Origin of the sequence: Pantoea sp. CS_6 (assembly GCF_041954745.1) — a bacterium.
Classification (GTDB): domain Bacteria; phylum Pseudomonadota; class Gammaproteobacteria; order Enterobacterales; family Enterobacteriaceae; genus Pantoea; species Pantoea stewartii.
Genome location: NZ_JAVAYG010000007.1, coordinates 173,014 through 288,356 on the forward strand (window position 1 = coordinate 173,014; position 115,343 = coordinate 288,356).

A 115,343-nucleotide genomic window follows, 5' to 3' on the forward strand; every position below is an offset into this window, starting at 1 on the left:
GATGACCAGCGAAACGGGGCCTTCTGAGGCCGTTACCCCAAATGCCGCACGCACGGCATCCGCATCCACGGCATTAAACATGACATCGATGGAAGGCGACGTTTTGTCATAATACTCAACTTCCGCTTCCGCCAGCGCAGAGCGGCAATCCATGCACCAGTGCACCGGCTTGGCGCCTTTGTGCAGGTGGCCATTACCGATGATTTTGCCCAGCGCACGAATGATATTCGCTTCGGTCGTGAAATCCATCGTCAGGTAAGGACGATCCCAGTCGCCCAGCACGCCCAGACGAATGAAGTCGGCTTTCTGTCCTTCAACCTGTTCGGCCGCGTATTTACGGCAGGCTTCGCGGAATTCGGCGGCGGTGACTTTCTCGCCCGGCTTACCGATCATCTGCTCAACTTTGTGCTCGATAGGCAAACCGTGACAGTCCCAGCCCGGCACATACGGTGAATCGTAGCCCGCCATGCCTTTCGACTTGACGATAATGTCTTTCAGAATCTTGTTAACAGAGTGACCAATATGAATGCTGCCGTTCGCATAAGGAGGGCCATCATGCAGGATAAAGGTTTTTTTCCCTTTTTTGGCTTCGCGGATGATGCCGTAAAGATTGTCATCATACCAACGCTGCAGCATTCCCGGTTCGCGTTTGGCCAGATCGCCACGCATGGGGAACCCCGTTTCCGGCAAATTCAGGGTAGATTTATAGTCACTCATCAGATTCTCGATTCCGTTTTTTGCTCAGGTTACAGGCCAAAAAATTGTCGGGCCGTTACCGTGTCTTTCGCAATTTGCTCTTTCAACGCGTCCAGTGAAGCAAAGCGCTGCTCGTTTCGTATTTTCTGCTTCAATACCACATCAATGTGGCGACCATAGAGATCCATATTGATGTCCAACAGGTGAACTTCAAGCTGTTGGCGTAAACCTTTTACTGTCGGGCGCGTGCCAATGTTGGCGACGCCGGGCAGGGGTTTCGGCCCCAGGCCCTCGACTTCTACCGCATACACGCCTTTGACCGGCGAGACGCAGCGGCGTAAAGGGAGATTGGCAGTAGGGAATCCCAGCGTGCGTCCCAGTGCATCACCGTGCACCACGCGCCCTGAGATACTGAAAGGATGGCCCAACAGCGACTGCGCCAGCGCCAGATTGTCCTCAGCCAGCGCCTGACGCACCGCCGTGCTGCTGATGCGTTTACCGCCGTCGCAAAACGTTTCTGTGCTGACGACGTCGAAACCGTATTCTACTCCGGCTTTCTGTAATAGCAGGAAATCCCCCTGCCGACCAGCGCCAAAGCGGAAATCATCCCCAACGGCCAGGTAGTTCACGCCCAGTTTGCTCACCAGCAATTCGCTGATAAAACTTTGCGCCGAGAGTGCGGCGAAGCGATGATCGAACCGCACGCACAGCACATAATCCACGCCGATTTCTGCCAGGTACCTGAGTTTTTCGCGCAGGCGGGTCAGTCTGGCAGGGGCATTGCCACCGGCAAACAGTTCCAGCGGCTGAGGTTCAAATACCATCACCATGACCGGCAATTGACGCTTCCGGCCTTCTTCCATCAACCGCCCCATCAGCGCCTGATGGCCGCGGTGCACACCATCGAAATTACCAATGGTCAGAACGCAGCCGTGATGCTGCGCATTAAGATTATGAATACCGCGGATAAACTTCATGGCTGACTCAAACCGGTGGAAATCGGCGGATTATACCCTCGAAAGCCGCCGAGGTTAACCCGTGAACACGCCTTTCATGCGTAACAGGCCGTATTTACCGGCACGCAGAGCCACAAAGAGAATTTTGTTGCGAAATACTGTATTCAGGACACAGAAGCTGGTAGAATCTTGCGCCATCAAATACGTAACCGAGTGTCGTGCAGGTTATCACTTGTGAACGACGCTTATTTGCACAAATCCATTGACAACAGAAGGTCCAAAAGGCATAGTCCTCGGCCTTTGATTTGTCTCTATCGAACATATTTGGGAGTTGGACCTTGGCTAATATCAAATCAGCTAAGAAACGTGCCGTAACATCTGAGAAACGTCGCAAGCATAACGCAAGCCGTCGCTCTATGATGCGTACCTTCGTTAAGAAAGTATACGCGGCGATCGCTTCAGGCGACAAAGCTGCTGCGCAGAATGCATTTAATGAAATGCAACCAATCGTGGACCGTCAGGCTGCTAAAGGTCTGATCCACAAAAACAAAGCTGCACGTTATAAAGCAAACCTGACTGCACAGATCAACAAACTGGCTTAATCGCCTTTTGTTTATCGCTTTGTTGAAAGAACCGGCTCTGAGCCGGTTTTTTTATGTCTGCGATTCACTGCCGATCTTCCTCTTTCCCGCTTCCTTGCCAGACAGCCCGCGCAGATGGCGAACCGCTTCAAAGCTCGCCTTTCTGTGACAACGGATAGCCCACGGACGACGGGAAAACGCTATCAGGCATAAGCGGTAGGTGCCCATGATTCAGCCTGTGCCGCCCCGATCCGATATCTGCCCTTTTCGCGTTATCCCCGTACGCAAAAACGTAATCTGTTATGTTCGCCCTGGCTGCATAACCGCGTCGGGGAAGGCAAAAGGAGGCGTGCGCCTCCTTTCGTTTACCGCAGTTTATATCGCAATAACGTGTAACCCAGCACAGCCGAGAGCAGTGAACCGCTCAGAATCCCCAGCTTCGAGAATGTCACCAGCTGTTCATGAGCCGCATCAAAAGCCAGCGAGCTGATAAAGATCGACATCGTAAAACCAATGCCGCACAGCACGCCAATCGCCATGATATCGCGCAGCGTCGTGCCATTGGGCAGCACCGCCAGCCTCAGCGTCACCGCCAGCCAACAGAACAGGGTAATCCCTAATGGCTTACCGATCAGCAGGCCAAGGATGATGCCCAGCGGCTCGGGTGACAGCACATCGCCAAAGGTAATCCCTGTCAGGGAAATCCCGGCGTTGGCGAAGGCAAACAGCGGCAGAATCAGCCAGTTCACCCAGGGCATCAAGCCATGCGCCAGATGTTCAGCCGGCGAGTGACCGTCTTTCTCTTCCAGCGGGACAAAGAAGCCGACGACGACGCCCGCAAGCGTTGCATGGACGCCGGACTTCAGTACCGCAGTCCACAGCACCAGCCCGACCAGCACATAAACGGCGATATTACGCACATTACACCGGTTCAGGATGGCCAGCACGACAATGGCTCCTACCGCCACGCTGAGGGACGTGACTGAGAGATCGCTGGTATAGAACAGCGCGATAATGATAATCGCCCCCAGGTCATCGATAATTGCCAGCGCCATCAAAAAAACTTTCAGGGCCGTCGGGACACGGCTGCCCAGCAGGGCCAGCACGCCCAGCGCAAAAGCGATATCCGTCGCGGTGGGAATGGCCCAGCCATTGCGGGCGATCTCATCACCGTGATTAAACAGTAAAAACAGGATGGCAGGTGCCGCCATTCCCCCTAAGGCGGCAATAACCGGGAAGACGGCCCGATCGCGGCTGGCCAGTTCACCCGAGATGAGTTCACGCTTCACCTCCAGACCAATCAGCAGGAAGAACAGCGCCATCAGGGCGTCATTGATCCATAACAACAGATTTTTGCTGATATCCAGCTCACCGAAGCGAATCTGCACCGGTGTCTCCAGTAGCGCCTGGTAGCCCTGAGCGGTTGACGCACTGTTCGCGAGAACCATCGCCACCACGGCAGCCAGAATTAACACCATACCGTTGCTGGCATCACTCTCAATAAAACTTTTAATTAAATGCCTGATACGACGAGGTTTTGACAAAATGCACTCCTCCTGAGCGGAAAACACAATGCTGAGCAGTGTAACGATTCACTGAACCTGATAAAAAGCTAATTTATCCGCTTTTACGTAATGTCGACATTTTGGCGACAGCAAAGAGAAGAAGGAAAACAGGCAAGAGAAGACAGGGCCCTAAGTAACGGCGTACCTCCGCCCTGATGCTGGCATAAAAAAAGCGGAGAATGTTCTCTCCGCTTTAGTGACATACGTCCGTGCGATTAGCGGGTTAAATCGTCAAAAAACTTTTTCACGCCGTCAAAGAAGCTTTTGGAACGCGGGCTGTTGTGCTCGCCGCTGGGTCCACCAAAGCTCTCTTCCAGCTCACGCAGCAGCGCTTTTTGCTTGTCATTCAGGCTGACTGGGGTTTCCACCACAACACGGCACAGCAGGTCACCTACCGCACCACCGCGCACCGATTTCACACCGCGACCGCGCATACGGAACAGCTTACCGGTCTGAGTCTCTGCCGGTACCTTCAGCTTCACGCGTCCGTCCAGGGTAGGCACTTCTATCTCACCGCCCAGCGCCGCCATGGCAAAGTTGATCGGCACTTCGCAGTAGAGGTTGTTCTCTTCACGTTCAAAGATTGGGTGTTTTTTCACCGTCACCTGAACGTACAGATCGCCCGCGGGTGCGCCCTGCTCACCGGCTTCACCTTCACCGCTCAACCGAATACGGTCACCCGTGTCGACGCCCGCCGGAATTTTCACCGACAGCGTTTTGGATTTCTCGACGCGGCCATGACCATGACAGGCGTTGCACGGATCTTTGATCACCGAACCCCGGCCATGACAGGTTGGACAGGCCTGCTGCACGGTGAAGAAGCCCTGACGCATTTGCACCTGGCCTGCGCCATGACAGGTTGAACAGGTTTGCGGTTTGGTCCCCGCTTTGGCACCGCTGCCGTGGCAGACATCGCACTCTTCTAACGTCGGAATACGGATCTCTTTGGTCACGCCGCGAACCGCTTCTTCCAGCGTCAGCTCCATGTTGTAGCGCAAATCTGAACCACGGGCTGCGCGCTGACGGCGGCCACCACCAAAGATGTCACCGAAAACGTCGCCAAAGATATCGCTGAAATCTGCACCGCCGCCGCCAAAGCCGCCGCCGAATCCCCCTCCGCCCATACCGCCTTGCTCAAAGGCGGCATGACCGTACTGATCGTAGGCCGCGCGCTTCTGGGCGTCCGTTAAGATTTCGTAGGCTTCTTTTGCTTCTTTAAACTTGGTTTCGGCGTCTTTATCGCCTGGATTACGGTCCGGGTGATATTTCATCGCCAGGCGTTTGTACGCCTTTTTGATTTCACGCTCGTCTGCAGATTTGGCGACGCCTAAAATCTCGTAGTAATCACTCTTCGCCATTTATTTAGCCCTTAACATGATCGCACGGGCGTGGAGAAAACTCCTACGCCCGTGCTGGTTTCAACGGCTGTCAGGGCAACCGTCGCGCCCGGTCAGGGGCAATTATTTCTTATTGTCTTTTACTTCTTCGAATTCAGCATCGACCACATCGTCATCTTTCTTCGCTGACGCATCGTGGGCATCCGCTGCACCCGCCTGAGACTGCTGTGCGGCTTCCATCAGTTTGCTGGAAACTTCCATCAGCGCCTGCATTTTGGCATCGATCTCTGCTTTATCTTCGCCTTTCAGCGCCGTTTCCAGCGCGCTCAGCGCCGCTTCGATTGGGGCTTTGTCATCCGCTGACAGTTTGTCGCCCGCTTCATCCAGCTGCTTACGTGTGCTGTGAGCGATCTGGTCACCCTGGTTGCGGGTCTGCACAAGCTCTTCGAACTTACGGTCAGATTCCGCGTTCGCTTCAGCATCACGCACCATTTTCGCAATCTCGTCCTCGTTCAGGCCGGAAGACGCTTTAATGGTGATCTTCTGCTCTTTACCGCTGTTTTTGTCCTTCGCTGATACGTGCAGGATACCATCCGCATCGATGTCGAAGGTCACTTCGATCTGCGGCATACCGCGTGGCGCAGGCTGAATGCCGTCCAGGTTAAACTGGCCCAGTGACTTGTTGTCGCTGGCACGCTTACGCTCACCCTGCAGCACGTGAATCGTTACCGCAGACTGGTTGTCTTCTGCCGTCGAGAACACCTGGCTGTGCTTGGTTGGGATGGTGGTGTTCTTGCTGATCAGCGAAGTCATCACGCCGCCCATGGTTTCGATACCCAGTGACAGCGGAGTCACGTCCAGCAGCAGAACGTCTTTCACGTCGCCACCTAACACACCGCCCTGTACCGCAGCACCGACCGCCACCGCTTCATCCGGGTTCACGTCTTTACGTGGCTCTTTGCCAAAGAACTCAGTCACTTTAGCCTGAACCAGTGGCATACGTGTCTGACCACCCACCAGGATAACGTCGTTGATGTCCGAAACGGACAGGCCCGCATCCTGCAGTGCGACTTTCAGCGGCTCGATAGAGCGCGCAACCAGATCTTCAACCAGCGACTCCAGTTTAGAACGGGTCACTTTGATGTTCAGGTGCTTAGGACCGGTAGCATCCGCCGTAATGTACGGCAGGTTAACATCGGTCTGCTGCGCAGAAGACAGCTCGATCTTGGCTTTCTCGGCAGCTTCTTTCAGGCGCTGCATCGCCAGTGGATCGTTGTGCAGATCGATGCCCTGGTCTTTCTTAAATTCTGCCACCAGATAGTTGATCAGGCGGCTGTCGAAGTCTTCACCACCCAGGTGTGTATCACCGTTAGTTGCCAGAACTTCAAAGGTCTTTTCGCCATCAACGTCGTCGATTTCGATGATAGAGATATCGAAGGTACCGCCACCCAGGTCATAAACTGCGATGGTGCGGTTGCCCTGGCCTTTATCCAGGCCGTACGCCAGCGCTGCTGCCGTCGGTTCGTTGATGATACGTTTGACTTCCAGACCTGCGATACGGCCAGCATCTTTGGTTGCCTGACGCTGAGCATCGTTGAAGTAAGCCGGAACGGTGATAACCGCTTCAGTTACGGGCTCACCCAGGAAATCTTCAGCCGTTTTCTTCATTTTTTTCAGCACTTCCGCAGAAATCTGCGGCGGTGCCATTTTCTGGCCTTTCACTTCCAGCCATGCGTCGCCGTTATCAGCACCCACAATTTTGTAAGGCATGATTTTGATATCACGCTGTACTTCTTCGTCCTGGAAGCGACGGCCAATCAGACGCTTGATCGCAAACAGGGTATTCTGCGGGTTGGTCACAGCCTGACGTTTAGCCGGTTGTCCGACCAGAGTTTCACCATCCTGTGTGTAAGCGATGATCGAAGGCGTGGTGCGATCGCCTTCGGCGTTCTCAAGCACACGCGCTTTGGTGCCGTCCATGACCGCAACACAAGAGTTGGTTGTACCCAGGTCAATACCAATAATCTTACCCATCTAAACATCTCCCACTTAAATTCGTTGCCAGTTTGGGTTGTGAACCTTTTATGTGGGCAGGTTGATGACATTCAACCCGACCTCACATGCTTTTTTTTCCAACGTCCACAACGCTCGATGACAAGTAAATGGGGTCGCTTAGAAGCGCATCAAGGGTTAAATGAAAAAAAATTTTCAACGGCCGCTCAGGCTGCCTTAACCAAGATAATAAACTGACGCGCTCCCTGACGAGAGTGCGGCAAAATGCCGCCTCGAAACAGTCCACGTTTCGATTCTGTTCATCCATACAATGGGCAGTCCGGGTACGGTACGCTTTTATCTGGCGCAGGGCGCGGCGGCGAGCATCAGACTGCACGCCGCGGCTGGCAGAGAAAAAGAAAGCGCGGAGCCGGGCTCCGCGTACAGGGTTCAGGCCTGATTGATGCCTTCACTCAGGCAAGGCTCGTGGCTGATATCCTGTCTCAGCCAGACGCTGACGATCAGTCCCACCAGCGCCAGCGCCATGACATACCAGCCAGGCGCCAGGGGAGACACATTCATTAGCAATGTTACGCAAATCGGCGTCAGCCCGCCAAACACCGCATAGGAAAGGTTGTAGGAAAAAGACAGGCCGGTGAAGCGAACCTCGGCGGGGAACGCGCGCACCATGACAAAGGGCACAATCCCGACAACACCCACGCTAAGACCTGCCAGCCCGTAAAGCAAAAACAGGTAATCGGGATGCTGCGGTGCCAGCGAATAGAACAGCCCGCTGCACAGTGCGAGCAATACGCTTCCTGTGCTTAATGTCCGGCTGGTACCGAAGCGGTCCACCAGCAGTCCGGATACGATACAGCCCACACACAGCATAATAATCGCAATGCTGTTGGCTTTTAAGGTCAGCGCCGGCGCCATTCCATGCTGTTTCTGCAACCAGACCGGTGCCATCAAAATCACCACAACGATACAGGCCGACAGCATCCAGGTCAGCAGAATTGAAATCGCTACCGATTTTCGATGTTTCATGACCACGGTTTTCAGCGGCAGTTCCTGCGCCAGCGTTTTGCGCTGCTGCATCTCCACGAAAACCGGCGTTTCATGCAGCCAGCGGCGTAAATACATGGCGCCTAAGCCAAACGCCCCGCCCAGAAAGAAAGGAATGCGCCAGCCGCCATCGTGAATCGCCTGTTGCGTCAGCGTTGTATTAATTAAGGTTGCCACCACCGATCCCAACAGGATGCCAATCGTCAGTCCGGCGGTCAGCGTGCCGCAGGCGATACCAATGCGTTTGTAAGGCACATGCTCCGCCACAAACACCCATGCACCAGGCACTTCACCACCGATAGCCGCCCCCTGCAGCATGCGCAGAAGCAGCATCAACAGCGGCGCGGCAAGACCAATCGACGACCAGGTGGGCAACGCGCCCATTGCCAGGGTGGGTAAGGCCATCAGCAATATGCTCAGGCTGAACATTTTTTTACGGCCCACTTTGTCGCCAAAGTGCGCCATGATGATGCCACCAAGCGGACGCGCCAGATAACCCGCGGCAAAAATGGCGAACGTCTGTAACTGACGAAGCCAGTCGGGGATATCGGCGGGAAAGAAGAGTTCACCGATAACGGCGGCGAAAAAAACGAAGATGATAAAGTCGTAAAATTCCAGCGCGCCACCCAGCGCAGCCAGTGCCAGCGTTTTATAGTCCTGAGGTTTCAGGCGCGGCGTCTCAAGTGTGGTCATAGGCGTCCAGAGATAAAGAGAACGGTTGTAAAGCTGTGCTTACTATACCGTCAATTTATCACCACACCAGCCAGGCTGTAGCTTATTCCTGAAAAGCAGAATATTTAGTTATTTATCTCACGTATGGCGCTTTTTGGGCGAAAAGCTGCTACGCATTCCGCATGGGTTTCGACATAAGGTCCGTCGAGCAACTGTAAACAATAAGGTACAGCTGCAAAAATTCCTGGGACCAGGACGTTGCCCTGCGCGTCTTTCAGCCCCTCCAGCGTTTCTTTAATGGATTTCGGCTGACCGGGCAGGTTAAGGATCAGGGATTGTTTACGAATCACGCCCACCTGGCGCGATAGAATCGCGGTCGGCACAAACTTCAGGCTGATTTGCCGCATCTGCTCGCCAAATCCTGGCATCTCGCGATCGGCCACCGCTAACGTCGCATCCGGCGTCACATCACGACGTGCCGGACCGGTTCCACCGGTGGTCAGCACCAGATGACAGAAGCTTTCGTCCACCAGCTCGCAAATGGCCTGCTCAATCATGGGCTGCTCATCCGGGACCAGTCGCGTTTCCAGTTCAAAAGGCGTGCTGATCGCACCGCTCAGCCAGGCTTCCAGAGCCGGAATGCCCTGATCCTGATAAATGCCGTTCGCTGCGCGATCGGAAACCGAGATCAATCCGATACGTAATGTGTTCATGATGTTGTTCGCTGTGGTTTACCGCAGTGCGGTGATAAGGAAAGGACGTAGTGAAAAGAATAACAAACCGTGACGGAAAGGGAAAACCGTGGCGACGGTGCCGCCACGGTGAACGATTACAGCATTTCTGCCAGCATCTTCTCAAGTTTGCCCTGGTCGATGGCAAAGTTGCGGATACCTTCCGCCAGCTTGGTCACCGCCATCGGATCCTGGTTGTGCTGCCACAGGAACTCTGACTCGGTCATTTTCTCCGGACGCGCTTTCACTTCACCGCTGTAGCTCAGCTTACGCTCCAGCGAGCCCTCGCTTTCAGCCAGCTCCTTCAGCAGCGCAGGTGAAATGGTCAGACGGTCACAGCCAGCCAGCTCAATGATTTCACCGACGTTACGGAAGCTTGCCCCCATAACCACCGTTTCATAACCGTGTTGCTTGTAGTAGTTATAGATTTCAGAGACGGATACCACGCCTGGATCTTCGTGTGGCGCGTACTCTTTTTTGTCGGTGTTCGCTTTGTACCAGTCGAGGATACGGCCTACAAAAGGCGAAATCAGATACACGCCCGCTTCCGCACAGGCACGCGCCTGGGCGAAGGAGAACAGCAGCGTCAGGTTACAGTTGATGCCTTCTTTTTCCAGCTGTTCTGCTGCACGAATACCCTGCCAGGTTGACGCCAGTTTGATCAGGATACGATCGTTGCTGATACCGGCATCGTTATAGAGTTTGATCAGGCTGCGTGCCTTGGCAATGCTGGCTTCTGTGTCGTAAGAAAGACGCGCATCCACTTCGGTCGAAATGCGGCCCGGGACCAGTTTAAGGATTTCCAGACCAATGTTTACGGCCAGTTTGTCAGAGACCAGTTGCAGTTGTTGCTCTTTATCGTTGCTCTGCTGACGTGCCCACGCGATCGCTTCATCAATCAGTTTACGGTATTCAGGGATTTGAGCAGCGTTAAGAATCAGAGAAGGGTTGGTGGTGGCATCCTGGGGTTGATACAGCTTCATCGCTGCGATATCACCGGTGTCGGCCACTACGGTGGTCAGTTGACGCAGGGAGGTCAGTTTGTCCGTCATGTTCTTTTCTCTTAGTTAACTGTCAGGGTGATAAAAGGCTGTTGGGATAATATCACGCGGCAACGGCGGTGCAAGGTCGGGGAATGCCGTTTACGATAGCGCGAACGAATGGGAGTGATTTGCCGATCCTTGCGGCTTTTTTGCTACACTCGCAGCAACAATGACTGGCTCTCCCCTTTCTGAAAGGGACTTACTGAGGACGCGACGATGTTGATGGTGATCTCGCCCGCCAAAACGCTGGATTATGAAAGCCCCCTGGCCACGCAGCACTTTACCCAACCTGCCCTGTTAGAAAAGTCACAACAGTTGATTCAGATTGCGCGTACGCTGTCGCCTGCGCAGATCGCGTCATTAATGAGTATCAGCGATAAACTGGCCCATCTGAACGCCGAACGTTTCAACAGCTGGCATCCCGACTTCAGCCTGGACAATGCCCGTCAGGCTATTCTGGCGTTCAAAGGCGATGTCTACACCGGTTTGCAGGCTGAAACCTTTAGCGAACACGATTTCGACTTTGCGCAGCAACATCTGCGGATGCTGTCGGGCTTATACGGTTTACTGCGTCCGCTGGATCTGATGCAGCCGTATCGCCTGGAGATGGGCATCAAGCTGGCGAATCCGGCAGGCCAGGATCTTTACAGCTTCTGGGGCGACCTGCTCACTGAAAAACTGAATGAAGCCCTTGCCCGCCAGGGCGATGACGTATTGATTAATCTGGCGTCAGACGAATACTTCAAAGCGATCAAACCGAAAAAGCTGCAGGCGCGCCTGATCAAGCCGGTGTTTCTGGATGAGAAAAACGGCAAATATAAAGTCATCAGTTTCTATGCGAAGAAGGCCCGGGGATTGATGAGCCGCTTTATTATTCAGCAGCGCCTGACCCAACCTGAGCAGTTAACCCGGTTTGACCTTGAGGGTTATCGGTTTGCAGCAGAGGAAAGCAGAGACAACGAACTGGTGTTTAAACGCGCCGAACAGTAAACCTGCCCGACGCGCGACGGAATGCAGGAAGGTGGCACGAGCCACCTTTCTTTTATTTCAGCAAAAAGGCACGCAGTGAGGCAAAATCTGCCTTCATGGTATGCGACAGCAACGGCAGATCGGCACGCTCTGCCAGTTCAGTCGGCAGCGCCAGCTTCTGCTCCAGAATACTTTCCACGCTCTCCAGGAACTTCGCCGGGTGCGCCGTGCCAAGGAATAAGCCGTACTCGCCGTCCTGTAACTGGTCACGCAGCAAGCGCCAGGCAATCGCCGCGTGCGGCTCTGATACGTAACCCAGTTTCGCCAGATCACGCATCGCTTCGCGCGTCACCGCGTCGGATACCGCGCCGTAGGCTAAATCACTCAGGCGCCAGGTTTTGCGACGGAACAGCTCCTCAACGCGCGGCCAGTTATTCGGCTGGCTCACATCCATGGCGTTCGACAATGTCGCGACGGTCGCGTTAGGCTGCCATTCGCCGTTGCCAAGAAAGCGCGGCACCGTGTCATTGGCATTCGTTGCCGCAATAAACCGCTTGATCGGCAGCCCAAGTGACTTCGCCAGCAGACCTGCCGTCAAATCACCAAAGTTGCCACTTGGTACAGAGACGACCAGTTGATTACGTTTTTCCTGCGGCAGCTGCGCGACGGCTTCAAAGTAATAACAAATCTGCGCCAGCAGACGGCTGATGTTGATGGAGTTGGCTGAGTTCAGGCCGATAGCTTTCTTCAGTTCCTGATCATCAAAGGCCTGTTTGACCAATGCCTGGCAGGCATCAAAATCGCCGTCAATCGCAATGGTTTCGATGTTGCCGCCCAGCGTACAGAACAATTTCTCCTGCAACGGGCTGATTTTGCCCTGCGGATACAGGATCACGACGCGCACATTTTCCATGCCGTAAAACGCATGGGCGACGGCGGCACCGGTATCGCCAGAGGTTGCCGTCAGAATCGTGATCTGCTCATCTGAACCACTTACATAGGACAGCATCTGCGCCATAAAACGGCCGCCAAAGTCTTTGAACGCCAGGGTTGGGCCGTGGAACAGTTCAAGACAGGCGACATCATCGGTCACCGCTTTGATCGGTGCCGGAAAGGTAAAGGCCGTTTTCAGGCGTTCGGTCAGATGCGCCGCCGGCACTTCGTCGCCAATATAGGCAGAGAGGATTTTGCTGCTGCGTGTAACAAAATCCATCTCCAGCATGGCATCGATGTCGGTCAGTTCAAATTCAGGTAGCTCAAGCGGGAAAAACAGCCCTTGCTGTGAACCCAGACCTTGTTTCACCGCCTGGGCGAAGCTGACCTGCTCGTTATGATCCTTAAGATTGTAGAGTTTCATGCGTTATCCCAGTTTACGTGCGCCAGCCGTATCAAGACGGCAGATATGGACGAAGCCTTCATCGTTCTGCAGATAGTGCTGGCTCAGCCAGTCGGCCATCTGCTGTGCCGTTTCCATCTGGTTGCAAATGGCAAAGAGCGTGGGGCCAGAGCCCGAAATACCGCAGGCCAGCGCCCCGATATCCTGAGCAGCCTGACGTGCCTGGGCAAAGCCCGGTAACAGCTGAGTCCGGTACGGCTCAGCAATCACATCCTGCATCAGTTTAGCCGCCAGCGCGGGTTGGCGCGTATGGCAGGCGTGAATGAATCCGGCCAGCAGTCGGCCGTGCTTGATGCAGTCCTGCTTCGCGTACTGCGCCGGTAAAATCGCCCGCGCCTCCGCTGTTGACACTTTGATGCCCGGATAGGCCATCACCCACAGCCAGTCGTCAAAGCCTGGCACCGCCTGGGTAATGATCCCATTTTCCTCGATCATCAGTTGAATCCCGCCAAGGAAGCACGGCGCGACATTATCGTAATGCACGCTACCGGAAATGCGCCCTTCCAGCTCCCCCATTAACGTCAGGAGTTGGTTGTCATCCAGCGGTTTGCCACAAAATTCGTTCATGGCCATCAGACCCGCAACCACGGAACAGGCGCTGGAGCCCAGCCCCGAGCCTATAGGCATGTTTTTTTCCAGCGTGATCGCCACCGGCACGCTTTTGCCAATGGCTTCGCAGAACCGCTCCCAGCACTGATAAACGATATTCTCTTTAGGATCGCTGGGCAGTTTACTGACAAAGCGGCCAGTATTGCTCAGGCTAAAGCTGTCGGCCGCCTCGACCGAGACGCAATCTCCCAGCAATGAACCATCCACTGGCGAGACCGCCGCGCCCAGCACATCAAAGCCCACGCTGACATTGCCTATTGAGGCCGGCGCATGAATTTTTACCATCATTACACTCCCAACTTCCACGACAGTGTGCGCAGCAGATCGGCGAACACGCCCGCTGCTGTCACGTCATTTCCTGCACCGTATCCGCGCAACACCAACGGAATGGGCTGATAATAGCGGCTGTAGAACGCCAGTGCATTCTCACCGTTTTTCACTTTAAAAAGCGGATCGTTACTGTCTACTGCCTCGATCTTGACTTTGCACGCCCCGCCTTCTTCGATCACGCCGACCAGACGCAACACTTTGCCCGCCTCACGCGCCTGCGCCACTCGGGCGGCAATCGCCGCATCGACGTCGGGCAGTTGCTGCATAAACTGCTCAACATCGGCGATGGCGGTCAGGTGCGCTGGCAGCAACGGCTCAATCTCAATGTCGTGCATTTCGTGTTGATAGCCGGCTTCGCGGGCCAGAATGAGCAGCTTACGCGCGACATCCGTGCCGGATAAATCGTCACGCGGATCCGGCTCAGTGAATCCCATTTCGCGCGCCATGCGCGTGGCCTCCGACAGCGAGACACCTTCATCCAGTTTGCCAAAAATATACGACAGCGATCCCGACAGAATACCGGAGAAGCGGATCAATTCATCGCCTGCATTCAGCAAATTTTGCAAATTTTCAATGACGGGCAAACCGGCGCCCACGTTAGTGTCGTACAGGAACTTACGGCGCGATCCGGCAGCGGCGGCGCGCATCTTTTGGTAATATTCCCATGACGCGGTATTCGCCTTTTTATTCGGCGTCACTACGTGGAAGCCCTCAGCCAGGAAATCCGCGTACTGGTCGGCCACCGCCTGACTTGATGTGCAGTCCACAATGACCGGATTGAGCAAATGATACTCTTTTACCAGACGAATTAAGCGTCCCAGATTGAACGGCTCTTTGGCCTGCTCCATCTCGCCTTTCCAGTTACTGAGATCAATACCGTGTACATTGGTTAACAGCGCACGGGAATTGGCGATACCGCATACGCGCAAGTCGATATGCTTCTGTTTGAGCCAGGCCTGCTGGCGATGCAACTGATCCAGCAGCGCGCCGCCCACACCGCCAACGCCCACCACGAAGACTTCAATCACCTGATCGGTGGCAAACAGCATCTGGTGCACCACGCGAACACCGGTGGTGGCGTCGTCATTGTTTACCACGACGGAAATTGATCGTTCAGACGAGCCCTGAGCAATCGCAATGATATTGATATTGGCCCGCGCCAGCGCAGAGAAGAACTTGGCTGAAATCCCGCGCAGGGTACGCATTCCGTCACCCACGACCGAGATCACCGCCAGATTTTCGATAACGTCCAGCGCATCCAGCAGACCATCTTTCAGTTCAAGATAGAATTCGTCCTCCAGCACGCGACGGGCGCGGGCCTGCTCGCTCTGAGGAACGCAGAAGCTGATGCTGTATTCAGACGAAGACTGGGTAATGAGCACCACAGAAATGCCGGTGCGCGACATGGTGGCAAAGACGCGGGCCGCCATGCCCACCATGCCTTTCATGCCCGGGCCGGAGACGTTAAACATCGCCATATTGTTCAGGTTGGTGATGCCTTTGACCGGATACTCATCCTGCTCGCCGTTGCCGCTAATCAGCGTACCTGGCGCCTGGGGATTGGCCGTGTTTTTGATCAGGCACGGGATTTGAAACTGCGCGATAGGTGCGATAGTGCGAGGATGCAGAACTTTGGCCCCGAAATAGGACAGCTCCATTGCTTCCTGGTAAGACATGGATTTGAGCAGGCGCGCGTCCGGAACCTGGCGCGGATCGCAGGTATAAACCCCGTCCACATCGGTCCAGATCTCACAGCAATCGGCCCGCAGGCAGGCCGCCAGCACCGCCGCTGAATAGTCAGAACCGTTGCGGCCCAGCACCACCAGTTCACCCCGTTCGTTACCGGCGGTGAAACCAGCCATCAGGATCATGTTTTCTGTTGGGATCTGACTGGCTTCAATGCGGCGGGTTGACTCGGCGATATCCACGGTTGATTCCAGATAATGACCGATGGCCAGCAGTTTTTCGACCGGGTCGATCACGCTGACGCCATAGCCACGGGCTTCTAACAGCTTTTCCATAATGGCAATGGAGAGCTTCTCGCCCCGACAGATAATGGCCGCATTGACGCTGTCAGGGCACTGTCCTAACAGGCTGATGCCGTGCAGAACCTGTTTAAGTTGCGCAAATTCGCTGTCAACACGGCTTTTCAGCCCCTCATAGTCGAAACCGGGTTGTGCCTCGGCCAGCCCCTGCAGCAGTTCTGCGAAGATGCGCGTCGCATCACTCAAATTGGGCAACGCATCCTGACCGCTGATGGTTTTTTCAATCATCGCAACCAGGTGGTTGGTAATCTTTGCAGGTGCAGAAAGCACGGTAGCAACCTGTCCCTGTTGCGCATTACTTTCCAGAATATCGGCGACGCGCAGAAAACGCTCTGCATTGGCCACCGAGGTCCCACCGAATTTCAGCACTCGCATGATGTCAACTCTCCTGATTTTGAGTCAAAAAAAAACCCGCACTCGTGAGGTGCGGGCTTCTTTTTTTGTTTTTCCTGGATGCGTCAGCCCGCCCCGTTACCCATGGTAATGGTGGTGGTAATAATTGTGGTGTTCAGGCTGTGATTACGCATTCAGATTTATTTTCTGTCTGTCATTGATTGTCCGTCTGGTTCTAAGAAGTAAATCAAAGCGCACATCAAGTCAACGGTTTTATCCTTTGTGCAAAAAAAACTCGCCATGCTTAGCGTGTGATTGCAGGAAAAAAACCTGGCGAATCGTTTGGTATCGTGCGCTTAATTAACATCTGTCACTAAATAGTTACGCATTCCCCGAGGATTTCTCTGCGAGCTTTTTTTCCACATCATGTAACAGGCGATGCAGCATTGCACTGTCGCGCTGTTCCAGCAAACCAATACGCTGATTAATCCAGTCTGACATTTTGATGTCGTCGCTGACATCCAGTTGCTGGAGTAGCTGCGTCAGACGCTGGCGCAACGCATGCAATTGCTGCGCATCGGCAAGCGGCGTAACGGGTGCTGTGACCTGGTTAAGGGCCGCTAACTGATAACAGTACACCATCACCGCCTGCCCGAGATTTAATGAAGGATAGTCCTGCGCCATAGGGATCCCGGTGAGCAGGTCAACCTGATCCAGTTCCTCGTTGGTCAGCCCACTGTCTTCGCGACCAAACACCAGCGCCATGCTGTCTACCCACTGCCGCTTTTCAAGCAACCGGGCTTCAACCTGCTGGGGCGTGGCGTAATAACGGAACCTGGCGCGACTGCGCGCGGTGGTGGCGACGGAAAAATCGATATCCGCCAGCGCATCAGCCAGCGTAGCAAATGTTTTCACGTTATCCAGAATGTCCCCCGCGCCGTGCGCCACACGGCGCGCAGCCGGGTCCTGCCAGGCATCGCTGGCGACAATGCGCAGTTCACTAAAACCCATGGTTTTCATGGCACGGGCCGCTGCGCCGATATTTTCCGGCCGGGCGGGCGAGACGAGGATAAGAGGAAAAAGCATGATCATTCCATCAGTAAATGTAGACGGTGCAGTGTAACATGTAGCGTGATATTAAGAGGTATAAGCTTTGAGGTTAACACCCTGAAATACATGTTAAAACACGTTAAAAAAAGCCATTGCGTCCTTTTTTACCATAAAGTGCACATTATCAGAAACTTCAAAATAAAAGCCTTTCAATTCAGCCCCCTGTGATAGTAAGTTTCTAACATCCCGTTTTGTGCTGTGCTGTGCCTGTCGGTACAAAAATGACGTGTAATCGCCTTCTACGTCAATTTTTCGGGATGTTTTTCACAGAAATGTTAACGTGCTACAATTGCATTTGATATAAGTCAACGAAGCGTTGTTTTTATGCTTAGCAGTTGTTGTTATTGCTGTTAGGTTGCTGTTAAGACAGTTAGTATATGTTTCAATTTATTATTCCGCAGGGCATGGAATTGTCGTTACGGCTGGCTGAGCGAACACGGTTGTTGACCTTGATAAAAGCTTATCACAATGACTTTCGTACAACGGTTCAGCAAAGCTTGCCGTTCTCCGCACTGGAGAGCACCTAACCGCTGTACGCCCTGTTTTCAATTTAGTTGGCAAAATTAGGTAGCTAAACATGCAGACCCCGCACATTCTCATCGTTGAAGACGAACTGGTCACGCGTAATACCCTCAAAAGTATTTTTGAGGCGGAAGGTTATGTCGTGTATGAAGCGACCGATGGTGCAGAAATGCATCAGGTATTGACCGACAATGATGTCAACCTGGTTATCATGGACATCAACCTGCCGGGCAAAAACGGCCTGTTACTGGCGCGTGAACTGCGTGAGCAAGCTAATGTGGCATTAATGTTCCTGACAGGACGCGATAACGAAGTTGATAAGATCCTTGGACTGGAAATTGGCGCAGACGACTACATCACGAAGCCATTTAATCCGCGTGAGTTAACTATTCGTGCACGTAATCTGCTGTTACGCACCATGAACTTACCGCTGCCTAATGAAGAGCGTCGTCAGGTCGAGAGCTATAAGTTCAACGGCTGGGAACTGGATATCAACAGCCGTTCATTGATCAATCCCAACGGTGAGCAGTACAAACTGCCGCGCAGCGAGTTCCGCGCCATGCTGCACTTCTGCGAAAATCCCGGCAAAATTCAGACCCGTGCTGATTTGCTGAAAAAAATGACCGGACGCGATCTGAAACCTCACGATCGTACCGTTGACGTCACCATCCGCCGTATTCGTAAACATTTCGAATCCACACCGGATACGCCAGAAATCATTGCTACCATTCACGGTGAAGGCTACCGTTTCTGCGGTGACCTTCAAGAGTAACGGCCTCAGAAAAACGCCCTTTCGGGCGTTTTTTATGCGTTAATGCCAGGGCATAATCGGCACTGCACTCAGCGCATTTTTCGGCGAACCATCCACCACCTTATCCGAATACGCCAGGTAGACCAGCGCATTGCGCTTGCTGTCAAAGAAGCGGACAACCTGCAACTTTTTAAAAATCAGTGAAGTACGCTGGCGAAACACAACGTCACCCTGCGCTTTTCCTTTGGCGATCTTATCACTTAACTCAACCGGTCCGGTTTGCTGACAGGAAATAGCGGCGTCAGACGTGTCCTCTGCGAGTCCCAGTCCGCCCTTAATCCCGCCCGTTTTGGCCCGACTGATATAGCAGGTTACATTTTTAACATCAGGATCATCGAACGCTTCCACCACAATTTTGTGGTCCGGCCCAAACATCTTAAATACGGTATCGACCGAGCCGATCTCTTCGGCCAGCAGCGAACTGGAAAATAGCAGACCGGCGAAGGTGGCGATCGCAAGACGAGTTATTGTCATGAGTTACCATTGCAAATGTAATAGATGAGCATGTAATGTACTGTCAATTGATACAATAACCAATGCAAAAAGGGTATAAACTCCCGCGTTAGTGAATAGTACAACTACCCCAATCAAAGCCGATCACGTCTTTACGCTATAAGTACTATTATTCGTCGACTTCATTTAGCTGCGCCACCAGAGTATGAGGATGTTTTATGGACCAAGCCGGTATCATTCGCGATTTGCTTGCCTGGCTGGAGAGCCATTTGGATCAACCCCTTTCACTGGATAACGTTTCCATTAAGGCAGGTTATTCTAAATGGCATCTACAACGGATGTTCAAAGATGTCACCGGGCACGCCATCGGCGCTTACATCCGGGCACGGCGTCTTTCTAAAGCCGCCGTCGCGCTTCGCCTGACCAGTCGCCCGATTCTTGATATCGCCTTACAGTATCGGTTCGATTCCCAGCAGACCTTTACGCGTGCCTTTAAAAAGCAGTTTAATCAAACCCCTGCATGGTATCGCCGTTCATCTGACTGGAACTCCTTCGGCATTCGCCCACCGATTCGCCTGGGCAATGACACACTGCCGGAACACCAGTTCGTTACGCTGCCGGAAACCGTACTGTTTGGTCAGACACAGAGCTACACCTGCACGCTGGAACAAATTTCCAAATATCGTGATGAAATGCGCCTACACTTCTGGCGGCAGTTTCTGCTGGAAACGGATACGGTGCCGCCAGTGCTTTACGGTCTGCACCAGGTCCGTGCCAGTCATGAAAAGGATGATGAGCAGGAGATTCTGTATACCACGGCGGTGCCTGTGGACAGCGCAACGAATATGCACTCCGGGCAGAACGTCAGCCTGGAAGCAGGCGACTATGTGCAGTTCAACTATGCAGGTCCCCGCGTAGATTTGCAGGAATTTATCCTGTTACTGTATGGCACCTGCATGCCGACACTGGGACTGACTCGCCGTCAGGGCCAGGATATTGAACGTTTTATTACCCATGGCGGAAAGAAACGGACCGAACCCCCAGCAGATATTAAGTGCGAGTATCTGATCCCGATTCGCCGTTAATCGCGTTTGTGATTATGCCGTCGCGATGACGGCATGATCTGTCAACTTACCGCTGAAGTTCGTCCAGCGCGGGCTCGTCAAGATGCGAAATATCTCCCGCCGTTTCGACCACCCAGCCCGCTGCCAGCCAGGCGCTTTGTTGATGATCAACGCGGGAAATCGAACAGTTACGCAGACGAAGACGACGTTCCGCATACGCAGGCAATCCCAGAATGGTGCTCACCAGCACGCCCAGCGCCATACCATGGCTGACAATCAAGGGGCGGCTGCCAGCCGGTAACGCCAGGCAGGCATTCAGGGCATCCTGCATACGCTGCGCCAGTTCTGTCATGGATTCGCCCTGCGGAATACGGCCACCCTCAGTGCCGTTAACCAGCGACGCGCGCCAGCCCTCTTCTTCCGCACTCAACTCGTCCAGCAGGCGTTTTTCCAGCACGCCCATATTCAGTTCGCGCAGGCGGGCGTCAAAGGTGACATCGCAGCCGCAGGCATCGGCAATGATTTCTGCCGTACGTCGGGTACGTCCTAAGTCGCTGGAAATGATATGGGTGATACCTGCGTGTTTAATCCGTTCACCGACCTGACGGGCCTGGTGCTCGCCTTTTGCCGTCAGCGGACTGTCGGAGTGCCCTTGAATGCGGCGTTCTGCATTCCATACCGTTTCACCGTGACGAACAAGATAGACCTGTAGCATGCGTAGTTTCCGTTATACTGCGACCAAAATCGCCTTTATTACCTGAGGGTTCAATTAATTATGTACCATGTCGTCGCAGCTACCACCAATCCAGCGAAGATTCGTGCGATTGCTCAGGCATTCAACGACGTTTTCGGCGAGGGATCCTGCCATACAGAAGGGGTGAAGGTCGAGAGCGGCGTGGCAGCACAGCCCCTCTCTAACCTTGAAACCCGCACCGGCGCACGTCAGCGCGTCATGAATGCCCGTCAGGTTCGCCCGGAAGCCGATTTTTGGGTCGCGATTGAAGCAGGCATTGAAGAAGAGAGCGCGTTTGCCTGGATAGTGGTGGAAAACCACAAGCAGCGGGGTGAATCACGTTCAGCCAGCTTTACGCTGCCGCCGCCCGTGATGGCGGGTTTACGTGAAGGCCGTGAACTGGGCGACGAGATGGCGCGCCTGACCGGCATAGAAAACATTAAACACAAAGGCGGTGCGATAGGCACGTTAACCCATGGTCTGCTCAGCCGCTCCAGCATGTATCATCAGGCGTTAATTCTGGCGCTCTGCCCGTTTACGCATCCTTATTACGCGTAATCGACTCAGGGTGGCGCAATTGGGCCTCCAGCCAGCGCTTGAGTGCGGGAGGCGCCTCTTTCAGGCTGTTCGATCCCCGGGTGATGGTCGCGATGCCGACGCCAAGCTCATTTTTCAACTCACGCTGGCTCATGTCGCCGTTCAGCAGCGATTCGATGATACGCAGACGTGTGCCAAAGGCTTCCCGCTCATCGGGCGTCATCATGAGTTGCAGGAGCGGTAACGCATGCTGGTCGGCAAACGCCTGCTGAATCAGATCAACAAAACGTAGCCAGTTCGACTCCGTAGCCTGTTCAGTTTCAGGTGGCACAGCAGGTTGGTTCATGAGAGGGCTTCCGTACTCACTAAAGAGTACGGAAGCTTAACACAGCTAGTAACGGCGATTCCACTCAGCATCTGACAGGATCTTGTCAGGCTGGCCCAGGAAGTAGCGATAGTAGGCATCATAAGCCAGCACATTCTTCACGTAACCCCGCGTTTCGGAAAACGGAATGGTTTCGATGAAGGCGACGGCACTCAGATTGCCCGCGGTGCTGTTTTGCCAGGTCCGTACGCGACCGGGCCCGGCATTGTAGGCCGCCGAGGCGAAGATCCGGTTCTTATCAAACTGCTGATAGACATAATCCAGATACTGCGTGCCAATCTGGATATTGGTTTGCGGATCGAACAGCTGAGACGGATTCACATAGCCAGGAATGCTAAACATCTTCACGGTATGCGTGGCGGTGGCGGGCATAATTTGCATCAGGCCACTCGCACCGACCGGGGAACGCGCTTTCGGGTTCCACGCACTTTCCTGACGGGAAATCGCCATCGCATAGCTCTGCGGAATGGTTTTCCCCTGTGTGTTCTGCTTATACAGATCCTGCCATGCCAGCGGGAAGCGTTCTTTCAGGCTGTCCCACATTTTTGCGGTGATGGTGGCCTGTACGCTGAGATCCCACCAGTCCTGCTCGCTTGCGTAACGCGCCAGCATCTGCTGCTGGACATGGGTTTTGCTGTTAATCAGGTTGGCCCATTCGCTTCGCGCCAGATTATCCAGCCCCCAGTACATCAGCTCGCGTACCCGGGCCAGCTCGGGCCCCTGTATCGTGGCGCTGTCGGGTTTCGGTGCGGCATCCACCTGCAGAGGATAATTCACGCCCAGACGCTGTGCAGCTACCATCGGGTAAAAGCCGCGTGACGTCATCAGTTTGCGCAGAATCTCATCGGCTTCTTCTTTGCGATCTTTGGAATAAAGCAGATCGGCCTGCCAGTATTGCCATTCGTCTTTCTCTTTCGCTTCTACCGGCAGACGGGCAATCCAGGTATTCAGGCCACGACGGTCATTTTCACTCAGCGCCAGGCGGACGCGCCGCTCCAGCAAGGCAGTTGATTCGCTGTTCATCACCACCGCATCGCGCCAGCGCGCTTGCTCAGAAGTCAGATCGCTGCCCATCATGCGCCAGACCACAATCTCCTTCAGCGCCTGTTCATCCTCCGGCCCCATTTTTTGCGCCCGGACCAGTTCGGGAATCATGCTGCGGGCATTTTCCATATCGGCACGCGCCACACGGGCGAAGGCAAAGATAGTGGCCTGGCGCGTAAAGTCGGTGGCGCCAACGCTGTTGGCAAAAGTCGTTACGGACTGGGGATCTTTCTGCAGCGTCAGTAAGGCATCCGACATCGTCTTATAATCAGCGGGCAGCATCTTCGCCAGATAGCTGACCAGGCTGTCATTGCCCGCTTTCATCGCCAGACGAATGCGCTCCAGCACCGTAATAGGCGAGAGCTGCCCTGAGGCCTGCCAGACTGAAAACAGCTTGTCACAGTCATTCGGCAAGGCGGTGCCGCGCAGCCAAATCGCTTTTGCGCCCGCAAAGGCCGCCTGCTGCTGACCGGTAGACCATTTTGCATAATACCAGTTGCAGCGCGCCTGCACCGGCGTCGGTTCATCCGGGCTGAAATTCAGTACGCCTTGCCAGTCCTGACGATGGGCCAGCACGTTCACAAACCGTGTTTTCAGCGACCGTGCCGGGGGCAAGGTGGGGTACTTTTGAATGAAGTTCTGCACCGCCAGGCTGGTTTCCTGATCCAGATCCTGCGCCAGCAAACGGTATTCTAAGTAGGGATAAAGCGGATAATCCTGCAGCGTCGGTAACAGTTGATCGACTGTCGCCATCTGGTTACTGTCCCACGCCTGTTTAATCTGTTGATATCGTTGCCGTTGTTGATCAAGCGAATCAGCCCATGCGCTGCCGGCCATGCTCACCAGGCAGAACCCTATCATCCCGTTACGCCACTTCTCCACGTAAATCTCCTCTGTTGCTGGGCCCTGGCAGGGTGCCAGACGTTATTCATGCTAACCAGGGGAAGCCACTCTTGCCATGTTCTTCACAAAATTTACCTTTGCGCAGGCGTGGCGCACCGCAATGTCACACGTTCTGCGCTACGGCTGTGCATTTTATCATCACATAAACTTATGGCATGCCGCTTTATCTCTTTGATTCATCAAGTTAAAAATCTGGCACAGCCTTTGCTCTGTTGAATGCCATCTTGTATACCAGTTGGAATTTATTGCATGGCTTCAACATCTGGCTTGACCCTTAGCGAATGGCAGCAACGCGCCCGGCAGCACCCACAGCAGCTTCACACGTTGCTGGCAACCCACCTGGCGGAACAGGAACCCAGTGATAATGCCTGGATCTGTCTTGCCAGTCCGGCGCAGCTCGAAGCACAAATCACGCCGCTTCTGGCACGCTATCAGCAGGATCCCGACGCGCTTCCTTTGTTCGGTGTGCCGTTCGCGGTCAAAGACAATATTGATGTCGCAGGCTGGCCGACCACCGCCGCCTGCCCGGCGTTTAGCTACACCGCCGAAGAGGATGCCTTTGTGGTGGCGCGCCTGAAAGCAGCAGGTGCGGTGGTCATCGGCAAAACCAACCTTGATCAGTTTGCAACCGGCCTGGTGGGCACACGGTCACCTTATGGCGCGGTGTGTAATACCTTTGATCCGGATTTTGTCAGTGGCGGATCCAGTTCCGGATCGGCCTCGGTACTGGCGCGTGGCCTGGTGGGTTTCTCACTCGGTACTGACACCGCCGGGTCAGGTCGGGTGCCGGCAGGGTTTAACAATATTGTCGGCCTGAAACCGACAAAGGGCTGGTTCTCTGCCCGTGGTGTGGTCCCGGCCTGTCGCCTGAACGATACGATTTCGGTGTTTGCGCTGACGGTTGAAGACGCCTTTACCGTGGCCAGCCTGGCCGGTGGCTACGACGAGAAAGACGCCTATTCGCGCGTAAATCCCCGTACGGCCCCAGCAGGCATGAAAGCCCGTCCTGATTTCGCCATTCCGGCTACACCGGAATTTTACGATGATGCTGCCGCCGAAGCCGCCTGGGATGCCGCGCTCAGCGCACTGAAGGCGACCGGCGCGACGTTGCATCCCATTGACTTTACCCCTTTCCGCCAGCTCGCCGAGCAACTTTATCAGGGTCCGTGGGTCGCCGAGCGCACCGTCGCCGTAGGCGAGATGCTTAACCAGCCAGAGAACATGGATCCGGTGGTCCACGGCATTGTGGCGAATGGCCTGAAGTACAGCGCCGTGGATGCCTGGCAGGCCGAATACCAGCGTGCCGAACTGGCCCGGCACATTCAGCAGGTTCTGGCCTCGTTTGATGCGCTGGTGGTGCCCACCTCGCCCACCATTTACACGTTGGACGAAATGCAGCAGGAGCCGGTGCTGTATAACGCGCATTTTGGCACTTATACCAACTTCACTAATCTGGCCGATCTTGCTGCACTGGCCCTGCCCGCCCCGTTCAGAAACGACGACCTGCCGGCGGGCATTACGCTCATCGCTCCCGCCTGGCATGACCGCGCGCTGGCGCAGTTTGGACTGCGCTGGCAGCAGGCTCTGGCCCTGCCTCTCGGCGCAACCGGTCGGCCACTGCCGTCCTCCCCGACGGCGCTTCCTCTATCCCACGATCATGTTCGTGTGGCCGTCGTCGGCGCACACCTGACCGGGATGCCCCTTAATTTTCAGCTCACCACGCGCCAGGCCGTTCTGGTGGAAGAGACGCAGACCGCCAGCCAGTATCGCCTGTTTGCCTTATTAGAGGGTCCGATTAAGAAACCCGGCCTGATGCGCACAGAACAGGGGGCGGCCATTACCGTTGAACTCTGGGATATCCCGCTGGCGCGCTTCGGTGAGTTTGTGGCGGAAATCCCTGCCCCACTGGGCATTGGCAATCTGACGCTTGCCGATGGACGTGTGGTGAAAGGCTTTATTTGTGAAGGTGCCGCGCTAACCGGCGCGCTGGAAATCACTGAATTTGGCGGCTGGCGTAACTGGCTTGCCTCGCCTGGGAGTAACTAATTATGTTCAGCACAGTCCTGATTGCTAACCGGGGTGAAATTGCCTGTCGCGCCATCCGCACGCTGAAACGTCTGGGCATTAAAAGCGTGGCCGTGTTTTCCGATGCCGACCGCAACGCGCAGCATGTGAAAGAGGCGGATATCGCCGTGGGTCTGGGCGGCGACAAAGCCAGTGACAGCTATCTGCGCATCGACAAAATTCTGGCGGCGGCGCAGGAAACGGGCGCCCAGGCGGTCTGGCCCGGCTATGGTTTTCTGTCAGAGAGTCTGCCCTTTGCTGCCGCCTGTGAAGAGGACGGTATCGTGTTTGTCGGTCCCACGGCTGCGCAGATTGGCGAGTTTGGGCTGAAACATCGCGCCCGTGAGTTAGCCGCGCAGGCCGGAGTACCGATGACGCCAGGCACGCCGCTGCTCAACACACTTGATGACGCCCTCAGCGCAGCCGAATCCATCGGTTATCCGGTGATGTTAAAAAGCACGGCAGGCGGCGGAGGCATTGGGCTGACGCGCTGTGCCGACGCCGGGGCACTGCGCAATGCCTGGGAGAGCGTCCGTCGACTGGGCGAACAATTCTTTAGTGACGCCGGCGTTTTCCTCGAACGCTGTATCGATCATGCCCGCCACGTGGAAGTGCAGATCTTCGGTGATGGCAAGGGCATCGTGGTGGCGCTGGGTGAGCGCGACTGTTCGCTGCAACGCCGCAACCAGAAAGTGGTGGAGGAAACCCCCGCGCCCTGCCTGCCCGCGGCCACGCGCGCGGCGTTGCTCGCCTCGGCCGTTCGGCTGGGTGAGGTAGTCAATTACCGCAGCGCGGGGACCGTGGAATACATTTATGATGCACAGCAGGACGCCTTCTATTTCCTGGAAGTGAATACCCGCCTGCAGGTTGAGCATCCGGTCACCGAATGCGTCACCGGCCTCGACCTGGTGGAATGCATGTTGCGCGTCGCCGCTGACGAAGCGATCGACTGGCCGCGCCTGCAGCAGGCACCGCAGGGCGCGTCGATTGAAGTCCGTTTGTACGCCGAAGATCCGTTAAAAAACTTCCAGCCCAGCCCCGGCGTGCTCACGCATGTCAGTTTTCCTGACGATGTCCGTGTGGACAGTTGGGTGACGACCGGCAGCGAGGTTTCCAGCTATTACGATCCGATGATCGCCAAGCTCATCGTCCATGCGGACACGCGAGAGGCGGCGCTGGAAAAACTGCAATGCGCACTGAACGCCACACAACTGCACGGTATCGCCACCAATCTTGATTATCTGCGGCAGGTCGTGGCCACCGAGGCGTTCCGTAGCGGCAAGGTCTGGACACGTTTTCTGGACAGCTTTACGCCCGCGGCAGCCGTGGTCGAAGTGCTGCAGGCGGGCACGTTCAGCTCCATCCAGGACGTGCCGGGCCGTCTGGGTTACTGGAATATCGGCGTACCGCCGTCAGGGCCGATGGATGATTATGCCTTCCGCCTTGCCAACCGCATCGTCGGAAATCACGAGTCGGCGGCCGGGCTGGAATTTACCCTGCAGGGCCCAACGCTGCGCTTTCATTGCGCGGCGACCCTTGCTCTCACAGGGGCAGACTGCGGCACCACGCTGGATGGCATCCCTGTCAGCAACTGGCAGCCGATAACGGTCAATGCTGGCCAAACGCTGACACTGGGTCGCGCCCAGCGCGGTTGCCGCTGTTATCTGGCTATCCGTAACGGCTTTGATGTCCCGGAATACCTTGGCAGTCGTTCCACCTTTTCTCTGGGCCAGTTTGGCGGGCACGCCGGTCGCACGCTTCGGGTTGCCGATATGCTGCCTGTCTCGCAACCGTCACTGGCAGCCTGCACCACGCCCGCGCCGGTCAGCGCTCCGCAGGCACTCAGCCCGGCGCTGATCCCAACGTACACCAGCGAATGGCACATTGGTGTCCTGTACGGACCGCACGGCGCACCTGACTTTTTCACCCAGGCCGCCATCGATGAATTCTTTGCCAGCGACTGGCAGGTTCACTACAACTCCAACCGCCTTGGTGTACGTCTGGTCGGGCCTAAACCGGCCTGGACGCGCGCTAACGGCGGTGAAGCGGGCCTGCATCCGTCCAACGTGCACGACTGTGAATACGCGATTGGCGCAATCAACTTCACCGGTGACTTTCCGGTCATCCTGACCCACGACGGTCCCAGCCTCGGCGGCTTTGTCTGCCCGGTGACGATAGCCAAAGCCGAACTGTGGAAGGTCGGCCAGGTCAAACCGGGCGATAAAATTCGCTTCCATCCCATCAGCGTCGAAGAAGCCGTCGCGCTGGAAAATGCCCGGTTGCAGGTCATCGCCACGTTGCGTCCGCACACGGCGCAGACGTTTGACGTGCCGTCGCTGGCCGACAACCGCTTTGGCTCCGCTACCGTGCTCGCCGCCGTTGCCGCCACCGACACCACACCGCAGGCGGTGTATCGTCAGGCCGGCGATAAATACATTCTGATCGAATATGGCGACAACGTGCTGGATCTGGCGCTCCGCCTCCGTGTTCATCTGCTGATGGCGTCGCTGCGTGAGCGACCGGTTGACGGCATCGAAGAGCTCTCCCCCGGCGTGCGTTCACTGCAAATTCGCTATGACAGCCTTACCCTGTCGCAGTCCCAGTTAATGTCCGAGCTGCTGGCCCGGGAAGCCATGCTCGGTGATGTCAGCACGCTGAAAGTGCCCTCTCGCATTGTCTGGATGCCGATGGCGTTTGAAGACAGCGCCACGCTCGGTGCCGTCAGACGTTATAAAGAAACCGTGCGCGCCAGCGCGCCCTGGCTACCCAATAATGTCGATTTTATTCAACGTATCAATGGATTATCCGATCGTGAACAGGTCCGCGATACGCTGTTCAATGCCAGCTACCTGATTTTGGGCCTGGGCGATGTTTATCTGGGTGCACCCTGCGCGGTGCCGATTGATCCCCGCCATCGCCTGCTCAGCTCCAAGTACAGTCCGGCCCGTACCTTTACCGCAGAGGGCACCGTCGGCATCGGCGGCATGTACATGTGCATTTACGGCATGGACTCTCCCGGCGGTTACCAGCTGGTCGGCCGTACGTTACCCATCTGGAACACCTTCCTGAAAAACCCGCAGTTCGGTGCCGGTGAGCCCTGGCTCCTGCGCTTCTTCGATCAGGTGCGCTTCTATCCGGTGAGCGAAGAGGAACTGGCGCAACTTCGTGATGATTTCCGCGAGGGCCGTGCTGCGCTGCGTATCGAAGAAACTGAATTCGATTTTGCCGCTCACCAGGCGTTTCTGGCGGCGAACGCCGACGACATAGCGGCGTTTCGCCAGCGCCAGGCCGCGGCATTTGAGCAGGAGGTCCGGCTCTGGTCGCAGGAGGAGCCGGAAGCCCCCGCTTCCACTGAGGCCGAGTCAGGCGCGCCCGCTGAGGATAACAGCGCGCAGGCTGTACAGGCAGATATGAACGGCAACATCTGGAAAGTGCTGGTGCAGGCGGGCGAGACGGTGAGCGCCGGACAAACGCTGGTGATTGTTGAGGCAATGAAAATGGAACTGGCCATTACGGCTCCCTGCGCGGGTCGGGTGAAACGCGTGGCCTGCCAGGCCGGCCGCCCTGTCAGCCCTGGCGACACGCTGCTGTGGCTGGAATAAGGAGCGCCGATGACGACCCGATCAACACGAAGCAAAGCCCGCCCGGAAGCACTGGCAGAACGGGTTTACCAGGCACTGAAAAACGACATTTTTGAGTTCCGCCTGATGCCCGGCGACCGCTTCAGCGAAAGTGAGATTGCAGAGCGCATGGCGGTCAGCCGCACTCCGGTTCGCCAGGCCCTGTTCTGGCTGGAGCGTGAAGGCTATGTCGACGTGTGGTTTCGCAGCGGCTGGCAGGTGAAAGCCTTTGATTTTGCCTACTTCGAAGAGCTGTACGATTTGCGTACCGTCCTGGAGTGCGAGGCGGTCACGCGCCTGTGTGCGTTGCCGCCTACCCAGTGCGCCGACCGGCTACGCGAGCTGTATCAGTTCTGGTGCGAAGCCGCGCAGTTGGAAGATGGCAAGCGGGTTTCACAGCATGATGAGGCGTTTCATATGACGCTGGTCGCCGCTGCGGGCAATGCGGAAATGGCGCGGATCCATGCCGAGCTGACAGAGAAAATCCGCATTATCCGGCGGCTTGATTTTACCCGGGAAGATCGTATTGCGGCGACCTATCGCGAACACGCACAGATTTTGCGGGCCATTTTATTGCAAGAGACCCGCGACGCCCGCCAGATCCTGACCGGGCACATTGCCGTCAGTAAAGCAGAGGTCAGGAAAATCACGCTACACATGCTCCAGCAGGCCCGGCTTCAACCCATTGAATAACGTATCCATAACATTAGGGGTTTACCATCGATGAAAAGACGTTCATTGCTTAAAGCTTTTGCTCTCTCAGCTACCGTCGCGGGCATGGGGTTCGCCTGGAGCGCTCAGGCGGCTGACACCATCAAAGTAGGCATCATGCACTCCCTTTCCGGCACCATGGCCATTTCTGAAACGCCACTTAAAGATGTCGCCCTGATGACCATCGATGAAATTAACGCCAAAGGCGGCGTGCTGGGGAAAAAACTGGAGCCCGTGGTGGTGGATCCGGCCTCAAACTGGCCGCTCTTCGCCGAGAAAGCCCGGCAACTGCTGACCCAGGACAAAGTGGCAGTGGTGTTTGGTTGCTGGACCTCGGTATCGCGCAAATCCGTGCTGCCGGTCTTTGAAGAACTGAATGGCCTGCTCTTCTATCCGGTGCAGTACGAAGGTGAAGAGATGTCGCCGAACGTCTTTTATACCGGTGCAGCACCAAACCAGCAGGCGATTCCGGCGGTGGAATACCTGATGAGCCAGGATGGCGGCGGGGCCAAACGTTTCTTCCTGCTGGGAACAGATTATGTTTATCCCCGCACCACCAACAAGATCTTACGCGCCTTCCTGCATTCAAAAGGCGTGCAGGATAAAGATATCGAAGAAGTGTATACCCCGTTTGGCTACAGCGATTACCAGACCATCGTCTCTAATATTAAGACGTTCGCCGCTGGCGGCAAAACCGCGGTGGTCTCCACCATCAATGGCGATTCCAACGTTCCGTTCTACAAGGAACTGGCTAACCAGGGCATCAAAGCCACCGATATCCCGGTCGTGGCCTTCTCGGTGGGTGAAGAGGAACTTCGTGGGATTGATACTAAACCGCTGGTCGGTCAGTTGGCAGCCTGGAACTATTTTGAATCTTTAGATAATCCGACCAACGCGAAATTTGTTGCCGACTATCGGGCTTACGCAAAAGCGCACAATCTGCCGAATGCCAGCACCGTGGTAACCAATGACCCGATGGAAGCCACCTACGTAGGCATTCATATGTGGGCGCAGGCCGTCGAGAAAGCCGGTACGACCAATGTGGATAAAGTGCGTGCGGCAATGGCCGGTCAGACCTTTAAGGCCCCGGACGGGTTTACCCTGACGATGGATCAGACCAACCACCATCTGCACAAACCCGTGATGATTGGCGAAGTTGAAGAAAACGGCCAGTTTAACGTGGTCTGGCAGACGGACAAACCGGTACGTGCCCAGCCCTGGAGCCCGTATATTCCCGGCAATGATAAAAAACCGGATCATCCCGTGAAAACGACGCAGTAAAACTCAGACCGCCCTCGCGCTGGCTGTGAGGGCGGCCGTCAGGACATCCTATGCTTGCCCTTTTGATGAGGCTCACCATGATGCTTCGCCTGAATTTTTTAGCGTTATTGCTGCTGCTTCTGCCGCTGTTTGCCAGCGCCGGACCCGCTACGGACTTTGCCGCCGCCAGCCGAACTCAGCAGGCCGATCTGCTGCAACAGTGGGCCGCTGCGCCAGATGCCCGCCGTTTACCCTTGCTGGAAGCGTTAAAAGCCGAAACCGTCGTGACGGATCAGGACCACCATCCCTTTAGTAAAACCGGGAATACGCTTCAGCCACTGGATGACGCCGCACAGCCCAACGGCGAAGTTAAAAAGCTTTTTATGAACAACCGTCTGCGTGTACTGGTCGCCAGTGCTCTCGCCGCCCATCAGCTGGTAAGCCCTGATGCCGGCGTGCGCCTGCGTGCGGCGCAACAGTTACAAAACGACGCGGCCGCTGACCTGCTTCCGCTCATAGAGAAACGCCTCAGTGTTGAAACGGATCCTCAGGTTCATGCTGCGCTGGCCATGACGGCGGCCAGTCTGCAGCTGACCAGCCCGCAGCCGATAGTGCGGCTTAGAGCGGTCAAACTGCTGGGCGAATCCAGCGATCCTAATACTCAGGCCAGCCTGCAGCGCCTGACGCAGCCCGCAGCCGAGCCCGATGAAACGGTACGCGAGGCAGCGGCAGACAGCCTGAAGCAGATTAAAAGTCGCCTGATGTGGGGCGATCTGCTGGGACAGGCATTCAGCGGGCTCTCGCTGGGATCGATCCTGCTGCTGGCCGCGCTGGGCCTGGCCATCACCTACGGTCTGCTGGGGGTGATCAATATGGCGCACGGTGAAATGCTGATGCTGGGCGCGTACGCCACCTGGCTGGTACAAAACCTGTTTCAGCAGTTTGCTCCGCAGTATATCGCCTGGTATCCGCTGCTGGCGCTGCCGGTCGCGTTTCTGATGACGGCAGCCATTGGAATGGCGCTGGAGCGCACTATCATTCGCCATTTGTATGGCCGCCCGCTGGAAACCCTGCTCGCGACCTGGGGCATCAGCCTGATGCTGATTCAGTTGGTGCGTATGCTGTTTGGTGCGCAGAACCTGGAGGTCGCCAATCCCGCCTGGCTGTCGGGCGGATTGCAGGTGCTGCCCAATCTGGTTCTGCCCTGGAACCGCATTGCAGTCATCCTGTTCGTGGTGTTTGTGCTGATACTGACCTGGCTGCTCCTCAACCGTACGCGGCTGGGGATGAACGTGCGCGCCGTCACCCAAAACCGGGCCATGGCCGAATGCTGTGGCGTGCCGACGGGCCGCGTGGACATGCTGGCATTTGGTCTGGGTTCCGGTATCGCGGGGCTGGGCGGCGTCGCCCTGTCGCAGTTAGGCAATGTCGGGCCAGAACTGGGCCAGGGCTACATCATCGACTCTTTCCTGGTGGTGGTGCTGGGCGGCGTCGGCCAGCTTGCCGGAACCGTGGTCGCCGCACTGGGACTGGGCATTCTCAACAAAGTGCTGGAGCCGCAGATGGGGGCCGTATTGGGGAAAATCCTTATTCTGGTTTTGATCGTGCTGTTTATTCAGAAACGTCCGCAGGGACTGTTTGCCGTGAAAGGAAGGGTGACTGACTGATGACGCAACCTCTCACCTTACGTCTGACGCGTCAGGCACCGCGCCTGACGCTGGGCATTGGCGCAGTCGTTACGCTGCTGCTGCTGATCATGCCGTTCCTGGCACTGCTGCCCGCCTCGCATCCGCTGGCGATCTCCACCTATACCTTAACGCTGGTCGGTAAAATTCTGTGCTACGCCGTGGTCGCGGTGGCGCTGGATCTGGTGTGGGGTTATGCGGGCTTACTTTCTCTGGGGCATGGCCTGTTTTTTGCGCTGGGCGGCTATGCGATGGGCATGTACCTGATGCGCCAGGCCTCCTGGGACAGCCTGCCCGCGTTTATGACCTTCCTGTCCTGGGATCGGCTGCCGTGGTTTTGGGCAGGCACGCAGCATTTCGCCTGGGCGCTGTGTCTGATTGTCCTCGTGCCGGGCCTGCTGGCGCTGGTGTTTGGTTTCTTTGCCTTCCGCTCGAAAATCAAAGGCGTGTATTTCTCAATCATGACCCAGGCGCTGACCTATGCCGGCATGCTGCTGTTCTTTCGCAACGAAACCGGTTTTGGCGGTAACAACGGCTTTACCGGTTTTACGACCCTGCTGGGCTTTAGTGTGACCTCAACCAACACGCGCATCGGCTTGTTTATTGCTACCGTCCTGCTGCTGTTAGCAAGCCTGGTGCTGGGCTTCGCGCTGGCCCGCAGTAAATTTGGCCGGGTGCTGACCGCTGTTCGGGATGCCGAAAACCGCCTGATGTTCTGCGGTTACGATCCCCGGGGTTTTAAGCTGTTCGTCTGGACCCTCTCGGCCATGCTATGTGGCCTGGCAGGCGCGCTCTATGTGCCCCAGGTTGGCATTATTAACCCCAGTGAAATGTCCCCGACCAACTCCATTGAAGCCGCTATCTGGGTCGCACTTGGCGGGCGCGGTACGCTTATCGGTCCGCTGCTCGGGGCCGCCATCGTCAACGGCGCGAAAAGCGTCTTCACCGTGGCTTTTCCGGAGTACTGGCTGTTTTTCCTGGGGATGATGTTTATTTTGGTCACGCTGTTTCTGCCGCGTGGCGTGATGGGTTTACTGCGCCGGAGAAAAGATGACTGAGACCCTGTTCACCCAAACTCTGCCAGCCGATCGTTATCGTGCCCAGCGCGATCCGGTCCTGCAGTTGGCTAACATCACCGTAACCTTTGAGGGGTTTCGTGCGCTTAACAATCTCTCTTTACAGATTGGCGTCGGTGAACTGCGCTGCATCATTGGCCCTAATGGCGCAGGTAAAACTACGCTGATGGACGTTATTACCGGCAAAACGCGTCCCGACACAGGGCAGGTCATTTACGATCAGGATAAAAACCTCATCGCCCTGTCGCCGGTGGAGATTGCCCGTAGCGGAATTGGGCGCAAATTTCAGAAGCCGACAGTGTTTGAAGCGCTGACGGTATTTGAGAATCTGGAGATTGCCCTGAAAACCACCAAAACCGTCTGGGCCAGCCTGCGTGCGCGCCTTGACAGCGCGCAACGGGATCGGATCGATGAGATCCTGACGCTGCTGCGGCTTAGCGCCGCCCGCCAGCGACCGGCAGGTCTGCTGTCGCATGGCCAAAAGCAATTTCTTGAAATCGGCATGCTGCTGGTGCAGGAACCGCACCTGCTGCTGCTTGATGAGCCCGCTGCGGGCATGACCGATGCGGAAACTGACTACACCGCCGAATTGTTTCGCAGTCTGGCGGGCAAGCATTCACTTATGGTGGTTGAGCACGATATGGGCTTCGTGGAAACCATTGCCGATCACGTCACCGTTTTGCATCAGGGAGCCGTACTGGCAGAAGGTTCCCTGCGCGAGGTACAGGCCAACGAGCAGGTCATTGACGTTTATTTGGGGCGCTAAATGTTACAGGTATCTGAACTGCATCAGTATTATGGCGGCAGCCACATTCTGCGTGGCCTGTCTTTTGAGGTTAAACAGGGTGAAGTGACCTGCCTGCTCGGCCGCAACGGTGTGGGGAAAACCACGCTGCTGAAATGCCTGATGGGCTTAATACCGGCTAAATCGGGCGAGGTGCGCTGGCAGGACAATATCATCAACGGGCGAAAGCCCCACCAGCGCGTGCAGGCCGGGATGGCTTACGTGCCGCAGGGGCGGGAGATTTTTCCGCGTCTGACGGTTGAAGAGAATCTGCTGATGGGCCTGTCACGCTTTTCATCCTCGCAGGCAAAGCAGGTGCCTGAAGAGATTTACCAGTTGTTTCCGGTATTGTTCGATATGAAATCCCGCCGGGGCGGCGATCTGTCCGGCGGCCAGCAACAGCAGTTGGCCATTGGCCGGGCGCTGGCCAGCCGTCCACAGTTGCTGATCCTCGACGAGCCTACCGAAGGGATTCAGCCTTCAGTAATCAAAGAGATTGGCCTGGTGATCCGCCAACTGGCACAGCGCGGCGACATGGCGATTCTGTTGGTTGAGCAGTTTTATGATTTTGCCGCGGACCTGGCCGACCGCTATCTGGTCATGTCGCGCGGTGAAATTATCCAGCGCGGACGCGGTGAAGAGATGGAAACGGATAACGTGCGGAGCCTGGTCGCCATCTGATTTTCTTCCTGTCAGGCAGGTCGGCTTGCAGGCCGAGCTGCCTGGCTCGCGGCACCCTGCGCTTTCTTCCCACCTGAGCCATGCACGCCCACGGTACGCATCCGTAACCGGCCCGTTTCTTTTCCGTCGTTAAATTCTTGTGTAATAACGCACAAGACATCTTGTAATAAATAACAGTAAGTATAATAATTCTCATTTGCATTCAATGTGCATAACACCTTTGTCACATGACTTTCTGCGCCTTTCTTCTGCCGGGCGCGTTGTATTTGCCTTTGTAAGGGATAAACAATGAGAATGCCTTTTGGCCCGAAACGGTTAGCGCTACTGTGTTCCATCGCCATTGCCGCCCCTGCGGTCTCCTTTGCCGCCGATACGCTGGTGGTAACAGCAAAGCCCGAAGAAACGTCGACCACGCCCACCGAAGGCTACACGGCGACCGTCAGTAAAGGGGCAACCAAAACCGATCGTCCTTTGATCACCACCGGTCAGTCCGTTTCGGTCGTGACGCGCCAGCAAATGGCCGATCAGGGCGCAATGGATGTGAATCAGGCGCTTAACTACACCGCCGGTGCCTTCACGAACTTCGCTGGCGCAGCCACCCGCTACGACACGGTCTCTCTGCGCGGCTTCCACGGCGGCGATGTCGATAACATTTTCCTGGACGGTCTGCGCCTGATGAGCGATCCCGGCAGCTATAACGTGCTGCAGGTCGATCCCTGGTTCCTCGACCGTATTGATGTGATTAAAGGCCCCTCTTCTGCCCTGTATGGACAGACGGTGCCGGGTGGTTTAGTGATGGAAAGCTCCAGACGTCCGCAGTATGCGCCTGAGGGACATTTCCGTTTGTCTACCGGCAACCATAACACCAACAGCGCTGCGTTTGATTACACCAATGCCATCAACGATCAGTGGGCGTTTCGCCTGACCGGCATAACACGCAACAGTGATACGCAGTACGATCATACACGCGAAGAAAAATATGCGATTTCGCCTTCACTGCTGTGGCAACCTGATGAGGATACGTCACTCCTGCTGCGCGCTTATCTGCAAAAAGATCCGTCCGGCGGCTATCACAGTGCCGTGCCAGGGGACGGCAGCATCACCGAACATAACGGGCGTAAGCTCAGCACCGGTTTCTATGATGGCGACAGCGCGCTGGATCAGTTTAAGCGGCGGGAGCAAATTTACAGCGCGGAATTCGCTCACCGCTTTAATGAAACCTGGGCGTTTCGCTCGAATGCCAGTTACTCCCATTCCAATGTCGATCTGGATCAGGTTTATCAGATTGGCTGGGCATCACCGCAGTCAGAACTGCTCAATCGCTACTATTCCGGCTCGCGTTCGTCGCTGCAGGCGTACGCGATTGATAACCAGCTGGAAGCCGACTTTGATACCGGTCCGGTGGATCACAAGGTGGTGCTGGGTGCGGAATACCATCAGTACACGAACGATTTACGGGATGCCAGCGGCCCAGCCAGTTCACTCAATGCGCTGACAGGTCAGGCCGTGGGCGTGAATCCGGCTTACGTGTTTACAAATTCACAGCGTCGTTACTATCAAACCGGCGTGTACCTGCAGGATGAGCTGAAATGGGACAAATGGCATCTGGATCTCTCAGGCCGCTACGATCGCATCGTGTCTGAAAACCGCCAGTACAGCACCGATACCCAATATCGTCGTCAGGATGATCACGTCAGTGGCCGGGCGGCGCTGCTGTATGCCTTTGATAACGGGATTTCGCCCTACGTCAGCTACAGCCAGGCGATTACGCCACAGTCCCTTTCCGGACGGGATGGTAACCTGCTGAAGCCAACGACCTCGGAGCAGTATGAGACCGGCATTAAGTACCAGCCCGTGGGCACGTCCGATCTCTACTCCGCCGCGATCTACGACCTGACACAGAATGATGTCGGTAACCGCGTGGTAGTGGGCTCTTATTATGAACCGGCTGGCAAAGTGCACTCTCAGGGCCTCGAACTGGAAGCGCATAATCAGCTCACCCCGCGACTGAGCACGCTGGCGAGCGTGACGGTGAACCATGTGCGCTTCAAAGATTCCATCGACGGCAATAACGGCCACACGCCTTACGTGACGCCTGACTCGATGGCGTCTGCCTGGGCGAAATACCAGTTTGATGCGGGAATCAGCGTCGGTGCTGGCGTGCGTTACATTGGTCGGCAGTGGGCAGACAATGAGAACACCACACGTCTGCCTTCCGCTACGCTGTTTGACGCCTCGGTCCGCGCTGATTTAGGTGCCTGGAACAGCAGCCTCAAAGGCGCGTTTGTGCAGCTTAATGCCAATAACCTGACCGATCGCGACTACGTTTCTGCCTGCTATGGCACGGGCTTCTGCTACTGGGGCGCAGAGCGCACCGTGGTGGCGACCGTCGGCTACGATTTCTGATCCCTCCCAGGGCGGCAATCCGTGCCGCCTGTCAGCGCTTATGCCACAGCGGCGCAATGTCGCCGCTGTTTTTCTCGCAGAAAAACACGTACTAACCACAGCCACAGCACACCACAGATCAGATTCAACAGGCTGAAGCCTGCGGTACCGCCATGAAAATAGGCCGCTTTGCCTGCCTCAATCCCAAAAGCAAAGACCACCATACTGACCATGCCCAGCATTGCTGCCACGCTGCCCTTCCCTGCCTGACTGGAAAATAACGTCAGTCGGTACAGTCCGGCATTGACCATCCCGCTGCCGAAGCCGTACAGGCTGAGGCCAGCCGTGAGCCCAATGTAGCTGTCCGCCTGCCATAACGTGCTCAGCGCAGCGATCAAAAGCCCTGTAACCACAGGCCAGGCACCCAACCGTAACGGCTGCTCGACGGAGAGACGGCTGGCCAGTCGTCCCAGCGTGAGATTCCCGGCAATCATTGCCATAAAGACCGGCAGTTGAAGCAGTGCGTAATCCAGTCGGCTCAGGCCCAGACCGTGAATCAGGATAACAGGCGAAAGCGCGACCCATGTCAGGCAGGGAATCGTCACCAGGCCAATAGCCAGCGAACCGCACATCACCTGGCGGTCTTTTAGCAACGCATAATAGCCCGCCGCCAGCGACGGCAGCGATACGGAGGTGCGTCTGTCACCTGCGGTTTCCGGCATCGACAGGCCCAGGCCAATGAGCGACAGCGCGGCCAGAGCAGCGAAAAACAGAAACAGTGTGCGCCAGTCTGCGACGGCCAGAAACGCCGTACCCGCCAGCGGCCCGGCCAGCGGGGCCAGCAGCGCAACGTTCGCCATCAGCGCCATCATCTTTACGCTGAGTGCCTCGTCAAAAGCCTCCTGAATGGCGGCATAGCCCACCGCACCGATAAAGCACAGGCTGATACCCTGCAGAAAGCGCAGCAGGATAAACGGCCCGATGCCCTGCACCCAGTGCGTCGCCAGACAGGTCAGCATAAAAAACGCAACACCGGTCAGCAGGACCGGACGGCGGCCCAGCTTGTCGGACAGCGGCCCCAGGAGCCACTGTAACAGCATCCCGCCCATCAGATAGGCGGTCAGCGAGGTGGCCACCCACTCCGGGCCCACGTGAAACGCCTGTGTGACCCGCAGCATGCCGGGCTGAATCATGTCATGGGCGAGATAGGTGGTAAATTCAAACAGCACCAGCGATAAAGGAAATAACAGATGTCGTCGCGTCAGGCGCGAGACAGGTTGAAAACGAGCCATCGTCAGTAATATCCAGTAAAACGAGAAAAACGCGGCCGCCAGGGCGACCGCGCTGATGGGAAAGGCAGTGATAATCCCGTTAACGCCACTGGGCGACGGGATTCTCCAGCGTGCCGGCAAACTTGAGGTTTTCGGCAGGATCGGACAGGTTGATCATCTGCTGATTATTGGCCAACTGCAGGCGGTTCAGACAGGAGCGGGTAAAGGTGGGCGCAAACATATCGTAGCGGGCAAATTTACTGGCCAGCTGCGGATGCGCCTGCTGATAGTCCTTCACGCACTGTGCCACCAACTGCCAGAACTGACTCTCGGGCAGCGTGCCTGACTGGTGCAAAATCGCGCTGATAAAGCGGAAGATGCAGTCAAAGACGTCGGTAAAAATCGACAACAGCTTCAGTTCTTCAGGCACGTCTACCGCCAGACGCTGGACGTTCTCCGGCAGTATCGCCTCCGGGTTCATGACGGCGATTTCTTCGCCAATGTCTTTCATGTAGGCGCTGACCGGCACATTGTTTTCCAGCAGCAGGATCAGGTTTTCGCCGTGGGGCATAAACACCAGATCGTGTTGATAGAAGCAGTGCAGCAGCGGACTGAGGTAACAGTTAAGGTAACGTTCAACCCACTGTGCTGCGGGCAGGCCTGAGTCGGCGATCAGTGCGGGCAGTAACGGCTGCTGATGGTGATCAACATGCAGGAACGCCGCCATGGTCATCAAGCGCTGGCCGGGCTGCAGATCAGGAACCGGATTATCGCGCCACAGGGCCGCAAACATTTTCTTATAGGCGGAATCGCCCTTAATGGCACGTTCGTAATGGCGGTTGTGATAGCCCACGGCGGCCACCTCGCGCAGGATGCGGAAGTTGCAGCGCTGAAGCCAGCTGTCGTTTGCCACCAGCGTTTCCAGCCATTCATTAATCGCAGGCGTGGTCGCCATATAGTACGGCGACAAGCCGCGCATAAAGCCCATGTTGAGCACCGACAGGGCAGTTTTCACATAACGCTTGTGGGGCTGACTGCGGTTAAAGAAGGTACGAATCGACTGCTGCGCCTGATACTGGTCATCACCGATGCCCAGATAAATAATGTCCCGACTGGCAATATCCGCCGCAAACACCGTCAGCAGCTTGTTCTGCCACTGCCACGGATGCACGGGCATAAAGATATAGTCCTCGGGTTCCACCCCGTGGCTTGTCAGCTGAGCCGCGAACCGATCCAGAATGGACTGCCCTAGCTCCTCCTGCAGCAACTGCGTATAGCTCAGCGCGCTGAGGCTGGAGAAATGGGCATGACGACGATGCACGGCTACCCAGATGAGATTTACCGGCGCGGCGGCCTCTGGAGCATAAGCCAGGTAATCCCGCGCATCGAAGCCGATGCGGCCGTTATTGGCGACGAAGCAGGGATGCCCTTCCGTCATGGAGGATTCCACGGTCTGGAAGTCCGCTTTTACCAGCGCCTGGCTGTCTGGATTCTGCTTCTGCAACTTAAATACGCTGCTGCATAAGGTGCTGCTGATCTCTTCCATGTAGGTGGCTAACAGCGCCTGAGGAATGCCGATCTGCGCATTAAACTCCTCAATAAACTGCAGCGCATCCAGCGGTAACGCCCGACCATTCTCCTGCTTTTCCAGTGAGGCAACGTCGATATCCCAGTGGTCCAGCGCCAGACGCTGAGCGGAAAAATGGTACTCTGCCTCGGCACCCGGCACGGCCAGGCGATAACGTCCTGGGTGCATTTCGTCGGGGACGATCAGCTTTTCATGCGCGAATTCGGCAATCGCTTTACGAACCAGTAAACGGTTAGCCTGCAGCCAGTGAGGTCCGGTGAGATGGGCACCGGTTAACAGTGAGGTGGCGTGATTCATTCGTGAGTCCTGCAGTAATGCCTGTTGATAATCGTCGCGCTGACAGAAGGCGAGCCAGGCGGTTTTGTGGCCCATATCAATGGTGTGCTGGTAGCGAAAACCCGCACGTTTGTTCAGGCGATGGATTTTGTCGTTGCGCACATCCGGTTCGACCACCACGCGACTGACCTCGGGGCGGCTGAACAGGTAGTCCATAACGGTGCTGAAGACCTGCCAGCTAAATTCCCTGACCGGGGTTTCCGCGGGCGCGATCAGAATATGCATGCCGTAGTCGTCCGGCTGAGCGGGATAGTATTTACCTACTTCATCCTCGCGGGCGCGATAGCATTCGACAAGGAAGGCCGGTTCACCATTGCAGCAGCCGATCAACGCCGCATGCGGATCCCTGGCCGTCAGCTGGTGGTAAAAGTCGGCGACCTGCTCTGGTGTGTCATTCTGCATTCCCCAGAAGCGGGCATAGTCGCGCGTCACCCAGCGATGAATCAGCGTGGCGTCAGCGGCCTGCATGGGGCGGAGGGTAAACTGGCCTGCCGGGCGGGCGGCAGTGAAAAGCGTTAACTGTGACATATTACGATTCCGATTGAGCCGGGAAAGTCTGGAAGGCAATCTGCCGTTCGACGGGATAGATCTCTTTGCCGGTGATTTCACGCAGCAGCACCGAATTGCGATAGCAGGCCATGCCCAGATCCGGTGTAACGAAGCCGTGCGTGTGCAGCTCCGCGTTCTGCACGAAGATCTGGTTGTGGCGATCAATGCTGTAGTTACGCTGAACGTCGTAACGGCCCTTCTCGTCCCAGCGCAGACGCTGGCTGATGCCTTCAATAAACATCGGCGGACGATACTGATAGCCCGTTGCCATCACCAGACCGTGCGTACGGCGGGTAAAGGCACAATCCTGCTCCTGCTGATGCAGCGCGAGCTCGAACTCTCCGTTGGGTAATGCGCGCATTCCGGTCAGTTCTGAATGGGTGAACAGGTTAACGTTCAGCGCGCCATCCAGTTGCTTAACGTACATCAGATCGTAGATAGCGTTGATCAGCGTGCTGTTGATGCCTTTATAGAGATTTTTGTGGCGCGCATTCAGCGCATCGCGTTTCTCACCCGGCAGCGCGTGGAAATAGTCCACCCATTCTGGCGAGGTCATCTCCAGCGTCAGTTTGGTATATTCCAGCGGATAAAAGCGTGGCGCACGGGTTATCCAGTTCAGCTGATAGCCAAACCGATCGATCTCCGTAAGCAGATCGTAATAGATCTCTGCCGCGCTCTGCCCGCTACCCAGTACGGTAATGGACGGTTTTTTCTGCAAATCCGCCTTATTCGCCAGATACTGACTGGAGTGCGTAAAACGCGACCGGTATGGATGGCTGCAGCCAGGCAGCCAGGCTTCAGGACCGGTGCCCAACACCAGCCTGCGGGTCAGCCAGTCCTGCTGCTGCCCACTGACCGTATCGACTGCCCGCACGCGGTAGCACTGCAACGCTTCGTCGTAGCTCACATAGTCCACGCGCGTGTTCCAGCGCAGGTTACTCAGCTTTGAACAGGCCCACTGACAGTACTGGTTGTACTCTTTACGCATCAGGAAAAAGTCTTCGCGGATATAGAACGAATACAGTTTTCCTTTCTGCTTCATATAATTCAGCAGACTGTAAGGACTGGTGGGATCGGCCAGCGTCACCAAATCGGCCATAAACGGCGTTTGCAGATGCGCACTTTCCAGCATCATGCCGGTATGCCAGTCAAAGCCCGGATTCTGATCCAGAAAGAGGCCATTCAACCCTTCAACAGGTTCACTCAGACAGGCCAGGCTGAGATTGAAAGGACCGATGCCAATTCCGATAAAGTCATAAATGTTGTCGTTCATCGTACCGTTCTCACTGGTTAGCGGCTTGCAAAGTCAGGTCACGTGCCTGCTCCCGGCCGTAATGGACAATCAGGGCAATGACGTCTTCCATGTCGGCCACCGTAGTGGTGGGATTCAGCAGGGTAAATTTGAGGTACTGGTGACCCTCGACTTTCGTACCGGCGATCACCGCGTTACCCGAGCGGAACAGCGCCTTGCGGATACCGGCATTGATGGCATCCAGTTGTGCGGCCCGCATGTCAGGCCGGGGTACGAAACGGAAGATTTGCGTGGTCAGTTCAGGCGCATGCAGCACCTCAATGGACGGATGGGCTTTCAGCAACTGATGGGTTGCCTCGGTCAACGTCAGGATGGTATCGAATGCTTCCCCCAGCGCCGCCGGGCCCATGATGCGCAACGTCAGCCACATTTTCAGCGCGTCAAACCGGCGCGTCGTCTGAATACTTTTGTTGACCAGGTTTGGCGTCCCTTCCTGCTGGGCGCTGAGCGGATTGAGGTAATCGGCATGGTGCGTTACATGGCTGAGGTGCTGTTTATCGTGCACGAAAAACGCCCCGCAGCTGACGGTCTGGAAGAATGACTTGTGATAATCCACCGTCACCGAGTCCGCTTTTTCGATACCACTGAGGCGCTGCCGCTGCGTTTCAGATACCAGCAGGCCACAGCCGTAAGCCGCATCAACGTGCATCCAGATGCCGTACTGCTGACACAGATCCGCGATAGCGTTCAGCGGATCGATACTGCCAAAATCGGTGGTGCCACTGGTGGCCACGACGGCGATGGGAATCAGGCCCTGCGCATGACAGTGCTCAATTTCGCGCTCAAGCTGTACGCTGTCCATGCGGTAGTGTTCGTCGTAATCCACGGAAATCACCGCATCGTAGCCCAGGCCAAGAATCGCCATCGACTTCTGAATACTGAAATGACTCAGTCGGGAGGTCAGCACGCGCCATTTCGCGGCCTCCGCCGGCAACCCCTTATGCTTGATCAGGTGACCCGGATGGTGCTTGGCGCACCAACTGTCCCGCGCCAGCAGCATCGCCATCAGGTTGGACTGCGTACCGCCACTGGTAAAGATGCCGTCTGCGCTCGCAGGCAGGCCGATACGGCCCAGCGTCCAGTCAATGACCTTCTGCTCAATCAGCGTGCCGCCCGCGCTTTGATCCCAGGTATCGACGGAGCTGTTAACCGCCGCCATGATCTGCTCTGCCAGCAGCGAGGGCAGCACAACCGGGCAGTTAAGATGGGCGACATATTTGGGGTGGTGGAACCAGACGGCATCGCACAGGTAAAGTGACCGCAGCTCTTCCAGCGCGGCTTCGTTGCTGCCCAGAGGCTGATCAAGGTCGACGGCGCTGAACGCCGGGGCCAGCTCATGGGGCAGGATTCCGCTGAACGGCTTCTCCACGCGCTGCACCGTGCTGCTGATCAGCGCCAGCGCCTCGTGCGTTTGCTGCTGCCACGCCGTAATCTGCGCCTCGTTAAAGATGACGTCCTGAGCCGCAGGAATATCTTCAGACAGATGTCGGCGAGGGACCGACAGAGTTTGCTTACGTAACACCATATCCTGTTCCTTTGTTTAAGACGTAAGTCGCCTAGCCGCCCCGGTAAAAGGGCAGCAGATCGTGCCAGACCGCACGTGTCAGTTCAGATTCGGTAATCTTTAGCCGGTACAGCTAACCCATCAGCCCTGAAAAATTGAGAATTTATGTTCGCAAAAATCCAAAAAACTACATTTTGTGTGGTTTATTTGTATTTACTGAGTGATTGTTAACGAAAATGACAACATAAATAATAATCATTATCATTCAATTTATGGAAGTGTAACTATTCTCATAAGTATGACTAATATCTATTTACGTGATCTTGATCACAAAAAGTAGGCGAAAGGAGCCGCCAGGCTAACAAAACAGGCTTCCCCACGGCCCTGATGCCGTAGGGAAGTGCTGTTTTCAAGATGTGAATACAGATGACGGGATGCAAAGGCTCAGCCCCGGCACGGTTCTACATTGCGGTCTGGGCATCAAGCCTGAATACACTGACGTTCTCAACCAGCGCGCTGACCTGCTGGTCTAATGCCCGTGCGGACTGGGCTGACTGCTGTGATAAGGTTGCGTTTTGCTGCGTCGCGGCATCCATATGCGTCACCGCCAAATTGACTTGTTCAATACCGGCACTCTGTTCAGCGCTGGCAGCAGAGATATTCTCCATGAGCGTACACAGCTGTTTTACGCTCTCAACGATCGCCTGCATGGATGCCCCCGCGCCTTTTACAAGTGAATTGCCTTGCGCAACCAGCGTCACCGATCGATCCGTGAGTCCCCGAATCTCGCGGGCCGCCGTAGCGGAACGCTGCGCCAGTGCACGGACCTCTGAAGCGACAACGGCAAAACCGCGTCCGTCGTTACCAGCACGGGCGGCTTCTACCGCCGCGTTAAGGGCCAAAATATTCGTCTGGAAAGCAATGCCGTCAATTACCGTAACGATGTCATTAATTTCGCGTGAAAACTGATGGATATCTTCCATGGCAATGACCACTTTTTCGACCACCTCACCGCCATCATCGGCGCGCTGGCGCGTATCACGTGCAATGATGCTGGCATGATGGGCATTTTCTGCATTGATTTTTACAACAGAGGTCAGTTGTTCCATTGACGCCGCCGTTTCTTCCAGCGCACTGGCTTGCGCTTCATTACGTGATGAAAGCTCACGGCTGCCATGTGCCACCTGATCTGTCGTGGCCGCAATGGCCTCTGTTCCACCGCGAACACCGATCACAATGCGTGTCAGGCTCGTATTCATATCGCGCAGTGCGGCCATCAATTGTGCCGTTTCATCATGTCCGCTGACGCTAATACGGGCGCGCAGGTCACCCGCTGCTACCGTTTTGGCTATCGTGATTGCCTGTTTCAACGGTTGCGTAATGCTCTGGATAAGCCACCATGTAATTCCCACGCCCACTAACAGGATGCATCCCATTGCGATCAGCAACAGCAGGCGCGTTTGTTGGTAATGCGCAAGGTTACTCGCATCAATGTCTCGATGCATTTCCTGCGCACGCGCTAAGGTCGACGTGACCAGCGCATCGATTTGCTGGGTGGGCGCACGATCAATGCCCGTTACCTGATGATCGACCCGCGCGGGGCTGCTGATGTCGTTGATAACATAGCTGTTCAGCGCCGTCAGGTACTGGCGTTCCAGCCCGGCATGCGCCGCGCGCGCCTGCTCAACCGGGGCAACTGGCAGGTTCAGCATGGCCTGAATCTGACTGAGCCGGGTCAATAATTGCTGCGTTTTCTGGCTTTCATTCAAAAAGGCCGTTTTATATTTATCAAATGTATTTTGTCCTTGTGTTCCACGCAGCAGAATATTCTTCCACTCCTGCACTTGTATTTTGAACTGCACCTGCGCGCTGCGCGCAGTATCAATACTTTCTGCAATGAGCATCTCCTTTGCCATAACGGCCTGACTGTTCTCTAAAGCCTGTCCGTTAACACGTAATCCGTTCACCCCCATCAACAGGGTTGCAAGCAGCAGCAACGTGGCAAGAAAACCGAGTCTTTGACCAATTTTAAATCGATTGAGCTTCATAAAAACTGTTACCTGGTGAATAAATAGGAGAACAAACGTGACTTTCGTCACATTGATTATCGTCCTGGCGGGTAGCAACCTTTATGGAGCCGGATGAGGAAATAACGTGACACTTTTGTGACAGAAAGCCCCCAAATAGCGACATTTTGACCCATAATATCTTGCCTTGCGCTTTCACAGCCTGTGCGCTTTGACCTGTAACGGAGGTTGCTCAGCGGGCATTACCGGTGCGACCTGCGCACTGGCATATTGCGCTGCGGTACAAACCGTCCGATATCGCGCAAAGACATTGTTAAAATTTCAACATCACACATCGGCTTATTGCAGGTTACAGTACGGTTCCCCGGGTGGCATGCCAGCGATTTACGGGATAATCGCTTTGCAGGTAAGATAAAAAACGGATGCGTCGAGCATGCAACGCCTTCTTTTTTGCCTTTATCAAAGGTCACGAAGTGAAAACGGGCGAGTTGAACGCCCCCGTTACCGGCCACCTTCGCGGTGTAACAGACATATGACGTCCTCCTCAAGGAATACAGGTTCAGAGATGACAATGGAAACCCGCCGCGACGAACGTCTGCGCAAACTCGCTCTGGCACTGAAGCGCACCGATAAACTTCACCTGAAGGATGCCGCCCGGTTGCTGGACGTCTCAGAGATGACGATTCGTCGGGATCTGAGCGAACCGACATCCAGCGTCGTCCTGCTCGGCGGCTATATCGTCAGCGATCCCAGAAGCCAACCCGGTCACTATTTTGTCTCCGATCAGCACGGGCAAAACGCCACCCGCAAACAGCAGCTGGCGCAGGCGGCGGCAGGTCTGATCGGGGAGAACGATACCGTCTTTTTCGACTGCGGGACGACCTTGCCCTATGTGGTGGATGCCATTCCGGATGCCCTGCCCTTCACCGCCATCTGCTGTGCCATGAATACTTTTCTGGCATTAAAAGAAAAGCCCGCCTGCCATGTCATCCTGAGCGGCGGTGAATTCCATGCGGATAACGCCTTATTCACGCCGGTGGGCGGACAGTGCATTCTGGATGACCTGTGCCCTGACCTGGCCTTTATTTCTGCGGCAGGCGTCAGCCACGATCAGGGCGCGACCTGTTATAACCTTAATGAACTGCCCATGAAACACCACGCCATGCGGCGCGCGCGCCAGCGAGTTCTGGTGGCGGACAGCAGCAAATACGGGAAAGTGTTACCGGCCCGCATTGGCGCACTTTCACGCTTCGACCTGCTGGTCAGCGACAGCGCGCCAGATGCCACGCTGAGTCAGTGGTTAGCACAACAGTCTATTCCCGTGCGGCTGCCCTGACTTCAGTCTGTCCACCGGCATTCTGATGCGCGCAGCCCTGTGCCGTGTCGGTCTGACAACGGACATAAATCAAACAGTTATTCTGAACCCGCGGCCGCCATCGAATAATCCCGTCCCCTCGGCTGTGATTAGGCGGCGAAAAAGGCTAAACTTCGACATCATCCAAACGACAAACAGACCCAGAGGCTCAATACAACGTGGCTCAATTCGTCTATAGCATGCATCGCGTTGGCAAAGTGGTACCGCCAAAGCGTCATATTCTGAAAAACATCTCCCTCAGCTTCTTCCCCGGTGCGAAAATTGGCGTACTCGGCCTGAACGGTGCCGGTAAATCGACGCTGCTGCGCATCATGGCAGGCATCGATAAAGACATCGAAGGGGAAGCCCGTCCACAGCCCGGTATCAAAATTGGTTACCTGCCGCAGGAACCGCAGCTCAACCTTGAGCACACCGTGCGTGAATCCGTTGAAGAAGCGCTGTCGGAAGTGGTTGGCGCGCTGAAACGCCTTGATGAGGTTTATGCGCTTTACGCCGAAGAAGATGCGGATTTTGACAAGCTGGCAGCTGAGCAGGGACGTCTGGAAGAGATCATTCAGGCCCACGACGGCCATAACCTGAACACACAGCTGGAACGTGCAGCCGATGCGCTGCGCCTGCCAGACTGGGACGCCAAAATCGCGAACCTGTCCGGTGGTGAACGCCGCCGTGTTGCGCTGTGCCGCCTGCTGCTGGAAAAGCCAGACATGCTGCTGCTGGACGAACCGACGAACCACCTGGACGCCGAATCGGTCGCCTGGCTGGAACGCTTCCTGCATGACTTCGAAGGCACCGTGGTCGCGATTACCCACGACCGTTACTTCCTGGATAACGTTGCCGGCTGGATCCTGGAACTCGACCGTGGTGAGGGGATTCCGTGGGAAGGTAACTACTCTTCATGGCTGGAGCAGAAAGATGCCCGTCTGGCACAGGAAGCCTCGACTGAAGCGGCCCGTCGTAAATCTATCGAGAAAGAGCTGGAGTGGGTACGTAAAGGGCCAAAAGGCCAGCAGTCTAAAGGCAAAGCCCGTCTGGCACGCTTTGAAGAGCTGAACAATACCGACTACCAGAAACGTAACGAAACCAACGAACTGTTTATTCCGCCGGGTGCTCGCCTGGGTGATAAGGTGCTGGAAGTCAGCCACCTGCGTAAATCCTACGGTGATCGCGTGCTGATTGACGATCTGTCCTTCTCGGTACCGAAAGGTGCCATCGTCGGCATCATCGGTCCGAACGGGGCCGGTAAATCCACGCTGTTCCGCATGATGTCCGGTCAGGAACAACCGGATTCCGGTGAGATCGTGCTGGGTGAAACCGTGAAGCTGGCCTCTGTCGATCAGTTCCGTGACAGCATGGATAACGCCAAAACCGTGTGGGAAGAAGTCTCCGGCGGCCAGGACATCATGCGTATCGGCAACACGGAAATGCCAAGCCGCGCCTATGTCGGACGCTTTAACTTTAAAGGCGTCGATCAGGGCAAACGCGTCGGTGAGTTATCCGGTGGTGAGCGGGGCCGTCTGCATCTGGCAAAACTGCTGCAGGTTGGCGGCAACATGCTGCTGCTCGATGAACCGACCAACGACCTGGACATTGAAACCCTGCGCGCGCTGGAAAACGCCCTGCTTGAATTCCCTGGCTGTGCCATGGTGATCTCGCATGACCGTTGGTTCCTTGACCGCATCGCGACGCACATTCTGGACTACCAGGATGAAGGGAAGATCGAGTTCTTCGAAGGTAACTTTACCGAATACGAAGAGTACAAGAAACGCACGCTGGGCGCGGATGCGCTGGAGCCGAAGCGCATCAAGTACAAGCGTATTGCCAAATGATTCAGGGGCGGCAGCAATGCCGCCCTTTTCTTTCATTTTGCATTACAACGGCGTCCATTCGTGGATGTATCCTTGATGTTCATCGTTGTTAGTCTTAAATAAAATACATGTTAAGTTATTTTTTTATCAAAACCAATAACAATATTATCCCCTGGTTTTGCTTGTTCAATGACTGGGTTATTTTCATAATATAAACGGAATTCTGAACGAGTTGCATGTGACTCTCTTGCATCATACCATTTAGCTGACACATGGCATTGCAGCTCACTTCCCCTTAGAAAAAAAGTCGCTATCATTTCTTTATTTTCTGCCCCCATCAAAGCTTTAAGTGCCATGACACCATTAAGCTCTTTTTGATCATATAGTTCACTTTTAGATAACGTTTTAATACAAGCTGCCGTCAGACTTTGTGCTGCCATGACATTCTCCTTGTGCAGATTCAAAATATCATATTCTTATTAATTCCTTATTTTTTCTGTTAAACGGATCATATAGGTATTATTAATTTACCTCGCCTTTATAGCTATTTATAAAAATTCATAAACACCGGCGACTGCAACGCAAATTCAATAAACTTCATCAGCGCGGGCGAATTCAGTTTACGACTGGGATAGACCAGCCACAGCTCGTTTCCCTCAACCGTCCATTCCGGTAACACCTGCACCAGGCGCGCATCGCGCATCTCCCCGTCCGTTAAGAAACGCGGCAGTAGCGTAATGCCGGCATGCCCCAGCGCCGATTCGCGGGCATAGAGCAAATTGTCGGTCAGGTGCGCGGGCGGCAGCAGCCAGCGATGATACTGACTGTCGCGTTTAAGCACCCACTCGTTCCAGGCGCGGTGCGCGATACAGCGATGTTCAGCCAGCTGCTGCGGATGAGTAACCGGCGGATGCTGATCGAGATAAGTCTGCGAGGCCACCAGCAATCGCTCGCAGTACCCGACACGTCGCCCAATCAGAGACGATTCCTGTGGCTGGCCGGTGCGTAAGGCAAGATCAAAGCCATCCTGTACCAGGTCGCGAATCTCGTCTGAAACGGAAATGTCCAGCGTGACATCAGGATAACGCCGTAAAAACGCGGCGTTACAGCGCGCCAGTAGGGTTGCCCCAATGCCTGCCGGGCTGGTGATGCGCAGGCGACCGCTGGGATTTTCCCGCAGGTTGGCAATCGCCTGTTCGGCGCGTTCGCTGGCCTGCATCATCTCCTGACAGTGCAGCAGATAACGCTCCCCGGCAAAGGTCAGGTTAAGCTGGCGCGTCGTCCGGTTTAACAGCCGGATGCCCAGCCGCTGCTCAAGCTGGCTGATACGTTGACTGACGCTGGATTTGGGCAAACCTGCCCGCTCTGCCGCAGCAGTAAAGCTGCCGCACTCCGCCACCAGCGCAAACAGCGCCATATCCTGCCACTCACGAAACGCCATTGTTCACCTCAGACGAACACTCTAATAACTATTGTCCATCTTATCAGCCTGACGGTGGGGTTCTACACTTGAAGAAACACTACAGGAGAATAAATCATGTCTGTCCGCGCGATTGCTGTTGATCCCGAAAACCCAAAAAACTTCACCGAAATTTTCCCGGAAACGCCTGTGCCCGGCGAGTATGACCTGCGAGTCCAGGTAAAAGCCGCCTCGGTCAACCCGGTGGATACCAAGGTGCATAAAGGCGCGATCAAAAATGGTTTGCAGGCGCCGCGTATCCTCGGCTGGGATGCCAGCGGCGTGGTGCTGGAAACCGGCAGCAAAGTCACTGGCTTCAAGCCCGGGGATGAAGTGTACTATGCGGGCGATATTACCCGCCCAGGCAGTAACAGCACCGAACAGTTAGTCGATTCCCGTATCACTGGCCATAAGCCGAAAACGCTCGACTGGGCGGCCTCTGCGGCGATTCCTTTAACGGCGCTTACCGCCTGGGAAGGTTTGTTCGAGCGACTGGATATGGCAGCCGCGCGTGACGATCAAACGCTGTTGATCGTCGGCGGCGCAGGCGGTGTAGGCTCTCTGGCGATTCCGCTGGCGAAAATGCGCAGTAAGGCGAAAGTGATTGCCACCGCGTCACGGGAAGACTCTGCCCAGTGGTGCCGCGATCGCGGGGCCGACCTGGTGATCAACTATAAAGACATGCCCGCTGAGCTGGAAAAGCACGGCATTAAGCAGGTCGACTACATTTTCTGCCTTAACGACACTGACGGCCACTGGGAAACCATGAGTCAGCTCATCGCGCCCCAGGGTCATATCTGCACCATCGTCGAGAACGAACATCCGCTGTCAATGGATCAACTGAAGCTTAAGAGCGCCTCGCTGCACTTTGAGTTTATGTACACTCGCAGCATGTTCACCACGCCGGATATGGCGCAACAGGGTGAGATTCTGAATAGCGTTGCCCGCCTGTTAGATGACGGAAAGCTGCAAACCACCCTGAGTGAAACCCTGCACGGGTTAAGTGTGGAAACCCTGGAAGCGGCCCACCAGCGTGTACTGGAAGGCCATATGCGCGGCAAAGTGGTCATGGTTTACTGATCACCTGCGGATGCCGGTCCGTGCGGCATCCGCTCGCCCCGTTTCACGGGGCTTCCTCGGAGGGAGCCACAGGCGCGGTAAAAGCCTGCGGGTTCCCCTCATCGTCCAGCGCCGTGTAATCAACAAGGATCTGGCTCGCCGCGGAAGGCGGCGCGTTTCCCATCACGGGATACTCTTTACTGGAAAAAGGCGCGAGCGTTTTATCCCCGTCCAGATAAACGGTGTAGCCTTTTCCGCCTGCCCGCACGGTCATTTTGCCCGGCGTGAAAAAGTAGCCGCTACGGTTGATGGCACGAATGAAAACCTGCCCCTGCATTTTCCTGACCTGAAAGGTGACGGCGTTCACCCGTGCCGTAAACGGTATCGCCTTCTTAAACGGTCTGTTGATCACTTTAAGTTGGGTATTCAGCGCCATGCTGATCTTATCGCTGCCCGGCTGTATCGTTCCTTTTTTTACGGCGCTGATTTCGTACAGATTGAGCCAGTAAAGGGATTCCCGATCCTGTGGCAGCGTTGCGGCCAGCTCAGTGCGTAAAACGGTAATCTGTTTTTTTTCATCTTTGTTCAGCGTAAAAACGCCGGGAAGCGCGACAAAAGGAAAGGCTTTACTGCCCGGCGATTTTTCCGGTGCGCCGCTGTCGATCCAGGTCTGGATCAGCACGGGTGCGTCGCCGCTGTTAACCAGCAGTAACGGGGTTTGCACCTCGCCGGGATGGAAGATCAGTCGGCTTTGCTGCGGAATTACCGCGGCCTGGGCGTTAATCACGATACACATACATAACCAAAGAAACGTTTTCATCTTATTGCAGCCGAATGAGGATAGATGCGGTTGCATCAACATGGCCCGCCGTCACCGTTTTACCCGGGAGCTTTGCAAGACGGGCGTTGAAAGTACGCTGATACAGTTTCTCGTCATTCTGCTGGCTGCCGCTGATCACCTGCGCGTCCTCCAGCACCGGTCGCCAGCCCGCACTCCCGCTGAAGCTGCTCCAGCTTAAAAAGGAGACGGGCTGACCACCTGACGTTTCCAGCTCAATGCCCACGCCTTTCGCCAGCGACGGTAAACTGTCGTAATGATCGGACACCAGGTAGCGCGAAAGACCGTCTCCCGTCGTCAGTCCCAACTGCTGCGCCTGCAGCCACGCGGCGTAGCTCGGTTGAAACCCCAGAGACAGCTGACCCGACTGAACGCCAGAGAGGTTTTCGGTTCCGTTCGCACAGGCCAGCGTAATGCTGAGCGGCGCCGTCACCGCCTGGCCCTCATTGAGCGCATTGATGCTGATGCCGGGGAAAAGGACGTTTGCGGTATAATTCTCCACCCGGCAGCCCTGGGTCATATTTTGCGTCAGAGTGGCGACCGGCGCGGTGTTCATCCCAAAGGCCATGTAACGTCCGGTTCCCCAGGTTTCAAAATGGTTCCAGCTGTCCTGACCCGCTTCGGGCACATTCATCCCCGGCCCCATAAACACCACATAGCCATTGGGCTGGTTGCAACTGTATGCGCCAGTGTAATTATCGGCCGCCGCCCAGAGGCAGCCCCACGACGCGTAACCCGGCGTGCGGTTGTTTCTGTCGGTACGAATGAGCTCCGCGCTGATGGGGCTGAAATCGCGCCCCCTGATCTTGATTTTGTTCCCGTCTATCTCATACTGCGTGAGCGGCACTTTTTGCCAGATACGGGTAAAAGGCTTACCACTGCGCACGTGAACCAGCTTTAATGCAGTAAAAGGAAAATAGGTCTGGAAATAGTTGTCCCCCATGTCCCAGGCACCGCCAACGTTGCTGTCACCGTTAGTGGCGAAGACTTCAAATAGTTGGTCTTTATCAGCAAGGTCACACTCGTACAACACGCGATCGGGATTGTTGTTAGCAACAGACGGCACCACCCGGAACACCGAACGGGCCAGCACGGTGCCGGCGGGCTGATAGCGAAGATTCATTAACCCGATATTGCCGAAATTCAGGGGCGCACCGCAGGCATCACAGCCCTGATCGACCGGGTTGACCCGGGTACAGGTCGCGTAAGCCGGGAGCCATGCTGTCAAAAAAAAGAATGTCATTACCGCTAAAACGCGTTTCATCATTAACACCTTAGAATCTAAAAACGACAGACGGCATCCGCGTAGGTCATCACCGCGTCAGGTTCAGGTTGAGGAATGTGGTAATCCATCACGCAGGACGATTGCGCATCGTCACCCCAGACGGCTTTCAGTCGGCCCTGGGTTTTCGCCACACGTAACCAGGCATTGCCGCCCTGGCCAAACGTGCCCACGCGCTTGCCCGTCTCATCCAGCAGATCCGCGCCCACAGGCACCATAGCATCGCGATTTGTGCGGGTTTTCAGCATCAGGGGATAACCGCGTAAGGTTCTGAACGACACCTTCACCATCGCACCGGCATAAGGCGCGACACTTTTTTCGCTGTCCTGAATTTCCACATGACCGTCGCTGCCGCTGGCACCCAGCGTAATGGTGTTGTAGTGATACGGGTTGAGCGAAGGGACCAGCGCATAGCCAAAGCGATCGATTTCACTGCCCTGGCTGTTCAGGATCCGTGCGCCCCTGGCCCCTTTCGCCTCGACGAGGGCGAAGGTATCGCCCAGATAATGGCCTAACGTCACACCACCGCTGTGGATCACCGCCGCCCCCATGGCGTTAACGGACATCTGATTAAACCGTGAAGAGGTCGAGGCAGTACCGGTCACGCTGGCCTCAGAAAAGGTTTTGCCCAGGCTGCCGCTTACTGTCGTGTCACGCTGCTGCTGATCGCGATTCACATTCAGGCTGTAGCTGGTGCCGCTCTCACCACTCAGCCCGCTGAGCGACGCTGTGTAATTACTGCCGTTCTGGCTTCCACGGGATCCCCCCAGAGCCAGGTAAGGTGAAGTGGCGTCCGTGCCCAGCGGCACAGAGACGCTGACCTGTAACTGGGTATCTTTATAAAACGTCTCGTCTGCGTACTGAGCCATGACAGCTCTGCGCGGATCGGTGGCATAGGCTCTACGCGAATACTGGCGGGACAGGGAAATATTCAGTGCGATGTTTTTGGGCAGCACCGTGCCATAACCGACCTGAAACTGTGTCGTCCGCGAGCGACCGTCATAGTAATTTTGCTTCGAGCCGGAGAGATAGATGTTGCCCCACTGCCCCAGCGTCTGATTCAGGGTCATCTGCAGGCGGGTACGCTGCATATATTCGCTGGTAATACTGTTGCGGCCCGGTGTTTCCGCATTATTCAGTGCAATCACGTCGTTGAGATCGCGGTAACCCTGGGTGGAATACTGGTAGCCCGCAAACGTCAGAGTGGTATTCGTGGGCTGAAAGGTTCGGCTGTAACTCAGTGCGTAACGCCATCCCTGGGTCGACTCACCGCCGTTCAGAACCGCGCTGGAATACGCGCTGTTAAATCCCACGGCCCCTATGTCTGAAGCCCAGACGCCGCCAGCCAGCACGGCATGATAGCGTTCGCCCAGCCTGACGCCGCCGTTCAGCGTAATGGCATTGCTCAGGCCGTGCCTGACGGTTAACTCAGTAAAGGTGTTGGCTTTGCTGTAATCCCTGACTTTACCGGCGGCAAAGTTGTAGTCTGTCCGGCCTGGACGCAGCGACTGCGGTAAGACCGCATACGGCACGCTAAAACGATGCAGGCTGCCGTCAGACTCCTGAACCTCCACGCTGAGATCGCCGCCATAGCTCACCGGGCTCAGGTCATTGATCGTAAACGGCCCTGGCGGCACGGTTGTCTGATATATCCGTTGCTTGCCCTGCCAGACCGTCACGCGGGCATTGCTGTTTGCCACGCCGCGCACCAGCGGTGCATAACCCCGAACAGAATCCGGCAACATACGGTCATCAGAGTCCAGACTGACCCCGTTGAAACTGACCGCCGTAAACAGATCGCCGTTACTGAAAAGCTCGCCTATGCCCGCCTCACTTCGTAATGACGGCAGCGCACGTTGTACCCAGGCCCTGGCGCTTTGCCAGCGATTGCCGACCTCGTCATGCGTAAAGTTTCCCTGTTGACGAAAACGCCACATGCCGACATTGATGCCACTGTTAATACCCAGATACGTGGATTCGAAACGCTGCGCATTTTTATAATCGGAATAGAACTGGTTCAGGTTGTAATTCACGAACCCCATGGTCGTGCCCGCCGTCAGGTTTTCGGGCGCGATATAGCCGACGGGCCGCTGAACCCGCATCGCCTGTGGGACGGTAACGTCTACACGCAGGCTGCCCGTATTCACGTTAACTGACGCGCCCTTCAAAAGCGCATCGGGTCTGGCACAGTCTTTCGCCTTGAGCGCAGTGAGATAGTGGGCCTTGACGCCAAAGGCCTGATAAAAGGACAACGGCAGGCATACCGAAAGCGCTCTGCCCGCGCGAACGATATCAACCGACGTGGACCGTTGAAACTTACCGTTGAGATAAAGATCGACATCATAGCGGCCGGGCTGGAACCAGGCGTCCTGCACACTGTCAGGCATCGCAATCTGTCCAGGCAGCATTTCGCGCACTAAGGCAGGATCAAACAGATAGTCATCCTGACCTTCAGCCGCCTGACCGCCCCTGAGGAAAAGCAGACTCAAAGCGAACAATAAGAATAATGAGACTCTATTCATTTCTGCGATTTTTCGTTCACGTTGATTTTTTCGTCGGCACCGAAATCATTTATCAGGATGGCATTAAGCGCGTATCCCGAGAGCGCTGAGCGGTTTTGCAACGTGATGTGCTGTTCACTAAACGGCGCCAGCGTGACAGCATCGTCCCAAAGGACGGTGTTATTCCCTTTGACCAATGCAAAAGATCGAATATTGGCGTAAAAGGGCGAGGCATTGCGGAAGACGATGTCATGTCCCTGAATATGGTATGAGAGCGCATTCTTCAGGTTATCCATGGAAAAATTCAGGCCCTTTGGGCGAACGATAACCTTTACTCTGTTCTTAATAATCAAATAGAGTTTATTCTTATCCTCCAGCCCTTTTTTTAACGAGGGAATCTCAGTGTAATCCATATAAAACAGTGACTCTCTGTCCTGAGGAAGATTATTCTCCGTCACGTTGAGCTTTACCGTTTGGCCGGCCTCAGGAGCAATCCTGAATATTTGCGGCAACGCCACAAAAGGCGGGACAGAATGATTATTGAGATTGATCGCCTGAATCTGAATCAGCGCTGGCTGATCGCCAGTATTCGTAAACTGAAGCGTTTTTTCTTTTTTCGCACCGTCTACAATGACACGCGTGCCATTTAATACAACGCTTGCCTGACAAAACATGGCTGAAAAGGCCAGAAAGAGAAGAAGAAGAAGAGACTTCAACACAGGGTTCTCCTGCCCCCTTAAAATAAGGGGGCCTGATGATTAGGGATAGCTGACAGAATATTGCACACTACTTAAAACCGTACCGGCGGCCGCATTTCCAGAGTCGCTGTAATATTCGACCGAGAAATCCTGGGATGCGCTGGTGCTTCCACTTTCCAGCTTCATTCCGGAAACTGTTGCCGTTCCACCCGACAAATCGATCGTTTTGTCACTACTGTCCAGCAAACGCAACGCCACATTGTTGGCCGTTCCGGTATTGAGTAAATCGCCGGTGGACGAAATATTATTGCCAACCAGATTAATAGTTATTGCCTGTGTTGTTCCGGAAGCCGGTGCGACACAACCGGTTAAGTTAATCGTAAATGGCGTTTTTCCGGCGGTTGATTTTGCCGAACTCAGCGCGGCCGTTGAAACGGTCGGCAGCAGAATAATCGGGCTGCCGGTTGCATCATTAACATTAACGCTACAGGTTTGTGCATTTACCTCGCCCTGAAAGCGAATCGTATTTTCTGACGCAGAAAAAGCATTAAAAGAAATAAAACCCGCACCACACAAAAAAAGTGTCATGCAGCGTGATAAAGAGCTGGCTTTCATTGGATTCCCTCTTATGATTTTGGTAAGTAAAGATGCGCATTGGCGACGAGGATCATAAGGGGCACGGTGGGAAAACTGTGTGTGAAGTGTTCTGAGCTTTTGTGAAGAAAGACACCATCAAATATAAATATATTTAAATTCAATAGGATGGTGTTAGGACAGTGTTGCTGAAATGAGATAGTCCATAAGGTAACAACAGGCCAGGAATCCCCCTGCGGCGATAAAAATCGCCACGTTTACGGCATTATTTTTCGCAAAGATAAAGCGGAACAGGGCCCGAATAAAATGTCCAGGTGTCAATACCCGTCCTTTTGATGACAAAGGGAAACGTCGCCCCCACGTTAATAAAAAATGCCGGCAGCCACTTTTGCTGTTCCTGCTGGGACATTTGATTATCCGGGGACGATTCAATTAATGTTGACCGGGCAAGGTACAGATCGCCCTCGCGCTGATAAGTAAACCGGATAATTTTGCTCAGACGAGTAACGTTATTATCGTGATCGGTGAGTCGGCCGGTGATGGCGATAACACCGTGCCCCTCTCGCATATCATGAGAGGTGATGACGGAAAATGTCTCACCATTTCTGATGTAATTACTGTTTGCAATACAATGGACAGAATCCTGTCTGAATAAAAACACGACAATGCCTGCTGCTGTCATCACGATTACAGCCAACAGAAAGGTTAACTTCACTACTTACTCCTTATATAATAATACGAAATACAGTCGGGGGAGCCGAAAAACGAGAGTGCATTTTTACATTGCAGTACCGAAATGCGTTCACCATTGGTAAATGCCGTGATATAAATCTTTCGTCGTTCTGTACAACTGACTTTACTGTCAACGGCGATGCGCGCGACCAGGCCATTACCGGCTTTTTCATTGGCGTATATTTCACATCCATTCATATCAAACCGTTTAATAAAAATCATCTCGTGGCGGTGAAGTGAAAAGGTCATGATGGCAAAACCACAAACCAGTATCGTCATCACCGCCAGTCCCGTGATAAAAAGATGCCGTGTCGAAATAGCATAGCGATAAGCGCCTTTGCTGACAGTGAATTCAGCAGGCTCAGGACGGCTGATGGGCTGTTGAGATTCTGGTTCAGAATACGGTGCGTTCTTAATAAGGTTTTCTGAAATATCCTCATCATCCTGAATAACGGATTCCGTTGTATCGCACGCACTCGCCTCTTCACCGGACGTAGCGAAGGGCGGAATATTCTGTTCGTCTTTCTGGTCGTTTTTTCCTGCCCCAGCGTCCTCATCAGCAGGCGCAATTGTCGACTCCTCAATAAGAATCGCATTTGCCAGCATGAAGCCACGGCGTGGAATGGTCCTGATCACATCCTGACGGATATTGCATGCCAACAGCGCTTTTCTGATGAGCGAAATACTTTGATATAACGCATTGGCACTGACCTCCATCCCAAACCGTCGCCAGGCATACTGATAAAACGCCTCATGATCGACAATTTCGCCCTGCCGCGCGATCAGCAATTCAAAACAATATGAGACTGAAGAATGCAGCTTCAGCACCTGATTATTACCAACAATTTCCCTTTTCCCAGGATAAAAAACCACTTCATTACCAATACTTATCTTTTTCATATTATTAAATCCGGATATATCCTTATTTCTGTCTTATGAATGCTCCCTTAATATAAGCCAGTAAATAATATTGAACTTACATTTAACATAAACAAACAGAAGAAATAAAATAATTTCAGACTTTAAATACGAAATAATGTTACTCAGGAATTCAAAATTCTTTATTTTGTTTGTGTATGTTACGTACGTTATTTGGAGGGCGCGGTATTTCGCAAAGCATTATTTTTTGTAATCAAAAAGGCGGGAAAATAACAGGCGCAGAAAACAGGACGTGAGGAGCGGCAGGGTGTCCCCTCACCGCCCCGGCGTGCAGGCAAAAACCTCAAAGGGCGCTTTGTTCGCCCAGCATACCTTTCACCAGTTCAATACAGCGCAGGAAGCGCGCGTCATAATCTTCTTCCTGCACATGAACGAAGTCGATGTTGTTTTCACCTAACATCGCTATCAACATGCTCTGGAACTCGCGGCGATCGACAGAGCTGCCCAGGCTGCGTAACCCGTCCGCTACCCAGGGTACGTTGTTTTCCAGCAGGATCACCAGATCGAAGCGATACTCGTCAATCATGGCCTGAACAAACGGATGCTCACGGCCTTCATACTTTTTACAAAATGCCTGGGTCGTGACGAAATCGGTATCAATAAATGCCACTTTATTGGCATATTTCACCGCAAAATCGATGTACTGTGCATGGCCCAGCGCGATCTTGTCGTAGTCTGAATACTGAAGCGCCATCTCATCGCCGCCCAGATGTGAAAAGACATAGTCGCGGCCATATTCCCAGGCGCTGGACGTGTTAAAGATGTTCGCCAGCTTATTCACCAGCATCGATTTCCCACTCGACTCACCGCCCAGAATGGCCACGGTGCGCACAAAGAAGGGCTTCACTTCGGTGGGGATGTAATCCCAGAAGCGGAAAGGATCCTGACGAATCTGCGCGCCGCTGATATTCATAAACGATCGGTTCGGATCGATCAGTATGGTTTGAATGCCCAGATGCTGTTGATACATCTCAGCATCTGGTGCCTCACTGGTATAGACGCAGTCTGCCGCAATCCCCTGCTCTTCCAGAAAGATCTTTACCCCTGCGCTCCACACATCCCAGCCATGAGGATAGGGCTCAATCCCCTCTTCATCGAAGGCGTGAATGCGAATATTTTTCTGGTACTTAAAGGTTTGCAGTAACCAGCGCAGACGATCACTGACGGTGGGCTGCTGCGACATGGCGCTGTTTTCAAACAGGCTCAGATCGCGCGGCTCGTCGTAGCCCATGATGATATGCAGCTCATCGACCTGACTACAGGCGCGCTGAATCAGATAGATATGGCCAGTATGGAGCGGATAAAACTTGCCAAAAATCACCCCTATTTTTTTATCGCGACGGGGGAATTCCAGGCCGAGAAAACGGTGCAGTGCCTCCAGCTTTTGCGCGCTGGGGCTTTTAATTTTCGCGTTAAGCAGTTGGCTTAAATACCCTTTGGTCATGCCACTGGCATCGGCCACCTGTTGAAGCGTGTGGCCCTGCTGGCGAATCGCCGTTTTTAAATAATCAAACGCCGACATGTGGTGCCTCCTGCAAGCAATGTTCAACGAGGGGAAGAGCGTAGCCTGTCGTCTGCCCGGTGACCATACGGCCACCGGACAAACGGACTCGCTTAGAGATCATCAAGGATAGCCAACGCATCCGCCAGCTTCTTCGCGCTGTATACGCGCATGCCCTCAATCGGCTTTTTCGGTGCGTTACCCGCCGGCACGATCGCCCGCTTAAAGCCATGTTTAGCCGCTTCAGCAATGCGCTCCTGTCCGCTGGGCACCGGACGAATCTCTCCGGCCAGTCCGACCTCGCCAAAGATAACCAGATCCTGCGGCAAAGGGCGATCGCGCAGGCTGGACACCATCGACAGCATCAGGGCCAGGTCAGCACTGGTTTCCGTGACTTTCACGCCGCCGACCACGTTGACGAACACATCCTGATCCGCCATTTGCAAACCGCCATGACGATGCAGCACTGCCAGCAGAATGGCCAGGCGGTTCTGTTCCAGACCGACCGCAACCCGACGCGGATTGCCCATCATCGAATGATCCACCAGCGCCTGAATCTCCACCAGTAAAGGACGGGTGCCTTCCCATAACACCATGACCGAACTGCCGGACGTGATCTCTTCACCACGCGACAGGAAAATGGCGGATGGGTTGCTCACCTCACGCATGCCCTGCTCGGTCATGGCAAATACGCCAAGTTCATTGACGGCACCAAAGCGGTTTTTATGGCTACGTAACGTCCGGAAGCGGGAATCGGCATCGCCGTCCAGCAGGACGGAGCAGTCAATGCAGTGCTCCAGAACTTTTGGCCCGGCCAGCGATCCGTCTTTGGTCACATGGCCTACCATGATAATTGCCACGCCACGGGTTTTAGCGAAACGCGTCAGATAGGCGGCCGTTTCACGCACCTGCGCCACGCTGCCCGGCGACGACTGGATATCCGCCATGTGCATCACCTGAATCGAGTCGATCACCATGATTTGCGGCTGCTCCTGCTCCGCAATCAGGCAGATCTGTTCAATGCTGGTTTCCGACAGCATGTTCAGATTGTCACTCGGCAATCCCAGACGATGGGCGCGCATAGCGACCTGCTGTAATGACTCCTCCCCGGTGACGTAGAGGGTTTTCATGCTCTCGGCTAAACGGCACATCACCTGCAACAGCAGCGTCGATTTCCCGGCGCCGGGGTTACCGCCAATCAGAATGGCACTGCCCGGTACCACACCGCCACCCAGTACGCGGTCAAACTCTTTAAAACTGGTCGAAAAACGGGGCAAGGCTTCCAGACTGATTTCGGACAGCTTTTGCACCCGACTGGTTCCGGCATTGCCTGCATAACCGCTGAGGCGCTCATTGCGCGCCGCCGCCGGTGAGGCAGCAATACGGACCTCGGTAATCGTGTTCCAGGCGTGACAGGCGCTGCACTGCCCCTGCCAGCGTGGATAATCTGCTCCGCACTCGTTACAGACAAATGCGCGTTTTGCCGCTTTGGCCAAAACAACTCCTCAGTTAACGCTCTTCGTGAATCAGGCTACCGGTCAGGATGCAAAACACGCCCATCAAATCGGCATGGCGAATCGTGACGGCGGTTTGCTCATTGACTTTCGGTTTGGCATGGTAAGCAATGCCCAGCGCCGACGCTTTTATCATCAGCAAATCATTGGCACCGTCGCCGATCGCCACGGTCTGCTCTGGCGCAATCTCAAAACGCTTCGCCAGCTTTTTCAACGTCTCTGCTTTGTACTGTGCGTCAACGACAGGACCCAGCACCTCGCCGGTGAGTTTTCCGTCCCGGATTTCCAGTTCATTAGCGGCTATTGCCGCCAGATGCAGCTTATCGCGCAGGAACTCGGCAAAATAGGTGAAGCCACCTGAGGCAATCGCGACCTGCCAGCCCAGCGCCTGTAATTTTTTGGTCAGCGTGGTCAGACCCGGCATTAAGGGCAGTTCGTCGCGCACCTGCTTAAGAATATTGGCATCCGCCCCTTTCAGCGTCGCCACGCGCTGGCGCAGGCTGGCGGTAAAATCCAGCTCGCCGCGCATCGCCCGCTCGGTGACTTCTGCCACCTGCTCGCCGCAGCCCGCCAGTTTGGCTATCTCATCAATACATTCGATTTGGATGGCGGTGGAATCCATGTCCATGACCAGCAGGCCCGGCGTTTTCAGGTGGGGGATTTTCCCCAGCGGCGCTACGTCCAGCGCCAGCTCGTGCGCCAGTTTGCTGGCAAACGGCGTCAGGGACCCCGCCAGGCGGATAACCTGATAGTCGTCGACGTTCCAGGCGCTGACGATCACCATGGCGGCCCCAAGCTGATGCTGGTAATCGGTCAGACGCTGTTTATCCAGACCGCGGCCATAGAGTAACCAGCCGGTTCGGCCAGCACGGTAATCCAGCGGCATGACTTCATCACCGCTCAGTGAAAGGGGCAACCCCGGCCAGAGAGAGACATCAGCAGGCAGATCGCACCAGGTAAGATGATTTGACATCAGGGCTCCTGTAGGAACAACAAAACCACGCAAGAGGCTACCTTGTCTGCGCTGCTTCTGGCAACATAATATCCAGGCTTTCTGTCGTCACGTGATTCGGATAATTAATGGCTAAAACCGCACTGAAATTTCGCTTACATCGCACGGTGATTGTTTTGATTTCACTGGCGCTGTTAGTGGTGCTTATGCAAGGCGCATCCTGGTTTAGCCTTGGCCATCAAATGGCCCGTTCTGAACAGGCAGAAGAGCTGGCCCAGACGCTGACCCGGCAAGTGGCTTTCAGTCTGAAACCCTTGATGGATAACAGCGAAGACAATCGTAGCCAGATTGAGGCCATCATCAGTCAGATGACCGACAACAGCCGTATTCTGGATGCGTCCGTCTATGCAGGCGATGGCAGCCTGGTGGCGCACAGCGGCGAAAATATCAACGTGCGCGATCGGCTGGCGCTGGATGGCAAGCGCGCGGGCAGTTACTTTAATCATCAAATTGTCCAGCCGCTCAGCGGCAGCAATGGCCCTGCTGGCTTTCTGCGCGTTACGCTGGATACGCACGTGCTGGTCACCGAATCACGCCAGGTGGATAACACCACCAATATTCTGCGCCTGATGATGCTGCTGGCGCTGGCCATTGGCATCATCCTGAGTCGCACGTTACTGCGCGACCGTCGCACGCGCTGGCAGCAGTCTCCGTTTCTGCTCACGGCCAGTACGCCTGTGAAAGAGGATGACGAAGAGGACGAGAAAAAAGACGACGCCGCGAAACCCTCCGCGTGACGGAAGGGTTTACAGGTCAACGTCTGACAGCCCTCTCCTGCCTTGCTTAACGCTTAGCCCAATGTAAAAGGCCCGTTTCACGGGGCCTTACTGACGTTGCACTTCGGGCGAGAGTCAGCCTCTGAGCAGCGCTTCCAGCTCTGATAACGTGTTCACCCGCCAGTCGGGTTTAATTGCGTCAGGCAAGGGGCGCGTCCCATGGTCAACCCAACAGGTTTTAATACCGGCATTCATGCCGCCAAGGATATCGGATTCCGGCGTATCGCCGACCATCAGCACCCGATCGCGCGGTGGGTTTCCCAGCTGCGCGAGCGCATAGTCAAAGATTCTGGCGTCAGGCTTAGGCACGCCCACTTCTTCTGACACCACCAGCGCAGAGAAGTAATCAAGAAAGCCGGTACGCTCCAGACGGCGCTGCTGCAGGGCGGTAAAGCCGTTGGTAATGATGCCCATTTTGACGCGGCCGTGTAGCAGCGTCATCAGGCTGTCTGCGCCCTCCAGCGGCAGGCAAATTTCCGCCATCGCTGACAGAAAGCCATCGTTAAGAATGGCCGGCGCCACGCTCAGTTTTTGCCCCCAGCCGGCAAAGCGGCGAGTCTGAAGCTCCAGTGCGGATAACTGGCCATTCTGGTATTCCACCCATAACGGCTTGTTGACCGCCTGGTAATCTGCAAAATCCTGGTCGGTAAACCGGACATCGTACCCGGCAAACAGGCGTTGCAGGCCGGCATACGAATCAAAGTGAAACAGCGTGTCATCTGCATCAAACAGAATGCAATCCCAGTTATCTAACATCGACATTCCTTACAAGCGGCTACAGCGTCAGCGCCATGATCAGGGCATCTTCACGGCCACTGGCGCAAGGGTAATAGTTGGGACGGCGGCTGACCTGGTTGAAATCCAGCTGTTCGTACAGCGCGATGGCCGGTGCATTGGACGCACGCACCTCCAGCCACAGCGTCATCACATCGCGTGCAAGCAGTTGATCGATTAAATGCAGCAGCAGCGCCCGCCCGAAGCCGCGCCGTTGATACGCCGGATCGACAGCGATATTAAACAGCGAAGCTTCATCCAGCACCACCTGGGTAATGGCAAAGGCGGCCATCTGGCCCTCGACATCCAGCCGCAGGTTGAGAAACCGCTCGCCCTGGTTGCTGATAAAGGTCTCTTCGCGCCATGGAAACGCATGGCTACGGCACTCAATCGCGAAAGCCTGGGGAATCGCGTCAGGCGTGAGAAAAGAAATGGCTGTCATGTTCACACATTTGTTGCCAGAGCGCGCGCCGGGCGGCACCGCTACTCAGGAGTTCATTGAAAGAGGCGCTCGATAACGCCACGCCGTTAAAGGATTGCTCGCTCTCAACGCCCAGCAACCACCCTGCACAGTTCAACGTTTCCGGCAGCATTTGCAGCTGATCCGGCGTAACGGTCATGACCTGCGTGGGTTTCAGACCGAGCGTGTGCAGAACATCACGCAGGAAAGGCTCCTGCAAACCGGGCGGATTTTCCGCCACGATAATCAGTTGGGTATCCGGCAAAAGCCGCACGGCGATTTCGCCCTGGAGCACGCGCGGGCGGCGCAGTTGATACTGCGTTATCCCCATTTGCTGTAAAAGCCAGTCGCGCCTGGACGTCATGGTATACCTGCTTTGCTCGCGGAATGCGACGCTATGCTAGCAAACCCATCGAACATGCGCCAACAAACCACTATAATCTCCGCTCAGATCTTACAGGAGCCCGACATGTCTGCTTTTACCCCGGCCAGTGAAGTCATTCTGCGCCACAGTGATGAATTTTCCACCCGCCACGTTTTATTTGCTGGCGACCTGCAGGATGACCTGCCCGCACAGCTGGAGACCGCCGCTTCCCGTGTGCATACCCAACAATATCATCACTGGCAAAACCTGAGCCGCCGCCTGGGCGACCAGGCGCGTTATGGACTGGTTGCGCAGGCCGACGATGTGCAGGGTTGCGATACGCTGGTTTACTTCTGGACCAAAAACAAACCTGAAGTGCAGTTTCAGTTGCAGAACCTGCTGTCGTTACTGCCCGTCGGCTGTGATGTGTTTGTCGTCGGTGAGAACCGCAGCGGCGTGCGCAGCGCAGAAGGCATGCTGGAGCAGTGGGTGACCCTGGAAAAAATCGACAGTGCGCGGCGCTGCGGTCTTTATCACGGACGTCTGGAGAAGCAGCCCGCCTTTGATGCTTCGGCCTTTGGCAACCGCTATCAGTTGGATGACCTGACCATCCATACCTTACCTGGCGTTTTCAGCCGCGACGGCCTGGATGCCGGCAGCGCGTTACTGCTTTCAACATTCACGCCCCATACCAAAGGCAAAGTGCTGGATATCGGCTGTGGTGCAGGCGTGATTGCGGCGTCGTTACCGGCGCATTCGCCCAAAGTGCGCCTGTGGTTATGCGATGTCCATGCCGCCGCAATCGAGGCCAGCAAAGCCACCCTGGCCGCTAACGGTCTGGAAGGCGAAGTGTTTGCCAGTAACGTCTTTTCCGATGTCACCGGGCGCTTTGACATGATTATCTCCAACCCGCCGTTTCATGAAGGCACCCAGACCAGCCTGGATGCAGCACAAACGCTGATTCGTGGTGCCGTTAAGCACCTTAACAGCGGCGGAGAACTGCGCATTGTGGCGAATGCCTTCCTGCCTTATCCCCAGGTGCTGGACGAAACCTTTGGCAATCATGAAGTGCTGGCGCAGACCGGTCGCTTCAAAGTTTACCGTGCCGTTTACGGTCGCGGTGCGAAAGCCCGTTAATCTTTTTTCTGCCTTTTTCGCCCTTTTTGCGTGTTGCCAGGCTGAAAACGTTGCTTTTTGCAGCGATCGTTTCCGTCTGGCGAAATATGTGTTGACGCATTGAGTAAAATCTCTAAAATGCGCCTCCGTGGTTGTAATACGGTAACGTATTACGGGTATGCGAAGGTGGCGGAATTGGTAGACGCGCTAGCTTCAGGTGTTAGTGTCTTAACGGACGTGAGGGTTCAAGTCCCTCTCTTCGCACCAAAATCACAGATTTCATATCGCGAGCACTGCGCGAAGGTGGCGGAATTGGTAGACGCGCTAGCTTCAGGTGTTAGTGTCTTAACGGACGTGAGGGTTCAAGTCCCTCTCTTCGCACCAATGCGGTGATATGAAAAGACAACAGGATGCGAAGGTGGCGGAATTGGTAGACGCGCTAGCTTCAGGTGTTAGTGTCTTAACGGACGTGAGGGTTCAAGTCCCTCTCTTCGCACCAACGTTGTCCTCCCTCTCTTTTTCTTCTGCTCCCTTTTTACTGTTACTATCCGGTTAATCTCACGCTAATCGCGGCCAGCACGCTCGCCAGCGCCAGACAGGAAGGCAGTAACACATAATGCCGCATCCGCTGATTAAACAGCATCAGCACTGTCAGCAGTAACGCCACCAACATCATCATACGCCACTGCCCGAAGCTGGGTTGCCACAGCGTCATGGCTGGTATTACCGCACAGGCCAGTACGCCCGCCCATGCACTGTCCAGTTTTATCCCGCGCATCATTGTCTCCTCATCTGTCATCGCTGTCAGGACAGTACCTGATTACATGGATGATAACCATTCCCATTATCATATGATAACTATTCTCAATGCGCAGCTTGTTTTTGTGGCCCGGCGGGAAGATGACAGAGAAACAAGAAAATGCTAAATTGCGGCTGATTACACAATTTATAACAGCAATATTAAATCTGTCGATCGGCTGAAATCATTTGCCGGCTTTTGCTTTGTTATTTCAGGGCCGTCACGAGTATCAATAATGAAAATAGAATCTTATGATGAATTGAAACACAGCAAATACCGCCTTTCTTTCATGCTCTTTTTGTTTTTAAACGCTGCAGTTTCACTATTTTGTCTGCTCCCTTTAGCAGAAAACAATGAAACACAAGTTACTGTACCGGTGATTATGGTGGCTTTCTTCAGTATGACGATGCTGGCCACGTGTTTAATAAAGGCAAAACTAAAATTACCCCTGTTAAATCCTGTGGCGTTGATTTTAGGCGGGTTATGGGCGTGGCATATTCAGCACCGCTACCAGTTTGTTTCTTTGACGGATGGTGGATTTCTGATTGTCAGTCTGCTGTGCGTTTTTTTTATCAGTGCGATTGCCTTAAGCGATTATTTAGTGGCGTTTTGTTTGCACATCACGCCCGCAATGCTCACCGTGCTGATGCTGGATCACGGACAGCATTTACCCTTGATTTTATTGACCATTGCCCTGCCGCTGATCGGGTTTTCTTTACAACATTTAATGCGCCGACGTTCGGAAGATTTTACACTGCGCTTAATGTATCAATTATATGAAGAGAAAGAATCGTTTAGCGATCTCAGTATGCTCGATCCGTTAACCGGTTTATATAACCGCCGCGGACTGAAGAACCGCCTTGATAACATTCTGGATAATCATGCGGGCAGCCATTATGTGTTATTGCTTGATATCGACCATTTTAAGGCCTACAACGATAATTACGGCCACGCGATGGGCGATCAGGCGCTGGCCCGCGTTTCCGTCGCTATTCGTGACGCCGTTCGGTCACGTGATGTGGTAACCCGTTATGGCGGCGAAGAATTTCTTGTGCTGATGACCAATGTGAATGCCTCGATTGCCATGAAACTGGCTGAACGTATTCGGCAATATGTCGTCAACCTGGAAATACCGCATATGTTTAATGAGCGCGTTTCTACGCATGTGACTATCAGCGCAGGCATTGCCCCTATTTACGATGATGAATTTGATCAGGCGGTTGCGAACGCCGACCGTGCGCTTTACGTGGCAAAAAATCAGGGGCGCAATACCATCCTCGCCTGGGAAGATCTCCCCGTACTTCACAACACCGTCAGCGAGATCGGCTAACCGCCGTGCCGGGTCGCAGGACCACCAGCCGTCGGCACGTACATCACCGGGGGCTGTCTGTCCCCGGCCTGACGGCCATAGCTCTCTGTTAACGTACCGTTATGCATTCTGTTACCTATTCTTTCGCTCTGCCGTTTACACCACCGCGGGCTTATGGCAATTTCTACGCCTTCGATTAGTCGGGAGTAAAAAATGAGCCTGGAGTCTGTACGCCAGTTTTTTGCCGAGCGTGCGCCGGAAATAGACATCATTGAGATGCCATACAGTACGGCAACGGTAGAAATGGCGGCACGTGTTCACGGTGTTGAACCGGGACAAATTGCGAAAACGCTGTCACTCAAAGTGAAAAATGAGGTGATCCTGGTGGTCACACGCGGTGATGCACGGTTAGATAATCGTAAGCTGAAAGCGGTGATGGGTGCGAAAGCGCGCATGCTGAGTGTGGACGAAGTGATTAACTGGACCGGGCATCCTGTGGGCGGCGTCTGCCCTTTTGGCCTGGAAAACCCGGTGACCGTGTATTGCGATATCTCGTTAAAAAGCTTTGATGAAGTGTTGCCTGCCGCAGGATCGATTCACAGCGCTGTCCGCATTTCGCCGCAGCAAATGGCTGAACTCACTGCGGCAAAATGGGTAGATGTCTGTGAAACGCGCTAGTGCGTCTGCTTTGCCACCGTTCCCGAAATTGTCATGCCGCGCGTTTCCCGGCCAAAGGCGACAAACAGGCAAATCAATATTGCCACCGTCCCGGCTACAATGGCCATACCGAGACCGTAATTGCCGCCATGCGCTTCAGCAATGCGCGACTGCAGCGTCGCGTTGACGGACGCAATGAGATTCCCCAACTGATAAACAAAGCCGGGCAACACTGCTCTTGCGTTTCCCGGAACCAGTTCGTTCAGATAAGTCGGGATCACGCCCCAGGCGCCCTGCACCATAAACTGCATCAGGAAGGCACCGAGACCAATCGTCCAGGAACCGCTGGAAAAGGCCCACAACGGCAACACAGGCAGCGTCAGCAGCGCCGCGATAATAATGGCTCGCTTGCGCCCAATGCGTTCTGACAGCGTACCGAAGAAAATGCCCCCCAGCATCGCAGCAATATTGTAGGCGATAGCAATAATACTGACCGTGTGCGCATCAAACTGATGCTGCACTTTGAGGAAAGTCGGATACAGATCCTGCGTGCCGTGGCTGAAAAAGTTAAAACAGGCCATCAGCAGCACCATGTAAATACATATTTTCCAGTGCTGGCGCAGGACGGGCATCAGGGCACTGCTTTCTTTACGTTCACGCGCGGCCAGCCAGACCGGGGATTCCGGGACTTTAAAGTAGATGAACGGCAACAACAGAATCGGGACAGCGCCGATAAGAAACATGCCGCGCCAGCCTACCATGTCGAAAACCAGACCGAATACAATGGACGCCAGCAAATAGCCACAGGGATAACCCGCCTGGAACAGTCCCGACATCAGACCGCGTGAACGATCGGGTATCGTCTCCATCGCCAGCGAGGATGCCACGCCCCAGATTCCGCCCATGGCAATACCGTAGAAAACACGAAAGGCCAGAAATGCGGTGAAGGTGGGTGACCAGGCGGACAACAGCTCAAACGCCGAGAAAAAGACGATATTCAGCATCAGGATGGGCTTGCGGCCATATTTTTCCGCCATCCGGCCAAACAGTAAGGCACCCAGCGGGCGCACCGCCAGCGTCAGCATGATAGCGACCGACACGTCGGTGACGGAATTATGGAAGTACTGAGCAAGATTACTCAGGACAAACACCAGAATAAAAAAGTCGAAAGCGTCCAGCGTCCAACTGGCAAAACAGGCGAAAGCCACATTGCGCTGGGTCGATGTCCAGTCAAGCATACAAGTCTCCTCTCTGAGACACTCTGGCGCTCCGCCCAAAAATTTTCTGGTGGCTAACGAAGAGTGATGTGATTGTTAATCAAATGTATACATCATGTTTAGGAGGAGAGCGTATTGCGTAATTGTGAGGCAGTGGATCAGGCTGTAAGAAAGCGTGTCTGACTTTCTGCCAGCAGGTCAGGCGACGAATCGCCTGTACGTTATTCAGGAAGATGTTGAAATGCCGACTCAATGATGGACAGCAAAAGAGCGTTATCCACACTGTGCAGCACATGTACCAGCGCACCGCTGTCCGGTGGGATACCGACATCCAGCCGCAGGGGTTGACGATAACGCCAGCTTTTCCCGCGTGTGGCTCCCGGACGGAGCTCAATATCGACCCGGTAATCCGTGCCCCAGGCGACACGCTGATTAAGCAACCAGGCGACAACCAGCGCGTCATGAATCCAGCAACCTGGCAGATGCCGGGTCTGCATTGAATAATCTATCCAGGGCTGCAACGTCTCCCGCACGAAACGGGTCAGCGGATGAGCATGCCGGGTAAGACGTTTGAGATCGGCCTGGGTCAGCATGGTTTGTGTTGTCACATCCATCGGCACCAGGGTAATGGCGGCACCGCTGTGCAACACCTGATGAGCCGCCTCGGGATCCACACCGAAATTCGTGTCTTTGATGTAGTCTTCCAGCGCAAAGACACCCCCCATAATCACAATCTCGGCTACCGATTCGGCCATTGCGGGAAAACGCTGCATGGCCAGCGCCACATTGGTCAACGGGCCAATCGCAATCAGGGTGATCTCGCCGGGATTATCACAGATGAGCTGCCCCATCGCCTCAGCAGCATCGTTTCCGTCAGCCGGTAATGCCGCAGGCTGAGGAACGCCCTGCCATAACGCCATCAGGTCGAGTTGTTCGACCCGCTTATCCAGCAGCGCGCGCCAGGGCGCAGGGTCTTCGCACAACGCCCGCGTAGCCCCCTGTACGACAGGAACCGCACAGCCCAGCCGCGCCATTAAGTCTTTAGCGACTCGTGCACCGACATCACTCGGGGTATTCCCGGCGACCGTCGTAATTAACTCCAGCGAGAGCCCTGGTGAGGCTAACGCCAGGGAAAGGGCCAGGCCATCATCAGTATTGGCCCCGGCAATCCCGTTCCCCGGATCACAATCAATAATCAGTCTTTTCATTAGGTCGCTTTATTTGTTTTGTTCTGATGGCCGACAGCCACAAGATTCACCAATCTCAAGTTGGTGTGGGAATGCTTCAATCCGTGCCTCGCCATTCCACGCTTTCAGCATATGAATCGCACAGCGAGCCATCTCTTTAACCGGCTGGCGCACGGTGGTTAATGCCGGAACATGGTAGGCGGATTGATCGGTTCCGTTAAAACAGACCAGGGCCACATCGTCCGGCACATGAAGGCCATGCTGGCTGAAGGCGCGAATACAGCCAATCGCCTGACCTTCGTTGCTGGCAAACAGGGCGCGCGGCACCCGTTTACTGGCAATCATACGTAAAGCAGCCTGATAGCCGCCCTCACGTGTATAGGTTGCGGGGAAAATGTTGGCATCATCGGCTGGCAAACCATACGCCCGCAGCGCATCGCGCCAGCCCTGAATACGATCCTGCGCATTCAGCATGTCCCGGGGACCGCTGATCATCCCGACCTGCTGATAGCCATGGCTGAGTAAATGCGACGTCACCTGAAACGCCGCGTCACGCTCATCTACCCGCAGCATGCTGACACCGGGTTGTGGGTCGACCCGATCCAGCATGACCAGCGGTGTCCCGCTGGCTTTGATGATATCGATGAAAGGATGGCGATCGACACTGGTGTAAAACAGACCGTCGACCTGACGGTTCAGCAGCCCCTGAATCAGCTCCAGTTCACGCTTGCGATCGTCGCCGGCATCACCCAGCAGCATCACATGGCCGTGGTTGAGCGACTCCTGAAGCAGCATATGCGCCATGGAGGCGACGAAGGGGTTACTGATATTGGGCACCACCAGACCAAACGTTTTGGTATTCCCTGACGCCAGGGCACGCGCGGCGGCATTCGGGCGATAGCCGGTCTGCTCTATTGCCGCCAGTACCCGTTGCCGGGTCGCGTCCGCGACCGGACGCGGGCCATTATTGATGACATAACTCACCACAGCGACGGAGGTCCCGGCAGCTTTAGCAACGTCACTCCGCGTCACGGCGGTTTTCACCTGTTTCGCCACTTCCCCTTCCTCACTTAACGTGCACTGCCTTTAGCATAGCCTGTTTCAGATAGCGTCCTCTGGCAGGTTAAGGTCGCGCCCACGTGTTTCCGGTGCCACAAACGTAGTCAGGAAACCAATCGTAGCCATCACGGAAAAATAGACGGCGATAGACCACCAGTGTCCGGTATAAGAGAGCATGGCCGCCGCTACTAACGGGGCGGTGCCGCCTGAAATAATAGAACCCAGCTCTTTCGCGACCGCCATCTTGGTATAACGGTGATTCACGCCAAACATCTCCACGCCCCAGGCCGCCTGTACGCCAAAGATGCCCAGAGAAGCCAGCGCCATGCCGACCACAATCACCGGAATCACGATGGCCGGTTCACGCGTATCCAGCAGGGTAAAAGCAGGCCAGGCATAGATCATCAGCAGCAGGCAGAACATGCGATAGACCACACGGCGACCAAAACGGTCAGACAGCCAGCCTGCAAACGGAATAATCAGGAACCCCAGCAATGAGGCGATAAACACCGCCGTGGTGGGCACGGATTTATCTACCATCAGCACCTTGGCGACATAGCCCACAATAAAGCCCTGGGCCAGATAAGAGGGGCCGTTTTCACCGATGCGCAGCCCGATCATTGTCCAGAAGGCACGTGTGCGCTGAAAGAACGGGCGTGTATCCGCTTCAGAACGATGCGCGGCAATCGCCTGGGCGCGCGTTTCGGCAAGCTCTGCTTTTTTACGCTCGAATACCGGTGTTTCACGCAGATTACGACGGATCCACAAGGCCACCAGAGCGATCAACGCACTGCTCAGGAACGGAATGCGCCATCCCCACTCCAGCAGACTCTGCTTGTCCATTTGTACCACCAGCAGCCAGACCAGCGAGGCCAGCAACGTGCCGCTGTTAGAGCCGAGTGCAATGACCGATGACACCAGGCCACGGCGCCTGACCGGTGCATATTCACCCAGCATAACGGTTCCGCCTGAGAGTTCGGCGCCCGCCCCAAAGCCCTGACTGAAGCGTAACAGCACCAGGCAGGCCGGCGCCCAGATGCCAATCGAAGCATAGCTGGGAATCAGCCCAATCAACGTGGTGGAGGCGCCCATCAGGATAATGGTGGTGACCATGACGACCTTGCGGCCTTTACGATCGCCCAGCCAGCCGAAAAACAGGGCACCGATCGGACGGGCAATAAACCCAACGGACCAGGTGGCAAAACTGGCAAGCAGTGCCATCGCGGGCGTTTGTTCGGGGAAAAAGACATCACCAAAAATGATGCCCGCAGCCAGGCCATAGAGCGCAAAATCTGCATACTCCATTGCCGTGCCTAACCAACAGGAAACCGTAGCGCGCCAAAAATCTTTGCGGCCGGCTGAGGTGTTAAACCGCTCATCTGCGGCGGAGGTAGAAGGCAGTGATGCCTGTGTCGTAACGGAGTGCTGTGCCGTCATAAACGCTGTCCCTTGAAAATATGCAGATAGATAAATGCCATTCCGAGAGACAATTCCCTGACTGTAAGCAGAAGAATCACTCTGGTGGCGACATTCAGTTGGCTAACCATGATGAAAGGAAAGTTAAAAGATTCCCTGGTGTTGGAATCCGCAGTATCGCGAGCTTCGCCGCTGTATTTTTCAGCGGTCGTATAAGTCTGGCGAATGTAACTTGTTCCTCGATCGGCCTACCGTGCATCGGGCACCGAGAGCAATCACTGGAAGCTAGTTTATCTACGCGCGTAGATAAATCAATAGCACTTGAGAAAATTTGTTAGATTTTCTTTAGTATCAAGCTGCATCAGATGCTATTTTTAACGCAAAATCAGAGGGTTAATTGTAACCTGACGCGCAAAAAAACAGCATAACGCTAGACCCGGTTCACTTTTCTTTTATCATTAAGCCAAACTGGCCGTCAGAACCTTTCATCAGATGCTGTTGTCGCATACTGGTGTGACTGCAAAATGACAACGCACCACGTTTGTATCGCGTACAGTCGCGCAGAGCCCTGTCCGCACCTGACCTGGAGGACGCTGTTTACACGTTATGACCATTATCCTGATGCGACACGGCAAACCCGCCCACCCTTTTGCCCGCCGTTTGAGTGCGCAGGGCATGGCGGACTGGTGCGAAGCCTATGATCTTTCGCTGGTCAGCGATGGGCCGCCTGAGCGCAGCATCAATATCGCGCGCAACGCCGCGGTTGTCGTCTGCAGTCCGTTACCCCGCGCCCACTCATCGCTGGCGCACCTGGGGCTGCGCCCCCATCATGTCGATGCGCTGTTCAGTGAAGTCGGCATTCCGCTGCTGCGGGCCGATCGCCTTCAGTTACCCACCTTTGTCTGGCAGGCCATTCTGCGTGCGATGTGGTTGTGTGGTTACGCGGGCGAGACCGAATCACTGCAACATGCGCGCGCACGGGCGTCGCGCGCCGCAGAAAGGCTGATCGCCTTATCGGAGAAAGGCACGGTTTTATTGCTGGGTCACGGCATTATGAACAAAATGATTGCCCGCGAACTGCGTAAGCGTGGCTGGCAGGCCGAAAAGCATGCCAGCAGCCGTCACTGGAGTTCCGCGATTTATCATCGCCCGTTTATTTAATCGATTTGGAAGTAGCTCAGCGTTTCATAACCCGCGCCCACTTCTGCGGTCACCACCACGGTCTGGCGCATCAAATCAATCACGCTTAACGTCTTATTGTCATCATGCGTGATCAGCAGCTTTTTTTTGTCCGGGCTGAAACAGCCATCGAGCGGTTGTCCAGCCAGCGTGATTCGCCCCAGCGGATTAAGCAACTCGTCAAACAGTGTCACAGTCGGCTCCTGATCACCCATTGCCATAAGGTAGTCCCCGTCCGGACTAAAGCGCACTTTCTGGCAGGGATGCTGATGATCGGGCAAAGCCAGCCTCTGGCGGATACGATGACTCTGGCGATCCACCACATACAGCAAGGGCGCATCGGCGGCGCTGGCGATCAGGTAGGGATGTTTGGGTGAAGCTGTCAGACCCGAAACGGGGCCCGGCATAAGCACCGTATCAATGACGCGCCCTTCCGCCTCACAGAGATCCACCACGGTGATAGTGGCGTCCTGCTCGTTGTCGGTAAATAATTTGCGGCCGCTCGGAGAGAGCGTCAGGCGATGGGTATTATCCAGCGGAATGGGAATGGTCTTTTCAACACGATGCGTCTGCGGGTCGATCACCACGACGGCCGTTGGATTCTCGCAACACAAATAGACTTTGCCATCCCGCCCTAACTGACCGCTGTGGGGCGCTTTAGACGGCGACAGATCAATGTAGTCGGTAATTTCCCGCCGTCGAAGATCAATTACGGCGACTTTGTGCCCGGGATGCGGGAGTTCACTTCGCATCGCATCGCCGTACAAGGGCAAAAAAGCTTTTCCCCAGGGCGCAAGCATCAGCAGTTCATGCAGCCGCGTCGGAATCACGTCCACGGCCTGGCTGACGGCAAACGTGTCGGGATCGAGAAACAGCGCACGGCGGGTTTGTCTGTCGACCGCCAGTAATCCTCGAGAGTCAAACGACATGGCATCTCCTTTATCATCGGTAAGCTTAAAGCGTAGACAAGGGTTATCGGGCTGCGTACACCTGAGAATTGATAAAATATGCTAAATAATTTTTTTATCCCGATTTAGCCTGTATCCCTTTGACAGCTTCACAGTGTATCGGTTTTTTTTGAAGTTAAATGTTCAGCATGACGACAGACTCAGTTTGTCATAAACAAATAAACCATTAGCGTGAATAAATATTTATTTTTGTTTCCGGCTGAGCGTTATTTCCGTTTTATCCTAAAGTGTTTATCAGGCATAGCGAATGACTACATTGTGTTCTATTAAATAACCTGGCGTGGTTGATTTCGCCTGTTCAAAACGTCGTTGCCACGTGCCATCGTCACATCACCCGGCAAGACGAATAAGCATTGCAGTACAGCGATGTCTGCTTTTATAGCGGTTCAGATACAGGCTGGCAGTTAAGCACGTTATTTTGACGACCGGCATAAAACACAATAACCAAAATAACAGGTGAAATATGACTTCGCATCGCCGTTCTTTGCTTCCGCTCTGGCGCCATTGGGAAAAACTCGCCTTCACCAGCCGTATGCTGCTGACGATGAAACAGCACCGTGCCCTCAGTGCGCCAGAATATGATCCTGGCCTTGAACACGATGTGGAACTGACCGCGGTGCCTAAGTCACTGCCTGCCATTGCCAGAACGGTCTGGCTCTATTGGCCTGGCGAACGGTTACCTGCCTCTGTCGCCTTAACAATTCGCAAACTTCGTCGCGATAATCCGGATCATGATGTTCATCTGGTGACTCCGCAAACGCTGAGTCATTGGCTGCCTGAGTTGCAGTTCATCTCTTCAGATCTGACGCAGGCGCTGAAAAACGACATCATCCGGCTGGAACTGCTGCTCCGTTATGGCGGCATCAGCATTGATTGTCATACCTTACTGTTTGAAGATCTGACGTGGATACATCAGGCCCACAGCCTCAGCCCCAGGGATTTGATCGGCTATTACCGCCAGGAATCCACCTGTCATTCACTCAGGCCGGTGATTGATACCAGCGTTCTCGCCGCGCCCGTCCAAAACCCGTTTATCCGGGAATGGCTCAAACAACTGGCACCGGTAAAATATGTCGGTATGCATAACTACCTGCTGGAGTTAAAGAAACGCAGTGACTTCCCTGCGCTGAGACAAAACCTCAGCCATCCTGACAGTGAGCTGCCGTCGCTGGCCCACCAGTTGGCGATGGACGAACATCGTCGGGTCAATTTCCTTTTGCGTAAAGCCGAAGCGAGCGCCGGGTATTATCACAGGGTTGATGCCGGTAACAGCACGGCGTTTGTCCGCTCTGTTTTATTCCAGCAACGTCCTCTGACGCCTCCTCCGGTGATCAAACTGAGTGCCCGCGAACGCACACATCTTGATTTCAACCTTAAGCTGCGCTTTTACAATCGCTCCAGCCTGATAGGTGAAGTCATGCATCAAACTCTGTCGTCGCCCGCCAGACTGCTGGCCCCCCAGGAGCAGCGCGCGTAATCCGTCACGGGTTCTTCAGCATTCGCGATGGCGTGTTTTTATCTGTTGGCAATGTGAATCTGCCGCCAAAATGGCGGCAGACAGGTTGCAGCCCGATGACAGCCAAGCTAGATTGAGCCGCAATTTAATGAAAATGTCCCCCTCAGAAGAGACAGGTTCACATAATAAGAGGATGTGACGTTGCCCGAATTCGTGTCAGTGCTCCTTTTTCTGACCGCGATTGCTGTTTATTCCTGTAAAGCAGGCCGAAACAGAATCTGGTTTTGCCTCGTCCTGGTGTTGCTCATGCTGTTTGTCGTGCTGAATGCCACGCTGTTTGCCAGCAATTATTTTACGGGCGAGGGCATTACCGATGCCGTGGTGTATACACTGACAAACAGCCTGACCGGTGCGGGCCTGAGCAAATATGTTGTGCCCGGCCTTGGCCTGCTTATCGTGCTGTTTTTACTCTTTTGCGCCTTATCATGGCTGCTCCGACGCCGTAAGCGCCCTTTTCACCCTGGCTGGAGCCTGGTCGCATTTATCTGCGCCGCCGGTGCGGTGCAGACCACGCCGGCTTTTCATCAGGTCAGCACACTGATCACCTCTTACTCACTGCGGGACGACTCTGACTTCGACACCGTTTATAAGGTGCCGAAGAACCGCATTGAGCGGCCTGCGCTTAATGTCGTGTATATCTACGCTGAAAGCCTGGAGCGCACCTATTTCGACCAGATGGCCTTTCCGGGTCTGGCCCCCGAATTGAATCGCGAGAAAGAGCAAAGCCTGGACTTCAGTCAGACCGAACAACTGCCCGGCACGGATTACACCATTGCCGGTATGGTCGCATCGCAATGCGGCATTCCCCTTTTTGCCCCTTTCGACGGCAATGCCTCCGCTTCCCTTTCCAGCTTTTATCCACAAAATATCTGCCTGGGCGATATCCTGAAGAACTCGGGCTATGAGAACTGGTTTATTCAGGGGGCCGATTTACGCTTTGCAGGCAAAGATGTCTTTTTGCATTCCCACGGTTTCGATGCCGCACATATGTACGGTGCACAGGAGCTAAAAGATCAGGTGCGCGATCCCACGTACCGCAATAACTGGGGATATTATGACGACACGGTGCTGGATAAGGTTTACGACACTTATGCCTCGCTGTCACGCCAGCAAAAACGGTTTGCGCTGTTTGCGCTCACCGTCGACACGCACCATCCCGACGGTTTTATTTCTCGCGGTTGCCAGCGCAAAAGCTACAGCTATGCGGGTAAACCCAACCAGTCGTTCAGCGCGGTATCCTGCTCACAGGAACATATCGCCCGACTGATCGCCCGTATCAAAGCGTCCCCGTGGTTCGCTGACACGGTGATTGTGGTTGCCTCCGATCATCTGGCGATGAACAATACCGCGCACCCTTTTCTGATAACGCATCCCCGCCACGATTTGTTTATGGTGATTCGCGGCGATCGGCCTGAGACCGACGTGATTGATATGAAACGCAGTACGCTGGATAACGGCGCCACGTTGCTGGATATCCTGGGCGGGGATAATGCGATTGGCCTGGGCCGCAGCAGTCTGTCAGCGGTGTCGTTATCCAGTCAGTTTGAGGACATGAAAACCAAAGTCTTAAGCTGGAAGCCCGATATTATTCAGCTCTGGAATTTTCCCAGCAAAATCGACAGTTTTATTATCAATCAGGCCAAAAATACTTTCAGCTTTTCCGGAACCAGCTTTAAATTGCCGATTCTGTTGCGCGTAACAGATAAACATATAGAGCCGCTGCCGGAAGGGGAATATTCCGCGCCGTTGCGTTTCCAGCTGGCCGATTTCAAAGCAGATGAGAAGTTTATCTGGGTCGATCGCTGTTTCAAAATGGGCCGCATCTGGCAACCTTCTCTGGCACTGTCCGGTGACTGGTGCGTTGCGATGGGGCAACCTGCGGGTCAGCCCACCGTCACACGCGTTGATACGCCTCAGTGGAAAGGTCAATCCCGGTTCCCGGCAGACACCCTCAGCAATGCCCGCTACCAACTTGCTGTGGCACAGCTGCGCATCGAAGATAATGCGATTCGTTATGACGCTGAAAGCTTTCTGTTTGCGATCCCCGGCGCGCCAGCCAGTGTGAAGCAGTTTAGCGGCATTTCGCGCCAGGAAAGTTGGGGACGCTGGTCGAATGCCCGTCTTGCCCCCGACGTGACGATTGAGTTTGTCGATCCGTTGCCCGCGCACTTTGATCTGGTGATCACCGCTCGTGCCTACGGTCCGAACATCCACCGGCCAATACCGGTCAGGGTGGGCGATACTGAGCAGTTGCTGACGCTGGGGGAGATTCCCTCTACCCATACGCTACGTTTTGACAATCCTGAAGGAAGCCACCGGTTAACGCTCTCGCCGCCCGAGCCGCAACTCAGTAACCTCAACAATATCGCCGGACAAGATCCGCGCAAACTCGGTATTGGTCTGGTCGAGCTCAAGGTCGTTCCCCTTCCCTGAGTGGTCACGCCACTGATGTTGGCTGCCGGCATTGAAATGGCGATGTCGGCAGCAGCAAAACGCTCATCTTTTTGCGAAGCGCCACGCAAAAAAATGATTATTACCTGTTTAACCAATTGATATTTTTGGATTTAATCCGCAAGATATTGCCTCTGTACTGTGACTGTTTCGGCTTGCCTGTCATGATGCCATCACGGTGTGATGAAACGCGAAGAGGCATGAATGGCGACCGCAATGATGAATACACATAAAGCGTTTAAACGTCTGCAACGGGCAGGCATCAATGACCGTCAGGCCGAAGTGATGGTCGATATTTTTGCGCAGATACAGCAGGACAACGCACTCTCGCGCGCTGATGTCATGCAGGCTTTTACGCGTCATAACCAGCATATTCTCAGGCTGAGTAAGCAGTCTGAGAATATGGAGACCGATCTCAGCGTGTTGAGAACGGACTTCGGTAGCCTGAAGAGTGATGTCAGCGTGTTAAGAACCGACTTCGGTAGCCTGAAGAGTGATGTCAGCATACTGAGAACCGACTTCGGTAGCCTGAAGAGTGATGTCAGCATACTGAGAACGGACTTCGATAGCCTGAAGAGTGATGTCAGCGTACTGAGAACGGACGTCGACACCCTGAAGAGTGATGTCAGCATACTGAGAACGGACGTCGACACCCTGAAGAGTGATGTCAGCGTGCTGAGAACAGACGTTGACAGCCTGAAGAGTGATGTCAGCGTACTGAGAACGGACTTCGACAGCCTGAAGAGTGATGTCAGCGTACTGAGAACGGACGTCGACACCCTGAAGAGTGATGTCAGCGTGCTGAGAACAGACGTTAATAGCCTGAAAACCGATGTGAACAGGCTGACTATGGATGTCAGTACGCTGAGAACCGATGTGGATGAACTCAGGACGGATGTCGGCGGGTTAAAAAACGATATGTGCTGGGTTAAACGTCTGCTTATGGTCATGACCACCACTCTGCTTATGGCGGCCATGAAATACATGCTTGTCTGAACGACCAGGCAGGGGCAGATCTCAGCCCCGAAGCGTTTCCAACTTTTCTCGTTGCTGGCCTTCACGGGTGAAGTTGGTCTCTGCCAGCCAGCGTTCAAAACCCGCTTTCACCTGCGGCCATTCGCTGTCAATGATCGAAAACCAACTGGTATCGCGCGTGCGACCTTTATAGATGCGGGCCTGGCGAAAATCCCCTTCAAACTGGAACCCCAGACGTAACGCGGCCCGGCGAGAAGGCAGATTGCAGCTGTCGCATTTCCATTCATAACGTCGGTAGCCAAGCTGTTCAAAGGCGTAACGCATTAGCAGAAAATGTGCCTCTGTCGCCATTCTTGTCTGCCGAAGTAAGCGGGAGAAGGTGACGAATCCCACCTCCATCACACCATTCGCCGCGTCAATACGCATCAGCGATAGCGTCCCCACAGCCCTGTCGGTTTTTCGATCAACCACACTGAAATGCAGCGGATCCCGACTCGCCTCCAAGGTTCTGGCATGAGCTAACCATGCGGCCTCATCATCAAAAGGGCCATCTGAAAGGTAAGTCCAGTCACGACCATCTTCCGCCAGTGACCAGGCCTGCCAGAGTGCCGCCCCATGCGCAGCGACGCTAAAGGGTTCAAGCCGACAGACCTGTCCCTGAAAAATCTCGCGTTGTGGTAAAGGGCGTGACTGCCAGTCGGGCATTGATTGCCCTACCGGTTGACCATACTGATTGAGGTGCTGTGCCATCGTGCCTCCTGCGTTTCGGTTAATCAAAACACGTTGCCACGTTACGCAGAGGTTGAGAAGTCTTACTCTGATAAAACCAAAAAAAACGGCCCCGTGACGAGGCCGTTATTTCACATTCTCCGGTTGCGTCGTGCCGACGTCCGGCGACGGGGTTATCCGCGGAAGAAGATATCGCCTGATTTACCCATGACGATCTTACCGGTGTCATCGGTAATCAGGATGTAATTGGCATTGATATAAGCCCAGTGCGTACCGGGCTGAGGCGCAGGCAGGTTACGTTTCTGCCACTCCGTGATGGTATAGGTCTTGCTGCGGTATTTATCTGGCACGGTATCACCGATTTTATGCTCTTTGTAATCGATGATGATGGTGCTGAGATCGTAGTTCGGCTTACCGGGATTACCCTCCGCATGCGATGGCGTGGTTGGCGTAATACCGTCGTTAGAGTCAGAACTCGCAGGTGCCTGGGACTGAACGGGTGCCGTTTCGGGTTGAGCCGCATTACTGCCTGGCTGTACGTTCGACTCGCCAGACGGGCTGGCAGGCGCAGCAGGTTGAACCTGCGGCGGCGGCGGCACGTTGTCGGTGGTTTCGCCTGCGGCCTGAACAGTAGGGATAAGGCTCAGCGAGCCGAACAGTAAACCCGCTGAAATTAAAGCAATTTGAGTCCTGCGCATAATAATTTCCACATTGAATTGATTTTAATAACAGTAGACCACTCTGAAGACAATCTGAACAGGATTACCGTTCCATCACTCATAAAGGTAAGTGTAAGGAATCGCAACGTATTCCGGCTCCTGCTTACACCTTACCTGTCTTTTTCTGCCAGGTTAAGCAGCAATGTGATACCCAGGTAGTTACTCCAGTTAAACGCGTTTTGCAGCACCACAATCGCATTGCCAGCTTCTCTGTCAAAACCGATAAATGCCGAATAACCACCAATATAGCCTACCTGATAAGTGATGTTTCGCCCTTCCAGCCGGTCCGTTACCCAGGCGATGTTCTGCGTCTGGTTGCCCTGTTGGTATACGCGTTTATTCACCCCGGCGAACGCGCGGTTGATTTCAGGATACGGACCGGGCGTCAAATGTGCCCGCAGATAGACGCTGAGATCGCGGGCATTGCTGTACAGACTGCCTGCAGCCATCATATTACGTCTGAAGCGCCAGTCCGGCGTAATATCGCCGCGCGGAATAAACTTTGGCTGATCGCCAGCATGGCCCAGCGCCCGCATGGGGAAACCGCTGAGGCGCTCAGGCACAAAACTCGTTTGCGTCATTCCCAGTGGACGAAAGATTCGCTGACGGGCCAGGCTGTCAATATCACTGTGGCATCGGGTGCGTAAGATATAGCCCAACAGCGCATAACCCAGATTTGAATACTGAGGAACGCGGTGACGGGGTGCCCTAAAGTCGGCCAGATAGCTGAGCACCCGGTCATCGTCGAGATTGCCGTAAAAATTCTGCCCCGTGCGAAGATAAGTCATGAACTGCATAAACATCGCCAGGTCCATATCCTGGCGCGGCAATCCTGACGTGTGCGTCACCAGTTGTAACAGCGTGATACGACGGGCATCCGGGCTCAATGCCACTGTTGCGGGTAGCAGGGTAGTCAGCGTATCTTCCCAGCGCAGTTGCCCCTCATCGACTTGTTGCGTGATCACCTCTGCGGTTACGCCTTTACTCAAGGAGCCCAGCGCAAACAAGGTATCAGGCGTAATCGGATAACGATGGACATCGTCCGTCACGCCAGCGCTGTAGAACAACGTGGGCGCATTTTTGTGGATAATGGCAATGCTGATGCCGGAGACCTGTTTGCGCTGCATGTAATGGCGCACCAGGTCATCCAGATTATCGTGGAAGGCGCTGTGAGTCAGATAAAGCCTGTCGCCCGTGGGGGCGGACATTTGCGACAGTGTGCCGCAGGCGGTTAACCCTACCGTACCGATCGTCACTATGCCGAACCGTGTCAACATACCGCAGCATCCGGTCAGCAGGCCGGATAACGTCCGGATGAGCGTCTTTTTTCTGGTCACGTCCTCGCGCCCGTCTTATTGTCGTATCAGGGCGCTGACGAAAAGCTTCATCGCGATCCTGCAAGATGATACCGCTGTGCTTATATCGGCACAGTCAGCTAAATCTTTATCCGGTTGCCAGGCGGCGTTCCGCCTGTCGTTCCCTCTGGCATCAGGCCTTGCGGGGCCGGGAGAGTAACATAGCGACAGAGAGAATGCCTCTGTTGTGTCCCTTATTACGTTGTGCATCTGATGGCGCTGCCATCAGATGCATAAGCGTGTACACTGCGCGCTTTTACACGCAGTCAATTTTCTGCTGAATCAGAAACGCCCGGAGAGAACCATGAAAGAAGGTCCATTAAGCGAGAAAGAGCTGCAGTGGCTTGATGATATGCTGGAAAAATACGGTAGCGAAGCATCTATTCTTGATGTGTCCGAACTGGATGGCCTGCTCACCGCCGTACTGTCAGGCCCGACAACGGTTGAACCCAGCCGCTGGCTGGTTGCGCTCTGGGGCGGCGAAAAGCACATCCCTAAATGGAGCAATGAGCGCGAAATGACGCGCTTTATGGAGCTCTGCTTTCAGCATATGAATGATATCGCTGACCGCCTGTCCGAGTTTCCGGAGCAATTTGAGCCGTTGTTTGGCGTGCGTGAAATGGAAGGTCTGGAATTCACCGTGGTGGAAGAGTGGTGCTATGGCTATATGCGCGGCGTAGCGCTGACGGACTGGTCTGCGCTGCCTGCCGAACTGCACGAATCACTGGACGTCATCGCGCTGCATGGCAAGGAAGAAAACCTCGAAAAAGTCGATGCGTTAACGCCGGAAGAGATGGAAAGCAGCATGGATGCCATACGTCCTGCCGCTCTTGCGCTGCACGATTACTGGATTGCGCAGCCTGAGGCGATTCCTCAGGTTCAACAGCCTGTCACGGCAGCAAAGCAGCCCGGTCGCAACGATCCCTGCCCGTGTGGCAGCGGTAAAAAATACAAGCAGTGCTGTCTGCACTAAGCCACTCGGGGCCGGTAACCGGCCCCATTCACTGTTACAGGTACATGACATTAACGCGGCGCGGGAACGGGCTGCGCAGGTGACAGACCTTCGCCGTTCTTAATCCTGTCGATAGCCACCACGTTGTGCTTCATCGCGTCGTTCAGCACCTGCACTGCCGAAGACGCATCGCGGTTTTTAATCGCCATAAACACCTTAATATGCGCTTCCACGCTCTCAAGGGTGATACCCAGCGAGCGATTCAGCTCTTCCAGGTAATAGTAGTAAATGTCCTTAATTGACTTCATCACGTTGTAAAACACGCTGTTATGGGAAGCCCGGATAATCGCCAGATGAAATTCATAATCGGCCTCCGAGTATTTCTTGTAATCCCCTTTGTTGATGAGCATGTTATTCAGGGCCTGCTCAAGCAGGGTAATGTCGTCTTCCGTCGCGTGTTCAACTGCCAGCTCGACACATTTAAACTCGACGGTCTGACGAAACACCATCATGTCATTAAACGCTTCCCGACTCAGGTGCATCAGCGGTCTGGCACTGCTGTTCAGCATCTGCGGCGTGAAATCTTCGCACACATAGCTGCCGCTGCCCTGACGGGTGATGATAATGCCAAGATCACGCAACCGCTGCACCGCACTGCGCACACTCACCCGGCTGACATTGAAAGAGTGTGTCAGCTCCGCTTCAGAAGGCAAGCGAGCGCCCGCGGGCCAGCTACCGTCCAGTAGCCGGGCCTTGATTTGCTCGAACACTTCGTTAACAACGTTCTGTTTCTGAATGGATTTTATGCTCACAACACCTTCTCATATGATGTCCTACATGATGCCATTCTATCTCATCCTTTCAGACAAAGTCCTGTGTTGACACCGTAAAGCACGTCGTTCGAAAACAGGCCATTATTCGCCGCGACGCGGGCTGAGCGCGGACACCCTGTGCTGACTGATGGCAGACTGTGCCTCCACCGCATCGGCTTCTGCGGTCAGATCGCGATCGGCCACCTCAGGCATGATCAGTGACGCCAGCAGACCGATGCAGGAATAACAGATTAACATCACAGCAATCGGGTGCCAGGAGCCGGTAAGTTGACAAAATATCCCCGCCAGCAGAGGACCTAATCCGGTGGCAAACAACCCGCCAATTTCTTTTGAAATCGCCATTTGTGCGAAGCGGTTTTGCGAACCAAACATCTCTGCCATGGTGATCCCTTCAATAGCGGCCTGGCCCAGCACCGCGATGTTATGAATCACGATCAGGCACACCATAATGGTGCTGACAGCCTGGGACTTGTCGACGATCAGTGAAATCATCGGGTAGGCCAGGAGGATCGAGCCGACGGTCAGTATGCGATAGGGAATGCGCCGCCCGACCCTGTCTGAGAGCCAGCCGAGCAGGGGAATCGTCAGAAAACCAATCACGGAACTGACCATGATGGCATCGGTGGGAATCGCTTTATTAAATAACAGCGTTTGCACCATATAGCCTGCCAGGAAGGTCTGAATAATCCCCGAATTTCCGGCCTGGCCAAACCGCAGGCCGGTTGCTATCCAGAACGCTTTCCCCTGAATTAACTGAAAAATGGACTGACTTTCCTTCGACCGGAGCGTAACGGTTGCGGATGCTGCCACATTTTCAAACACCGGGCTTTCTTTCAAATTAAAGCGCAGCCAGAGCGCAAACCCCATCACAACAAAACTGGCCAGAAAAGGAATACGCCATGCCCAGGCGACGACCTCTTCGTTAGTGAAAAACAAGAACATGACGGCCCAGATAGCGGTGGCACTCAAGGTGCCGCAGTTAGTGCCCATGGCAACCAGGGAAGCGATAAGGCCTTTTTTCCCTTTGGGCGCATATTCCGCCAGCATCGTACTGGCCCCGGCGATTTCTGCCCCTGCCCCTAATCCCTGTATTACGCGCAACGCGACCAGCAATAAAGGCGCCAGAATACCGACCTGCTGATAGGTCGGTAACACACCAATTAATGTGGTGCATATGCCCATTAATGCGATGGTCATAAACAGCACTTTTTTTCGGCCCACGCGGTCGCCCATTTTGCCAAAAAAGACGGCGCCCACAATACGCGCGATATAACCTGCGCCGTAGGTGCCCATGGCCAGAATTAACGCCATTGCGCCTGATTGCCCGGGAAAAAAGACTTCATGAAAAACCAGAGCCGCACCGAGGGAATATAACTGGAAATCCATAAACTCCAGCGTGGTACCCAACCATCCTGAAACAGAGGCCCTGACAAGATCAGACGTATTACGTTCTTTTGTACGCGTATGTGAATGACTCATGTTTTACCCCGAGGCCAACCCGGCGTTGACAGGTGAATAATAGACAGGCGAGCGCAGTCCACGCGAGACGTGAGAGCATTTCACTCGCCCTGATCATTAAGGTTATTTGCACGCTGAATAACAGCGCTGTTGTGAATGAACTTAAAAGACGACTAACACTTTTGAATGCTGCGTTTTATCACTGGCGGCCTGCAAAGCCACTTCAATATCCTGATGCGCATACTGACCGGACAGAATCGGTCGCGGATCGATAATGCCTTTTTCCAGCCATTTCACTGCAACCGCAAATTCATCAATAAAACGAAAAGAACCTTTCCAGCTAATTTCTTTTACCAGCATCTGCGCGACAGGAAAATGAAGCGGGCTTTTTCCCATGCCAATTTGAACCACCGTGCCACCTGGCCGCGTCGCCAGGATACTGGTGCTGATGGCTGCCTCTGCCCCGCTGGCCTCCAGTGTGACGTCAAAGTAGCCCCGGTGTTCACAATAGCGGGCCATGGCCGCCGTATCGGCCGCGCCCACGGCGACATCGGCACCCATTTCACACGCAATACGACGACACCGCTCGCTGAGATCACAGGCCACAATTTCCGCTGCGCCCGATGCTTTTGCTGCGGCAATGGCTAACGCGCCTATGGGGCCTGCGCCCATTACCAGCACCTTTTTGCCCACGATACTGCCTGCCACATTAAGCGCATGAATGACGACCGCGGTGGGTTCGGCAACCGCCATCACGCTGGCCGGAACCTGCTCGTCGTAGGGCACACACTGCTGCGCGGACACCACGACATACTGTGCAAACCCGCCTTCCACATGCGGCGTGAACTGCGCACTGCCCATGAAGCGCATGGTTGGGCAGGCATTTTGTTTCCCGGCCTGACAATATTCACATCGCCCGCAGGGCTGCGACGGGTTAACCGCCACTTTCTGTCCAGGTTTGAGGGCAGAAGATTCCGGCGCATGATAAATCCGCCCCACAAATTCGTGTCCGATAATAAAAGGATGCTGAATGACGGATAACCCGGCCCGCCCTTCGTGATAATAATGAATATCGGATCCGCAAATGCCGCCGCACTCCACTTTTATCACGACGTCATCCTCTGCGTAATGCAACTCGCGCTCTTCTACCACAATGTCTTTTTTACCCTTTGCCACACAGGCCTGGGTCATTAAGCTATGCACGATGGGTTCCCCTTTGCAGGTCAGTAAGGCTCACAACACGGCCAGCCAGCCGCCATCAACGTAAATCATCTGCCCGTTGATATAATCTGACGCGCGCGAAGCGAGGAAAACAGCGGTACCGGCCACTTCTTCTGGCCGGCCCCAACGTTGAGAGGGATTGCTGCTTTTCACCCAGCTATCAAACCGGGCGTCGTCCACCAGCGCACGGTTCATGTCGGTTAAGATATAACCCGGCCCAATCGCGTTGGTCTGGATATTAAACTGCGCCCATTCGGCCGCCATTGAGCAGGTCAACATCTTGATTCCGCCCTTGGCCGCCGTATAAGGCGCAACCGTCGGGCGCGCGGCCTGACTGGTTAACGAACCGACATTGATGATTTTCCCGCCCTGGTGACGGGCGATCATGCGCTTTGCCGCCGCGCGTGAAACCAGGAAGGCGCTGGTCAGGTTGGTATCAATGACTTTTTGCCACTGTTCAAGCGCCAGTTCCAGCATCGGTTTACGGTACTGAATGCCGGCATTATTGATAAGGATATCCACCGCAATCGCCTGCTCATCCAGCGCGGCAAATGCCTGTTCAATTTCGCCTTCATCTGTCACATCGAATACCCGCCCCGTGGCGTGATAACCTTTCGCCACGAGTTGTTCAACCGCCTCATCCAGCCCCGCTTTACGCGTGCCGTTCAAAATCACCTGTGCCCCGGCCGCCGCCAGGGCTTCAGCATAGGCATAACCCAGCCCACGCGATGAACCGGTGATTAATGCCGTTTTCCCGGTCAGATCGAACAGTGCAGTCATATTCCACCCTTAAATATGTATGACAACTATCTTATTAAGGTGAATTTACGCGCAGATTAAATCAATACGTAATGATGCGTTATGAGGCGTCTATCACAAAGCCCTCACCCTGAAATTGATTAGGATGCTGTATTTTAAGAAAATAAATCTTAACTACGTGCATAAAGTTCAGTCATTAGATCCCCATCACAGAATCGAAAGCTAATAAGGGCAACGACCCGGCTTTGTGATAAAACAGTCATGTTGTATGACAACATACCTGTTAGCCATGAGCAGCAACGAGCACGACGGTGGCGGTAAATGGCCTGATAAAAGAGGAGCGATTGTGAGTAATCTGTCCATCACGAATGTTAAAACCATTCTGACTGCGCCCGGCGGAATCGATCTGGTCGTGGTTAAAATCGAAACCAACGAGCCGGGTCTGTATGGCCTGGGCTGCGCCACCTTTACCCAACGCATCTATGCGGTACAAAGCGCCATTGATGATTACCTGGCGCCTTTTCTGACGGGCAAGGATCCGGCAAGAATCGAAGATATCTGGCAGTCTGCCGCCGTCAGTGGCTACTGGCGCAATGGTCCGGTCATAAATAACGCCCTGTCCGGTGTCGATATGGCGCTGTGGGACATTAAAGGCAAACTGGCCGGATTGCCGGTTTATGAGCTGCTGGGCGGCAAGTGTCGCGATGGCATTGCGCTCTATGTGCACACCGATGGCGCAGACGAAGTCGAAGTGGAAGACAGTGCCCGCGCCAAAATGGAGGAAGGTTATCAGTATATCCGCTGCCAGATGGGCATGTATGGCGGTGCCGGAACCGACGATCTCAGGCTCATCGCGAACCGCATGGTCAAAGCGAAAAATATCCAGCCTAAGCGTTCACCGCGCAGCAAAACAGCGGGCATGTACTTTGATCCGGAAGCCTATGCGAAAAGCATTCCACGCCTGTTTGATCATCTGCGCAACAAGCTGGGTTTTGGCGTAGAGCTTCTGCACGATGCGCATGAGCGCATTACGCCGATTAACGCTATTCATATGGCTAAAGCCCTGGAGCCGTACCAGCTGTTTTTCCTGGAAGATCCGGTTGCGCCAGAGAACACGGAGTGGCTGAAGATGCTGCGCCAGCAGTCCTCTACGCCGATCTCAATGGGCGAGCTGTTCGTGAATGTGAACGAATGGAAGCCGCTGATCGACAATAAGCTGATTGACTATATTCGCTGCCATATCAGTTCCATTGGCGGAATTACGCCGGCGAAGAAAATTGCTGTTTACAGTGAATTAAACGGTGTCCGCACGGCCTGGCACAGCCCCGGCGATATTTCACCGGTCGGCGTGTGTGCGAATATGCATCTGGACCTGAGCTCACCAAATTTTGGCGTTCAGGAATACACGCCGATGAACGATGCTCTGCGTGAAGTGTTTCCCGGCTGCCCGGACGTCGAGCAAGGCTATGCGTACCTTAATGACAGGCCGGGATTGGGTATCGACATTAATGAAACGCTGGCGGCGAAATTCCCCTGCGAAGGCGGTAACCCCACCTGGACGATGGCCCGTACGCCCGATGGCACGGTCTGGCGTCCCTGAATCCGTTAACGGGAAGCAAAGGCGCAACAGGGTGCCTTTGCTTTATTCTTCCCGGTCCTGTAAACGAAACGAGCTCGCGTTCTGACCAGGGACCGGGTCAGTGACCCCGAGTCGCTACCGGTTCATCCACCCCAATCAGAATTCGACGTCTTCCAGGCTAAAGTACTCGGTCTGGTCGTTATAAGAGAAGATCTCCGCATAACGGCCCCAGTTAATCACACTATCCAGCGTCTCTTTAGCCGCACTGTCGGAAAGCGAATCTTCCAGTTCCTGTTCAAAACGCACGCGCGGTGCACGATGTCCCGGACGCTCATCCAGCACCGTTTTGATCAGGGCGGCCAGCGGCACGTAACGCAGCAGATGATCGGCAAACATCACCTTGCGCTGCTGCGTGTCTGACTCGGCAAACACCCGGGCGGGCGGCGTCAGGAAGATGTCCCCTTCCCGCACGTCCGCAAAGCCCAGCGACTGAAGCACTTCGGCTATCGGGAACAGTTCATCGACTTCCAGATGCAGCGAACGGGCCACCTCTGGCATGTCGGCGCGGCCGTGGTACGGTGCTGCTGCCAGGGTTTCGATCAACCCGGCCATCAGGTTGGTTGACACATGCGGCAGCCGCGTTCCCAGTCTGAGGCTCTTTTTCACATTATCGCTGGTAGGCCGCGCGGTCATTTGGGTATAAACATCATCGACCAGCCGACGAAAAGCCGGATCCAACCGGTTACGCGGATGGCCAAAGGGCACTTTGATTTCTGCCACTACGCGCCCGGGGTTAGAGGACAGCACCAGAATGCGGTCACACATAAAGACGGCTTCTTCGATATTGTGGGTGACGATAAGCACCGATTTCATCGGCATCTGCCCCTCATTCCACAGATCGAGTAAATCGGTACGCAGCGTTTCGGCGGTTAACACATCCAGCGCGGAAAACGGCTCATCCATTAACAACAAGGTGGGATCGACGACCAGAGCGCGTGCAAAGCCCACACGCTGACGCATGCCGCCCGATAATTCACGCGGATAGGCGTTTTCGAAACCGTCCAGGCCGATGAGGTCAATGGCCGCCAGCGCACGCTTTCTGCGTTCCGCTTTTTCCACGCCCAGCGCTTCAAGCCCGGCTTCTACGTTCTGTAGCACCGTTAACCAGGGAAACAGCGCAAAGGTCTGGAACACCATCGCCACGCCTTTGGCGGGGCCGTTCAGCGGTGCGCCCAGGTAGTCAACGGAACCCGAGCCGGGCGTAATCAGACCAGAAATAATGCGCAGCAGTGTCGATTTTCCCGAACCAGAGCGGCCCAGCAGCCCCACTATCTCGCCTTCCTGCAGAGTCAGATTGACGTCATCCAGAATCAGCACTTCACCGTGCGCTTTATCGTAACCGTGCTTAATGTCTTTTACCGTCAGGACCGCCTGGCGACCGTCCGTTTTTTTGGTCGACACGTCTGCATGGTGTGTGGGTTGATTGTTTAACATCTCGGGTCCCTTAATTAGCACGGAATTTTGATTCAGCGTAGACGTACAGCGGCCGCCACAGCAGACGGTTGAACAAGGTGACAAACAACGACATCACGGCGATACCAAGAATAATCCTCGGGAAGTCCCCAGCGGCCGTGGTTTGCGCGATATACGCCCCCAGGCCGTGGGCGGTGACCTGCGTATTTCCCCATTGTACAAATTCGGACACGATGCTGGCGTTCCAGGCTCCGCCGGAAGCGGTAATGGCACCGGTAATGTAGTAGGGGAAAATGCCGGGCAGCATCACCTGACGCCACCACTGCCAGCCGCGAATATGAAAGTTTGCGGCAGCCTCTTTGTAATCATTGGGAAAGGCGGTGGTGCCCGCCACGACGTTAAACAGGATGTACCACTGCGTACCAAGCACAATAAGCGGAGACAGCCAGATATCCGGATTCAGCCTGAAGTGCACAATCATAATGACGAACACCGGAAACATCAGGTTGGCCGGGAACGCCGCCAGGAACTGGGCAACCGGCTGAATTTTTCCGGCCAGTGCAGGACGCAGGCCAATCATCACGCCCAGCGGCACCCAAATCAGCGATGAAATCAGAATCAACACGGTGACGCGCAGAAGCGTAATCAGCCCCAGGCCGAAGACGTGTTTCACGTCCGCCAGCGTGACACCGATTTGCACATAGGTAATAACCCGCCAGACCACATACAGGGTCAGTAAAATGACGAAGGCGCCCCAGATAAAGTCACCCAGACGCGAGCGGGATTCCGTGCTGCTTTCGGCCCGGACCGACCTGGAGGCAGGCCAGCGCCACGAGATACGCGCCAGCGCGGACAGCAGCAGGCGCAGCGGCGTAAAGATCTGGTGAATCAGGCGCGTACGGCGCATCAGATCACGCACCCATGAGGTCGGCGCACTCCCCGAACGTGTGTTTTCCATGCGGAACTTATCCGCCCAGGCCACCAGCGGCCTGAACAACAGCTGATCATAAGCCAGAATCACGATCACCATGGTAAGCAGCACCCAGCCCACCGCATGGATATCTTTATGCAGAATCGCCTGTGCCAGATAGCCGCCCACGCCGGGTAAGGTAAAGGTGTTGTTACCCACCGTGATCGCCTCTGAGGCGACAATAAAGAACCAGCCCCCCGACATCGACATCATCATATTCCACACCAGTCCCGGCACGGCGAAAGGCGCATCCAGCTTCCAGAAACGTTGCCAGCCGGTCAGATGAAAGCCACGTGAGACTTCCACCAAATCGGCCGGTACGGTACGTAGCGACTGGTAAAAGCTAAAGGTCATGTTCCAGGCCTGACTGGTAAACAGGGCAAATATCGCCGCCAGTTCTACGCCCAGCACCTGCCCGGGAAACAGGGCAATAAAAAAGGTCACGGTAAAAGAGATATAACCCAGCACCGGCACGGACTGCAGGATATCCAGAATGGGCACTAACACCTTTTCTGCCCGGCGACTTTTGGCCGCCAGCGTGCCGTAGATCAGGCTGAACACCAGTGAAGCCAGCATCGCCACCAACATCCGCAGCGTGGTGCGCATGGCATATTCCGGCAGATTAGTCGGATCAAGGGAGATGGCCTGGGTTTTCAGGCTGTCAATCGGCATCAGCGTTTGATGAAAGCCCACCGCCACCATTGCAATCAGGCAAATAATCAGGGGAAATGCCACGGCATCCCAGACGTTTGGCAGCAACCGTCTGTTAGCCGCCAGCATGGTGAATCGGAAGTTCATGAGCCCTCTCTTCTTTTCATCACGGAGCGACTGAAGTATTTCAGGTGAGGGATTATCAGTCAGGATTATTAAACGTATGCTCACCTGATAGCGGGGTTTTTATTAATTTTTTATGAAAGCCCAGTCCCGGTTTTTGCTGGCACGCGCAATGCTGCCCTTTTCTTAATACAAACAGACTGAATGATGTGGCAAAGGCCCCAACAATTTACGCCCACGCCTTACGTGACAAAGGCATCCTCGGCGCGTAAAACCCACGACATAATCACAGTTTGCTCTGTTTTTTGATGCCAGTGGTTGCTGAGACTGAGGGTTTAAAATATAAACCTGTTTAATGTTTTTTGTACAGGCGCACGCTACAGGTTCTGGCAGCAAGCCATCTCTGTCTTGATAATCCATTTACTTAACGAATCGATTATTAAGACTGTTCTTAATCTCTCACCTTTCGCTGCGCTTTACTCTTTAACAGCACTAACCTGCCTTTCATTATCAAGGAGTGATCGAATGGCCTTACCACAACCGTATTCAAATTCTCTTCCGGATTACGGCGTGGGCCGACGGATGGGGCTGGTGTCAGCTGATGACATTGATTTTAACGCACTGGCGAATCGTCTGGATTGCATGCGGGACTTTAGCCAGGTCGGCATCATCTATTCTGACGGCCCACAGCAATGGCTGGTCCGGCCTTCGCGTCGCTACGCTTCTCAAACTAATAGTAACGTCAGCCATGTAGTAATTACAAAAACGTCTGCTTCGACTCTCGCGAGTGCGCCGCATACAGCGACAAAAGCCTTAACCGATACGTTAAGTAAACCCTCATTAGTTAATGAAATAACCTCTACAGCCATGTCATGTGGTGCCGCAGTTGCCACTGTTTTTTTAACTTTAGGGGCCACAGCAGCAATACCTGTCACAGCCGGAGCATCGGGCATTGTTGCAGGAATCATTACCGCTGGAGGTATCGCCACTGGTATGCAATGTTTTATCGGTGCATCAAGGCTTTTTTTAATGGAAAGTGGACATGAAGATACAGTGACCTGGTTCGATTCTCTAGGCTGGTACAACGCTACAATTACCGCACTTGATATCATCTCTCTTGCCGGTGCAGGAGCGGGTTTAAAAAGTTTTGTTGAAACGTATAAGGTCATGAAGGCAACGACGTCTTCTGGAAACCTGATTAACTGGCTTAAAACACTAAGTAGAGCTGAACGCAGACGTATTACTGAGGAAATAATACGGCAACAAAATCCTGGCATCTCAAACAGCGGTATTAAAGCGGCTATAAAAGCAGGGATTTATCCTAAACGATATCCTTCTGATGCCTTGCAAAAATCACTTCAGCGGGAGTTGGCCACAGCGTTTGTTAACAGCTCTGCGTTTATGGGGAGTGCGCTTACAGGTACAATAAGGAACCCTCACACTATCCCGCAGTCCGGGAAGTATTTGATTGGGGTCGTTCAGTCTTTTTCAGTAAATTAATTAGTTAATTAAATCATGCTAATGCAACTTAAAAGAACGCTTGAACTTAGTAAAATGGTTAATGAAAAAATGTCTACGGATGACGCCGATGAACTCGAACAGCTCAAAGATAACATGAAGGATTTGATGGTCTCGCCTATAGGATGGCATACTATGGGCATCCCATTGCTGATCAGTTTTGTTCTCTCTCTTCTGGCTTTTACTGTCCCTCAAACCTCTATATGGGAAACTGTTTTTTCTCTTATGGCATGGCCTGATAAAGCGTTGTTAGGAGGCGTCATTGTTACTGGTTTTATCTATTGCTTAGTCATGTTCCCCTCATTAACATTAATCGCTCGTGGAAACCATACCGCCCTAAAAACATACATTAACCTCATATATTTCACATTAGCGGTAGTGGCAATCTATTTCTTAAAAACGCTAATTTCCGCGCTATTCGGCGGTTCTGTTACAACCTTTACTTTAATTTCATCCTGTATCGGCATGGTATTTGTTCTTGTTGCGTTATCGTGCCTTAACAGTCATCTTTTTTTCAAAAGTAATGCGTTTTATTTGCACAACCGCGTCTGGCGAAAGCAACTCAAGCTCAGAAATAAAACGCATTCAAAATAGTCTTTTAAAACCTCAATAAAAACCCGTGGTAACCATGGGTTTTATCATCTTACAGAATTTCCCACAGCGATTATCCAGACGGTTCTGACAAAACTGTCACATCCACATCGTTTGAATGACGTTTCCTTGTAGAAGATAAAGAAAGTTATTTATTTTATTTAATTGAGCCACTAAATCCTTTCGCACACGCTTTTAACGATAATGCCCATTTTACATCAGACAGAAATTCTCAAGCCTGTTTTATACAACTCATCGCAACAGGCCCGTTTTTTTGTAACAGAACTCGTAATTAATGTTGCTCATACAAGCCCGGACACGCATAAAAATCAGACATACCTCACCCTTTAAAATAAAAAATCAAAACAACGTTTCATTTTTAATTGAAAGTCATTGGTGTGCCGAATAGGATGCGTGCAACTGGAATCAATAAGCCATTTATTACGTGTTGCATTTACTATTCTATTTAACGGGAGATAAACGTGGATATCAGACAAAGCATTCACAGCGCGCACGCCAACACGCTGGATACACAAGGCCTTCGCGATGAGTTCTTAATCGAGACAATCTTTGTCCCGGACGATTACACCCTGACTTACAGTCATATCGATCGCATTATTGTCGGCGGGATTATGCCTGTCACACGGACTGTCGCGATTAACAATGAGGTGGCGAAGCAACTGGGCGTCAGTGACTTCCTGGAACGCCGTGAACTGGGCATGATTAATATTGGCGGTCCCGGTAAAGTTACCGTGGATGGCGACGACTATGAGATTGGTCATCGCGAGGCGCTGTATATCGGCAAAGGCAGCAAAACGGTCGTGTACGCCAGTCTGGATCCACACCAGCCTGCAAAGTTTTATTTTAACTGCGCGCCAGCCCATAAAACCTTACCCATTCGTAAAGTCACGGCAGCGGATGCGGCCTCGGTCACGCTGGGCGATCCGCTGTCCAGCAATCGCCGAACTATCCACAAGTACCTTGTCCCCGAGGTAGTGGAAACCTGCCAGCTCAGCATGGGGCTGACCCAGCTCGAACCCGGCAATCTCTGGAACACCATGCCCTGTCATACCCACGCGCGCCGCATGGAAGTCTACCTTTACTTTGCTATAGCTGATGACGCCTGCGTGTTCCATATGATGGGCGAACCCCAGGAAACGCGTCATATCGTGATCCATAACGAACAGGCGGTGATCTCACCCAGCTGGTCTGTTCACTCAGGTGTGGGGACGCGTGCTTACAGCTTTATCTGGGGCACCGTTGGTGAAAATCAGGTGTTTGATGACATGGACCACGTCGCAGTCAACGATTTGCGCTAACCCATGGCGGCATGATGCAGTAAGCACAAGGCGATACGCCTGAAAGGAATCATTATGATACTGAACGCATTTTCTCTACACGGTAACGTCGCGGTGGTCACGGGTTGCAACACCGGCCTGGGCCAGGGCATGGCGATGGGGCTGGCGGAGGCAGGCTGCGACATCGTAGGCATTAACCAGGTTGAGCCCGATGAAACCCAGGCGCGTGTTACCGCACTGGGGCGACGTTTCCTGAGCCTGAAAGCCGACCTGCGCAAGATTGACGCGATCCCTGCCTTGCTGGACAGCGCGGTTGCCCACTTTGGTCGTATCGATATCCTGGTCAACAACGCCGGACTGATTCGCCGTGAGGATGCCATCAACTTCAGTGAACAAGACTGGGATGATGTGATGGACCTGAATATTAAGAGTCTGTTCTTTATGTCTCAGGCCGTGGCCCGACACTTTATCGCACAGGGCAGCGGCGGCAAAATCATCAATATTGCCTCGATGCTGTCGTTTCAGGGTGGGATCCGTGTTCCGTCCTATACGGCATCAAAGAGCGGCGTCATGGGTATCACGCGGTTACTGGCAAACGAGTGGGCCAAATACCGGATTAACGTGAATGCTATCGCACCAGGCTATATGGCTACCGATAACACGCAGCAACTCCGGGCCGATGCACAGCGTAATGCTGACATTCTGAATCGCATTCCGGCCGGGCGCTGGGGACAGCCGGACGATGTAATGGGGCCAGTGGTGTTTCTCGCCTCGCCAGCATCCGACTATATCAATGGTTATACCCTGGCCGTGGATGGCGGCTGGCTGGCACGTTAACCAGCATACGCTCATCGCCATCTGTGTGGCGGTGTTATTGCGCATTACTGATACTCAGCGCGGAAATTATATTCGGGCCCTTGTTATGCGTATTTTAATGTCACGGATTAAACAACACAGTTTATATCGGTGTTAAATCGTCGCGCGTAAAAACGGGTAAGGTTCGCACCACGTAATAATGGCATCAATAAAAGAGGACGCTGTTTTTTACCTGAAACGTTTACGCCTTTTGGGCGGACAGCATTAAACACGGCCATTTGAAGCTGACGATTATCGCGTAAACCGCGAGGGCCAGGCATGAAAAAAAATCACCATGGAATAATGATAAAACACAGGAATAACAATGACTATGCAATCTATTGAGCATCAACTCAATCTGTTACTGACGGGTTTTACACAGCTAAAAGACGAAGGACGATTTAACGAACCCAATATTGATGGCACCGCGGGAGATTATATTTCCTTCGCCAACTGGGAATGGCCGCAGGGGGTGGGATTATTTGGCCTCGTCCGGTTATGGGAACTCACGCAACGCAAAGATATTTACCAGCTTATTGAGACCTGGTTCCAGAATAATATTCAGAAAGGCCTGCCGCCCTTAAATATTAACACCACGGCACCGATGCTGCCGCTGTCGCTGTTGTGGGCTCACAATCGTGATCCACAATATCAAGCGGTGCTGGATCACTGGGCCAACAGGGTAATGACCGCGCTGCCGCGTACGCCGGAGGACGGGTTTCAGCATGTCGTGTCCGACGGCATTAATCCCATGGAAATCTGGGATGATACGCTGTTTATGGTGGTGCTGTTTCTTGGCCACTACGGCATGGCCGCCGGGCGACAGGAACTGGTGGAGGAAGCCGTGCGTCAGTTTTTACTGCATGCCCGCTATCTTAACGATCCGCAAACCGGTTTATGGTTTCACGGCTGGAGCTTCGCCGAGAAGAATAATTTTGCTCACGCCCGCTGGGCGCGCGGCAATGCCTGGATCACCGTTGGCATTATTGATTTTCTGGAACTGACCGCGCTTCGCGGTGGCGTACGTGACTATCTGCTGGCGTGCCTGAAAACGCAGGTAAATACCCTCATCGACCTGCAATCCCCGCAGGGCGCGTGGCACACCCTACTCGATCATCCCGACAGCTACGAAGAAATCTCGGCCACGGCCGGGTTTGGCTATGGGCTGTTAAAAGGCGCGCGTCTGGGCTATGGCGATGACCGTTGGTTACAGGCAGGGTTGCGCGCGCTGGAAGCCGTGCAGCGAAATATTGATGACGAGGGCACCGTGCACAATGTGTCTTATGGCACCCGCATGGGAAGAACCCTGCAATTTTATAAAGACATTCCGCTTCAGCCGACCGGCTACGGTCAGGCGCTGGCCATCTTATGCCTGACCGAAGGGTTAAGGCACACCCAAAAATAATAATAACGCTGACACCAGGAGAATCGAATTATGACGCAGACAACCTATTGTCACTTTCCGCTGCAACAACGGGATGCTGTGCGCTACTGGCAGCTCTCGGCAGTGGCTTCACAACCCTATGACGTGGACGATGTTCCCATGTCGGGCGAGATGGATCCTTTTTTCTTTCTGAGCAAACATAAAAACTTTATTCCGCATACCTATCCCTGCCGTACTGAATTTCAAAAACAGTTCGCTGGCAAAAAACCCTGTCCGTTTGGCGACCGGACGCTGACAAACTGGTGGTTTCCTTTTGGGTCCGATCGGGTCGATTTGTCGGGGTTTTGGTTTCGCGCCACCCGCATTGGCGCACAGGCCGAAACCGCTCTGGTCGCAGCCGCGCCCGGCAGCTGTCGTTTTCGCCTGACCACCTGTGGCGCAGCACTGGTCACCCTGAACGGCGAGGAGGTTGCCTGGCTGGCCGATTATCAGCGCAACCTGGAAAGCCAGGTTGAATTTACGCTTAACCTTCAGGCCGGGTTAAATACGCTTCGCATCTGGTTTGACGATCTGGCCGAACGCGATGTCCGCTTCTTTTTCCAGCTGGATTACGTCGAGGGGGATCCGCTTCAGGTTGCGCTGGCGGTGCCGGCGGAGGCAGAACAGGTGCGGCATATGGAGTCGATGCTGGAAGGAATGGCATTTGAACAACCGACTTATACGCAGGGGCCGGTGCGCCTGTGTTTCCCGTCCCCTGCGCCAGACACTTTCGATCTGAACGTTTTGGTTTCCGGCGATTTTATTTCGCTGGATCAGCCGGTGCGGCTTCGTACCGTTCTGGAGAAAGGCGAAGGGGCCGTCACGCTCGCCGAGAGCGACACATTGCCCGCCGATTTTCGCCGTTTTGCTGTCAGCCTGAAAAAAGGCGCTTTCCACATCACCCGCACGCTGGGCGTCGAAATCTGCCACGCTGAACGCCAGGCGCAGGTGCCTGACACTTTGGCAGCCAGGGCAGAAGAAGCCCTGAGGCACGTTGCGCTGCACGGCGAGTACAGCAGTGTAAAAGCGCTGGCACGCTTAGCCTGCGGGATGGATGACGCGGAAACCCAGTCGATGCTGGAAGGCGTTCTGCCTTCCGTTGAAGCCTGTCACGACTGCGCCGACTTTACCCTGGTGCCGCTGCTCTGGTGCCGGATCCAGTGGGCCGATCGCCTGGCCAGCGCCACACGGGAAAAAATCGATCGGGCCATTTTAGGCTTCCGCTACTGGATGGATGAACCGGGTAATGACGTGCAGTGGTACTTCTCAGAAAATCATGCCCTGCTGTTTCATACCGCCGCATACCTGGCAGGCAGCGCCTTTCCTGACGCGACGTTTATCCGATCTGGGCGAACGGGCCGTGAGCAGGCCGCAGCCGGTCTGGCGCGCGTGCGGGCTTGGCTCGATCATTTCGAGCAGTGCGAGATGGCCGAGTGGAATTCGGCACCGTACTTCCCGATAGACCTGAAAGGTCTGAGCGCCCTTGCCGCCCTGGCAGAAGATGCGGACATCGTGACGCGCAGCCAGCGGGCCATATTGCGCCTGCTGGAGCAGCTCGCCCGTTCATCACATCAGGGCATGCTGACCGCCTCGCAGGGACGTTCCTATGAGCACACGCTGTGCGCAGGCCGCTCGCTGGAGCTGTCGGCGATCTCTCGCCTGCTGTGGGGAAAAGGTTACTACGGCTGCCGCTTCCATGCCCTGCCGCAGCTGGCCCTGCTGTTGCAGCAGAAAAAATTACCCCTTCCGCCCGGCCAGGCAAAGGTCGCCTGCTGGCAGGATGACACCGCGCAGGAATGGTATTTTGCCCAGGGGAAAAACCGCATTGCCCGCCTTTATCACTATAAAACCCGCCACGTGGCTATGGGTTCGCTTGCCGGTTACCGCTGGGGCGAGTGGGGTTATCAGGAAACCCCGATTCATTTAAGGATTGGCGACGTGCCTGAGGCGCAAATCTGGATCAATCATCCGGGCGAAAAGCTGCACGGCGGTTTTGGTCGCCCTTCGTACTGGGGAGGATGTGGCACATTGCCGCGCGTTCAGCAATATCGTGGCCTGGCCATCGTGATGTTCAACGTTCATGACGATCAGCCCGATTTTACCCATGCCTGGCTGCCGCAGCGCTATTTCGATGAGATGCGCGTCTGTGAGCAACGCATTTTGCTCCGCAGCGGTAACGGCATGGTGCAAATCTCGGGCAACCAGCCTTTCCGGCTGACAACCCGCGGTCCCGCGCAGCACTGTGAAGCCCGCTTAGCGGGAAAAGAGACCTGCTGGCTGATTCGTCTGAATGACGATCCGCAACTCAGTACGTTGGAAGAATTTGACTCGCGCTTCGCTCAGCTCAGTGTCGAACAGCGTGAGGACGGCACGATTTGCGTGAACGATCCCCTTTACGGCGACGTGTTCTTCCAGCCGAATGGTTGTGTCTTTGGCCAGGGCCGGTTGCTGGATCCTGACAGCTGGACCCTTGCGGGGGAAAGCCATGAACTGGAGTTGCCTTCGGGCGCCCACGCTTAAGCTGAGAATGCGCAGGCCCGGCGGCGGCCAGGCCTGCGCGACCACGTAAAGGACAGGAAGCTCAGCGCCAGAGGATTTTTCTCTGGCGCTGCAAACGGATGGGCCTGTATGCCGCTGACAGGTTGCGTTCCGTCTGCGTGGCCCCTGTTTTTTGGGATGGCGTTCAGCTCTGTAATTTCCTCAGGCAGCGATCCATGGCACTGACCACCCAGTCAATATCGTGCGTCTGGAAACAGAGCGGTGGGCGGATTTTCAGCACGTTACCGTATGGTCCGGCAACGGAGGTCAGCACAAAGGCCTCACGTAACGCCTCCACCAGATCGAGTGCCAGACGTTTGTCAGGCGCTTTGCTTTCTCTGTCCTTCACCAGCTCAAAGCCGATAAACAGTCCTGCCCCACGGACTTCACCGATGCACGGATACGTTGCCTGCAGGGATTGCAGCGTCGCCAGCAGTGCAGCGCCGGTTTTCAGGCTGTGCGCCTGAAGTTCTTCCTGTTCAATGACATCCATCACCGCGTGCGCCGCCGCCATGGAGACCGGGTTACCACCAAAGGTATTAAAGTAAGGTAGCGCATCGCTAAACGCCGCCATGACCGGCGCTTTCGCCATCAGCCCCGAGACCGGAATGCCGTTCCCCATCGGTTTGCCGGTAGTTACGACATCCGGAACCACGCCGTGTCGGGCAAAGCCCCAGAACGCCTCGCCGGTGCGGGCAAAGCCAGGCTGCACTTCATCGGCAATAAAAATGCCGCCATTCTGATGCACCACATCAATCGCCGGTTTTAAAAAGCCGGGCTGACCGGGTAAAACGCCGTCTGACGAGAAAATCGAGTCGGCCAGGAACCCCGCAAATTTAATGCCGTGCGCAGCCATATCATCGATTTGCTTCTGAATTTCCTGCGCAAACCAGGCACCCTGATCCGCCGTCTGAATGCGATAAAAGTCCGGCGGGGCCACCAGCCGTGTATGCGGTGATAACGGCTGACCGCTGCCCAGCGCGGGCGAAACGCCGGAGGTAAGCGCACTGGTGCCGTGATAGGCTTCTTTGGACACGATGATGCCCGTACCACCGCTCCAGCACTGGGCAATGCGGATCGCCAGATCGTTTGCCTCGGATCCGGTACACATATACATGGCCCGATCGATCTCGGCCGGCATCGTGGCCAGAATGCGATCGCTGTACGCAAGGATCGATTCATGCAGATAGCGCGTATGGGTGTTTAACTGCATCATCTGTTTATGTACGGCATCCACGACCGCCGGATGACAGTGACCAATACTGGCAACGTTGTTATACATATCCAGATACTGATTGCCCGCCTTATCCCACAGATACTGGCCCTTTCCGCGCACCAGATGCACCGGATTGCGGTAAAACAGCCGATAGGACTCGCCCAGTACCTGACTGCGCTTATCGGTCAGTTGTCGAATGTCCGGTGCCAGCGTTTCCGCGTTTTCAGCACGAAAGCTGTTGGTATCCATTATGGTTGAACGTACCGTCATCGTGACTCCTTGGTCTTTGTGCTGCCCGGCGGCATGTTACGCACCGCCAGGCGGGTATAAACGTTAATCGGTTTCTGCGGCAACAGAGCGCTGCGCGACAGCACCGCGGCGGGAGTGCGTGGTCAGGAAGTAGAGATAGCCCGCCACCATAAAGCCCACGAACAGCGCGCCGATCTGCGGGTTAAACCACAGCATCGCGATCAGGCAGATCACCGAGCCACACAGGGCGATGGCGGGGATCACCGGATAACCCGGTGCACGGTAGCTACGTGCCAGTGTCGGATCCGTGCGACGCAGTTTAAACAGGCTCAGCATACTCATGATGTACATGACGATCGCCCCAAACACCGACATGGTGATCATCGCGGCGGTCAGACTCATTCCCTGAAAGCTGATGCCGTCAGAGAAAATGGCAACAATGCCGACCACACCGCCCGCCAGGATCGCCCGGTGCGGTGTATTAAAGCGCGACAGTTTTGCCAGTGAAGGCGGTAGATAACCTTCCCGCGCCAGCGCAAAGAACTGACGCGAATAGCCCATGATAATGCCGTGGAAACTGGCAATCAGGCCGAACAGGCCAATCCACACCAGCATGTGCATCCAGCGTGAATCGTTACCGACCAGCATTTTCATGGCCTGCGGCAGCGGATCGTTAATGCCTGACAGCGTACGCCAGTCACCAGCCCCTCCGGCAAACACCATGACACCCATCGCCAGCACCACCAGCGTTAAAATACCGCTGATGTAGGCGCGGGGAATGGTCCGGCGTGGGTCTTTTGCCTCTTCGGCCGCCATGGCAACGCCTTCAATGGCAAGGAAAAACCAGATGGCAAAAGGAATGGCGGCAAACATCCCGGATACCGAGGCCAGAGAGAACGTATCCTGCCCTGCCCAGCCATGGGCGACAAAATTCGTCAGGCTGAAGCCCGGCGCGACCACGCCCATAAACACCAGCAGTTCAATCACCGCCAGCAGCGTCACCAGCAGCTCAAAAGTTGCCGCAATGCTGACGCCGATGATGTTCAGTCCCATAAAGATCAGGTAGGCACAGACCGCAATGAGCTTAGGATTCACTTCCGGAAACTGCACATTGAGGTAGGCGCCTATCGCCATAGCAATGGCCGGGGGCGCAAACACAAACTCGATTAAGGTGGCAATGCCCGCAATCAGCCCGCCGGTATCACCGAAAGCACGGCGACTGTAGGCAAACGGTCCTCCGGCCTGCGGAATGGCGGTCGTCAGTTCGGTAAAACTGAAGATAAAACAGGTGTACATGGCGGCGACAAAAAACGTCGTGACCAGAAAACCCAGCGTACCCGCGGCTCCCCAGCCATAGCTCCAGCCGAAATATTCTCCCGATATAACCAGTCCCACAGCGATGCCCCAGAGTTGCAGGGTACCAAGGGTGGGTTTCAGTTTCTCTTTCATCACTGCGTTCCCCGTCTGTGTAAAGTGAAAAGGCGATGCCTAAAAAGCTGACGGGTAGATGATGGACACAGCCGCAACAGAAAAACTTGACCGCAGAAAACAGAAACACGTCGGCTGGGGTCAAGTTGACCCGGGTCGGGTTGTGACGCCTCTGCCGAAGTCAATTTTTGCCTGCTCTCAGGTCAAGCGCGCCAGGCCGGTTCAGCGCCATGCTGCCTCCACACGCAGAGAAAGGGAGACAGACATGAGCATTAAGCAATATGACACCTTAACGAACGACAGCATTCTTCAGCTTGCCCACCAGGCGTTGCAGGCGTATCCGGCCTGTTTGCATGCAGAGGTCAAACTTCTATGCCGTTCCGAGAACGCCACCCTGTCTGTCAGCACGCCGCAGGGCCGGTACGCGTTACGTATTCACCGCGGCGATTACCACGCTAAGCAGGATATTGAAAGCGAGCTGCACTGGCTGGATGCGCTTCAGGCCGCAGACATCTGCGTGCCGGTGGCGGTGCGCGACGGGCACGATAACCGCATTCAGACGCTGCCGCTGCCGGACGGCAGTGAACGCTATGCTGTGCTGTTTCACTGGATCGAGGGCGAGATGCTCACCGATGCGGTCGATCCGGCCGCCTTTCGCCAGTTAGGCCGCATCACCGCGCAGCTCCACCACCACAGTCGTCGCTGGCAAAAGCCACAAACCTTTCGCCGTATCGTCTGGGATCATCACACGATGGTTTCCCCCACAGGTCACTGGGGTGACTGGCGCGATGTGGCCGGTTTAGCGCCATCACAACATGGCGTGATCGAAGAAACGCTGTCGCATGTCGGCCGTGAGATGGCAGCGTTTGGCCAGTCACCCGACCGCTATGGTCTGATTCACGCCGACCTGCGCCTGACCAATCTGCTGGTACACAAAGGCGAAACGCGGGTCATTGATTTTGATGACTGCGGAATGGGCTGGTATCTGCACGATCTTGCCGCCGCGATCAGCTTTGTTGAACACCATCCCAGCGCCCCACAGTGGGTGGAAAACTGGCTAAACGGCTACGAACAGGTGGCACACGTCAGCGATGAGGAGCTGGCGATGATCCCGTCCATGCTGATTCAGCGCCGTATACAGCTGACCGCCTGGGTCGCTTCCCATCGCGAAACAGAAATGGCGCGCAGCCTGGGCGACGGTTGGGCGAACGACACGGTACGCCTGTGCCACCGCTATCTCGAAGGGGCCCGATTGCCGATTGGCGTCTAGCGCACTCTGGCGGTGCCTGAATGACAGATCGCGGTGCAATCTTCACGGGGGCGATGCTAAGTGCCTGTTAACTGGTGCCTGACGGCTGGTATGTTTCTTGCAGAAGCTAACGATGTTCAGTTGCAGGCGGAAAACACCATGACCAGCAGATTTCCAGAGGCCGCCATAACGGCCATGTCCAGCGCGGGTAGCAGTCACCGTGGCGTCCTGTCGGCCGCCGCGACGGGACTGGGTGATTTTATTAACGCCCAGGGTGGCGATGTGGATCGTATTTTCGGCATCAGCGGGATCGATCCGGATACGCTCGCCTGCCCGACGCTGAGCCTGGACCTGGTCAATTACTGCCGGGTGCTGGAAGAAGCGGCCAGCCAGGCGGGCGTGGACAACTTCGGTTTACAGTATGGTCATCAGTTCCGGCCACAGTCTCTGGGTCTGATTGGCTATATTGGCCTGTGCTCGGCCACGCTGGAACAGGCGCTGCAAAACGTGGTCAATGCCTTTCCCTACCATCAACACAACACCTGTATTCGTCTGACGGAGCGCAGCGACTGCTGGCAGCTGGATTATCAGGTACGTCACGGCGCGATTCTGCAACGCCGTCAGGATGCAGAACTGACGTTAGGCATGTTTCTTAACCTGATTCGCCACGCGGCAGGACGCCACTGGGCACCGCGTGAAGTGCATTTCGAGCATCCGCGCCCTGAGCACTGGCACGAACACTGTAAAGTCTTTGATGCGCCGGTCTATTTCGATCAGCCCTTTAACTCGATGATCATCGCCAAAACGGATCTGGGCCGCAAAATGCCGGATCACGATCCCATGCTGCTGCTGGTGATGCAGGATGCGATCCGTCGGCTCAGCCCGCCCGTCATCATTCAGGATACCGTTAATCAAACCCGCACCGACATTCACCTTCAGCTACTCAATGGCGAACCCTCACTGGACATTATCGCCGAAAAACAGGGACTGTCTGCCTGGTCGTTACAGCGGCGACTGCGCGATGAGCAAACCAGTTTTTCCGCCTTGGTCGACAGCGTCCGTAAAGAGATGGCGACGCATTACCTGAAACAACACCATCTGTCGGTCTCTGAAATGGCCTTGCTGTTGGGCTATTCTGAAGTCAGCGCCTTCTCACGCGCCTTTCGCCGCTGGTTCGGTTGTAGCCCACGCGACTGCCGTAAATCGCAGGGCTCGGTTTTTCTTTGACAACATCAGACTGTCCGGCCAATGCATTATCCGGGCCTTTCTTATTGAAGAAAGAAAACCCGGTATGAATTATCGCTGAGCGGTTACGCGAGCGTATCGAATAAAAACGCCTTAAACAGATAGCCCTGAAATGCCGCAGCGTGCGGTCTGGCGAATTCGAAGTGTTGCGCCGTTTCGATGCCTTCTACAATAATAAATTCACAATAGTGTTTAATTTCCGCCAGCGTGGTTTGCCAGACGGGGCTGTTTCGATGCCGCCAGAAAAAATGCTTATCTATTTTCACGGCTTCATACATTCCACGCTGTAAACAGGGAAAGTGGGAAGCCGCACTGCCAAAATCATCCAGCCATAACGTGTATTTATTATGTAATTCCCGGAGTAAGGGATTATTTAATCCCTGCGCAAGATCGGGAAAGTGTTCCGCGACTTCAATGCGAAGAAAAGAGTGCGCTGTGGCGAGCTCAACAATATCCCGTTCTTCCAGCAGCGCAAAAGCCATTTCCAGATCGACATTTACAGAACACAGCAACTGGTTTTCTTCAAAAAAATGACGCTTCTTATCGATTAAAGAAAGTTGTTCTCGTAACAGCTTTATTTTCTGTTGTTTATTTAATTTCGCAATATGAAAACAGGGGGTTCCCGGTGCGGCGAATCGCGTCAGAACTTCTACAGCAATTAATGTCGACGCGTTGTTAACGACAGGTTCAGCAATGAACCACCAGGCACGGTTGTTATTATCGAGATTGTGGATTTCCATTCCCATGCTCTGATTCAACGCGATGAAGTAGCCTGATTATTGATCGCTACAGACTATCAATCAAATGTTATTTATCGGGTTAAGCTATGATTTAACCTATCAAAATTAAAAGATTGATCGTTAATCCCTTGTTATTTAATAAGGTTTCAGGAATTAAAATCTTTATTTTATGCTGGCCCGGATTGCGAAGCCTTTTACAACGCCTGCTGCATAAGGTATTGACCCCATTTCCTGCGCGCAGCTCAACGCGCCTGTATCCTTCGCGTGCTAAGAATTAAGCATTGCAGACCAGTGAAAAATGGAGACAGTGAGAAAAAATAAAAAGGATAATATTGCCGCATCCGGTTAACGGGTAACTTAAATACATCAATACCGGTCATTTTGAAAAATGGCTGACGCAGGTTTTTCCCATACGGCGTTTGCAGCATTTACTATCGACATGGGCAGTGATTTTTTACTTACCTGACACGGCAAGCTGAAGAAATAAATAAAAACGCTTTTTAGAGGACGTGCAGGCTATTTTAGCGACGTTGTTTAGCGTCGCCGGGGAAGAATGCTGTGAATAACGGTGATTCCGTAAATGCTGCCCTGAATCACCGTCACAGGAAGGGATCGGGCCTGACTATGGCTGCTGCGGTTTAAATACCTGCTGCACAAATTCGATATACGCAGGTCGCCAGACATCCATCTCATGCCCCAACCCCGGATATTGAGTGTAATGGAAGTTTACGCCCTGCTTTTCCAGCTCGGCTTTGAGTCCGGCAATGTCTTTGCCGGTCACGATATCTTTATCGCCCACCGCCAGCGTAACGTTTTTCAGCTGCTTATTCACCGCCTGCGCCTGACTCAGCTGGCGTGTCACAGCCTCATTCGGCACCGTACTGGTGGTCACGCCGCTAAAGCTGGCCAGCCAGCCAAAGTCGTTCAGGTGCGTCATGCCTGACACCAGCGCCTGATAGCCGCCCTGAGACAGTCCGGCAATCGCCCGGTCTGCCGGTTTGCGACTGACGGTAAAGCGCTTTTCCACCAGCGGGATAATGTCCTGCATCAGTTCCTTATCGGCGGCGGCGGCATTGAGGGGATAAAAGTCTTTGCGACGGTCGGCTGGGGGAAAGTTTTCAGGAATGGCCTGCACGATGTCCGTTTCGGTATCGGGCACCACAACCAGCATCGGCGTGATTTTGCCTTCGGCCAGCAGGTTGTCCATGATCTGCGGCAGGCGGAGCTGCGAGATGGCGGACAGCCCGGTATCGCCAAAACCGTGATAGAAGTAGAGCACCGGTAACGGTTTACCGTCTGCCTTATAGCCCGGCGGTGCCCAGACAAAGACCTGACGTTCGGATTTCAGTGCGGTGGAATGATACGTCAGCGTCAGCACATCGCCGTGCGCCACGTTACGCTCATCCAGAATGCTGCCCGGCACCAGAATCATACTGGTGTTCACCTGGCGCTGCGGTTTGGTAAAGCGGCTGCCGGTATCCGGCGTGCGAAAACCATCCACATCAAAATAGTACTCATATAAATCGGGCTTCAGCGGCTCGCTGGTCCACGACCAGATACCGGCACTGTCCTTTTTCATATCATGGGACTGCTGGCTCAGCGGCGTGGCCCCCGTGACCACAGCAACCTGCTTCGCGGCGGGTGCAAACAGGCGAAAGGTAATGGAGTGATCGGGATTCAGCGCGGTGATATAGCGGCTCACGGGGATGTGAGTATCCGGGGTTTGCGGTAACGGTGCGGCAAGCAGTGCGGGTCCATATCCCATCAGCAGGCTTCCGGCCACCAGGGATAAACAGGTTAATTTTTTCTTCATTTTGCGTCCCGATAATTGAATTGATCACGCGGTATTTATTACATTTTTTCTCCGGGAAGCGAGGTGATACCGTCGCAAAAAGCGCAGGCTGTGATGAACGTCAAAGAATGGCGTTAACCTGCGGTCAGCCTCACCGGCGCGCAATCGCCCCGGCGCGTTGAGATGCTGTTCAGGCGTAAACCGGTAAGGTCATGACATCAACGGTTCAATGATGATTTGCGAGGCACTATGCATATTACCTACGAAAAACTGGCCGATCGGCATCTGAAAGAGATGTATGAAATCCGCTTTTCGGTGACGGAAAACCGGCTGCATGCTCACCAGATCCGCTATCTGCAGCGTGATCAGGCGCTTGACGATATCCGCCAGGGCGGTGGCTGGATCGCCAACGTCGATGACGAGTACGTCGGTTACGGGCTGGGTATTTATGCGCCCGATCCGTTAATCGGTGGCCTGTTTATCAAGCCCGCGTTTCAGCGGCTCGGGATAGGTAGCCAACTGCTTGAAAACATCACCGACTGGTTCAGACAACAACAGGCCCGGTCGATGATGTTGACCACCGACACAGGTTCCCCTGCTGAACGTTTTTATGAAAAACACGGCTGGCGCGCGGCGGGCACTGACGAATATGGCCAACGGATTATGCGCAAGCCCTGAACCCGGTGTTGCCTGCGCAAACCTCAGTTATCGCAGGCACCCGTTGTGCCAGACCTTTGCCATCGGGTCTATCCACTTTTTTTTTTGCAACCGTCGTACAACAGCCCTGCACTTTTTTGCCCACTCATGCTTCATTACGGTTATTGTCGCAGCGTAAACACAGCACTCCCGATAAGGATTAAGAAACGATGCGTAAACTTCCCCTTTTTGTGGTCACGCTTGGCCTGTTAATGTCGGTTGCCTCTCAGGCACAGGCTGAAGGCTGCCTGAAAGGTGCGCTGGTCGGCGGCGTAGCCGGGCACCTTAAACACCATGCGGTTGCCGGTGCCGTGGCGGGCTGCGCGGCAGGACATTACCTGGCGAAGAAGCATAAAGACGAAGAGAGTAAACAGAGCCATTAGCGGTTCGATGGGGTTGCCATCTGGCCGCCCCACTATTTTTATCTTCTCAGTTACGATATCTGTTGAGAGTGCCTTTTTCGTCCCAGCCAGTACTCGCGTTAGCGGGCCGCATAGCTTTCTAACAACCCGTGAGGCATGCGGTCATATCTGACTGGCTTTTATCCCGACAAAGAGGCAAGCGCTGTGCGAAGGTGACGCCGATATCCGCTCACAGGAAAAACTGAAGTGAGATGTTGAGGTGCTGCAATAATGCTTACCGCTACATTTATCTCACGCTTGACAGACTGACATCGGGAATGGCGCGCATCAGAACGCTAACATTTTATCCGGTCTTTCACGCCAGGCACTTTTATCTGAGTTCAGCTCAGTAAAACTGCTCTGAGCATGTGAAAACCCAGGCTTTGCAGCACTAAACACTTTCATAACGCGTTTTATTTGTTGTCAAAAATAATAACCCCCTCGAAATATGCCATTTTTACGTTCGTTATAGCAATACTGCATAGTTAACCCACCTCAAGAAACGAACTGGCATCAAACCAGCGAAATGTTGAACGTTATACGCTTCACACTATGACTAAAAAGAGATTGAGTCAGTATTAAAGACTGCGCTGGCTCAATCATTACTCTTCTCCTTCTGATACAGAATCGCCACCAGTTACTCAGCTGAGTTAATTCATTATTTATCTCCGCTGGCTGAAAGTTTTCATTTCACTTTATGAGCAACACGAAATGAAAATCTAAAACATAACAAGACTGGAACAATCATGAAAAAAATAAAACATTACAGATGGCATATGATCTTACTGGTGTGCTTTATTACGATCATTAATTACCTTGTTCGTACGGCGTTAGGTGTGGCTGCACCGACCATTATGAAAGAGCTGGATATCAGCAAAGAGCATTACTCCTGGGTGGTCAGTGCCTTTCAACTGGCTTATACGATTGGTCAACCCATCGTGGGCTATTTTATTGACACCATTGGCCTCAAACTGGGCTTTTTTCTCTGCGCCATGATATGGGGCGTGGCCACGCTGATGCATTCGCTGATGGGATCCTGGCAGGGCCTGGCGGCGGTGCGCGCGATTATGGGCTTCAGTGAAGCCTCTGCGATTCCGGCTGGCGTCAAAACCGCCTCCACCTGGTTTCCGGCGAAGGAACGCGGCATAGCTACCGGCGTATTTAATATGGGCACCTCGTTCGGAGCAATGCTGGCACCGCCGCTGATTGCCTGGTGTATCCTGTTTCACAGCTGGCAGTTTGCGTTCATTGTGGCAGGCATATTGGCGATTCTGGCCGCCTTCGTGTGGCTGTTCTTTTATAAAGATCCCAAAGAGGCCAAACGACTGTCGGCAGAGGAACGCGCCTATATTGAAAGCGGACAGGAAAAACACCTTCATACCACGAAGAAGGAGAAGACCTCGCTTGTGCGTATCCTGAAGCAGCGTAATTTCTGGGGCATCGGGATCTCACGGTTTCTGGCCGATCCGGCCTGGGGCACGATCAATTTCTGGGTGCCGATCTTCTTTGTTGAAACCCTGCACTTTAGCCTGAAAGAGATTGCGATGTTTGTCTGGCTGCCCTTCCTGATGGCCGATCTGGGATGTCTGGCCAGCGGCTTTGTCGCGAAGTTCCTGAACGATCGCGGCATCAGCCTGATTAATTCCCGCCGTATTACCTTTACGATTGGTGCCGTTCTGATGACCACTATCGGCCTGGTCAGCGTGGTTGAAAACCCCTATGTTGCCGTCCTGCTGATCAGCATCGGCGGTTTCTCCTATCAGTTGCTCTCGACCGTCGCTTCTACGCTGGGTGCCGATCTGTTCAGAAAAAACGAGGTGGCCACCGCGGTCGGCATGGCGGGTGCCTGCGCCTGGTCCGGTCAGTTGATCTTTAATCTGTTTATTGGCGCCTTCGTCAGCATTATCGGCTTTGGTCCGTTCTTCGTTGCGCTGGCGGTATTTGACCTTATTGGTGCGGCGGCACTGTGGGGATTGATTCGGGAGCGGAAGGAGGCCGATGAGGGAGAGGCCGGGCTGGCGGCATCGCATTAACGCTTCTTTTGTATTACTGAGAGGCATGCTGCATGGCGTGCCGCTTTTCTCTTCTTCTAAACGCAGAGAATACTGCATCCTTCCCGTAAAAAAACGCTTCAAGGAACTGATTGAATCATGGAAAATTTCCTCATCCTGTACGGAGAGATTAAGACGTGCGAACGACGACAGATAATAGTGGTCTGGGCGAATTACAGAAGTTATGTTAATGCATTCTCCTCTCAGCTCAGGGATGCGATATGTGGGATATGTCTTCGTTTTTAGCTGCCTTACTGGTTTACGCCATCGGCACCGCCTCGCCTGGACCGGGCAATCTGTCTATTGCGAATGCGGCCATGAATGATGGCCGTCAGGCCGGACTGATGTTGGCAACTGGCGTCATCTCCGGCTCCCTGTGCTGGGGTTTGTTAACCGCCTTTGGTGTCTCTGCCATTTTGGTTTCCCACCACGGTTTTATCGTCTGGCTAAAACTGCCCGGCGCGGCCTATTTGCTCTGGCTGGCGTCAAAAGCCCTGCGCAGTGCCTTTCGCCCTGGCGACCTGGCGACACGTCCCGCCCGATCTCACACGCGTTTACGCGGCTACTATCTGCAAGGCCTGGGATTGCACCTTACGAATCCCAAAGCCGCCCTGACCTGGTTCACCGTCACCAGCGTAGGCCTGACCCGCAGCGCCCCACAGTGGCAGAGCTATGTTCTGGTTGCCACCTGCGCGCTAACCGGCGTGATGATATTTGGGCTGTACGCGCTGATTTTTGCTTCGCAAACGGCGGAGACATATCTCAATCGGGCGCGGCGCAGTTTTGATGTGATTTGTGCGGGGTTTTATGCGTTGGTGGCGGTGGGTTTTGTGGTGTCGCTGAGGTGAAATCAATTACGTGCCGTCACAAACCGTCTGAACACTTTAATAGTAATGATTTAGATAGATATAAAGCAGAATTTACGTGCGACTCAAATCAGGTTTAACGCTTTGATTAAAGAGTG

Annotated in this window: 95 protein-coding genes, 3 tRNA genes and 1 other annotated feature (1 of these 99 running past the window's edge); of the genes, 42 read left to right on the forward strand and 56 right to left on the reverse strand. The window is 54.5% G+C overall.

Annotated features, from left to right (window positions below):
* Both ileS and ribF read right to left on the reverse strand, forming a co-directional pair.
* Window positions 1–717, reverse strand: the 5' portion of a protein-coding gene (ileS, locus tag RAC90_RS12645) for an isoleucine--tRNA ligase (protein WP_058702078.1). 2,103 nt of this gene lie to the left of the window's left edge; 717 of the gene's 2,820 nt are visible here — the first part of the coding sequence; the start codon lies at window positions 715–717; the stop codon falls past the left edge of the window.
* A gap of 29 nt (window positions 718–746) precedes the next feature.
* A complete protein-coding gene (gene ribF, locus RAC90_RS12650; protein ID WP_006117634.1) occupies window positions 747–1,673 on the reverse strand; it encodes a bifunctional riboflavin kinase/FAD synthetase in 927 nt (308 codons plus the stop codon).
* A 317-nt stretch (window positions 1,674–1,990) separates the two neighbouring features.
* On the opposite strand from ribF, the gene rpsT reads away from it, so the two are divergent.
* Entirely contained in the window at window positions 1,991–2,254 is a 264-nt protein-coding gene (gene rpsT, locus RAC90_RS12655) for a 30S ribosomal protein S20 (RefSeq protein WP_006117633.1), read from the forward strand.
* A gap of 344 nt (window positions 2,255–2,598) precedes the next feature.
* Here the strand turns inward: rpsT and nhaA are convergent, their stop codons facing one another.
* The 6 genes from nhaA to tal form a co-directional block, all read right to left on the reverse strand.
* On the reverse strand, window positions 2,599–3,777 hold the full coding sequence (nhaA, locus tag RAC90_RS12660; protein ID WP_058702079.1) for a Na+/H+ antiporter NhaA: 1,179 nt from the start codon (window positions 3,775–3,777) through the stop codon (window positions 2,599–2,601).
* 236 nt (window positions 3,778–4,013) lie between these two features.
* Window positions 4,014–5,156, reverse strand: a complete 1,143-nt coding sequence (gene dnaJ, locus RAC90_RS12665) for a molecular chaperone DnaJ (RefSeq protein ID WP_006117631.1) — start codon at window positions 5,154–5,156, stop codon at window positions 4,014–4,016.
* Window positions 5,157–5,258: 102 nt separating this feature from the next.
* Window positions 5,259–7,169, reverse strand: coding sequence for a molecular chaperone DnaK (gene dnaK, locus RAC90_RS12670; RefSeq protein WP_039338776.1), 1,911 nt, complete (start codon window positions 7,167–7,169; stop codon window positions 5,259–5,261).
* A gap of 408 nt (window positions 7,170–7,577) precedes the next feature.
* Window positions 7,578–8,885 carry an MFS transporter gene (locus tag RAC90_RS12675; protein WP_006117628.1) on the reverse strand — a complete coding sequence of 436 codons (1,308 nt, stop codon included), beginning with the start codon at window positions 8,883–8,885 and terminating at the stop codon, window positions 7,578–7,580.
* Window positions 8,886–8,989: 104 nt separating this feature from the next.
* Window positions 8,990–9,577 carry a molybdopterin adenylyltransferase gene (gene mog, locus RAC90_RS12680; protein WP_205959185.1) on the reverse strand — a complete coding sequence of 196 codons (588 nt, stop codon included), beginning with the start codon at window positions 9,575–9,577 and terminating at the stop codon, window positions 8,990–8,992.
* Between the two features lie 116 nt (window positions 9,578–9,693).
* Entirely contained in the window at window positions 9,694–10,647 is a 954-nt protein-coding gene (gene tal / locus RAC90_RS12685) for a transaldolase (RefSeq protein WP_006117626.1), read from the reverse strand.
* A gap of 207 nt (window positions 10,648–10,854) precedes the next feature.
* On the opposite strand from tal, the gene yaaA reads away from it, so the two are divergent.
* Window positions 10,855–11,628: a peroxide stress protein YaaA gene (gene yaaA / locus RAC90_RS12690; RefSeq protein ID WP_054634518.1), complete on the forward strand. Its 774-nt coding sequence runs from the start codon at window positions 10,855–10,857 to the stop codon at window positions 11,626–11,628.
* A gap of 52 nt (window positions 11,629–11,680) precedes the next feature.
* On the opposite strand, the gene thrC is transcribed toward yaaA, so the two are convergent.
* From thrC to RAC90_RS12715, 5 genes are all read right to left on the reverse strand, one after another.
* Window positions 11,681–12,964, reverse strand: coding sequence for a threonine synthase (thrC, locus tag RAC90_RS12695; protein ID WP_006117624.1), 1,284 nt, complete (start codon window positions 12,962–12,964; stop codon window positions 11,681–11,683).
* A gap of 3 nt (window positions 12,965–12,967) precedes the next feature.
* On the reverse strand, window positions 12,968–13,897 hold the full coding sequence (gene thrB / locus RAC90_RS12700) for a homoserine kinase (RefSeq protein WP_006117623.1): 930 nt from the start codon (window positions 13,895–13,897) through the stop codon (window positions 12,968–12,970).
* A gap of 2 nt (window positions 13,898–13,899) precedes the next feature.
* Entirely contained in the window at window positions 13,900–16,362 is a 2,463-nt protein-coding gene (gene thrA, locus RAC90_RS12705) for a bifunctional aspartate kinase/homoserine dehydrogenase I (RefSeq protein WP_033740220.1), read from the reverse strand.
* A gap of 25 nt (window positions 16,363–16,387) precedes the next feature.
* Window positions 16,388–16,507, reverse strand: a sequence feature (Thr leader region).
* A complete protein-coding gene (gene thrL / locus RAC90_RS12710) occupies window positions 16,446–16,514 on the reverse strand; it encodes a thr operon leader peptide (RefSeq protein ID WP_071988721.1) in 69 nt (22 codons plus the stop codon). (Overlaps the previous feature by 62 nt.)
* A gap of 187 nt (window positions 16,515–16,701) precedes the next feature.
* A complete protein-coding gene (locus RAC90_RS12715; RefSeq protein ID WP_110267865.1) occupies window positions 16,702–17,406 on the reverse strand; it encodes a tRNA/rRNA methyltransferase in 705 nt (234 codons plus the stop codon).
* A gap of 601 nt (window positions 17,407–18,007) precedes the next feature.
* On the opposite strand from RAC90_RS12715, the gene arcA reads away from it, so the two are divergent.
* Window positions 18,008–18,724: a two-component system response regulator ArcA gene (gene arcA, locus RAC90_RS12720; RefSeq protein WP_006117620.1), complete on the forward strand. Its 717-nt coding sequence runs from the start codon at window positions 18,008–18,010 to the stop codon at window positions 18,722–18,724.
* 39 nt (window positions 18,725–18,763) lie between these two features.
* On the opposite strand, the gene creA is transcribed toward arcA, so the two are convergent.
* Complete coding sequence (gene creA / locus RAC90_RS12725) at window positions 18,764–19,237, reverse strand: protein CreA (protein ID WP_006117619.1); 474 nt, start codon at window positions 19,235–19,237, stop codon at window positions 18,764–18,766.
* A gap of 197 nt (window positions 19,238–19,434) precedes the next feature.
* Between creA and robA the strand changes: the two genes are divergently transcribed.
* Window positions 19,435–20,301: an MDR efflux pump AcrAB transcriptional activator RobA gene (gene robA / locus RAC90_RS12730; protein WP_006117617.1), complete on the forward strand. Its 867-nt coding sequence runs from the start codon at window positions 19,435–19,437 to the stop codon at window positions 20,299–20,301.
* Between the two features lie 46 nt (window positions 20,302–20,347).
* Here the strand turns inward: robA and gpmB are convergent, their stop codons facing one another.
* On the reverse strand, window positions 20,348–20,995 hold the full coding sequence (gene gpmB, locus RAC90_RS12735) for a 2,3-diphosphoglycerate-dependent phosphoglycerate mutase GpmB (protein WP_033740218.1): 648 nt from the start codon (window positions 20,993–20,995) through the stop codon (window positions 20,348–20,350).
* A gap of 60 nt (window positions 20,996–21,055) precedes the next feature.
* Here gpmB and yjjX point away from each other — a divergent pair, with 60 nt between their 5' ends.
* Complete coding sequence (gene yjjX, locus RAC90_RS12740; protein WP_375124395.1) at window positions 21,056–21,571, forward strand: inosine/xanthosine triphosphatase; 516 nt, start codon at window positions 21,056–21,058, stop codon at window positions 21,569–21,571.
* Here the strand turns inward: yjjX and trpR are convergent.
* Complete coding sequence (trpR, locus tag RAC90_RS12745; RefSeq protein ID WP_325991646.1) at window positions 21,549–21,896, reverse strand: trp operon repressor; 348 nt, start codon at window positions 21,894–21,896, stop codon at window positions 21,549–21,551. The two genes, yjjX and trpR, sit on opposite strands and share 23 nt — an antisense overlap.
* 45 nt (window positions 21,897–21,941) lie before the next feature.
* Window positions 21,942–23,861: a murein transglycosylase gene (sltY, locus tag RAC90_RS12750; RefSeq protein ID WP_054634519.1), complete on the reverse strand. Its 1,920-nt coding sequence runs from the start codon at window positions 23,859–23,861 to the stop codon at window positions 21,942–21,944.
* 270 nt (window positions 23,862–24,131) lie between these two features.
* Here sltY and atzF point away from each other — a divergent pair, with 270 nt between their 5' ends.
* The 9 genes from atzF to RAC90_RS12795 all read left to right on the forward strand — a co-directional run bounded on the left by atzF (window position 24,132) and on the right by RAC90_RS12795 (window position 38,169).
* Window positions 24,132–25,928: an allophanate hydrolase gene (gene atzF / locus RAC90_RS12755; protein ID WP_375124396.1), complete on the forward strand. Its 1,797-nt coding sequence runs from the start codon at window positions 24,132–24,134 to the stop codon at window positions 25,926–25,928.
* 2 nt (window positions 25,929–25,930) lie between these two features.
* Window positions 25,931–29,548: an urea carboxylase gene (uca, locus tag RAC90_RS12760; RefSeq protein ID WP_375124397.1), complete on the forward strand. Its 3,618-nt coding sequence runs from the start codon at window positions 25,931–25,933 to the stop codon at window positions 29,546–29,548.
* 9 nt (window positions 29,549–29,557) lie between these two features.
* Complete coding sequence (locus RAC90_RS12765; protein WP_375124399.1) at window positions 29,558–30,259, forward strand: GntR family transcriptional regulator; 702 nt, start codon at window positions 29,558–29,560, stop codon at window positions 30,257–30,259.
* Window positions 30,260–30,289: 30 nt separating this feature from the next.
* Entirely contained in the window at window positions 30,290–31,558 is a 1,269-nt protein-coding gene (gene urtA, locus RAC90_RS12770) for an urea ABC transporter substrate-binding protein (RefSeq protein ID WP_033740212.1), read from the forward strand.
* Between the two features lie 77 nt (window positions 31,559–31,635).
* Window positions 31,636–33,204 carry an urea ABC transporter permease subunit UrtB gene (urtB, locus tag RAC90_RS12775; protein WP_375124431.1) on the forward strand — a complete coding sequence of 523 codons (1,569 nt, stop codon included), beginning with the start codon at window positions 31,636–31,638 and terminating at the stop codon, window positions 33,202–33,204.
* Window positions 33,204–34,280 carry an urea ABC transporter permease subunit UrtC gene (urtC, locus tag RAC90_RS12780; protein ID WP_375124400.1) on the forward strand — a complete coding sequence of 359 codons (1,077 nt, stop codon included), beginning with the start codon at window positions 33,204–33,206 and terminating at the stop codon, window positions 34,278–34,280. Before urtB ends, urtC begins: the two co-directional genes overlap by 1 nt.
* Complete coding sequence (gene urtD, locus RAC90_RS12785) at window positions 34,273–35,064, forward strand: urea ABC transporter ATP-binding protein UrtD (protein ID WP_375124401.1); 792 nt, start codon at window positions 34,273–34,275, stop codon at window positions 35,062–35,064. Before urtC ends, urtD begins: the two co-directional genes overlap by 8 nt.
* Window positions 35,065–35,763, forward strand: a complete 699-nt coding sequence (gene urtE / locus RAC90_RS12790) for an urea ABC transporter ATP-binding subunit UrtE (RefSeq protein ID WP_033740208.1) — start codon at window positions 35,065–35,067, stop codon at window positions 35,761–35,763.
* Between the two features lie 288 nt (window positions 35,764–36,051).
* Window positions 36,052–38,169 carry a TonB-dependent siderophore receptor gene (locus tag RAC90_RS12795; RefSeq protein WP_054634522.1) on the forward strand — a complete coding sequence of 706 codons (2,118 nt, stop codon included), beginning with the start codon at window positions 36,052–36,054 and terminating at the stop codon, window positions 38,167–38,169.
* A 38-nt stretch (window positions 38,170–38,207) separates the two neighbouring features.
* On the opposite strand, the gene RAC90_RS12800 is transcribed toward RAC90_RS12795, so the two are convergent.
* From RAC90_RS12800 to RAC90_RS12820, 5 genes are all read right to left on the reverse strand, one after another.
* Window positions 38,208–39,440: an MFS transporter gene (locus tag RAC90_RS12800; protein ID WP_375124402.1), complete on the reverse strand. Its 1,233-nt coding sequence runs from the start codon at window positions 39,438–39,440 to the stop codon at window positions 38,208–38,210.
* Between the two features lie 79 nt (window positions 39,441–39,519).
* Window positions 39,520–41,871 (reverse strand): GNAT family N-acetyltransferase, encoded by a 2,352-nt coding sequence (locus RAC90_RS12805; protein ID WP_375124403.1) that lies wholly within the window; start codon window positions 41,869–41,871, stop codon window positions 39,520–39,522.
* Window position 41,872: 1 nt separating this feature from the next.
* On the reverse strand, window positions 41,873–43,165 hold the full coding sequence (locus RAC90_RS12810) for a lysine N(6)-hydroxylase/L-ornithine N(5)-oxygenase family protein (RefSeq protein ID WP_110267872.1): 1,293 nt from the start codon (window positions 43,163–43,165) through the stop codon (window positions 41,873–41,875).
* A gap of 10 nt (window positions 43,166–43,175) precedes the next feature.
* Window positions 43,176–44,729 carry a pyridoxal phosphate-dependent decarboxylase family protein gene (locus RAC90_RS12815; protein WP_375124405.1) on the reverse strand — a complete coding sequence of 518 codons (1,554 nt, stop codon included), beginning with the start codon at window positions 44,727–44,729 and terminating at the stop codon, window positions 43,176–43,178.
* A 440-nt stretch (window positions 44,730–45,169) separates the two neighbouring features.
* Window positions 45,170–46,756 carry a methyl-accepting chemotaxis protein gene (locus RAC90_RS12820; RefSeq protein ID WP_164482925.1) on the reverse strand — a complete coding sequence of 529 codons (1,587 nt, stop codon included), beginning with the start codon at window positions 46,754–46,756 and terminating at the stop codon, window positions 45,170–45,172.
* 550 nt (window positions 46,757–47,306) lie between these two features.
* Here RAC90_RS12820 and deoR point away from each other — a divergent pair.
* Both deoR and ettA read left to right on the forward strand, forming a co-directional pair.
* On the forward strand, window positions 47,307–48,071 hold the full coding sequence (gene deoR / locus RAC90_RS12825) for a DNA-binding transcriptional repressor DeoR (protein ID WP_006118293.1): 765 nt from the start codon (window positions 47,307–47,309) through the stop codon (window positions 48,069–48,071).
* Between the two features lie 197 nt (window positions 48,072–48,268).
* Window positions 48,269–49,936: an energy-dependent translational throttle protein EttA gene (gene ettA / locus RAC90_RS12830; protein WP_006118292.1), complete on the forward strand. Its 1,668-nt coding sequence runs from the start codon at window positions 48,269–48,271 to the stop codon at window positions 49,934–49,936.
* A gap of 110 nt (window positions 49,937–50,046) precedes the next feature.
* Here the strand turns inward: ettA and RAC90_RS12835 are convergent, their stop codons facing one another.
* On the reverse strand, window positions 50,047–50,355 hold the full coding sequence (locus tag RAC90_RS12835; RefSeq protein ID WP_375124406.1) for a type II restriction endonuclease: 309 nt from the start codon (window positions 50,353–50,355) through the stop codon (window positions 50,047–50,049).
* 104 nt (window positions 50,356–50,459) lie between these two features.
* Window positions 50,460–51,356, reverse strand: coding sequence for a LysR family transcriptional regulator (locus RAC90_RS12840; RefSeq protein WP_375124407.1), 897 nt, complete (start codon window positions 51,354–51,356; stop codon window positions 50,460–50,462).
* Window positions 51,357–51,452: 96 nt separating this feature from the next.
* Between RAC90_RS12840 and RAC90_RS12845 the strand changes: the two genes are divergently transcribed.
* A complete protein-coding gene (locus RAC90_RS12845; protein WP_054634528.1) occupies window positions 51,453–52,454 on the forward strand; it encodes a zinc-binding alcohol dehydrogenase family protein in 1,002 nt (333 codons plus the stop codon).
* Between the two features lie 43 nt (window positions 52,455–52,497).
* Here RAC90_RS12845 and RAC90_RS12850 read toward each other — a convergent pair whose 3' ends face one another.
* From RAC90_RS12850 to serB, 10 genes are all read right to left on the reverse strand, one after another.
* On the reverse strand, window positions 52,498–53,253 hold the full coding sequence (locus tag RAC90_RS12850) for a molecular chaperone (protein WP_054634529.1): 756 nt from the start codon (window positions 53,251–53,253) through the stop codon (window positions 52,498–52,500).
* A 1-nt stretch (window position 53,254) separates the two neighbouring features.
* Complete coding sequence (locus RAC90_RS12855) at window positions 53,255–54,538, reverse strand: fimbrial protein (protein ID WP_375124408.1); 1,284 nt, start codon at window positions 54,536–54,538, stop codon at window positions 53,255–53,257.
* A gap of 14 nt (window positions 54,539–54,552) precedes the next feature.
* On the reverse strand, window positions 54,553–57,075 hold the full coding sequence (locus RAC90_RS12860; protein WP_375124409.1) for a fimbria/pilus outer membrane usher protein: 2,523 nt from the start codon (window positions 57,073–57,075) through the stop codon (window positions 54,553–54,555).
* A complete protein-coding gene (locus RAC90_RS12865) occupies window positions 57,072–57,773 on the reverse strand; it encodes a molecular chaperone (RefSeq protein WP_375124410.1) in 702 nt (233 codons plus the stop codon). The genes RAC90_RS12860 and RAC90_RS12865 overlap by 4 nt, the downstream gene beginning before the upstream one ends.
* 39 nt (window positions 57,774–57,812) lie before the next feature.
* A complete protein-coding gene (locus RAC90_RS12870) occupies window positions 57,813–58,367 on the reverse strand; it encodes a fimbrial protein (protein ID WP_375124411.1) in 555 nt (184 codons plus the stop codon).
* A gap of 244 nt (window positions 58,368–58,611) precedes the next feature.
* Entirely contained in the window at window positions 58,612–59,061 is a 450-nt protein-coding gene (locus RAC90_RS12875; protein WP_006121842.1) for a hypothetical protein, read from the reverse strand.
* Complete coding sequence (locus tag RAC90_RS12880) at window positions 59,061–59,978, reverse strand: winged helix-turn-helix domain-containing protein (protein ID WP_164482923.1); 918 nt, start codon at window positions 59,976–59,978, stop codon at window positions 59,061–59,063. The genes RAC90_RS12875 and RAC90_RS12880 overlap by 1 nt, the downstream gene beginning before the upstream one ends.
* Before the next feature lie 322 nt (window positions 59,979–60,300).
* Entirely contained in the window at window positions 60,301–61,539 is a 1,239-nt protein-coding gene (gene nadR, locus RAC90_RS12885; RefSeq protein ID WP_006121839.1) for a multifunctional transcriptional regulator/nicotinamide-nucleotide adenylyltransferase/ribosylnicotinamide kinase NadR, read from the reverse strand.
* Between the two features lie 92 nt (window positions 61,540–61,631).
* Complete coding sequence (gene radA / locus RAC90_RS12890; RefSeq protein ID WP_006121838.1) at window positions 61,632–63,014, reverse strand: DNA repair protein RadA; 1,383 nt, start codon at window positions 63,012–63,014, stop codon at window positions 61,632–61,634.
* 13 nt (window positions 63,015–63,027) lie between these two features.
* Complete coding sequence (gene serB / locus RAC90_RS12895) at window positions 63,028–64,005, reverse strand: phosphoserine phosphatase (RefSeq protein ID WP_033740188.1); 978 nt, start codon at window positions 64,003–64,005, stop codon at window positions 63,028–63,030.
* Window positions 64,006–64,112: 107 nt separating this feature from the next.
* Between serB and RAC90_RS12900 the strand changes: the two genes are divergently transcribed.
* A complete protein-coding gene (locus tag RAC90_RS12900; RefSeq protein ID WP_033740187.1) occupies window positions 64,113–64,781 on the forward strand; it encodes a YtjB family periplasmic protein in 669 nt (222 codons plus the stop codon).
* A 114-nt stretch (window positions 64,782–64,895) separates the two neighbouring features.
* On the opposite strand, the gene yjjG is transcribed toward RAC90_RS12900, so the two are convergent.
* Genes yjjG through RAC90_RS12915 form a run of 3 tightly spaced genes read right to left on the reverse strand, consistent with a single transcriptional unit; the run spans window position 64,896 to window position 66,418 of the window.
* Window positions 64,896–65,576 carry a pyrimidine 5'-nucleotidase gene (gene yjjG / locus RAC90_RS12905; RefSeq protein ID WP_006121835.1) on the reverse strand — a complete coding sequence of 227 codons (681 nt, stop codon included), beginning with the start codon at window positions 65,574–65,576 and terminating at the stop codon, window positions 64,896–64,898.
* A 19-nt stretch (window positions 65,577–65,595) separates the two neighbouring features.
* Complete coding sequence (gene rimI, locus RAC90_RS12910) at window positions 65,596–66,036, reverse strand: ribosomal protein S18-alanine N-acetyltransferase (protein ID WP_205955954.1); 441 nt, start codon at window positions 66,034–66,036, stop codon at window positions 65,596–65,598.
* Window positions 66,008–66,418, reverse strand: a complete 411-nt coding sequence (locus RAC90_RS12915; RefSeq protein ID WP_006121833.1) for a DNA polymerase III subunit psi — start codon at window positions 66,416–66,418, stop codon at window positions 66,008–66,010. The genes rimI and RAC90_RS12915 overlap by 29 nt, the downstream gene beginning before the upstream one ends.
* Before the next feature lie 105 nt (window positions 66,419–66,523).
* Between RAC90_RS12915 and rsmC the strand changes: the two genes are divergently transcribed.
* The 4 genes from rsmC to RAC90_RS12935 all read left to right on the forward strand — a co-directional run bounded on the left by rsmC (window position 66,524) and on the right by RAC90_RS12935 (window position 68,033).
* Window positions 66,524–67,555, forward strand: coding sequence for a 16S rRNA (guanine(1207)-N(2))-methyltransferase RsmC (rsmC, locus tag RAC90_RS12920; RefSeq protein ID WP_039338798.1), 1,032 nt, complete (start codon window positions 66,524–66,526; stop codon window positions 67,553–67,555).
* A gap of 159 nt (window positions 67,556–67,714) precedes the next feature.
* Window positions 67,715–67,801: transfer RNA gene (locus tag RAC90_RS12925), tRNA-Leu, on the forward strand.
* A 30-nt stretch (window positions 67,802–67,831) separates the two neighbouring features.
* A tRNA-Leu gene (locus RAC90_RS12930) sits at window positions 67,832–67,918 on the forward strand.
* A 28-nt stretch (window positions 67,919–67,946) separates the two neighbouring features.
* Window positions 67,947–68,033 (forward strand) — tRNA-Leu (locus RAC90_RS12935).
* Between the two features lie 45 nt (window positions 68,034–68,078).
* On the opposite strand, the gene RAC90_RS12940 is transcribed toward RAC90_RS12935, so the two are convergent.
* Window positions 68,079–68,312 (reverse strand): DUF1435 family protein, encoded by a 234-nt coding sequence (locus tag RAC90_RS12940; RefSeq protein WP_006121831.1) that lies wholly within the window; start codon window positions 68,310–68,312, stop codon window positions 68,079–68,081.
* A gap of 256 nt (window positions 68,313–68,568) precedes the next feature.
* Between RAC90_RS12940 and RAC90_RS12945 the strand changes: the two genes are divergently transcribed.
* Both RAC90_RS12945 and RAC90_RS12950 read left to right on the forward strand, forming a co-directional pair.
* Window positions 68,569–69,663, forward strand: coding sequence for a diguanylate cyclase (locus RAC90_RS12945; RefSeq protein WP_006121830.1), 1,095 nt, complete (start codon window positions 68,569–68,571; stop codon window positions 69,661–69,663).
* A gap of 192 nt (window positions 69,664–69,855) precedes the next feature.
* Window positions 69,856–70,320, forward strand: coding sequence for a YbaK/EbsC family protein (locus tag RAC90_RS12950; protein ID WP_033740183.1), 465 nt, complete (start codon window positions 69,856–69,858; stop codon window positions 70,318–70,320).
* Here RAC90_RS12950 and RAC90_RS12955 read toward each other — a convergent pair.
* The 4 genes from RAC90_RS12955 to RAC90_RS12970 all read right to left on the reverse strand — a co-directional run bounded on the left by RAC90_RS12955 (window position 70,317) and on the right by RAC90_RS12970 (window position 75,199).
* Window positions 70,317–71,537, reverse strand: coding sequence for an MFS transporter (locus RAC90_RS12955; protein WP_039338800.1), 1,221 nt, complete (start codon window positions 71,535–71,537; stop codon window positions 70,317–70,319). The two genes, RAC90_RS12950 and RAC90_RS12955, sit on opposite strands and share 4 nt — an antisense overlap.
* 200 nt (window positions 71,538–71,737) lie before the next feature.
* Window positions 71,738–72,724: a nucleoside hydrolase gene (locus tag RAC90_RS12960; protein ID WP_033740179.1), complete on the reverse strand. Its 987-nt coding sequence runs from the start codon at window positions 72,722–72,724 to the stop codon at window positions 71,738–71,740.
* A gap of 9 nt (window positions 72,725–72,733) precedes the next feature.
* A complete protein-coding gene (locus RAC90_RS12965) occupies window positions 72,734–73,759 on the reverse strand; it encodes a LacI family DNA-binding transcriptional regulator (RefSeq protein ID WP_375124412.1) in 1,026 nt (341 codons plus the stop codon).
* Between the two features lie 45 nt (window positions 73,760–73,804).
* Complete coding sequence (locus RAC90_RS12970; protein WP_367143332.1) at window positions 73,805–75,199, reverse strand: MFS transporter; 1,395 nt, start codon at window positions 75,197–75,199, stop codon at window positions 73,805–73,807.
* Window positions 75,200–75,784: 585 nt separating this feature from the next.
* Between RAC90_RS12970 and RAC90_RS12975 the strand changes: the two genes are divergently transcribed.
* On the forward strand, window positions 75,785–76,339 hold the full coding sequence (locus RAC90_RS12975; protein ID WP_033740177.1) for a histidine phosphatase family protein: 555 nt from the start codon (window positions 75,785–75,787) through the stop codon (window positions 76,337–76,339).
* On the opposite strand, the gene RAC90_RS12980 is transcribed toward RAC90_RS12975, so the two are convergent.
* Window positions 76,336–77,286, reverse strand: a complete 951-nt coding sequence (locus tag RAC90_RS12980) for a WD40 repeat domain-containing protein (RefSeq protein WP_367143334.1) — start codon at window positions 77,284–77,286, stop codon at window positions 76,336–76,338. The two genes, RAC90_RS12975 and RAC90_RS12980, sit on opposite strands and share 4 nt — an antisense overlap.
* Before the next feature lie 502 nt (window positions 77,287–77,788).
* Here RAC90_RS12980 and RAC90_RS12985 point away from each other — a divergent pair.
* The 3 genes from RAC90_RS12985 (at window position 77,789) to RAC90_RS12995 (ending at window position 82,288) form a co-directional block, all read left to right on the forward strand.
* A complete protein-coding gene (locus RAC90_RS12985) occupies window positions 77,789–78,802 on the forward strand; it encodes a glycosyltransferase family 32 protein (protein WP_039338803.1) in 1,014 nt (337 codons plus the stop codon).
* Window positions 78,803–78,982: 180 nt separating this feature from the next.
* Window positions 78,983–81,274: a phosphatidylglycerol--membrane-oligosaccharide glycerophosphotransferase gene (opgB, locus tag RAC90_RS12990; RefSeq protein ID WP_375124413.1), complete on the forward strand. Its 2,292-nt coding sequence runs from the start codon at window positions 78,983–78,985 to the stop codon at window positions 81,272–81,274.
* 234 nt (window positions 81,275–81,508) lie between these two features.
* Window positions 81,509–82,288 carry a hypothetical protein gene (locus RAC90_RS12995; RefSeq protein WP_375124414.1) on the forward strand — a complete coding sequence of 260 codons (780 nt, stop codon included), beginning with the start codon at window positions 81,509–81,511 and terminating at the stop codon, window positions 82,286–82,288.
* 21 nt (window positions 82,289–82,309) lie between these two features.
* Here the strand turns inward: RAC90_RS12995 and RAC90_RS13000 are convergent, their stop codons facing one another.
* From RAC90_RS13000 to RAC90_RS13010, 3 genes are all read right to left on the reverse strand, one after another.
* Window positions 82,310–83,017 (reverse strand): GNAT family N-acetyltransferase, encoded by a 708-nt coding sequence (locus tag RAC90_RS13000; RefSeq protein WP_172913100.1) that lies wholly within the window; start codon window positions 83,015–83,017, stop codon window positions 82,310–82,312.
* Window positions 83,018–83,169: 152 nt separating this feature from the next.
* Window positions 83,170–83,694, reverse strand: coding sequence for an RcnB family protein (locus RAC90_RS13005; protein WP_172913099.1), 525 nt, complete (start codon window positions 83,692–83,694; stop codon window positions 83,170–83,172).
* Window positions 83,695–83,825: 131 nt separating this feature from the next.
* The gene (locus RAC90_RS13010; protein ID WP_375124432.1) at window positions 83,826–84,992 is read right to left on the reverse strand and encodes a serine hydrolase domain-containing protein; all 1,167 of its coding nucleotides are present in this window, start codon (window positions 84,990–84,992) and stop codon (window positions 83,826–83,828) included.
* A 382-nt stretch (window positions 84,993–85,374) separates the two neighbouring features.
* On the opposite strand from RAC90_RS13010, the gene RAC90_RS13015 reads away from it, so the two are divergent.
* The gene (locus RAC90_RS13015) at window positions 85,375–86,043 is read left to right on the forward strand and encodes a YecA family protein (RefSeq protein ID WP_039338808.1); all 669 of its coding nucleotides are present in this window, start codon (window positions 85,375–85,377) and stop codon (window positions 86,041–86,043) included.
* A gap of 50 nt (window positions 86,044–86,093) precedes the next feature.
* Here RAC90_RS13015 and RAC90_RS13020 read toward each other — a convergent pair whose 3' ends face one another.
* From RAC90_RS13020 to RAC90_RS13035, 4 genes are all read right to left on the reverse strand, one after another.
* Window positions 86,094–86,834, reverse strand: a complete 741-nt coding sequence (locus RAC90_RS13020; RefSeq protein WP_033740167.1) for a FadR/GntR family transcriptional regulator — start codon at window positions 86,832–86,834, stop codon at window positions 86,094–86,096.
* Between the two features lie 102 nt (window positions 86,835–86,936).
* On the reverse strand, window positions 86,937–88,334 hold the full coding sequence (locus tag RAC90_RS13025) for an MFS transporter (RefSeq protein WP_033740166.1): 1,398 nt from the start codon (window positions 88,332–88,334) through the stop codon (window positions 86,937–86,939).
* A 141-nt stretch (window positions 88,335–88,475) separates the two neighbouring features.
* A complete protein-coding gene (gene idnD, locus RAC90_RS13030; protein ID WP_375124433.1) occupies window positions 88,476–89,504 on the reverse strand; it encodes an L-idonate 5-dehydrogenase in 1,029 nt (342 codons plus the stop codon).
* 42 nt (window positions 89,505–89,546) lie between these two features.
* Entirely contained in the window at window positions 89,547–90,314 is a 768-nt protein-coding gene (locus RAC90_RS13035) for an SDR family oxidoreductase (RefSeq protein ID WP_205951225.1), read from the reverse strand.
* 325 nt (window positions 90,315–90,639) lie between these two features.
* On the opposite strand from RAC90_RS13035, the gene RAC90_RS13040 reads away from it, so the two are divergent.
* Window positions 90,640–91,893 (forward strand): enolase C-terminal domain-like protein, encoded by a 1,254-nt coding sequence (locus RAC90_RS13040; protein WP_375124415.1) that lies wholly within the window; start codon window positions 90,640–90,642, stop codon window positions 91,891–91,893.
* 135 nt (window positions 91,894–92,028) lie between these two features.
* On the opposite strand, the gene RAC90_RS13045 is transcribed toward RAC90_RS13040, so the two are convergent.
* Entirely contained in the window at window positions 92,029–93,366 is a 1,338-nt protein-coding gene (locus tag RAC90_RS13045; RefSeq protein ID WP_033740160.1) for an AAA-associated domain-containing protein, read from the reverse strand.
* 10 nt (window positions 93,367–93,376) lie between these two features.
* Window positions 93,377–95,113 carry an ABC transporter permease subunit gene (locus tag RAC90_RS13050; RefSeq protein WP_054688189.1) on the reverse strand — a complete coding sequence of 579 codons (1,737 nt, stop codon included), beginning with the start codon at window positions 95,111–95,113 and terminating at the stop codon, window positions 93,377–93,379.
* 501 nt (window positions 95,114–95,614) lie between these two features.
* Between RAC90_RS13050 and RAC90_RS13055 the strand changes: the two genes are divergently transcribed.
* The 6 genes from RAC90_RS13055 (at window position 95,615) to RAC90_RS13080 (ending at window position 103,294) form a co-directional block, all read left to right on the forward strand.
* Window positions 95,615–96,589 (forward strand): hypothetical protein, encoded by a 975-nt coding sequence (locus tag RAC90_RS13055; protein WP_283787971.1) that lies wholly within the window; start codon window positions 95,615–95,617, stop codon window positions 96,587–96,589.
* Between the two features lie 15 nt (window positions 96,590–96,604).
* Window positions 96,605–97,201 carry a hypothetical protein gene (locus tag RAC90_RS13060; RefSeq protein ID WP_375124416.1) on the forward strand — a complete coding sequence of 199 codons (597 nt, stop codon included), beginning with the start codon at window positions 96,605–96,607 and terminating at the stop codon, window positions 97,199–97,201.
* 479 nt (window positions 97,202–97,680) lie between these two features.
* Window positions 97,681–98,517, forward strand: coding sequence for a 5-dehydro-4-deoxy-D-glucuronate isomerase (kduI, locus tag RAC90_RS13065; RefSeq protein ID WP_375124417.1), 837 nt, complete (start codon window positions 97,681–97,683; stop codon window positions 98,515–98,517).
* Window positions 98,518–98,571: 54 nt separating this feature from the next.
* A complete protein-coding gene (gene kduD, locus RAC90_RS13070; protein WP_054688192.1) occupies window positions 98,572–99,333 on the forward strand; it encodes a 2-dehydro-3-deoxy-D-gluconate 5-dehydrogenase KduD in 762 nt (253 codons plus the stop codon).
* 343 nt (window positions 99,334–99,676) lie between these two features.
* Window positions 99,677–100,756 (forward strand): glycoside hydrolase family 105 protein, encoded by a 1,080-nt coding sequence (locus RAC90_RS13075; RefSeq protein ID WP_283787977.1) that lies wholly within the window; start codon window positions 99,677–99,679, stop codon window positions 100,754–100,756.
* A 30-nt stretch (window positions 100,757–100,786) separates the two neighbouring features.
* Window positions 100,787–103,294: a hypothetical protein gene (locus RAC90_RS13080; protein WP_375124418.1), complete on the forward strand. Its 2,508-nt coding sequence runs from the start codon at window positions 100,787–100,789 to the stop codon at window positions 103,292–103,294.
* Window positions 103,295–103,457: 163 nt separating this feature from the next.
* Here RAC90_RS13080 and RAC90_RS13085 read toward each other — a convergent pair whose 3' ends face one another.
* Together RAC90_RS13085 and eat are read right to left on the reverse strand one after the other, a co-directional pair.
* Window positions 103,458–104,798 (reverse strand): aspartate aminotransferase family protein, encoded by a 1,341-nt coding sequence (locus RAC90_RS13085; RefSeq protein ID WP_375124419.1) that lies wholly within the window; start codon window positions 104,796–104,798, stop codon window positions 103,458–103,460.
* Window positions 104,799–104,861: 63 nt separating this feature from the next.
* Window positions 104,862–106,226, reverse strand: coding sequence for an ethanolamine permease (eat, locus tag RAC90_RS13090; RefSeq protein WP_033740149.1), 1,365 nt, complete (start codon window positions 106,224–106,226; stop codon window positions 104,862–104,864).
* 244 nt (window positions 106,227–106,470) lie between these two features.
* Between eat and RAC90_RS13095 the strand changes: the two genes are divergently transcribed.
* Both RAC90_RS13095 and RAC90_RS13100 read left to right on the forward strand, forming a co-directional pair.
* Window positions 106,471–107,475 (forward strand): phosphotransferase enzyme family protein, encoded by a 1,005-nt coding sequence (locus RAC90_RS13095; RefSeq protein WP_058708680.1) that lies wholly within the window; start codon window positions 106,471–106,473, stop codon window positions 107,473–107,475.
* Between the two features lie 138 nt (window positions 107,476–107,613).
* The gene (locus RAC90_RS13100) at window positions 107,614–108,681 is read left to right on the forward strand and encodes an AraC family transcriptional regulator (protein ID WP_283787982.1); all 1,068 of its coding nucleotides are present in this window, start codon (window positions 107,614–107,616) and stop codon (window positions 108,679–108,681) included.
* Window positions 108,682–108,764: 83 nt separating this feature from the next.
* On the opposite strand, the gene RAC90_RS13105 is transcribed toward RAC90_RS13100, so the two are convergent.
* Both RAC90_RS13105 and RAC90_RS13110 read right to left on the reverse strand, forming a co-directional pair.
* Window positions 108,765–109,439 (reverse strand): EAL domain-containing protein, encoded by a 675-nt coding sequence (locus RAC90_RS13105; protein WP_375124420.1) that lies wholly within the window; start codon window positions 109,437–109,439, stop codon window positions 108,765–108,767.
* Window positions 109,440–110,061: 622 nt separating this feature from the next.
* Window positions 110,062–111,204 carry an alpha/beta hydrolase-fold protein gene (locus RAC90_RS13110; RefSeq protein WP_054688471.1) on the reverse strand — a complete coding sequence of 381 codons (1,143 nt, stop codon included), beginning with the start codon at window positions 111,202–111,204 and terminating at the stop codon, window positions 110,062–110,064.
* A gap of 276 nt (window positions 111,205–111,480) precedes the next feature.
* Between RAC90_RS13110 and RAC90_RS13115 the strand changes: the two genes are divergently transcribed.
* From RAC90_RS13115 to RAC90_RS13130, 4 genes are all read left to right on the forward strand, one after another.
* Entirely contained in the window at window positions 111,481–111,909 is a 429-nt protein-coding gene (locus RAC90_RS13115; protein ID WP_039338820.1) for a GNAT family N-acetyltransferase, read from the forward strand.
* Between the two features lie 188 nt (window positions 111,910–112,097).
* The gene (locus tag RAC90_RS13120) at window positions 112,098–112,310 is read left to right on the forward strand and encodes a hypothetical protein (protein ID WP_033740144.1); all 213 of its coding nucleotides are present in this window, start codon (window positions 112,098–112,100) and stop codon (window positions 112,308–112,310) included.
* Window positions 112,311–113,074: 764 nt separating this feature from the next.
* On the forward strand, window positions 113,075–114,361 hold the full coding sequence (locus RAC90_RS13125; RefSeq protein ID WP_375124421.1) for an MFS transporter: 1,287 nt from the start codon (window positions 113,075–113,077) through the stop codon (window positions 114,359–114,361).
* 239 nt (window positions 114,362–114,600) lie between these two features.
* Entirely contained in the window at window positions 114,601–115,227 is a 627-nt protein-coding gene (locus RAC90_RS13130) for a LysE family translocator (protein WP_375124423.1), read from the forward strand.
* Window positions 115,228–115,343: the final 116 nt, after the last annotated feature.

Coding starts and splice junctions, on each gene's coding strand:
- yjjG (WP_006121835.1), bottom strand. CDS start 65,576: ATGTTAGATAACTGGGATTGCATTCTGTTTGATGCAGATGACACGCTG.
- RAC90_RS12970 (WP_367143332.1), bottom strand. CDS start 75,199: ATGACGGCACAGCACTCCGTTACGACACAGGCATCACTGCCTTCTACC.
- RAC90_RS13000 (WP_172913100.1), bottom strand. CDS start 83,017: ATGGCACAGCACCTCAATCAGTATGGTCAACCGGTAGGGCAATCAATG.
- RAC90_RS12675 (WP_006117628.1), bottom strand. CDS start 8,885: ATGACCACACTTGAGACGCCGCGCCTGAAACCTCAGGACTATAAAACG.
- RAC90_RS13015 (WP_039338808.1), top strand. CDS start 85,375: ATGAAAGAAGGTCCATTAAGCGAGAAAGAGCTGCAGTGGCTTGATGAT.
- RAC90_RS12850 (WP_054634529.1), bottom strand. CDS start 53,253: ATGAAAACGTTTCTTTGGTTATGTATGTGTATCGTGATTAACGCCCAG.
- RAC90_RS12960 (WP_033740179.1), bottom strand. CDS start 72,724: ATGAAAAGACTGATTATTGATTGTGATCCGGGGAACGGGATTGCCGGG.
- rimI (WP_205955954.1), bottom strand. CDS start 66,036: ATGACAGCCATTTCTTTTCTCACGCCTGACGCGATTCCCCAGGCTTTC.
- RAC90_RS13025 (WP_033740166.1), bottom strand. CDS start 88,334: ATGAGTCATTCACATACGCGTACAAAAGAACGTAATACGTCTGATCTT.
- RAC90_RS13130 (WP_375124423.1), top strand. CDS start 114,601: ATGTGGGATATGTCTTCGTTTTTAGCTGCCTTACTGGTTTACGCCATC.
- RAC90_RS12950 (WP_033740183.1), top strand. CDS start 69,856: ATGAGCCTGGAGTCTGTACGCCAGTTTTTTGCCGAGCGTGCGCCGGAA.
- urtB (WP_375124431.1), top strand. CDS start 31,636: ATGATGCTTCGCCTGAATTTTTTAGCGTTATTGCTGCTGCTTCTGCCG.
- yjjX (WP_375124395.1), top strand. CDS start 21,056: ATGTACCATGTCGTCGCAGCTACCACCAATCCAGCGAAGATTCGTGCG.
- RAC90_RS12955 (WP_039338800.1), bottom strand. CDS start 71,537: ATGCTTGACTGGACATCGACCCAGCGCAATGTGGCTTTCGCCTGTTTT.
- RAC90_RS13125 (WP_375124421.1), top strand. CDS start 113,075: ATGAAAAAAATAAAACATTACAGATGGCATATGATCTTACTGGTGTGC.
- mog (WP_205959185.1), bottom strand. CDS start 9,577: ATGAACACATTACGTATCGGATTGATCTCGGTTTCCGATCGCGCAGCG.
- RAC90_RS12805 (WP_375124403.1), bottom strand. CDS start 41,871: ATGTCACAGTTAACGCTTTTCACTGCCGCCCGCCCGGCAGGCCAGTTT.
- RAC90_RS12870 (WP_375124411.1), bottom strand. CDS start 58,367: ATGAAAGCCAGCTCTTTATCACGCTGCATGACACTTTTTTTGTGTGGT.
- RAC90_RS12985 (WP_039338803.1), top strand. CDS start 77,789: ATGACTTCGCATCGCCGTTCTTTGCTTCCGCTCTGGCGCCATTGGGAA.
- RAC90_RS12940 (WP_006121831.1), bottom strand. CDS start 68,312: ATGCGCGGGATAAAACTGGACAGTGCATGGGCGGGCGTACTGGCCTGT.
- RAC90_RS12975 (WP_033740177.1), top strand. CDS start 75,785: ATGACCATTATCCTGATGCGACACGGCAAACCCGCCCACCCTTTTGCC.
- eat (WP_033740149.1), bottom strand. CDS start 106,226: ATGAAAGAGAAACTGAAACCCACCCTTGGTACCCTGCAACTCTGGGGC.
- rsmC (WP_039338798.1), top strand. CDS start 66,524: ATGTCTGCTTTTACCCCGGCCAGTGAAGTCATTCTGCGCCACAGTGAT.
- RAC90_RS13115 (WP_039338820.1), top strand. CDS start 111,481: ATGCATATTACCTACGAAAAACTGGCCGATCGGCATCTGAAAGAGATG.
- RAC90_RS12800 (WP_375124402.1), bottom strand. CDS start 39,440: ATGGCTCGTTTTCAACCTGTCTCGCGCCTGACGCGACGACATCTGTTA.
- RAC90_RS13050 (WP_054688189.1), bottom strand. CDS start 95,113: ATGAACTTCCGATTCACCATGCTGGCGGCTAACAGACGGTTGCTGCCA.
- nadR (WP_006121839.1), bottom strand. CDS start 61,539: ATGTCGGCGTTTGATTATTTAAAAACGGCGATTCGCCAGCAGGGCCAC.
- gpmB (WP_033740218.1), bottom strand. CDS start 20,995: ATGCTACAGGTCTATCTTGTTCGTCACGGTGAAACGGTATGGAATGCA.
- deoR (WP_006118293.1), top strand. CDS start 47,307: ATGGAAACCCGCCGCGACGAACGTCTGCGCAAACTCGCTCTGGCACTG.
- trpR (WP_325991646.1), bottom strand. CDS start 21,896: ATGAACCAACCTGCTGTGCCACCTGAAACTGAACAGGCTACGGAGTCG.
- atzF (WP_375124396.1), top strand. CDS start 24,132: ATGGCTTCAACATCTGGCTTGACCCTTAGCGAATGGCAGCAACGCGCC.
- RAC90_RS13110 (WP_054688471.1), bottom strand. CDS start 111,204: ATGGGATATGGACCCGCACTGCTTGCCGCACCGTTACCGCAAACCCCG.
- ribF (WP_006117634.1), bottom strand. CDS start 1,673: ATGAAGTTTATCCGCGGTATTCATAATCTTAATGCGCAGCATCACGGC.
- RAC90_RS12835 (WP_375124406.1), bottom strand. CDS start 50,355: ATGGCAGCACAAAGTCTGACGGCAGCTTGTATTAAAACGTTATCTAAA.
- thrA (WP_033740220.1), bottom strand. CDS start 16,362: ATGCGAGTGCTGAAATTCGGTGGGACCTCGGTGGCCAATGCAGAGCGT.
- thrC (WP_006117624.1), bottom strand. CDS start 12,964: ATGAAACTCTACAATCTTAAGGATCATAACGAGCAGGTCAGCTTCGCC.
- RAC90_RS12880 (WP_164482923.1), bottom strand. CDS start 59,978: ATGAAAAAGATAAGTATTGGTAATGAAGTGGTTTTTTATCCTGGGAAA.
- serB (WP_033740188.1), bottom strand. CDS start 64,005: ATGTCAAATCATCTTACCTGGTGCGATCTGCCTGCTGATGTCTCTCTC.
- RAC90_RS12795 (WP_054634522.1), top strand. CDS start 36,052: ATGAGAATGCCTTTTGGCCCGAAACGGTTAGCGCTACTGTGTTCCATC.
- urtA (WP_033740212.1), top strand. CDS start 30,290: ATGAAAAGACGTTCATTGCTTAAAGCTTTTGCTCTCTCAGCTACCGTC.
- RAC90_RS12995 (WP_375124414.1), top strand. CDS start 81,509: ATGATGAATACACATAAAGCGTTTAAACGTCTGCAACGGGCAGGCATC.
- RAC90_RS13105 (WP_375124420.1), bottom strand. CDS start 109,439: ATGGAAATCCACAATCTCGATAATAACAACCGTGCCTGGTGGTTCATT.
- RAC90_RS13010 (WP_375124432.1), bottom strand. CDS start 84,992: ATGTTGACACGGTTCGGCATAGTGACGATCGGTACGGTAGGGTTAACC.
- RAC90_RS13085 (WP_375124419.1), bottom strand. CDS start 104,798: ATGACGGTACGTTCAACCATAATGGATACCAACAGCTTTCGTGCTGAA.
- RAC90_RS13005 (WP_172913099.1), bottom strand. CDS start 83,694: ATGCGCAGGACTCAAATTGCTTTAATTTCAGCGGGTTTACTGTTCGGC.
- RAC90_RS12900 (WP_033740187.1), top strand. CDS start 64,113: ATGGCTAAAACCGCACTGAAATTTCGCTTACATCGCACGGTGATTGTT.
- RAC90_RS13075 (WP_283787977.1), top strand. CDS start 99,677: ATGACTATGCAATCTATTGAGCATCAACTCAATCTGTTACTGACGGGT.
- urtE (WP_033740208.1), top strand. CDS start 35,065: ATGTTACAGGTATCTGAACTGCATCAGTATTATGGCGGCAGCCACATT.
- urtC (WP_375124400.1), top strand. CDS start 33,204: ATGACGCAACCTCTCACCTTACGTCTGACGCGTCAGGCACCGCGCCTG.
- RAC90_RS12810 (WP_110267872.1), bottom strand. CDS start 43,165: ATGAACGACAACATTTATGACTTTATCGGAATTGGCATCGGTCCTTTC.
- RAC90_RS12765 (WP_375124399.1), top strand. CDS start 29,558: ATGACGACCCGATCAACACGAAGCAAAGCCCGCCCGGAAGCACTGGCA.
- kduD (WP_054688192.1), top strand. CDS start 98,572: ATGATACTGAACGCATTTTCTCTACACGGTAACGTCGCGGTGGTCACG.
- RAC90_RS13060 (WP_375124416.1), top strand. CDS start 96,605: ATGCTAATGCAACTTAAAAGAACGCTTGAACTTAGTAAAATGGTTAAT.
- thrB (WP_006117623.1), bottom strand. CDS start 13,897: ATGGTAAAAATTCATGCGCCGGCCTCAATAGGCAATGTCAGCGTGGGC.
- RAC90_RS12855 (WP_375124408.1), bottom strand. CDS start 54,538: ATGATGAAACGCGTTTTAGCGGTAATGACATTCTTTTTTTTGACAGCA.
- tal (WP_006117626.1), bottom strand. CDS start 10,647: ATGACGGACAAACTGACCTCCCTGCGTCAACTGACCACCGTAGTGGCC.
- RAC90_RS12845 (WP_054634528.1), top strand. CDS start 51,453: ATGTCTGTCCGCGCGATTGCTGTTGATCCCGAAAACCCAAAAAACTTC.
- creA (WP_006117619.1), bottom strand. CDS start 19,237: ATGACAATAACTCGTCTTGCGATCGCCACCTTCGCCGGTCTGCTATTT.
- RAC90_RS12820 (WP_164482925.1), bottom strand. CDS start 46,756: ATGAAGCTCAATCGATTTAAAATTGGTCAAAGACTCGGTTTTCTTGCC.
- dnaK (WP_039338776.1), bottom strand. CDS start 7,169: ATGGGTAAGATTATTGGTATTGACCTGGGTACAACCAACTCTTGTGTT.
- yaaA (WP_054634518.1), top strand. CDS start 10,855: ATGTTGATGGTGATCTCGCCCGCCAAAACGCTGGATTATGAAAGCCCC.
- RAC90_RS13035 (WP_205951225.1), bottom strand. CDS start 90,314: ATGACTGCACTGTTCGATCTGACCGGGAAAACGGCATTAATCACCGGT.
- RAC90_RS12840 (WP_375124407.1), bottom strand. CDS start 51,356: ATGGCGTTTCGTGAGTGGCAGGATATGGCGCTGTTTGCGCTGGTGGCG.
- RAC90_RS12815 (WP_375124405.1), bottom strand. CDS start 44,729: ATGGTGTTACGTAAGCAAACTCTGTCGGTCCCTCGCCGACATCTGTCT.
- RAC90_RS13100 (WP_283787982.1), top strand. CDS start 107,614: ATGACCAGCAGATTTCCAGAGGCCGCCATAACGGCCATGTCCAGCGCG.
- uca (WP_375124397.1), top strand. CDS start 25,931: ATGTTCAGCACAGTCCTGATTGCTAACCGGGGTGAAATTGCCTGTCGC.
- idnD (WP_375124433.1), bottom strand. CDS start 89,504: ATGACCCAGGCCTGTGTGGCAAAGGGTAAAAAAGACATTGTGGTAGAA.
- RAC90_RS12980 (WP_367143334.1), bottom strand. CDS start 77,286: ATGTCGTTTGACTCTCGAGGATTACTGGCGGTCGACAGACAAACCCGC.
- RAC90_RS13055 (WP_283787971.1), top strand. CDS start 95,615: ATGGCCTTACCACAACCGTATTCAAATTCTCTTCCGGATTACGGCGTG.
- RAC90_RS12915 (WP_006121833.1), bottom strand. CDS start 66,418: ATGACGTCCAGGCGCGACTGGCTTTTACAGCAAATGGGGATAACGCAG.
- RAC90_RS12945 (WP_006121830.1), top strand. CDS start 68,569: ATGAAAATAGAATCTTATGATGAATTGAAACACAGCAAATACCGCCTT.
- RAC90_RS13080 (WP_375124418.1), top strand. CDS start 100,787: ATGACGCAGACAACCTATTGTCACTTTCCGCTGCAACAACGGGATGCT.
- dnaJ (WP_006117631.1), bottom strand. CDS start 5,156: ATGGCGAAGAGTGATTACTACGAGATTTTAGGCGTCGCCAAATCTGCA.
- robA (WP_006117617.1), top strand. CDS start 19,435: ATGGACCAAGCCGGTATCATTCGCGATTTGCTTGCCTGGCTGGAGAGC.
- RAC90_RS13045 (WP_033740160.1), bottom strand. CDS start 93,366: ATGTTAAACAATCAACCCACACACCATGCAGACGTGTCGACCAAAAAA.
- RAC90_RS13095 (WP_058708680.1), top strand. CDS start 106,471: ATGAGCATTAAGCAATATGACACCTTAACGAACGACAGCATTCTTCAG.
- RAC90_RS12715 (WP_110267865.1), bottom strand. CDS start 17,406: ATGCTTTTTCCTCTTATCCTCGTCTCGCCCGCCCGGCCGGAAAATATC.
- RAC90_RS12860 (WP_375124409.1), bottom strand. CDS start 57,075: ATGAATAGAGTCTCATTATTCTTATTGTTCGCTTTGAGTCTGCTTTTC.
- urtD (WP_375124401.1), top strand. CDS start 34,273: ATGACTGAGACCCTGTTCACCCAAACTCTGCCAGCCGATCGTTATCGT.
- RAC90_RS13120 (WP_033740144.1), top strand. CDS start 112,098: ATGCGTAAACTTCCCCTTTTTGTGGTCACGCTTGGCCTGTTAATGTCG.
- arcA (WP_006117620.1), top strand. CDS start 18,008: ATGCAGACCCCGCACATTCTCATCGTTGAAGACGAACTGGTCACGCGT.